This window comes from Perlucidibaca piscinae DSM 21586, assembly GCF_000420045.1.
GTDB classification, from domain to species: Bacteria; Pseudomonadota; Gammaproteobacteria; order Pseudomonadales; family Moraxellaceae; genus Perlucidibaca; species Perlucidibaca piscinae.
In genome coordinates, this window is record NZ_ATUE01000005.1 from 676,195 (window position 1) to 786,088 (window position 109,894).

Consider the following 109,894-nt stretch of genomic DNA (forward strand, 5'->3'; position numbering starts at 1 on the left):
CCCGGTCAGCATGGATCGCATCGACGCCGCCCTCAATCACATCCTGCACAAGCTGCGCGCCACCGGCGAGCGCGAGGTCAAGTCGCGCCTGATCGGCGAGCTGGTCATGGCCGAGCTCAAGCAGCTCGACTCCGTGGCCTACGTGCGCTTCGCCTCGGTGTATCGCGATTTCCAGGATGTCGATGCCTTCCGGGCCGAGATCGACAACCTGCGTGATGCCGGCCAGGGCATGGGGGACGCGTGACGCCGTCCGGGGTGTTTTCCGCGCAGGATCATCAGCACATGGCAGCAGCCATGCGCCTGGCCGGGCGCGGCCTGTTCACCACGCATCCGAATCCGCGCGTGGGCTGTGTCATCGCCCGGGGCGACCGTGTGCTCGGGCAGGGTTTCCATGTCCGGGCCGGCGAGCCGCATGCCGAGGTGCATGCCCTGCGCGAGGCTGGCGAGGCGGCGCGTGGCGCCACGGCCTATGTCACGCTCGAGCCCTGCGCCCACCACGGTCGCACGCCGCCCTGTGCCGATGCCCTGGTGCGGGCTGGCGTGACGCGCGTGGTGGTGGCCTGCCTGGATGCCAATCCGCTGGTGGCCGGGCAGGGCGTGGCGCGCCTGCAGGCTGCCGGCATCACGGTGGATGCCGGGCTGCTGCGTGATCAGGCCGAAGCGCTCAATGCCGGCTTTCTGCGCCGCATGCGCGGCGGACTGCCCTGGCTGCGTGCCAAGGTGGCCAGCAGCCTGGACGGACGCACCGCGATGGCTTCCGGCGAGTCGCAGTGGATCACCGGTACCGAGGCGCGTCGTGACGTGCAGCGCTGGCGTGCCGCCAGCAGCGCCCTGATCACCGGCATCGGCACCATTCTTGCGGACGATCCGGGGCTCATCGTGCGCCCGGGTGACTGGCTGGATGCACGCCCCCTGTGCCCGGACCGGGACGACGCGCCGGAGAGCTGGTCGCCAGCTGACGTGCGCCAGCCGCTGCGGGTGATTCTTGACACCGAGTTGCGTCTGCCCTTGACCGCGCGCGTGCTGCACCTGCCGGGTGATACGCTGGTGGTGACCTGCGGCGAGCTGCTGCGCAGTGGCGACGACCTGGTTGCTGCCCTGTCCGGCACGGATCCGGTGCGCGCCGAGCGTGCTCGCGCGCTGGCGGCGGCCGGTGCGCAGCTGCTGGCGGTACCGGCGGATGCCGCCGGCAGGCCTGATCCGGTGGCCGTGCTGCAGGAGCTTGCTGCCCGCGGCCACTCCGAGGTGCTGCTGGAGGCCGGTCCGACCCTGGTCGGCGCCTTCCTGCAGGCTGCCGTGGTGGATGAGGTGGTGCTTTACCAGGCGCCGATGCTGCTCGGTTCCGAGGCACGGCCACTGGCCAGCCTGCCGCTGCAGCGCATGGCCGAGAGCCTGCGCTTCCGGGTTGCGGACCAGCGCTTTGTCGGCAGCGATGTGCGCTGGCTGCTGCGTCCGCAGCCAGTCGAATAAGGAGACGGGAATGTTCACAGGCATCATCGAGGCCGTCGGGACGGTGCGGCGCATGGAGCCGCGCAATGGCGACCTGCGCCTGACCGTGGCGGTCGGCAAGCTCGACATGAGCGACGTCAAGCTGGGCGACTCGATCGCCACCAACGGCGTCTGCCTGACCGTGGTCGAGCGTGGCAGTGACTGGTATGTCGCCGACGTGTCGCGCGAGACCGTGCAGCGCTCCACGCTGGCATCGTTCACGGTGGGTCAGCGCGTCAACCTGGAGAAGGCACTGACGCCGACCACCCGATTGGGTGGTCACCTGGTCAGCGGTCATGTCGACGGCGTCGGCGAAGTGCTGTCGGTGCAGCCGGATGCGCGTTCCATCCGCTACCGCGTGAAGGCGCCGGACGAGCTGGCGAAGTACATGGCGGAGAAGGGCTCCATCACCACCGATGGCATCAGCCTGACCATCAACGCGATTGATGGTGCCATCTTCGATCTCAACATCGTGCCGCACACGGTGCAGGAAACCAACATCAGCGGCTGGGCGCCGGGCGTGCGTCTGAATCTGGAAGTCGATATTCTCGCGCGCTATCTGGAGCGCCTGCTGCTCGGCGAGCGTGCGGCGCAACCGTCGTCTGCGGCGGGCAGTGGCGGCATCACCCTCGCCATGCTGCAGGAAAACGGCTATGGCCGGCGCTGAGAAAGCGTTACTGCCGGCACTGCTGCTGGCACTGCTGCTGGCGACGCCGGCGATGGCGGCAGACTTTGCCCAGGCCCGTGAGGAGCGCTTCATGCAGGCCTGCCTGAGTGATGCCACGGTGGCGGCCGGTCAGCGCCAGGCCCTGTGCAGCTGCATCCGCGATGCCTTTGCCTATGGCGGCCAGACCAGCTTCGGCCTGACCGACGTGCTGGCCCTGGATGTGCGTGACTGGGAGGCGCCGGATCGGCGCCTGCCGCGAGATGCCCTCGGGCTGGAAGTCCGGCGTGTGCGCCACGCCTGTTTGCGTGCTCTGGATGCGCCTGCGCCATCCCGAGTCATTACCCCATGATCTGCGAGACTGAACGCGCATGAAACTGAATACCGTGGAAGAGTTGATCGAGGACATCCGCCAGGGCCGCATGGTCGTGCTCATGGATGACGAGGATCGCGAGAACGAGGGTGACATCGTCATGGCGGCGCAGTTCTGCCGTGCAGAGGACATCAACTTCATGGCGCGTTTCGCGCGCGGCCTGATCTGCATGCCGATGACGCGTGAGCGCTGCCAGCAGCTCGATCTCGGTCTCATGGTGCAGAACAACGGCTCCGGCTACGGCACCAAGTTCACGGTGTCCATCGAGGCCGCCACAGGGGTCACCACCGGCATTTCCGCGGCCGACCGTGCCCGCACCGTGCAGGTCGCCGCCGCCCGTGATGCCAGGGCCTCCGACATTGTCCAGCCGGGTCACATCTTCCCGCTCATGGCGGAGCCGGGCGGCGTGCTGCATCGCGCCGGTCACACCGAGGCGGCCTGCGATCTGCCGCGACTGGCCGGCCTCGAGCCGGCCGGGGTGATCTGCGAGATCATGAACGATGACGGCACCATGGCGCGCCGTCCCGACCTCGAGCAGTTTGCCGAGCAGCACGGTCTCAAGATCGGCACCATTGCCGACCTCATCCATTACCGCATGGTCAACGAGAAGACGGTCACCTGCGTGCTCGACAAGCCGCTCGCCACCGCCTTCGGCGATTTCCGCATGCGTGTCTATCGCGAGGCCGGCAATGACGCCACCCATGTCGCCCTGGTGCGTGGCGAGCTCGCCACCTGTGCCTTGCCGACGGTCCGTGTGCACGCCTTCAATCCCATGCGTGACCTGCTGCAGGCCTCGTTCCACGGACGTGTCGGCTGGAGTCTGAACAAGAGCCTGTCGGCCGTTGCCGAGGCCGAGGCGGGTGTTGTCGTGCTGCTCGGGCAGGACTTTGCCTCGCGCGACATGCATGACCAGATCGAGGACTTCTTCGCCAATCGCATCCGTACCGCGGAGTCGGCAGGCATGTACCGCAACATCGGTGTCGGCTCGCAGATCCTGCGTGATCTGGGCGTGCGCAGGATGCGCCTGCTCAGTTCGCCCCTGAAGTTCAACGCACTCTCCGGCTTCGGTCTGGAGATTGTCGAATACGTGGCCACGGAATAACCGTCGTCGCCACTTTCCACTCCCTGCAACGAGGAATCATCATGAGTCAGATCAAGACCCTGGAAGGCACCTTCCAGAATGCCGACGCCCGCTACGCGATTGCCGTTGGCCGCTTCAACAGCTTTGTCGTCGAGTCCCTGCTCGATGGCGCCCTGGACGCCCTCAAGCGTCATGGCGTCAGTGACGGCAACATCACCATCATTCGCGTGCCGGGTGCCTGGGAGCTGCCGCTGATCGCCAAGAAGCTGGCCGGTTCGGGCAAGTACGACGCCATCATCGCGCTCGGTGCCGTGATCCGTGGTGGCACGCCGCACTTCGACTATGTTGCCGGCGAATGCGCCAAGGGCCTGGGTGTGGTGTCGCTGGATTCCGGCCTGCCGGTCAGCTTCGGCGTGCTCACGGTCGACTCCATCGAGCAGGCCATCGAGCGCTCCGGCACCAAGGCCGGCAACAAGGGTGCGGATGCCGCCATGGTCGCCATCGAGATGATCTCGGTGCTGAAGGCGGTGGGCTGAGTCATGACCCAGTCTGCCGGTCCCACGCCCTCGGCGCGCCGCAAGGCTCGCCGCTTTGCGCTGCAGGGCCTCTACGAATGGCAGCTCTCGGGCAATCCGTCCTGGGAGATCGAGGCGCGTTATCGCGTCGAGAACGCCATGCACAAGGTCGATCTCGACTACTTCCATGCCCTGCTGCACGAAGTGCCTCGCCATGCCGAGGAGCTGGATGCCCTGTTCACGCCGCATCTGGATCGTGCCTTCGGCTCGCTGGATCCGGTCGAGCTGGCCACCCTGCGCATCGGCACCTACGAGCTCAAGTACCGTGTCGACGTGCCGTATCGCGTGGTCATCAACGAGGGCATCGAGCTCGCCAAGACCTTCGGGGCGGCCGAGTCGCACAAGTACATCAACGGCGTGCTCGATACGCTGGCGCCGATGCTGCGTCCGCATGAGCGCGACTGAGCATGGTGGCATGACCGCTGCTGACAGCCATGGCGCGTGACGAGTTCGACCTGATCGGTCACTTCTTCCGTCGTGACACCGGGGCGGCACCCTGGCTGCAGCTGGGCATCGGCGATGATGCCGCCCTGCTGCAGCTGCCGCCGGGCGAGAGCCTGGCGGTAACCACCGATACCCTGGTTGCCGGGCGCCATTTTCCGCACCATGCCGACGCCTTCGACATCGGCTGGAAGGCGCTGGCGGTGAACCTGTCGGATCTCGCCGCAATGGCGGCGCGTCCGCTCGGGGTGACCCTCGCGCTGACCCTGCCCGAAGCTGACGAGGCCTGGCTCGGCGCGTTCAGCGCCGGCTTCTTCGCGCTCGCGCAACAGGCCGGTGTGCCACTGATTGGTGGTGACACCACGCGCGGACCGCTGTCGATCACGGTGACGGCGCTCGGTGCCGTAGCGGTCACGGATGCCTTGCGCCGGACGGGTGCCAGCGCGGGTGATCGACTCTACGTCAGCGGCTATCCCGGTGATGCCGGTCTCGGGCTGGCACTGAGCCTGTCCACGCTGCCGGAACCGGTGCGGGCCTGCCTGCCTGCCGAGGCTCGCAGCCTGGCCCTGGCAAGGCTGGCGCGGCCGACCCCCCGGCTGGCGCTGGGCCTGGCCCTGCGCGGACTGGCCAGTGCCGCCCTCGATGTATCCGATGGCCTGCTGCAGGATCTCGGGCATCTGCTGGCGGCATCCGGGGTGGGGGCCGAGCTGCAGGTCGACGCACTGCCGCTGTCGCCAGCCCTGCAGGCCTGGTGCGCCAGCCAGGATCCGCTGCAGGCAACGCGCTGGGCGCTGGCCGCCGGTGATGATTACGAGCTGCTGTTCACGGCGCCGGCACATCGCCATGACGAGATCATGGCCCTGTCGGCCAGTCTGGCGCTGCCGCTGACCTGCATCGGCGACATCCTGTCGTCAGCCGGCCTGCGCTTGACCGCGGCAGGCCGACCTTGGGAGCATGAGCTGCCGACCGGCTATCTCCACTTTTCCGGATCCTCCGATGACCAAGCACCCACCGATTCCCCGCCTGCCTCGCGCCCTTGATCTGCTAGCCTTCGGCTTCGGCACCGGACGCAGCCCGAAGGCGCCGGGCACTGCCGGCTCCGCGCTGGCGGTACTCTGGTTCGCGGCCCTGGCGAGCATGCCGCTGGCCTTCTACGCCGGCTGGGTCGTGGTGGCGGCGCTGCTCGGCATCGTCATCTGCGGCGAGGCCGCCAAGGCCATGGGCGTGCATGACCATCCCGGCATCGTCTGGGACGAGTTTGTCGGTCAGTGGATCGCGCTGATGCCGCTGGTGCCGTTCTATCACTGGGACCTGCATCATGTGCTCGCGGTGCTGCTCGGCTTCGTGCTGTTCCGTGTCTTCGACATCTGGAAGCCGTGGCCGGTGCGCTGGGCCGATCGCCGCGTGCATGGCGGCCTCGGCATCATGCTCGACGACCTGATTGCCGGGGTCATGGCTGCCATCGTGCTCTGGGCCGTGCTGCCCTGGCTGCCGGCCCCCGAGACCGGCTGGTTTGGCATAGTCCGCTAAGCCCCGGGGGTTTGCTACAATCCCGCTTCCTGTCTTCCCGGAGTGCGCCCGGTGTCATTCGATTTCGTAGCGGCCTCGCGTCTGCCCACCCGCCATGGCGAGTTCAGCATCCATGCCTTCCAGGACACGGAAACCGGCAAGGAGCACATCGCCCTGAGCATGGGTGACCTGGCGGATGGCCAGCCCGTGCTGGCGCGCGTGCATTCCGAGTGCCTGACCGGCGACGGCTTCGGCAGCCTGCGCTGCGACTGCGGCCCGCAGCTGGAAGCGGCCATGACGCAGGTGGCGGCGGCACAGCGCGGTGTCATCCTGTATCTGCGCCAGGAAGGGCGCGGCATCGGCCTGGTCAACAAGATCCGGGCTTATGCCCTGCAGGATGCCGGTGCCGACACGGTCGAAGCCAACGAACAGCTGGGCTTTGATGCCGATCTGCGTGAGTACGCGATGTGCGAGGACATGCTGCGCCACCTGGGCGTGAGCTGCGTGCGCCTGATGACCAACAACCCGCTCAAGGTGGCGGCGCTGCAGGCTCATGGCATCACGGTGGTCGAGCGCGTGCCGCTGATCACCGGGCTGAACCCGCACAACCAGGGTTACATGCAGACCAAGACCGACAAGATGGGGCACATGCTGCCTGACGGAGAGGTCTGAGCGTCCGTCAGCTGCCGAGTTCGCCCATGTGCGTCACGGCGTGGTGGGCGGCCAGCGACTGGTGGGTGAGGTCGTCCATGGCGCGCAGGATGTCGCGACGACTGATCTGTCCGATCACCACACCCAGATCATTGACCACCGGCAGACGTCGGCGATGTTCGCGCTGGAACACTTCCGCCGCGCGGAGAATGCTCTCGTCGACATGAATGGTGTCGACCGGAGCACGCATGACGTCGCTCACCAGGCCGGCGTTGCTCTCGTAGTAGCCGGCCTGGATGATCTCGGCCAGGCAGTCTGATTCCGAGAACATGCCCAGCAGCTCGCCATTCTCGATCACCGGCGCACCGGAGATGCGGTGGTTGAGCAATACCTTGATGGCCTGGTCTATGGTCATGCCCGGCGTCACGCAGACCAGCTGGGTAGCCATGTAGTCACCGACACGTATCGAATGCAGCATGAGCACGCTCCTGGCGGATGGCGGCGATCAGCCGTTCTTCCACCTTAGCGCGTTGCCGTGCGCGGTCAAGCAGGTGCCGCCAAGCGGTAGCCCGGACGGATGGCGAGGGCAGCCGATGCGTCGGCAGCGAATTGCCGTCAGAGCCCGGACAGGCGTTGACGGATGGCGTCGGCAATGCTGGTGCTGTCGAGACCGCAGTCGGCCAGCATCTGCGCCGGTGTGCCGTGCTCGATGAAGGCGTCACGAATGCCCACATGAAGCACCGGCAAGGTGATGCCGGCGGTGGCCAGGAATTCGCTGACGGCGCTGCCGGCGCCACCGGCGATGGCATGCTCCTCGACCGTGACCAGCAGGCGGTGGCTGGCTGCCAGTTCGCGCACCATGGCCTCGTCCAGCGGCTTCACGAAGCGCATGTCAGCCACGCTGGGCATGGGCAGGCCGTCGGCAACCAGCGTCGCGGCGGCTTCCTGAACGGCCTGCAGGCGGGCGCCGAAGTTCAGGATGGCGACCTCGCTGCCGCGCTGCCGCAGCCTGCCACGACCCAGCGGCACGCTGTCCAGCGAGCTGCCGGCCTCGGCGCCCGGGCCGGTGCCGCGCGGATAGCGCACGGCGGCCGGACCGGGATGCAGCCAGGCGGTATTCAGCAGCAGGCGGCATTCGAGTTCGTCACTGGGGGTGGCGATGACCATGTTGGGGATGCAGCGCAGGTAGGCGATGTCGTAGGCGCCGGCATGCGTGGGGCCGTCCTCGCCGACGAGACCGGCACGGTCTATGCCGAAGGTCACGTCGAGGTTCTGCAGGGCCACGTCATGCACGAGCTGGTCGTAGCCGCGCTGCAGGAACGTCGAGTAGATCGCCACCACCGGCTTCAGGCCTTCGCAGGCGAGGCCGGCGGCAAAGGTCACGGCATGCTGCTCGGCAATGGCCACGTCATGGTAGCGGTCCGGGTGCTCGGCGGCGAAACGCACCATGCCCGAGCCTTCGCACATGGCCGGGGTGATGCCCACCACGCGCAGGTCGCTGGCGGCGGTGTCGCACAGCCAGTCACCGAAGACATCCGAATACTTGCGCCCGGCCGGGCGCGCAGGAGCGGCCTGCTGGCGCTGGCTGGCGGGCGCGATCTTGGTGATGGCGTGGTAGCCGATGGGGTCGGCCTCGGCCGGTGCAAAGCCCTTGCCCTTGGTGGTGAACACATGCAGCAGCTGCGGGCCACGCGCCTCGCGCAGATTTTCGATGGTGCGCACCAGCTCGTCGAGGTTGTGGCCGTCGACCGGACCCACGTAGTTGAAACCTATGGATTCGAACAATGCGCCGGGCGAGTCGGTGACCAGGGTCTTCAGGCTTTCCTCGCTGCGGCGGGCGAAGTTCATCGCGGCCGGCATCGACTGCAGCACGCGCTTGCCGCCCTCACGCAGCGCGATGTAGCTCTTGCTCGCCCAGATGTGCGAGAAGTAGTTGGACAGGCCGCCCACCGCCTTGGAGATCGACATCTGGTTGTCGTTGAGGATGACCAGCATGTCGGCCTTCTGGTGCGCGGCGTCATTGAGCGCTTCGAAAGCCATGCCGGCGGTCATCGCGCCATCACCGATCACCGCGACCACCTTGCGGTCGCTGCCCGTGAGCTGGGCGGCACGCGCCATGCCCAGTGCGGCCGAGATCGAGGTCGAGGAGTGGCCGACGCCAAAGGTGTCGTAGGGCGATTCCTCACGACGCGGGAAGGCGGCGAGGCCGTCCTTCTGGCGTATGCCCAGCATGGCGTCCTTGCGACCGGTGAGGATCTTGTGCGGATAGGCCTGGTGGCCGACATCCCAGACCAGGCGATCGCTCGGGGTGTTGTAGACGTAGTGCAGGGCGATGGTGAGCTCGATGACGCCGAGGCCCGCCCCGAAGTGTCCGCCGGTCTGCCCGGTGCACCAGAGCAGGTATTCGCGCAGTTCGCGTGCCAGCTCGGGCAGGGCTTCCTCCGGCAATTCGCGCAGCTTGTCCGGCGTCGGCACCTGGTCCAGCAGCGGCGTGTGCGGACGACTGAGCGGAATTTCGTGGAACATCGGGGTCATCATCCTGATGCGGAGTGTGGGAGATTATAGCGGCAACGACGGCAGTGGCGTCAGTGGTCGCGCTGCAGCAGGAAATGCGCCAGCTCATGCAGCGGTGTGGCAGCGCTGCCCAGTCCGGCGAGCGCTGCCACGGCCTGCTCGTGCAGCGAGCCAGCCAGTACCTGCGCTGCCTCCAGCCCGAGCAGGGCGGGATAGGTTGACTTCTCCAGTGCCTGGTCGGCCCCGGCCTGCTTGCCGAGCACGGCGGTATCGCCGATCACGTCGAGAATGTCGTCACGGACCTGGAAGGCCAGGCCGAGATGGCGGGCATAGTCATCCAGGGCCTTGCGCTGGCTGGCGTCGGCACCGCCGGCCAGCGCGCCCAGCGCGACCGCGGCACGGATCAGGGCGCCGGTCTTGTGGGCATGGATCTGCTCCAGCGCGTCACGATCAATCTGGCGGCCTTCGGCGGACAGATCCAGGCGCTGGCCCACCACCATGTCGAAGGCGGCCTGTGCCAGTGTCGTGAGCTGGGCGCCGCGCACCTCGGCCGGCACGACGCTTTCACCCAGCAGCTGGAATGCCATGGCTTGCAGGGCATCGCCGGCGAGCAGGGCGGTGGCTTCGTCGAACTGGCGATGGCAGGTGGGCTGGCCGCGACGCAGGTCGTCGTCGTCCATGCAGGGCAGGTCATCGTGGACCAGTGAGTAGCCGTGTATGCACTCCACGGCGAGGGCGGCGGCATCGGCCTGTGACCAGTCGCCACCGACAGCCAGGCAGGCGCCCCAGGCCAGTGCCGGGCGCACGCGCTTGCCGCCGTTCTGCATGGCATGACGCATCGCCGCGATCAGGCGCGGGTCAAGGCTGTTGCGGGTTGCCAGCGCCTGCGCGCAGAGCGGCTCGAAGCGCTCGCGGCTGTGCTGCAGCAGGGAGGGCAGCTCAGGCATCGTCACTGGCGGGCGTGAAGTCGGCGGTGTCGACGCGCCCGTCGGCGCGCGCCATCAGCAGCTGCACCTTCTGCTCAGCCTGGTCCAGTGCCTGCTGGCACTGCCGGGTCAGCTGCACGCCGGCCTCGAAGGCCTTGAGCGCATCCTCCAGACTCAGTTCGCCGCCTTCGAGCAGGCGCACCTGCTGCTCCAGGGCGCTGATGGCCTGCTCAAAGTCGGGGGCGGTCGGGCTGCTGCTCATGACATCACTCCGTGGTCGATGCGCGAACGGTAGCGATTGCCTGCGCTGCGGTCAACGCAGGCCGGAGCGCCCGCCGTCGGCTCAGAACGGCAGGCGGATGCCGACAACCGCACCACGACCCGGAGCCGGCGCCACATCCTTGATGAAGGAAGTGGCACGACGGACCTCGGCGTTGAGCAGGTTGTTGCCGCGTACATAGAGTTCGGGGCGGCCGAGATGACGTCCCGACACCGGCAGGCGCCAGGTCAGGTCGGCGTCCAGCAGGTCGTAGCCGGCGGCCTCCGACTCGCCCAGGCTGACACGATCCTGCCGGTTGTAGCGGGTGTAGCCCAGGTTGCCAGCCAGGTCGCGGTAGTGGCCATGCACCGTGATGCCCACCCGTGTCGGGGTCTGGCGTGGCGCGTTGGCGCGGTCATCGAAGCGTCCGCGCACGGCATCGGTGAACAGGCGAACGCCCAGCTGGCCGGCAGGCTGGCGCAGCAGTGCCACGTCCACGGCCGCCTCGTAGCCGATGAAGGTGGCGGGTGTCTGGGCGTAGCGGGTGGACAGGAACTCGCCATCCGCCTCGACAACGCCGTCCTCGTCGACGCGCACGGCGTTGCCGGCGGCATCGGTGTCGACATCCAGGAAGATGTAGTCACGCGCCTGCTTGTAGAAGACGTTGGCTTCGATGTCGACACGGCCGGCATGGTGATCGATGCCGATGTCCAGGGTCTGCGCCTGCTCCCTGCGCAGGCGCGTGTTGCCGCGCTCGAAGGTTTCGGTGGCCAGGTGCGGACCGTCGGCATAGAGCTCTTCCAGGGCCGGTGCGCGTTCGGCGTGGCTGAGCGAGACCTTGAGGTGGGTGTCGCTGGCCAGATCGTGGATCAGGCCGGCCGAGGCGCTGGTCGCCGTGAAGCGGCGTGCCGGATTGTCTCCCGAGGGATCATGGCTGACCTGGTCCAGGCGCAGGCCCAGCTCGACCTTGCCGAGCCCGGTCTGGCGCTCCTCGATGACAAAAACGCCGAGGCTGTCGGTCGCCACCTGTTCGCCGGCATTCACGTAGGCTTCCTCGCCACTGGACTGGAAGCGGCGCTGGCCTGCCTGCAGGCCGAGAACGCCACGCCAGCCTTTGCGCGGCGCGTGAACCAGTTCGGCGCGTCCCTGGGTTTCGTGGTTGCGAAAGCGCGTGCCGGCCTCGCCCGGCGCCTCGAATTCGGTGTGGCGATAGCGCGCCTGGCCAAGCCGGAAGCGCAGAGACTCGATGCCCTGCCAGGGGTTGCGCCGGGTCAGCTGGGTGTCGATGCGGGTCTGCTCCAGGTCAATGAAGGGTGAACCTTCCGCAGCGCCCGGCATGCCGCCATGATCGTGCCCGCCATGTCCGGGCAGGCCGTAACGGCTCTCGAGCCGGGTCAGGGCGATCCCGGCCGAGTTGCCATCCTCGCTCGCCAGACTGTACGAGAGCGCGGTCTCGTCACTGCGGGTGAAGCTGTTGCGCAGGCTGCCATTGCCGGCGCCGGCATCGCCGTCGCGGTCGGCGAGGCCGGGAATGTCGTAGTCATCGGCGCGGGTGCGCGTGAAGTCGGCATGCAGCTGATGACGACCGCTGCCCAGATTGATGTCGCCGAACACGCCGCGCTCATTGGCCACGGTGCCGGTGAAGGCCTCCAGTTGCCCGTTCAGGCCGGGCGTGACGAAGGACGGCAGCCGGTTGTCGATGACATTGACGGCGCCGCCGATGGCGCTGTTGCCGTAAAGCAGGGTGGCCGGGCCGCGCAGGATCTCGATCTGGCGCGCGATCAGCGGATTGCTGGCGACGGCATGGTCAGGGCTGAGGTTGGACACGTCCATGGTGCCCAGGCTGTTGCTGAGCAGTTCCACGCGCGGTCCAGACTGGCCGCGGATCACCGGGCGACCGGCGCCGGTGCCGAAGTCGGTGCTGCTGACGCCGAGCTCCTGCTCCAGGGTGGCGCCGATGGTGCCGCGGCGCTTGCTGGCCAGCGACTCATTGGCCAATACGGTCACGGGTTGCACCAGATCGTCCGCCGTGCGTCCCAGCGGGCTGGCGGAGACGGTGATCTCCAGCAGCTCGCGCGCCTCGGGGGTCGGGGCGGGCAGCTCGGCGCGGGCGGGCAGGGAGGCCAGCAGCAGTCCCAGCGAGAGGGGTGTCAGGGTGAGCGGTCGCGACAAGGGCATGGCAGTATCCGGCAGTTTATCAGGTTTGCATTGTTATAATATAACACTATTGCCGGCGCTGCCTGCCATCTCGCGTTATGATGCCGGCTCATGTCACAGCGATGAGGTGCAGTGTGTCCGTGCAGCGTTATGGCGATGCCGAGCTTGATGCGATTCGCGACCAGTGCCTGCAGCGCGTCAAGCGCATGTCCTGGGTCTCGGCCGGCGCGGCCGCGATGCCGGTGCCGCTGCTTGACCTCGTGGTCGATGTCGGCGTGCTCTACACGCTGATCCCCGAGATCAATGAGCGTTTCGGTCTCGCCCCCGAGCAGATCGATGCCATGTCCGAGCCCAGCCGTCTGCAGGTCTGGAAGCGCCGTGCCGAGCGCGGCAGCGCCCTCATCGGCATGGTCATCACGCGGACCCTGATCCAGCGCAGCCTGCAGTCGTTCTGGATCCGCATCGTCACCCGTCAGGTGGCCAAGTTCATTCCGCTGGGCGGGCAGATCATTGCCGGCGCCATGGGCTACTGGGTCATGCGCCAGCTTGCCATGCGCCATGTCGACGATTGCTACGAAGTGGCGGCGGCTGCGCGCGGCCTGCAGCCTCGCCGCTGACCCGCCATCTGAACAGGAGCCAGGCCGTGACCACGACTTCCACCCGTTCCCCGCGCGCGCCGCGCGCCGCCGCCACGGACAGCGGCCGCCGCTACCGTGGCGTCAGCGAGGAAGTGCGCCGGGCCGAACGCCGGCAGCGCTTCATCGATGCCGGCCTCGACGTGTTCGGGGTGCGTGGCTATCACAATGCCACCGTGCGCAGCATCTGCGCCTCGGCCGGGCTGACCGAGCGCTATTTCTACGAATCCTTCGAGAACAGCGAAGACCTGCTGTGCAGCGTCTACGAGTTCTGCGTCCAGCGTCTGCGCGAGCGCGTGCTGTCGTCGCTGCTGGTGGGGGCGGGTGGCGATGTCGAGACAATGGCGCTGACCGCGCTCAAGGCCTTCTTTGCCGCCATGCGCGAGGACCCGCGCATTGCCCGCATCCTGTTCATCGAGGTGCTGGGCATCAGCGAGCGCGTCGACATGCTGTACCGGGTCACCATCGAGGACTTTGCCGCCCTGCTGATCCAGGTGGCGCATCCGCTGGCGCTGCAGCAGCTGCCGTCACCCCTGCAGCCGGATCTGCTCGCGAATGCCCTCATCGGCTCCATCATCGCCACCGCGTCACGCTGGGTGCTGACCGACTTCGAGGCCGACCTCGACGGCATGACCGCCAATGTTCACGCGGTCTTCGTCGGCACCTTGCGCTACCTGTCTAGCGTGGCGGTTGCACCAGACGCATGCGCTTGAGGATGGTGCCGGTGCGGCGCTCCAGGTAGCGGGTGCTGCCGCGCTCGTCGTAGAAGCGCGGACGCGGAATCATCGCTGCCAGCCGTGCCGCCTGCCGAGGTGACAGGTTGGCCGCTGACACGCCGAAATGGTGGCGTGCGGCAGCCTCGGCGCCATACACGCCATCGCCCCATTCGATCACGTTGAGATAGATCTCGAAGATGCGCCGCTTGCTCATGGTCTGCTCCAGCATGACCGTGATCGCCGCCTCCTGGGCCTTGCGCCAGGGCGTGCGACGCCCGTTCAGGAACAGGTTCTTGGCCAGCTGCTGACTGATGGTCGAGCCACCCGCGACCAGTCGTCCCTTCTTCAGGTTGCGCTCGAAGGCATACTGGATGCCTTCCCAGTCAAACCCGTTGTGCTGCATGAACAGGCTGTCCTCGGCCGCCATCACGCTGCGTTTCAGGTGCCGCGAGATCTTCTCGTAAGGCACCCAGCGCTGCTTCAGCGTGGCGTCGGGGTCTTCCTCCTGCAGCACGTCCAGGCGCGCGGCCATGAAGGCGGTCTCGACCGGGTCGAACTTGATCCACCACAGCACATGGGCGAGGTACCACAGCTGCAGTGCCAGCAGCAGGCCGGCACACAGCAGGGTGATGCGCCAGAGCAGGCGGGCGAAGGACATGGCGTCAGCTGGCGTGATAGCCGGCGACGCGCTCGACTTCCTCGCGGGCGCCGAGAATCACCGCGACACGCTGGTGCAACCCGCTCGGAGCGAGGTCGAGGATGCGTTCACGACCGGTGCTGGCGGCACCGCCGGCCTGCTCGATCAGCCAGGCCATGGGGTTGGCCTCGTACATCAGGCGCAGCTTGCCACCCTTGGCGGCAGTCTTGCTGTCCAGCGGATAGAGGAAGATGCCGCCACGCGTGAGGATGCGGTGAATGTCGGCGACCATGGCCGCGACCCAGCGCATGTTGAAGTCCTTGCCGCGCACGCCGGTCTTGCCCGCGAGCAGCTCGGCGACATAGCGCTGCACCGGTGCCTCCCAGTGGCGCTGGTTCGACATGTTGATGGCGAATTCCTGGGTGGCCTCGGGAATGCGCATGCCCTCGCTGGTCAGGATGAAGGCGCCTTGCTCGGGATCCAGGGTGAAGGCGTCGACGCCGTGGCCAAGGGTCAGCACCAGCTGCGTGGCCGGGCCGTAGACCGCATAGCCGGCGGCGACCTGTGCCGTGCCCGGCTGCAGGAATGGCGTCACCCGGGTGGTGTCTGCGTCCGGGGCAGTGGCGAGCACCGAGAAGATGGTGCCGGTCAGGGCGTTGATGTCGATGTTGGAGGAGCCGTCGAGCGGGTCGAAGAGCAGCAGGTAGCGACCGCGGCTGACCCCGTCGGGAATGGGGAAGGGGTCATCCATTTCCTCGGACGCCATGCCGGCCAGGTGGCCGCCGCTGGCATGGGCATCGAGCAGCATGTCGTTGGCGATGACATCCAGCTTCTTCTGATCCTCGCCCTGCACGTTCTCGCTGCCGGCCATGCCCAGGATGCCCGCGAGGGCGCCGCGTTGCAGGGCGGCACTGATGCGTTCGCAGGTGGTCGCGGTGATTTCCAGGGTCTGGATCAGGTCGTCGGGCAGACGGCCATGGGCACGCTGTGCGTCACGCAGGTAGGCGGCGAGGGTGATGCCGGACATGAAAAGACTCCAGGTCGAGCGCGCGGGGCGCGGGGGCGTAGTCGGACTGGGCGGCAGTATAGCAGCGGCGGTCTCCGGCCGGCGCCCCGCCGAACAACGCCTAGACAGGCTGCTGCCGGCACGGAACAATGCGGTGACCCGCCGGCCACTCCGGGCCGGCTGTCGCAACGAAACCCTGGCGAGGAGCGAATAATGAGTCTGGCAAAAGAGTTCCGCGAGTTTGCGGTACGTGGCAACGTCATTGATCTGGCGGTTGCTGTCATCATCGGTGCCGCGTTCGGCAAGATCGTGTCGTCGTTTGTCGGTGACCTGGTCATGCCGCCGATCGGCCTGCTGGTTGGCGGTGTCAACTTCAGCGATCTGGCCATCACCCTGAAGGCTGCCGAAGGCGATGCCCCGGCGGTGCTGCTGGCCTATGGCAAGTTCATCCAGGCCGTGTTCGACTTCATCATCATCGCCTTTGCCATCATGATGGCGGTCAAGGGCGTCAATGCGCTGAAGCGTGCCGAGCCGGCCCCCGAGCCTGCCCCGGCCGCTGCTCCGGAGCCCACGGCCGAGGAAAAGCTGCTCACCGAGATCCGTGACCTGCTGCGCAAGCAGAACGCCGGCTGAGCCTGCCCATGAGCATCCTGCCGACCGAGACTGCACGCCTGCGCATCAAGCGCATGGAGGCGGCACTGATCCGCAGCCACCTTGCGCGTCCGGACGTGCTGCCGGCAGCTGATTACGAGCTCTTGCGCTATGCCCTGGTGCTGGCGCGTCTGGAGCGCTTCCTGCCCGGCGCTGCCGGTCCCCAGGGGCGCAAGGACGCCGGCAGGCAGGAAATCGAGCTGCATGGCGAGCCGCTGGACGTGCTGCGCCAGGTGCTGCTGGATCAGCTCTACGGGCCGTTGCGCGAACAGCGCAACGTGATTCTGCGCCTGGCCCAGGTGCGCCAGCAGATCGACAGCGTGCGCGTGGCGCTGAAGAGCGCGCGTCACGCCCTGCTGGCGGCGCATGTCAACGATTTCTCGGCCGCCGAGCTCGATGCCGAGGTCTGCCACAAGGTGCTGGTGCTGGCACCGGGTGGTGGTGGCGGCTCGGGCTATGTCTACATCGGCTTCGTGGCACGACTGCGCGAGGCCGGGCTGGCACCGTCCTACATCGTGGGGGCTTCCATTGGTGCCTTGCTGGGCGGCCTGATGGCGCGTGACCGCGAGCCGGATGTCGAGGCGCTGATGGCCTGGGCCAAGGGCCTCAAGGTGCGGCACATCTTTGCCCAGCCCAAGGTGGGCAGTGCGCTCAGCCTGCCGGGACTGGTGCGGCTGCATCTGCGCGGCATGGACAAGATGCTGTGTCACCCTGACGGGTCGCCGTTGCGCATCAAGGATCTGGCGGTGCCTTATGACGCCATGATCGCTGGCGTGCGCATGTCAGCCTATGCCGACATGCCGCAGTTGCCGCAGCGTCGTTCGCACCTGCTCGGCATGCCGTTGCAGATTGCCGAGCGCATGGTGCAGCTGATCAGCTACTTCAATCCGCAGGTGACCAAGGAGCTGGTGCTGGGACGCGACGAGCTCACGCGCGAGCTGCGTGTCGTGGATGCCATCGGCCTGTCTTCCGCCATCCCGGGCGTGCTGCAGTATGCGCCCTGGCGCGAGGACCCCCAGAGCATGGCCATCCTCAAGACGCTGCGCGAGGAGCACGGCCTGTTCGCCTTCATGGATGGCGGCACCGTGGCCAACGTGCCGGCGCGAGCGGCCTGGGAAGGCGTCGAGTCCGGACGCATCGGCACCCGCAATGCCTACTATGTCGCGCTCGACTGCTTCCACCCGCAGTGGGGCGCCGGCCATACCTGGCTGTTCCCGGTCACGCAGATGATCCAGTCCCAGCTGACCGCCCAGCGTCGCTACTACGACTGGCTGCAGCGCTTCGAGCCGACCCCGTCTCCGGTCAACCTGCTGCCCTCCGACGAGGTCTTCGACAAGGCCTTCCAGTGGGGCTGGCAGCAGGCCGAAGTGGTGCTTCCGCAATTGCAGGAGGCCTTGCGTCCGTTGCGGCTGCCGGTTCTGGACTGATGCTGTCGCCCGGATCCGGTGCCGGCGTGCAACGGATCCGGGTGAACACATAATAATTTAGTGAACATGTGTTGACTGTTGTGATGTACGTATGTACTCTGAGTGTGTAGTCGTTCACTTGGAGACGCATCATGTCGTCGCAATTTGTACTCAAGCCCTTGTTCAACCGCACCGTCAAGTCGGTCCTGGGCGCCTCATTCGTGGATTTCTGGGCCGCCGAGCTCGGATCCGACCAGCGCGTCGAGCGCACCATTGCCCGCGTCGTCGCACGCTGGATGGAAACCGCTGACACCGTCACCCTGGTGCTGCAGCCGAACAGCAACTTCCCGGGTTTCCAGGCCGGTCAGCACATCAATCTCACGGTCGAGGTCGATGGCGTTCGCCACACCCGTTCCTACAGCTTCAGCGAAGCGCCGAGCAGTGCCGGCCTGATCGCCATCACCGTCAAGCGCGTTCCGGGCGGCCGTGTCAGCAACCACCTGGTCGATTCGGTGCAGGTCGGTGACCGTCTTGAGCTGGCCAGTCCCTTCGGCGACATGGTGCTGCCGGTGCTCAAGGGCGATGAGAAGTTCCTCTTTCTCGCGGCCGGCAGCGGCATCACCCCGCTGATGAGCATGATCCGCGAGCTCGCCAAGCAGGGCATGCCGGCCGATGTGGTCCTGATGTACTGGGCCCGCAGCCGCGAAGACCTGATCTTCGGCAAGGAGCTGCAGGAACTGGCTGCCCGCCATCCCCGCCTGCGTGTGCAGCCGGTGGTGGAGCAGGCTCCGGCCGAACCGGCTGGCGAGCTGATGGGTCGCCCGAGCCAGGAGCAGTTCGCGGCTACCGTCGCCGATCTGTCCGAGCGTGCGGTCTTTGTCTGCGGTCCGACCGGCTTCATGAAGGCGGTGGCGGCGATCTGCGAGGAGAAGGCTGCGGCCTTCCACGCCGAAGCGTTCACGCCGCCGGTGTTCGTGCCGACCGAAACGGCTGCCATGGTCAAGCTGACCCTGAGCAAGTCGCGTCGCGAAATCACCGTGCCCGGCGGCATGCCGCTGCTGGACGCCCTCGAGGCACAGGGCATCAAGCCGCGCTCTGGCTGCCGCATGGGCATCTGCAATACCTGCGCCTGCGGCAAGTCCGGTGGCGTCACGCGCAATCTGCTGGACAACAGCGTGTCGGTTGACGACACCGCCAGCCTGCGCATCTGCGTGAGCGTCGCCGTCGGCGACCTCACCCTCGACCTGTAACGCCAGACGAGTCCGGAGACCTGTCATGACACAATTCACCGCAAGCAAGAGCCGTACCCTGACCGCCGCCGAGATCGAAGCCTTCGGCGCCGAAGTCGAGGCCCTCAAGCAGAAGCATCTGGCTGATGTCGGCGAGAAGGACGCGCAGTACATCCGCAACATCGAGAAGGCCGTGCGCTACACCGAGATCGCCGGTCGCGGTCTGCTCATGGCCGGCATTTTCCCGCCTGCCTTCGTGGCCGGCGCGACCCTGCTCGGCGTGTCCAAGATCCTCGACAACATGGAGCTGGGCCACAACGTCATGCACGGTCAGTACGACTTCATGCAGGACCCGCGCTTCGAGGGCCAGACCTTCGAGTGGGATACCTGGTGCACGGCCGACAACTGGCGCTACAGCCACAACTACATGCACCACACCTACACCAACGTGCTCGGCAAGGACCATGACATCGGTTACGGCGTGCTGCGCATCTTCCCGGAACAGAAGTGGGAGCCGCGCTTCCTCGCCAACCCGCTGATGGCCACCGTGCTGGCGGTGTTCTTCGAGAACCTGCTGGCGCTGCAGACGCTGGAGACCGAAAAGGTCTTCGCCGGCGAGAAGACCTGGAAGGAGTGGTTCAAGCAGGGTCGTCCGACCTTCCGCAAGGCCGGACGCCAGATGGGCAAGGACTACGTGTTCTTCCCGCTGCTCGCCGGTCCGATGTTCCTGCCGGTGCTGGCGGGCAACTTCACCGCCAACATCATGCGCAACCTGTGGACCTTCACCATCATCTTCTGCGGCCACTTCACCGAGGATTCGGAAGTGTTCGCCATCGAGACGCTGGAAAACGAGACCCGCGGCCAGTGGTACCTGCGTCAGATGCGCGGCTCCGCCAACCTCACCGGCGGCAAGCTGTTCCACATCATGAGCGGCAACCTCAGCCACCAGATCGAGCACCACCTGTTCCCGGAAGTGCCGGGCTGGCGCTACGCCGCGATGTCGGAAGAGATGCAGGTGATCGCCAAAAAGTACGGCCAGAACTACAACAAGGCGCCGCTGTGGAAGCAGTTCGGCACCGTGGTCGGTCGCATCCTGCGCCACAGCCTGCCGAGCACGCCGAAGGCGGCACCGGTGCTGCTGGCCAAGAACGACACGGCCGGTCTGGCACAGGCCGCCTGACGGCCAACGCGACGGAGGCCGGATCGTCATGCAGATTCAATCCATCGTGGTGCCGCCGATGGCGGCACGCCAGCCGGACTGGAAGACCTGGCTCTGGGGCGGGCAGGGCGTGACCCATCTCGCCCTGCATGCCGCTGCCGAGATCACCGATCTGGTCACCGAGATGCATGGCACCATCAACCAGGTGCCGCTGCCCATCGGTGCGCCGCCGCCGGCGCCGCGTCTGTCGGCGCCCTGGCCCTACCGGCTGGTGTCGCGCATCTTCCGTACCGCTGCCGGCCTGCTGGTGCGTCTGCCTCTGCAGGCCGACCTCAAGCAGTCCAATCCGCTGGCCTTGCCGATGCTGAGTGCCGCCAACGGCGTCTTCGGCGACAAGCTGGAGGCCTGGCAAAGTCCGCTGGCGCTGGGCATGACCTTGCGCGCCGCTGACAGCGAGGCCCTGGCCTGGTCGCAGCTGGCGCAGTCACCCAAGGCGCGCGTGGCGCTGTTCGTGCATGGCCTGTGCCTGAGTGAGCGCGAGTGGCAGACCCCGGCCCAGCGTGACTTCCAGGTGGTGCTGCAGCAGAAGGGCTGGTGCACCGGCTACCTGCGCTACAACAGCGGTCGCGCCATCTGGCGCAACGGCGCTGATCTCGCTGACTGGCTGGAGGAGGCGCTGGCCGCCCACCCGGTGCGCGAGCTGGTGCTGGTCGGACACAGCCAGGGCGGTCTGCTGATTCGCAGTGCCTTTGCCCATGCCGAAGCCAACGGGCAACGCTGGCCCGAGCGCGTCAGTCATGCCGCCTACGTGGCCACGCCGCACCAGGGTGCGCCGCTGGAGCGTCTCGGCAACCGTGCCAACGTGCTGCTGGCGATCTCGCCCTACACGCGTCCCTTCATGCGTCTCGGCAACATTCGCAGCGCCGCCATCAAGGATCTGCGCTTCGGTCTCATCACGGCCGCCGAGTCGGCGCTCATCGATGACAGTGCGCACGAGGATCCGCGCGAACTGGCGCAGCCTCTGCCGGACCATGTGCATCACCTGTTCATCGCGGGCGCACTCGACATGGCCGCTGCCCGCAACTGGATCGGTGACGGTCTGGTGCCGCTGGAGAGCGCGCTGGGTCTGCATGACGATCCGCGTCTGCTGCTGGATGCGCCCTCGCTGGCTCGTGTCGACCTGGCCAATGTCGATCACATGGCGATCCTCGGTGATGTCCGTGTCTGGGACGCGCTTGCCGACTGGTGGTTCAGCCGCTGAGTCGCCGCACTCGCGTCGCGGCGGCTGCCATGACGATTCCCTGCGCGTCATGCTTCAATGTCCGTGATGCGGAATGGACAGGGGAGTGTCATGGCACTGGAACTTCTTCATGGCGCCGACGGGCAGCCACGCTGCGGCTGGTGCGGCAGCGATGCCCTGTACCAGGCCTATCACGATCACGAGTGGGGCATGCCGGTCGACGATGACCGTCGCCTGTTCGAGAAGCTCTGCCTGGAGTCGTTCCAGGCCGGGCTGAGCTGGCGCACCATCCTCGGCCGGCGCGACGGCTTCCGTGCCGCCTTTCATGATTTCGACTGGATCGAGATGGCGCGCATGGGCGACGCCGATGTGCTTCGCCTGCTGCAGGACCCCGGCATCATCCGCCATCGCGGCAAGATCGAGGCGGTTCTGCACAATGCGCGCTGCATGCAGGAGCTGCTCGCGCGTGAAGGCTCGCTGGCGGCCTTTGTCTGGTCCTTCGAGCCGGATCCCGCCAGCCGTCCGGCCGCCGTCACCGTGCCCTGGCTCTGTGCCAACACCACCAGTCCGGCCTCGGAGGCCATGGCGCGCGAATTGCGCAGGCGCGGCTGGCGCTTTCTCGGACCCACCACCGTTCATGCCTTCATGCAGTCCATGGGTCTCATCAACGACCACCTCGACGGCTGCCATGCGCGAGCGCGCGTGACGCAGGCGCGAGCCTCGTTCCGGCCGCCGACCGCCCGGTCGTCGTGACCGCTGCCACGCTGGCCGGGTTTGCCGTAGGCTGAGGCTTTGCCGCCTCGGAGTCGCCCATGTCCGCATCAGCCCCGTCGTCATCGTCTTCCGTTGCCGTGCAGGCGGTTCTGGACCTGCTGGCACAGGCACGCTATGCGCAGGCCATCGCGGCGCTGCGCACGGCCGTGCAGCAGGACCGTCGCGTGCTGGCGGATCCTGCCATCAAGCCCTGGCTCGGGCGGCGCTGGCGCAACCTGTTCCTGCAGGCAGCCACTGCTGACCGGCGTGCGGTCAGGGTCGCCCATGGCCTGCGTGGCCTGGTGGGCAAGCGGCGTCCGGTCATGCAGCAGCTGGGTGAGCGATTCCTGCTGCAGGCCACGGCAGCGGACTGGGACAGCCACCTGCCGCCGGCACAGCTGCCAGCCGGCCCGCGGCCCACGCTGGTGTTCTGCCCGGGTTTCCTCAATGGCCTGCTGCCTGTGCATGCCTTCGAGCCGGAGCTGCGCGACCTGCAGGATGCCGGCTGGCCGGTGCTGTGTGCCGATGCGCATCCGGTGCGCGGTTGCGAGGCCAATGTCAGCGACTTGCTGGCGGCGGTACGCGAGGGCCGGGGTTTCCTGCCGGTGCCGGGGCAGGGGGCTGATGTCGAGCTGGTCAGCGGTCCGCCACCGGGCGACATGGTGCTGATGGGCTACAGCAAGGGCAGCCCGGACATTCTCTGCCTGCTGGCGGCGCATCCCGAGCTGCGGTCACAGGTGAAGGCGGTGTTCACCTGGGCGGGCGCGATCGGCGGCTCGTTCACCGCCAACAAGATTCATGACCTGATCCGTGGTCTGCCACTGGATGCGGTGACGCAGCATCTGCACGACTTCCTCAGCCTGCTGCTGCCTGGCATCACGCGCAAGGGCACGCTGCGGCGACTCGACGAATACGCCATCAGCGAGGCCGTGGCCAGCCTCACCACGCATGAGCGCGAGGCCTTTCTGCAGCGCCACGGTGCCGCGCTGGACGCGCTGGCCATCCCGTTCTTCAACGTCACCGGCGCTACCAGCCTGTTCGAGGTGCCGACGTTCCAGATGGCGGATTATCTGGCCCTGGCCAAGGTCGATCCCGACAACGACATGCAGGTGACGCAGCAGCAGTCGCGACTGGACCTGCCCATGGCCAGCCATCTCGCGACCTTGCACGGACATCACTGGGACATCGCCTATCCGCCATTCCCGCGCAAGCTGCGTCTGACCACGCCGAATCTTGATCATCCGTTTCCGCGCCATGCCGGTCTGCTGGCCAATCTCCAGCTCACGGTCGAGCTCGGGCTGGCAGGCTGAGGCACTGCGCAGGCCGGCGGGTCAGCTGCCGGCGTCATCCAGCGGCAGCACGGTGACCTCCACCTCCAGGGTATGGGCGCCGCCGCCGACGATGACTCCGCGCAGCGGCGTCACGTCACTGAAGTCCCGGCCCCAGCCCAGGGTGATGTGCTGGCAGTCAGGAAGCACGCCGTTGGTGGGATCGAAGTCGGCCCAGCCATTGTGCGGGCACCAGACCGACACCCAGGCATGCGAGGCGTCAGCACCGATCAGGCGTGGCTGACCGGGGGGCGGGCTGGTCAGCAGGTAGCCGCTGACATAGCGCGCCGGCAAGCCCAGCGAGCGCAGGCAGGCGATCATCAGGTGGGCGAAATCCTGGCAGACGCCGCGACGCCGCTCCAGCACCTCCTGCAGAGGGGTGCCGATGTGGGTGGCATCCGGGTCGAAGCTGAAGTCACGGTGAATCTTTGCCATCAAGGCCTGCGCCCCGGCCAGCACCGGCGTGTCGGCGGGGAAGCAGTCGCGCGCGTAGCCGGCGAAGTCATGCTTGATATGCACATGCGGCGATTCATGACGAAACGCCAGCACCTCAAGATGCGCCTGGGTGCCACGATGGTAGCGGCAGGCAGCCACCACTTCCTGCCAGGGCAGGCTGCTGTCCGGATCGATCCGGGCGCGTGGCAGCACCTCGACATGCAGCTCGGTGGTGATGATGAGCTGCTGATGCGGCTGTGACAGTTCGAGCAGGGTGCAGGGGTTCCCGAAGTGATCCTGCTGCTCGCTTTGCAGCTGCGGGTGCGGCTGGATGTACAGACTGCCGCCGAGCAGGCGCTGCCAGGGCAGTGCGCGCGGCTCCACATGCAGCAGCTGCTGTGACAGCGAGACCATCTGGCTGTATGCGTAGCGGGTTTGGTGGGTGATGCGGTATTCGGCCATTCAGGTTGACACCAGACTGCGCGTGAGGCGGGTGACGTGGGCGAAATACTGCAGGGCGATGCCGTCTGCCAGCTGCCAGCCGGCGTGCTGGATGTCCTGCAGCAGCGCGGCGGTGCGCGTCAGCGAGTGCTGCAGACGGGACGGATCGCCGAGGTCGCTTTCGATCACGCCCAGATCCAGCGAGTGCAGCTGGGCGCTGAGCCGCTCCAGCGGCTGGCGATCACGGCTGCCGGTGCTTTCCAGCATGCGCAGCAGCTGGCGCAGCTGGAAGCACACCGAGTGCGGATTGCCGGGGTCTAGCAGCAGAAGGTCCAGCACCGGAATCAGCTGTGGCGTCGACAGGTAGCGACTGCGGTAGGTGATGTTGCTGTCGGCGACCTCGAGCAGCCACTCCAGTCCGGCCTGGTTGGTGCAGCCCGGACTGGCAAGGGCGCCAGCGTGCAGGGCGCTCAGATGCTGCAGGCGCTCGATGCCGCGACCCAGCATGAGAAAGCGCCAGCTCTGGTCCTGGGTCATGTCGTCCAGCGCGAAGCCGGCGAGGGCGGTCAGACTCATCAGCAGGCGGTCGAGGAAGGCCAGTGCTTCGCCCGGTTCCAGGCGCTCCGGCAGCAGGCTGGCGCCTTCGCGCTCGAGCTCGACGATGGCGCTCCAGTTCTCCTGCGACAGGCGGCTGCGCACTTCCGAGGCGGCGCCGGTGAGTCCGCTCAGCGTCATCGACAAGGTCAGGCCTTCGCCATGCAGGCCGCCCAGCAGGCTGTGCTGCAGTTCGCGGTCCGCGTCGAAAAGGCCTTGCCGACGACCATGCTGCAGGGCCAGCAGCAAGCCGGTGGCGCGGTCCGGATCGGCCTCGAGATGGCGATCGAGCGCGGAGCGTATCAGGCGCGCCTGGTTGTCGGCACGTTCGGCATAGCGACCCAGCCAGAACATGTTCTCGGCCACCCGGGACGGCAGGAAGGGATCGTGACGCAGGAGGTCGCGCACGCCGAGCGAGCGGCTGCGCGGGATGTCGCTGCGCTGGCTGTGGCTGAAGCAGACCCAGGTGTCCTTGCTGGTACCACCGCGCTGCATGGACACCACGCGATCGTCCGGGCTGCCGGCGACGCGGGTCAGGCCGCCCGGCATGACGGCATAGCCCTGCTCGCTGGCGACGGCATAGACGCGCATGCCGGTGGCGTGGTTGATGAAGCGTCCCTGGTCCGGATGCCAGACCGGCGTATCGGCCAGCTGCATGCGCTCCTGGGCCAGATAGGCATAGGGGCGCTGGCGGATGCGTTCGCGCAGGCGCTCCAGTTCGGCGGCGGAAAGATCGGGTCCGAATACCGGCTCGAAACGCTGGGACGGAAACGCGGGCTTGATCACCAGCTCGGACAGACGCTTGAGGGCGGCCTCCATCACGGGCGGCTCGCCGCACCACCAGGTCGCCAGCGAGGGCAGCTGCAGCGGTTCGTCGAGCAGCCGTTCGCAGGCGCGCGGCAGGAAGCCGAGCAGTCCCGGTGATTCCAGCACGCCGCTGCCGAGCGCGTTGGCGACCAGCACCTTGCCGGCGCGCACCACCGAGAGCAGGCCGGGCACGCCCAGGGCCGAGTCGCTGCGCAACTCCAGCGGGTCGCAATAGTCATCGTCGAGGCGGCGCAGGATGGCATGCACCCGCTTCAGGCCCTGCAAGGTCTTCAGGTAGACGTGAGGCTGGCGCACGCTGAGGTCATGGCCCTCGACCAGCGGGATGCCGAGATGGCGCGCCAGATAGACGTGCTCGAAATAGGTCTCGTTGTAGCGGCCCGGCGTGAGCAGCACGATCAGTGGCGTATCGCCGTCACTGGGGGCATCCCGGCGCAGGGTCTCGAGCAGGGTCTGGAAGGTGCCGGTCAGTGACTGCACGCCCAGCTCGCGGAACAGCGCGGGAAACGCGCGCGCCACCACCTGGCGGTTTTCCAGGGCGTAGCCGGCTCCGGATGGCGCCTGGGTACGGTCGGTCATCACCCACCAGCGGCCGTCCGCGGCGCGCGCCAGGTCGACGCCATAGACCTGCAGCCAGCGTCCGCCGGCGGGCTTGGTGCCGACGCAGGGCCAGAGAAAGTTGTTGTGTCCGTAGACCAGTTCGGCGGGCAGCAGACCCTCGTGCAGCAGGCGTTGCTCGCCATAGAGGTCGGCCAGCACGCGATCCAGCAGGCGCGCGCGTTGCGCCACGCCGGCTGCGATCTGCTGCCATTCGGCGGCGGGCACGATGTTGGGCACGGCACCGACGCGCCAGCTGCGATCGGGGCCCTGGCTGTCACCGTAGATGTTGTAGGTGATGCCGTTTTCGCGCACCTGGCGACTGACCAGGTCAGCGCGCAGCTGCATCTGCTCCCGGTCCAGGCTGCCCAGCGTGGCGGCAAAGGCCTGCCAGTGCGGCCTCACCGTGCCGTCCGCCGTGAAGATCTCGTGATAGCGATCCGCACGCGGTCGCAGGCTGGCTAGCAGATCGGTCATGACATCCTGGGGGCTGGTTTGGCCGAACCGGCATGGGTAGGCATCAGACTCTGCGCAAATCTAGCACGAAGGGATGCTCCAGGTTGACCGGTGCCGGTGACGGCTGCATCCGGCCCGGGCTGTGGCCCATGCGGAAGAAGCGTGCGCGGCGTCGGCTCTCGGCCTCCGACGCGTTCACCGGATGGCTGTCGAAGCTGCGGCCGCCGGGGTGCATGACATGGTGCTGGAAGCCGCCCAGCGCACGCTGCGACCAGGTGTCGACAAGGTCGAAGATGAGCGGGGCATGCACGCCGATGGTCGGGTGCAGGCAGGACGGCGGCTGCCAGGCCCGGTAGCGCACGCCGGCGACAAACTCGCCGACCTGCCCGGTCGGTTGCAGCGGCACGGGCACGCCGTTGCAGGTCAGCACGTAGCGATCCGGGGCCATGCCGGTGGCTTTCACCTGCAGACGTTCGACGGACGAGTCGACGTAGCGCACGCTGCCGCCGCCGGCGCTTTCCTCGCCCATGACATGCCAGGGCTCCAGGGCGTGGCGCAGCTCCACCGTCATGCCCTGCACGGCAAGGTCGCCGAGGCGCGGAAAGCGGAATTCGAGGTGGGCATCGAACCAGTCAGCCTGGAAGTCGTAACCGCTTTCCTGCATGTCGCGGATGACGTCATTGAAGTCCTGCTGCACGAAGTGCGGCAGCATGAAGCGGTCATGCAGTTCGCTACCCCAGCGCGTCAGTCGCGCCGGGGCATAGGGTTTCTGCCAGAAACGCGCGACCAGTCCGCGCAGCAGCAGCTGCTGCGCCAGCGACATCTGCGCGTGCGGTGGCATCTCGAAGGCGCGCAGTTCGAGCAGGCCGAGGCGGCCGCCGGGGCCATCCGGCGAATACAGCTTGTCGATGCAGAACTCGGCGCGATGGGTGTTGCCGGTGACATCCACCAGCAGGTTGCGCAGCAGGCGATCGACCAGCCAGGGCGGGCAGCTCTCGCCGGCAGCCGGGAATTGCCGGAATGCGGTCTCCAGCTCGTAGAGCGCATCGTTGCGCGCCTCGTCCACGCGTGGTGCCTGCGAGGTCGGTCCGATGAACAGGCCCGAGAACAGATAGGACAGGGACGGATGGTTGTGCCAGTAGCTGATCAGGCTGCGCAGCAGATCGGGACGGCGCAGGAAGGGCGAGTCGGCCGGCGTGGCGCCGCCAAGCACGAAGTGGTTGCCGCCGCCGGTGCCGGTGTGACGCCCGTCGACCATGAACTTCTCCGTGCTCAGGCGCGTCTCGCGTGCCGACTCGTACAGATGCGTGGTGCGTTCGACCAGCTCCTGCCATGACCCTGCCGGGTGAATGTTGACCTCGATCACGCCCGGATCGGGAGTCACGCTGAACTTTTCCAGGCGTGCATCACGTGGTGGCTCGTAGCCCTCCAGGATGACCGGGTGCTGCAGCTGTGCGGCCGTGGCCTCGATGGCGGCCACCAGTTCCAGGTAGTCATCAAGCTCGGCCAGCGGCGGCATGAACAGATACAGGCGCCCGTCGCGTGGCTCGGCACAGAGGCTGGTGCGGGTGATCCCCGGGGCCGATGTGCCTCGGGCCGGTGGGTGTGCCTCGTGTACGGCCATGCTGACCTGACGCGTGCGGTAGGCGCTGGCGGTCTGTCGCAGCGGCTCGCTGATCCGGCGGCGCAGATCGTCGGCATCCGCCAGAGGCGGTCCCTGCCGACTCGGGTCGGGCTGATGGATGTAGGGGTAGTCACTGCGGCTGACCCATGGCAGCGAGTCCAGCGGCAGACGGTAGCCCAGGGGCGAGTCGCCAGGCACCAGATGGCAGTGTTCGCTGCGCAGGAACCACGATCCGGTCTGCCAGGCGCGGCCGTCCGGGGTGCGTGCCAGCGGCAGCACATGACCGACCACGTGCCCGAGACCCTGGCTGAACACGCGCGCCAGCCGGTCACGCTCCAGCGGGTCGTCGAGGCGGGCATCCGTCGGGTCCACGTTGGCCGGCAGACGACGCTCGCGCCAGAGGTGGTAGAGGGTGTCTTCGTAGGCCGGGAATATGCTGTCGCCGCTCAGCCCCAGGCGCCGGCTGACCTCATGCAGGAACTCGGCGGCGAGTCCGGCATCGGCGCCGTACTGGCTGTGCTCGTCGGCCTGCAGCGAGGCATCCAGCCAGATCGGCTGGCCATCCTTGCGCCAGTAGCAGTTCAGCGCCCAGCGTGGCAGCTGCTCACCGGGATACCACTTGCCCTGGCCGAAGTGCACCAGGCCCTGCGGGGCGTAATGCCGGCGCAGGCGGTGAAACAGCTCGGCGGCACGCAGACGCTTGGTCGGGCCCAGGGCGGCGGTGTTCCATTCCTCGCCATCGGGGTCATCGACGGCCACGAAGGTGGGCTCGCCGCCCATGGTCAGGCGCACGTCCATGCCCTGCAGATCGGTGTCGATGGCGTTGCCCAGGGCCTCGATCGCCTGCCATTGCTCGGGGGTGCACGGGCGGGTGACGCGGGGTGCCTGCTGCAGCCGGCTCAGCGACATCTCATGCTCGAACACGCATTCGCAGGCATCGAGGCCGCCGCTGATGGGTGCGGCAGACGATGGCTCGGGGCTGCAGGCCAGCGGCAGGTGGCCTTCACCGGCAAACAGGCCCGAGGTCGGGTCGAGGCCGACCCAGCCCGCACCCGGCAGGTAGACCTCGCACCAGGCATGCAGATCGGTGAAGTCGGCAGTCGGACCGGAGGGGCCGTCCAGTGCCTTGACGTCGGCGGTGAGCTGGATCAGGTAGCCGGACACGAAGCGTGCCGCGAGGCCAAGGTGACGCAGCACCTGCACCATCAGCCAGGCCGAGTCGCGGCAGGAGCCGGAGCCGGAGGTCAGGGTTTCCTCCGGCGTCTGCACACCCGGCTCCATACGGATCAGGTATTTCACATCCTGATAGATGCGCTGGTTGATCTCGACCAGAAAGTCGATGGTGCTGCGCGGTGTCTCCGGCACGGCCAGGATGTAGCGCGACAGTGCAGGTGTCAGCGGCTGTGCCACGCAATAGGGCGCCAGCTCACGCTGCAGCGCCTCGTCGTCATAGTCGAAGGGCCATTGCTGGGCCTGCGGTTCGAGAAAGAAGTCGAAGGGGTTGATGACGGTCATTTCCGCCACCACATCGACCTCGACGCGAAACTCCCGGGTCTTTTCCGGGAACACCAGGCGCGCCAGGTAGTTGGCCTGCGGGTCCTGCTGCCAGTTGATGAAGTGCTCGGCCGGTGTCACGCGCAGGCTGTAGGAGAGGATGCGGGTGCGGCAATGCGGCGCCGGGCGCAGGCGTATGGTCTGCGGACCGAGCTGGACAGGGCGGTCGTAGCGGTAGTGCGTGACATGATTCAGCGCGACATGGATCGACACGATGCAGGACCTCTGTACAGAGAGTACCCGTCCACGAAGCAAGGCCCGTGCCAGCATGTGCCGGCACGGGCGGGCGGCAGCTGGTCAGGCTACCATGCCACGGATCATGAAAAAGATCAGGGCGGCCATCACGGCCGTTGCCGGCACCGTGATGACCCAGGCGGCGGCGATGCGCATCAGCTGCGAGCGCTTGACCAGCTCATGACGGTAGACCTTGCGCAGGCCCTTGCGCTCCAGCTTGGAGAAGTGCGCAGGGTCCTGGTCGATCTTGGCGCGGGCCTTGAGGTCGCGCAGCATGGCGTCCTTGGTGGCGATGTCGGCGCGGGCAAAGCGCGAGATGAACGCCTCAATGGCCTCCTGGTCGCCCTCGGGGTGGTGCGCCTTGATCTCGGCCATCATGCGGTCGTAATTCTTTTTCAGGTACTCGCGCAGGAAACCGACACCGAACACGCCACCCACGGCGATGTGCGTGGAGCTGACCGGCATGCCCATCTGGCTGGCGATGATGACCGTGATGGTGGCCGACATCGCGATGCAGTAGGCGCGCATCTGGTCGAGCTCGGTGATTTCGGTGCCGATGGTCCTGATCACCTTGGGACCGTAGAGCGCGAGACCGAGGGCGATGCCGAGGGCGCCGATGAGCATGACCCAGAGCGGAATCGGCGCATCGGCATGCACGCTGCCGGCGCCGGTGGTGTAGACATCGACGATGGCCGCCAGCGGGCCGATGGCGTTGGCCACGTCATTGGAGCCATGGGCAAAGCTGAGCAGGGCGGCCGCGAAGATCAGCGGGATGGTGAACAGGCTGTTCACGCCCTGCTTGCCTTCCGCGAGGACACGATCCGGCTGGGCCAGGCGCCAGCGCAGGAAGAAGAACACCGCGACAGCCATGGCCAGGCCATAGAGCGAGGCGTCCATGACCGACACCTTCATGATCTTGCCGAGGCCCTTGAGCAGCAGGTAGGTGGTGAAGGTCCAGGCCATCAGCGCGACCAGCCAGGGCACCACGCGGCGGGCGGCGCCAATCATGTCGGTCTGGTAGGTGATGCTGCGCTTGATCAGGTAGAGAAAGCCGGCGGCAACGATGCCGCCCATGACCGGGGAAATGACCCAGCTCATGGCGATCTCGCCCATCTTGCCCCAGTTCACGATCTCCGTGCCGCTGGCGGCGATGCCGGCACCCAGCACGGCGCCGACGATGGAGTGCGTTGTCGATACCGGGGCGCCGGTGGCGGTGGCGATGTTGAGCCAGAGCGCACCCGCCATCAGGGCGGCCATCATGATCCAGACGAAGGTGTCGGTGTCGGGAATCAGGGCCGGGTTGATGATGCCGCTGCGGATGGTGCCGACCACCTCGCCACCGGCGATGATGGCGCCGGCTGCCTCGAAGATGGCAGCGATGACCAGGGCGCTGCCCAGCGTGAGGGCGCGCGAGCCGACCGCCGGGCCGACGTTGTTGGCGACATCGTTGGCGCCGATGTTCATGGCCATGTAACCGCCAACCATGGCGGCAATCACCAGCGTGATGCTGACTTCGCCACCGGACTGGCTGGCGGTGTAGAGCATGATGCCGAGAATGAAGATCAGGCCGAGACCGAAGCGCACCTGCTCGATGCGGCTTTTTTCCATGGCCTTTTCCATGTGCTTGATGTGCTTGTGTTCCACGCTGAGACTCACATGACAGAAAAGTGGCAGTATTATGACAGACGTCGCCCGCTTTTCTGACACTTGTCGTCCGGTCTTCAACCCGCTACAAACCTGACTCCCGTCCGATGAGCCGCGACCATGACCTACACCACGCTCGACTGGCGTGTCGATGACCACATCCTCACGCTGACCCTGAACCGTCCCGATCAGCTCAATGCCTTCACGGTCGAGATGGCCGACGAGCTCGAACATGCCTTTCGACGTGCCAGCGAGGACGATGACGTGCGCGCCATCGTGGTCACCGGCAGCGGGCGCGCCTTCTGTGCCGGCATGGACCTGTCGGTGCCCGGCAACGTCTTCGGTCTCGACGAGACGCAGCGGCCGACCGTGGCCGACATGCACGAGCGCCTGCATGACGAGGCCATCGCGCGTGGCGTGCGTGACACCGGCGGGCGCGTGACGCTGGCCATCTACGACTGCAAGAAGCCGGTGATCGGTGCCATCAACGGCCCGGCCGTGGGCATAGGCGCGACCATGACGCTGGCGATGGACATCCGTCTGGCCTCCGAAAAGGCTCGCATCGGATTTGTCTTCGGCAAGATTGGCGTGGTGCCCGAGGCCTGCTCGAGCTGGTTCCTGCCGCGCATCGTCGGCATCCAGCAGGCGCTGGAGTGGGTCTACAGCGGTGACATCCTGACCGCCGAACAGGCGCTGGCGGGCAGGCTGGTGCGCTCGGTGCATGCGCCGGACGAGCTGCTGCCGGCCGCATACGAGCTGGCACGCAAGTTCAGCGTCAACAAGTCACCGGTGGCGGTCGCCTTCGCTCGCCAGATGCTCTACCGCAATGCGGCTCAGCCGCATCCGCTGGAGGCGCACCGCATCGACTCCCTGGCCATGTTCTACACCAGTCTGGAAGACGGCAAGGAGGGCGTGCGCTCCTTCCTCGAGAAACGTGATCCGCAGTATGCCGGCAAGGCCAGCGCCATGCCGCCGGTTTACCCCTGGTGGCAGGACGTCTGAAAGACGTTGGCGCCCGTCCTCCATGGTGGCAAGGTGATTTCGCGGTACCCCCGAAATCAGGAAGCCCGTCAGGGCAACAGAGGATGCGGACTCATGAAGATCGATATCAAGACCCTTTCGCTCGCTGTCGTGGTGGGCAGCATCGCGCTGACCGGTTGCTCCAAGAAGGAAGCCGAGCAGATGACTGATGATGCCGCTGCTTCCATGGAGCAGGCCGGTGAGGCCGTGGGCGATGCCGCCGAAGCCACCGGTGATGCCGCCTCCAGCGCCGCCCATTCGGTCGGCGAAGCGGCCGGCAATGCCGTCCAGGCGGGTGAGGAGGCGGCTGCTGGCGTCAAGGCTGCCGGCGACGAGATGGTGGATGATGCCAAGGCCGGCTACGAGGCCGGCAAGCAGTAAGCAGACGGGTTGTGTGGGCGAAAGGCCGGCAGGAGACTGCCGGCCTTTTCGTTGCTGGCGGACATTCGCCGGTGAACTTGATCTGGCGCAAGTTCCGGCACGCGGCCTCGGCGCGCCGGCGCGCGGCAGCGGGTAGGCTGATCGTCAGTGGCCGTGCTGACGGCCTCGCACATCACTTGCCTGCGGAGCCTGCACATGAGCATGCCTGTTTCTTTCGTCCCGTCCGTTCTCGCCCTGGCCCTGGGGCTGAGCCTCGCTTCTGTCGCCCAAGCAGCACCTGCCTCGCCCTGGCTGGTTCGTCTGGGTGTCAGTGACGTGGCACCGGACAGTGATCACAGCCGAACCCTGGCGGGAGATGTCGATGTCGAGCATGGGCTGGGCATGAGCTTCAACGTGGCGTATTTCATCACGCCGCAGATTGCCGTCGATGTGCTGGCAGCGGCGCCCTTCAAGCAGGATGTCGCCATCAACGGCAGCGAGGTGGCATCGGTGAAGCATCTGCCGCCGGTGCTGTCACTGCAGTACCACTTCGCCCCGGAGGCCGCGATTCGCCCCTATGTCGGGGCAGGGGTCAACTACACCCTGTTCATGGATGAGCAGATTCGTGGCGCCGACCTGACGCTGAAGAACTCGGCCGGCCTGGCGGGACAGGTTGGCGTGGACATCCCGGTGACACCACGCATCAGCCTCGGGGCCGACATCCGTTACATCGACATCGACAGCGAGGCACGGGTCAATGGCGCGCGCATCGGCACGCTGCACATCGATCCCCTGGTGTGCACGCTGAACGTCGGCTACCACTTCTGAGCCAGCGCCAGCAGTCCGGGTCCGGGCTGGTTCCAGGGCCCTGATCAGGGCTTACAGCGAGGCGCGTCCGCTGTTGCCGCCGTTGCGCCCGCCACCACCCTGCGAGCCGCCGCCATTTCCGTTGCCGCCTCGTGGCCGGCGACGGCGTGCCGGCTGCCCGCCATCGCCACCGGGAGCGTTGCCTGAGCCGGATGCCGGCTTCTGCTGCGCACGCGCCGGTCTGGCCGCTGCCGGCGCATTCTGCGCCCGCGTCGGCTTGTCGGCACGTGGCGCGCGCGGCGGTGGTGTCTTGCGCAGCGGTTCCGGCTTGGCGTTCGGGTCCGGCTCGAAGCCCGGCACCACCACCTGCTCGATCTTCAGCTTGATGGTGCGCTCGATGTCGCGCAGCAGCTTGTGCTCGTCGACGCAGACCAGCGAGCAGGCCTCGCCGCCGGCGCCGGCACGCCCGGTACGTCCGATGCGATGCACGTAGTCCTCGGGCACGTTGGGCAGCTCGTAGTTGACCACATGCGGCAGGCCGTCGATGTCGATGCCGCGGGCCGCGATGTCGGTGGCCACCAGCACGCGCAGGCGGCCGGCCTTGAACTCGCTCAACGCCTTCTCGCGCGCGCTCTGGCTCTTGTTGCCATGAATCGCCATGGCCGGAATGCCGTCCTTGTCGAGGCCTTCGGCCAGGCGGTTGGCGCCGTGCTTGGTGCGCGTGAACACCAGCACCTGCGACCAGTCACCCTGGCGGATCAGGGTCTCCAGCAACGCCTTCTTGGCATCGCGATCGACCGGATAGACGCGCTGGCGAATGCGCTCGACCGTGGTGTTCGGCGGTGTCACCGAGACCTCGGCCGGGTTGTCCAGCAGGCCGCGCGCCAGGTCGCGGATCTCGCTGGCGAAGGTCGCCGAGAACAGCAGGTTCTGGCGCTGCTTGGGCAGCAGCGCGAGCACGCGGCGGATGTCGCGGATGAAGCCCATGTCGAGCATGCGGTCGGCCTCGTCCAGCACCAGCAGCTCGACGCCGCCGAGGTCGATGTGGCCCTGCCCGGCGTGATCAAGCAGGCGGCCCGGGGTGGCCACCAGGATGTCCAGACGCTGACGCAGGCGAGCGGTCTGCGGATTGATGTTGACGCCACCGAACATGACCATCGACGACAGCTTCAGGTACTTGCCGTAGGTCTCCACGCTTTCGCCGACCTGCGAGGCCAGCTCCCGGGTCGGGGTCAGCACCAGGGCGCGGATGCGGGCCTTCTGGCCGGGATGCAGCGGCTTCTGGGTGTGCAGACGTTGCAGCAGGGGCAGGGTGAAGCCGGCCGTCTTGCCGGTGCCGGTCTGGGCGGCAGCGAGCAGGTCACGACCGGAAAGCACGACCGGAATGGCCTGCTGCTGGATCGGGGTCGGAGTGGTGTAGCCGGTCTCCTCGACTGCGCGCAGCAGTTCGGGAAGCAGGCCGAGATCGGCAAAGGACATGACAGAGGTTCCGCATACGGGTGCGCATGATAGCGCATGCGGACGCCCCCTGCTGGTGCGCAGCTGTTCCTCCTTCTTGCCGACAGGACGCCACGAGCGCATGCTTGGGCCCAGCGCGGCTGATGCCGACGCGCCTCACAACAATAAAAAAACAATGAGGGATGCGCCATGACCCGATCCGGGACATCCGCACGTCATGCCCTGCTGCTGGTGCTCGCCAGCGCCGGCCTGCTTGCCGCCTGTGGCGGCTCCGACGACACCGGCTCCAGCACCGGCGACACCGTGGCACCACGCCAGGTCACCACGCCCCAGACCCGCCATGACATGGCCAACGGCTGCTACCGCCTGCGCGAGGTCGGTGGCCGTCTGGTGGCGCGCGACGGCGATCAGCGCTATGTCGCCACCGCCACTGGCGCGGACAGCGCCGAGCCGTTCTATCTCAAGCCCACGGCCCTGGGGCGCTACCTGCTGTCCGCCCGGGATGGGTCGCTGATGCGTGCCGGCGACACGGTGTCACCCGCGCCAGCACCCTCGGATGCAAGTGACTGGCATGTCGATGGCGACGGACGCAGCGGCTTTCGTCTCCGGCCCCAGTCGGACCAGCGCTTTCTCGCGGTGGCGCCCGATACGGGCAGGCTGATCCTGTCCACCACGCCATCGCTGTTCCGCTTCGAGCCCGCCACGGGTTGCACGGCCTATCCCGAGATCACCGTCAATGCGCGCGGTGACAGCTTCAGCGGCACCCTGCCTGGGGGTGCGGTGCTGGGCTTTGCCGATGCCCATGTGCACATCAGCGCGACCGATTTCCTCGGTGGCGCGCATTACGGCAACCCCTTCCACCGCTTCGGCGTCGCTCATGCCCTGGGTGACTGCAAGGAGCGTCATGGCGAGGACGGTCGCGAAGACCTGGTCGGCAACCTCTATGCCACCGACCCGCTCGCCAGTCACGACACCCAGGGCTGGCCGACCTTCGTGAGCTGGCCGGCCGCGCATGCGCTCACCCACGAGGGCATGTACTACAAGTGGGTGGAGCGGGCCTGGAAGGCCGGCCTGCGCATCATGGTCAACGAGCTGGTCGAGAACGAGGTGCTGTGCACCCTCAACAGCACGCTCAAGGGGCGCACGCCACGCTGCAATGAAATGGACTCGGCGACCGCGCAGGTGCAGACCATGCGTGACCTGCAGGATTACATCGATGCCCAGGAGGGCGGTCCCGGCAAGGGCTGGTTCCGTCTGGTGACGACCCCGGCCGAGGCGCGCCAGGTCATCGCCCAGGGCAAGCTGGCCGTGGTGCTGGGCGTGGAGATCTCGCACCTGTTCAACTGCACGGTGCGCTACGGTCTGCTCCCGGTGCTGCCCGAGACCCAGGGCTGCGACCCGGCCACGGTCGACGCCCAGCTGGAACGTCTGCATGCGCTGGGGGTGCGTCAGCTGTTTCCGGTGCATGAGTTCGACAATGCCCTCGGCGGCAACGGCATCTTCGACGGGCTGGTGCTGAACTTCGGCAACAAGCTCGATACCGGCCAGTTCTGGCAGACCTACGACTGTCCGGAGGATGACTATTTCTACGAAGCGGGCGCCATCATGACCACGGTGCCCGGCGCCTTTGACAACGATGACCCGCTGAGCACCCTGCTGCGCCAGCTCGCGGGCGGCACCGCACCGGTCTACAAGTCCAGCAAGCGCCAGTGCAATGCCCGCAGCATCACCCCGGTCGGGCGCTATGCCATCGAACGCATGATGGATCGCGGCATGATCATCGATCTCGACCACCTCGAGCTGAAGATGAAGAGCGAGGTCATCGACATGGCGCGCGCACGCAACTACCCGCTGACCTCGACCCATGGCGGCCATGGCGGCATCTCCATGACGCAGGCACGTGACATCTTCCGTCTCGGTGGTCTGATCTACGACTACAAGGGCAACGGCAAGGGCTTCGTGTCTTCGCTGAACAAGGCGCGCGCCGCGCATGCCGCCAGCGGCACCTCGCATGCCTTCGCCTTCGGCTTTGGCGCCGACACCAATGGCATGGGTGCCCAGGCGGATCCGCGCGGCCGTGATGCGCGTCCGGTCAGCTACCCCTTCACCCTGTTCTCGGGGGCTGACTGGGGCAGCGACTTCAACGGCATCAAGCCCGTGGTGTTCGAGCGCCAGCGCTCCGGCGAGCGCGTCTACGACACCGACCGCGATGGCCAGGCGCATTACGGCCTGATTGCCGACTGGGTCGAGGAGGTGCGTCTCGAGGGCGGCCGCGAGGCGCTGACGCCACTCTACCGCTCCGCCGAGGTCTATCTGCAGATGTGGGAGCGCGCGCTTGCCAACCGCCAGCGCTGAGCACCGGCACCCAGGCCAGGCGCTGCTTTTCCTGCTCGCTGCCGGTGTCGCGCTGGTCCTGCTCTGGTACTGGCTGGCACCCGCGGCGGAGCCGGTGCCGGCTGCTCCGGCAGGGCCCGTCCTGCGCGTGGTCGCGTGGCAGGTGCAGGAGGGTCGCCGTGTGCACGGACCGGACCGGGTCAGCGCCCGCGCCGGTGAACGTCTGCGCCTCCAGGTGCGTAGCGACCGTGACGACGAACTCCACATCCATGGCTACGAGCTGCACCTGGCGCTGGTGGCGAATCAGTCCCGGACGCTGGAGCTGGACCTGACCCGCAGCGGGCGTTTCGAGGTCGAGCTGCACCGTGCCCATCTGCCGCTGACCGTGCTGGAGGTCCAGCCCCGGTGAGGTCTGCCGTCCGCCATGTCCTTGGCCTGCTGCTGATGGCCGCCCCGGGCCTGCTGCCTGCGCTGGCCAGCGCGCACTCCTTCGGCAAGACCTATGCCTTGCCGGTGCCATTCTGGCTCTACAGCTACGGTGCGGCCGCCGCACTCGTGCTGTCTTTCCTGGTGGCTGCCTGGCTGGCCCGAGCCCCGGCCGTCGCGCAGTCCGCGCCCGTGCCGCTGCCGGCGGATGTCCCGCCACTCCGGGGTGCTGGCTGGCGACTCTGGCAGAGCATCAGCCTGGCCGGCCTGGTCGTTTCGGTGGCGGCCGGCCTCATGGGGTCGCGCAATCCCTACGCCAACATCAGCATGACCTGGTTCTGGGTCATCTTCCTGCTCGGCACCACCTACCTGACGGCACTCATCGGCAACGGCAACGATCGCGCCAACCCCTGGCATGTGCTGGGGCAGTGGCTGGGTCGGCGCCACCGGGGATGGCAGCAGGGCCGCTGGCGCTACCCGGACTGGCTGGGCTATTGGCCGGCACTGCTGCTGTACATGGCGGTGATCTGGGCCGAGCTGTTCGCGCATGTGCTGCCAGTCACCCTGGCCTGGCTGCTGCTGGGCTACACCGTGCTGACCGTGGCGGGCTGTGCCGCGTTCGGCAGTGCAGCCTGGTTGCGTCATGGCGAGTGCTTCAGCGTCTTCCTGCGGCTGATCGGGCTGCTCTCCTGCCGCCGTGACGGCCGCTGGCAACTGCCCGGACAGGACCTGCTGCGCTACCGCTGCGATTCGCTGTCGCTGCTGGTGTTCCTGCTGTTCATGCTGGCGGCGACCAGCTTTGACGGTCTGCACGAGACGGCGTTCTGGGTCAGCCTGTTCTGGCGCGACGGCCTGGCGCTGTTCGGTGGCTGGCTGACACCGCCACTGGTGCGCCACTACCCGCTGCTGCTGGACCTGTATCTGCTCTGGCAGACCCTGTGGCTGCTGCTTTCAGCGTTTGTCTATCTGGGCTTGTTCATGGCCTGCATGGTCTGGATGCGCCGGCTGACCGCGAGTGCCCTGGGCGTACGCGAGCTGGCGCTGCGCTTCGCCTTCAGCCTGCTGCCCATCGTGCTGGTCTATCACCTCAGCCACTACCTGGCCCTGCTGGTCAGCCAGGGCACCCAGCTCCTGCCACTGCTGTCCGATCCCCTGGGGCGGGGGTGGAACCTGTTCGGCACTGCCGGGCTGCTGCGCGTGCCGGTGACCCTGGAGGCCGGTACGGTCTGGCATCTGCAGGTGGTGCTGATTGTCGCCGGTCACGTCGCCAGCGTCTGGATCGCTCATGTCGAGGCATTGCGGCTATTTGGCAGCGTGCGCCTTGCCTTGCGCAGCCAGCTGCCGTTGCTGCTGCTGATGGTGGCCTTCACCGTCAGCGGCTTGTGGATCCTGGCGCAGCCGTTCAGCCCCGGCATCAGTCTGCAGGGGCTGTCGGCCTGACCCGGCTCAGAGCCCGTGATCGCGGAACCAGTTCCGCGTCAGCTTCCAGGCGTAGTTCGCGGCAGCCTTGTCGTAGGTCGGCCGGTAGTCGGCATGGAAGCCGTGGTTCAGGCCCGGGAACACCACGATGTCCGAGCCTGAGCCGGACTGCTGCAGAGCGGCGCGCATGCGCTCGACCTGCTCGTCCGGCACATAGGCGTCGCTGCCGGCGTACAGGCCCAGCACCGGTGCCTTGATCTCGCTGGCGACATCCAGCGGATCTGCCGGCTTGATTTCCGACTTCTGGCCGCCGAGCAGGCCGTAATACGACACGCCGGCCTTGATGGACGGGTTGTGACGGGCATACAGCCAGGTCATGCGGCCGCCATAGCAGAATCCGATGACGCCGGCGCGCTGGCTGTCGGCGCGACCCGAGGCGCGGGCAAAGGCGAGACTGGCGTCGAGGTCGGCGAAAACCTGGGCATCCGGCACCTTGCTGACCACCTGACTGAAGATCTCGCCGATGTCGTTCAGTTTCGAGACATCACCCTGGCGCGCGAACAGCTCCGGAGCGATGGCGTAGTAGCCGAGGTGGGCGAGGCGGCGACAGACATCCTTGATGTACTCGTGCACGCCGAAGATCTCCTGGATCACCAGGATGACCGGGTACTTGCCGGCCTTGGCCGGCGCCGCGCGGTAGGCGGGGATGCTGCCGCCAGCCACCGGCACGCTGACCTCGCCGGCCACCAGGCCCTTGCTGTCGGTCTTGATGGCCTGTGCCAGCACCGGACTGGATGCCAGCGCAAAGCCGGTGGCCAGCGAGCTGACCAGGAACTGGCGACGGCCCATGCCGTGCCGGGAAACGGTGCTGTCGGCCTCCAGCGGACGCAGGCCGAACTGGTTCAATGCCAGTGTCATGTCTTTCTCCCTATTCAGATCGTCGCCGAAGCTACTGCGTGCCGGCGCGCTTGGCAATCCGACGCAAGACAATAGGCCGGTCGCGTGGTATCAACGTGCGCCATAGCCCCTCGGGAGATCGACGACATGCCACGCACCATCCTCATCACCGGCTGTTCCAGCGGCATTGGCCAGGCCCTGGCCCGCGAGCTGCATCGCCGTGGCGAGACCGTCATCGCCACCGCTCGCCGTCGCGACGACCTCGCCGAGCTGGCAGCGGCCGGGCTGCAGGTACATGCGCTTGACGTGACGCTGGCAGACAGTCGTGACCGTCTGATGACCTGGCTGGATGCGCAGGGCCTGGCCGTCGACGTGCTGGTGAACAATGCCGGCTATGGCGCCATGGGGCCGTTGCTGGACATGCCCGACGAACGCCTGCGGCACCAGTTCGATGCCAACGTGTTCGGTCTGCTGGCGATGACGCAGGCTCTTGTGCCCGCCATGGCGTCGCGCGGTCGCGGTCTGGTGGTCAATGTCGGCAGTGTTTCCGGTGTGCTGGTGACCCCGTTCTCCGGCGCCTACTGCGCCACCAAGGCGGCGGTGCATGCCCTGTCCGATGCCCTGCGTCTGGAGCTGGCGCCGTTCAACGTGCAGGTCATGGTGGTGCAGCCAGGGGCCATCGCCTCCGAGTTCGGCGCCAATGCCAGCCGCGAGGTGCACGCGTGGCTGCCGGATGATTCGCTCTATGCCCCGGTGCGCGACGCCATTGCGGCACGCGCAAACGCCTCGCAGCAGCATGCCACGCCGGCCAGCGAGTTCGTCGCCGCCATGGCCGACGCCCTGCTCGCCGAGCATCCGCCGGCCTATGTGCGCATCGGCAGCGGCAGCACGCTGCTGCCGTTCCTGCGTTACGGTCTGCCGCGCCGGCTGCTGGACCGCATTCTGCGTCGCCGCTTCCGGCTCGATCAGCCGTTGCCGGTCAGCCCGTCATCGCGCTGACCGGCCGGGCCGGGCGGCGTGTGCCCGGTCAGACGTGACGGCTCAGTCGGGCAGGGCAGGGGTGTTGCAGAGGCCGTCTGCACGCTGCAGCCAGGTCTCGTGCTTTTTCGGGTAGCCGGCTTCCTGCCAGGCGCGGGCAACCGCATTGGCAGCCCGGCAGTCGGCAGCCCGGTCACGACCGGCATCCGCCTTGAACGCGTCCTCGGCCGCGTCGGCCTGGCGCCAGGCGGTGCCCACGAAGGGTATCGAGGCCGAAGAGAACATCAGCATCAGCAGCAGGCCGAGCAGGCTGCCGATGAAGAAGGAACGCAGGCCGCGACGCAGCGTGTAGCGGGGGATTTGCGGAGCAGAAGTCATGCCGGTCTCAGTATGTTGTTGTTGGTATGTCGTGCGCTGCCAGCCGCCGCTATGGCTGCCGGCAACGCAACAAAAAGCCCGCGCGGGACTGGCCAGGCGGGCTTTCGGTTGACCGGATCGCTCCGGTCGCTGAGGTGGTGGAGATGGCGGGGATCGAACCCGCGTCCGCCAGCACTCGACCCTCGGATCTACATGCTTAGTCGTCTCTACTGATTTGACCGGTCACGGCCCGAGCGACAGGGCGTGAACAGCGAGTCTCTGAGGTTTTAGCGGGTCGGCGCGAGACAAGCCTTCCAGCGATCCGGTATTTTTTGCGCCGACGTCCCCCGCATACCGGCATGCAGGTTCGGTCGTAGGCCGGGTTTTTAGGCGGCCAGTGCGTAGTTTTCGTCGTTTGCGACTATTTTTTGGAATGTTGATTCAGGAGAGGCACTCCACTCTCCGCATGCACCTGCGGGCTTCATCACCAGCGTCGAAGCCATGTCATCCCCACAGCATCTTCACTATACGCCGCCGGCAGCAGACTGTCATGCGTTGCCTGCAGCAGACGGCCACTTGTAGTGCGTGCCAGCCTGCACTAAGGTGAGGCATATCCAACAAAAATTAGAACCTGAGGAGCCCTGATGACTGCTGACATCGCCACCCTGTTTGCCGGCCAGCGCGACACCGCCATCCGCCTGCGCACGTCCACCGTCACCGAGCGCAAGGCCAAGTTGCTGCGTCTGCGTGATGCCCTGATCGCCAATCGCGAGGCCATCGTGCAGGCCGGCTGGGATGACTTCCGCAAGCCGCCGGCCGAGGTCGAGCTTACCGAGGTCCTGCCGGTGGTGGCCGAGTGCAACGACGCCATGCGCAACCTCAAGGGCTGGATGGCGCCGCAGAAGGTGTGGCCGTCACGCATGATGATCGGCACGTCCGGCTACATGCAGTACGAGCCGCGTGGCCGCTGCCTCATCATGTCGCCCTGGAACTATCCGGTGAACCTCAGTCTGGGGCCGCTGGTCTCGGCCATCGCGGCCGGCAACACGGTCATCATCAAGCCCTCGGAAATGACGCCGGCAGCCTCTCGCGTGATCGCGCGCATCGTCTCCGAGCTGTTCACGCCCGACGAGGTGGCGGTGGTCGAGGGCGATGCCTCGGTGGCCCAGGCCCTGCTCGAGCTGCCCTTCGATCACATCTTCTTCACCGGCTCGCCGGCCATCGGCAAGGTGGTCATGGCTGCCGCTGCCAGGCATCTCACCAGCGTCACCCTGGAGCTGGGTGGCAAGTCGCCGACCATCGTGGATGAAACCGCCGACCTGGAGCTGGCGGCGAAGAACATTCTCTGGGCCAAGTTCACCAACAACGGCCAGACCTGCATCGCGCCTGACCACCTGTTCGTGCATGCCTCGGTGAAGGATGCCTTCGTGCAGGCCTGCCAGCGTGTTCTGCGCGAGGTCTATGGCGAGTCGCCGCAGAGCAGCGACTGTCTGGCCCGGGTGGTCAACGAACGTCACACCGGTCGTGTGCGCCATCTGCTCGACGATGCCGTGGCCAAGGGCGCCAGGGTGCTGGCTGGCGGCACGGTGGATGTCGCCGACCGCTTCATTGCCCCCACCCTGCTGGAGGGCATCCCGGGCGAGGCTGACATCATGCGCGAGGAGATCTTCGGGCCGCTGCTGCCGGTGTTTGCCTATACCGATCTCGACGAGGTCATCGCGCGCATCAATGCTGATGCCAAGCCGCTGGCCCTGTACGTCTGGAGTCGCAACAACGCCAACATAGACCGTGTCATGAAGCAGACCACCTCGGGTGGAGCCTGCATCAACCACTGCGTGGTGCAGTTCCTGCACGGCAACCTGCCGTTCGGCGGCGTCAACAATTCCGGCATCGGCAGTGCCCACGGCCACCACGGCTTCAAGGCGTTCTCGCACGAACGGGCCGTGGTGCGCACGCGCATCATGCTCGCGCGCATGTTCTTCCCGCCCTATACCGACCTGACGCGCAAGCTGATCCGTCTGTTCATGCGCACGGTCTGAGATCGTGCGGGCGGTCTGGCCTGACCGGAGATCCCGGCAGGTCAGCCGCCGTTGCGAATGACCCGGGCCTTTTCGCGGGCCCAGTCACGATTCTTCTCGGTCTCGCGCTTGTCGTGCAGCTGCTTGCCCTTCACCACGGCGATCTCGAGCTTGGCGCGACCGCTGCTCCAGTACATCGACAGCGGCACGCAGGTGTGCCCCTTCTGCTGCACATCCCCGATCAGGTGCTGGATCTCGCGCTGCTTGAGCAGCAGCTTGCGGGTGCGGGTGGGGTCGGCAACGACATGGGTGGAGGCGGCCAGCAGCGGCGTGATGTGCATGCCGATCACCCAGGCCTCGTTGTTCTTGAGCAGGATGTAGGCGTCGGTGAGATTGCACTTGCCGGCGCGCAGCGATTTCACTTCCCAGCCGAGCAGGACCAGGCCGGCCTCATACTTGTCCTCGATGAAGTACTCGTGACGGGCACGGCGATTGACCGCGATGGTGGCGGCAGGTTTCTTGTCTTTGCTCATGTTCCGATTATAGGCAGAAAGGCGCAGCCATGCGTGCTTGTGCCGCACCCGTCGAGGGCAGAAAATACCGCGTTGCCGTCGTTCGGGCGGTGTTTTCCGGAATTGCCATGTCTGCTGATCTTGCTTCTCGTCTTGCCGTGCCGGTGGTGGAGCGCGGTGTGCCTGTGCTGGCCCTGATCTGGGTGCTGATGGCCCTGTTCACGCCCGGCACGCAGGCGGCCCTGTTGCCGGTGCTGGCCGGCATGTTGCTGGCGGCCTGGCCGCTGTCGCTGGCCGAGCGTGCCCTTGGCGCGCGGGTGCAGAAGCCGCTGCTCACCGGCATGCAGGTGCTGACCCGCGAGGCGGATGCCGCACGTGCCTGGCGCGTGCTGTCCTGGAGCAGCCTCGGTGCCAGCCTGCTGGCCACGGCGCTGGTGGCCTTGCTGGGCGGCTGGCTGCTCACGCGTGTCTGGCTGGCGCTGGGCGAGCTGCCTGCCGGCATCAGCGAAGAGGCCGCGTGGTCTGCGCTGTCCGTGCTGGTGCTGGGTGCCGGCGTACTGCGTCACCTCGCGCGCGTGCCGGTGGTGTTCTGGCTGCTGCCGGTAGCGGCCCTGCTGGTCACGGCCCTGCTGCCCTGGCCGCAGTGGCAGCTGCGGCCAGTGTTCACGGCAGTGCTGCCGGGCGTGGCGCTGACCCCGGATGCGGCACTCTGGTTTGGTGCCGTGCTCGGCGGTGGCGGCCTGGGTGTCTACTGGCAGCGCGCCACGCAGGTGCCGGAAGCCTTGCCGCTGCCTGCCCGCGTCCTCGGACTGGCTCTCATGCTGTCGCTGCTGTTCCTGCTCACGCCGCTGATGGCGGCCCTGCTCGGCGCCATGGCAGCGGTGCTGGCCATCACCCTGCTGCTGCAGCCGGCGCGTGCCGCTGCCGAGGCGGCGGGTCTGGAGACGGTGCAGGCACTGGCGGTGATCCTGCTGCCGTCACTGCTGCTGGTGGAAGTGATCTGGTACTTCCTGGATCCCCACGCCATCACCGTGCTGGCACGCGGCCTGGCGCTGTGGATGAGCGCCAACCTGCTGGTGCTGGCCATCTATGTCGGCTGGGTGATGAAGATCAGCCATGTCCGCAAGGCGCTCAAGCTGCCCTCCGAGGGACTCTACAACGGCTGGCGCATTCTGGTGCGCTGGGTGGCGCCGCTGCTGCTGCTGACCGGTTGCGGCTTCTGGCTGCAGAGTCTGGTGACGGCATGACCGGCAGCCCGCAGATGCTGGCCGTCGAGGTGGTCTATGCGCTGCCGGAACGCCAGTGGCTGCAGCGTCTCGACGTGCCTGCCGGCACCACGGTGGCGCAGGTGCTGGCGCAGTGCGAGCTGGTGCGTGACGGCATCGTGACCTGGCCTTTGCAGGGCCTTGAAGCGGGAGTGTGGTTCGAGCGCTGCCCGGACCCCGAGGCGGTGGTGGTGCAGGACGGGGATCGCATCAGCCTGCTGCGGCCGCTGCTGATCGACCCGATGGAGTCGCGGCGTCTGCGCGCCGAGCAGGCGCGCAAGCGACGTCAGGCCGGCGCCGGCTGACTCAGGGCAGGGGTACCGGCAGCGTCAGTTCGCCGCTGGATTCGGTGGCGCGCACGGCGCGGTCCTGGCTGCCTGGCAGCGAGGTGGCACGGGCGGGAATCTCGCCTTCCTTCTCGATGCGATCCACCACGCCGTTGGCGAAGTGAACGGTCAGGCGACGATGCGGGATCTTTTCCAGGCCTTCGGCGCGGGCATAGGTGCCCGGCAGGAAGCGGTAGGCATAGTCCCAGCGCGTCGGGTTCAGGGTGTCGGTGATCAGCGGGGTGCCGAGCACGAAGCGTACCTGGGCCGGCGTCATGCCGGGACGGAGCTGGGCGACCTGCTCCTGGGTCACCACCTGGCCTTGCACGATGTCGGCCCGGTAGGCCTTGAAGATGTTCTTGCAGCCAGTGGTCGCCAGCAGGGCGGCCAGCAGGGTTGTGATCATCAGCTTCCTGGTCATGAACCGCGGTGTCCTTCGTTCTGGTCAAGTCGTGGCCCGCTCGGGCCGGTGTCGCGCTATCATACGGTATCGCCTGTGAAGAGACGAAATGATGTCGCAAAGTAATCACGACCTGCGCAAGGCCGGCCTCAAGGTCACCCTGCCGCGCGTGAAGATCCTCGAGCTGCTGGAGCGTTCGCCGGTTCATCACATGAGTGCCGAGGATGTCTACAAGGCGCTGCTGGCTGCCGGCGAGGATGTCGGCCTTGCCACGGTCTATCGCGTGCTGACCCAGTTCGAGGCGGCCGGCATTGTCGAGCGGCACCACTTCGAGGGTGGCCATTCGGTGTTCGAGCTCAAGGACAGCGAGCATCACGACCACATCGTCTGTGTCGACTGCGGCAAGGTCTCCGAGTTCCATGACGACATCATCGAGCAGCGCCAGGTCGAGGTGGCCAAGTCACTGGGTTACGAGCTGACCGGCCACTCGCTGCACCTCTACGGCCGCTGCCTGCGCTGCAGCAGCCCGGGCTGACCCAGGGCCGGCTCAGTCGGCCAGCAGGGTCTCGGCATGACGCAGGGTTTCCGGCGTGATGGTGAGGCCGCCCGACATGCGGGCAATCTCCTCGATGCGTTCGGCCCGGCTCAGGCTCGCCACGATGCTGTGCGTGTGCCCGTCACGGACCCGCTTTTCCACCCGCAGATGATGATGGCCGCGTGCGGCCACCTGCGGCTGGTGGGTGATGCTGAACACCTGGGCGTGCTCGCCGAGCGCGCGCAGCAGACGTCCCACCACCTCGGCGATGCCGCCGCCAATGCCGACATCGACTTCGTCAAAGACCATCACCGGTACCGGCGAGTGCCGGGCATGCACGACCTGGATGGCCAGTGACAGGCGCGACAGCTCGCCGCCGGAAGCGACCTTGCCGAGCGGACGCAGCGGTTGCCCCGGATTGGCGCTGAACAGGAACTCGATGTCGTCGAGCCCGTGGCTGGACGGTTTGTCGAGCGCGGTCATGGCCAGCTGCAGACGGGCATTGCCCATGCCCAGTCCGTGCAGGAAGGTCTGGATCTCGCTGCAGAAGGTTTCCGCAGCCTGCGTGCGTGCGCGGCGCAGGTCGCCGGCCTGTGTCCGGTAGTGCTGCTCCAGGGCGGCGGCCTGTGCGGCCAGTCGTGACAGGTCGGCCAGATCGGTGAGCTGTTCGCGCTCGCCGGACAGCGCCTCCAGCACGGCCGGCAGGTCGGCTGCCGCCACGCGATGCTTGCGTGCCAGCTGGTGGCAGTGTCCCAGGCGCTGCTCCAGGCGTCCGAGTTCGCCCGGGTCGGCCTCCAGGGTGTCCAGGAAGTGACGCAGGCCAGGGGCGGCCTCCTCGATCTGTATCAGCGCACTGCGCAGCATCTCGACGGTTTCGGACAGGGCCGGAGCCCGGTGCGCGTGCTCCTCAAGCAGGCGCAGGGCGCGCTGCAGCTGGCGCGTGGCGGTATCGCCATCGCCCTCGTCAAGCAGCATCAGGGCCTGGGCGCCAGCCTGCTGCAGGCTGTCGACATGCGCCAAAGTGTCGTGGCGCTGTTCGATGCGCTCGTATTCGCCGGGTGTCAGCGCGAGCTGTTCAAGCTCACGCAGCAGGTGCTCGACGATTTCCAGGCGTGCGCTGCGGTCGGCGCCAGCCTGCTCGGCCTGGGCCAGGCGCTGGCTGGCCTGCTGCCAGTCGCGCCAGGCTGCTGACGTGCTGTCGGCAAGTGCGCGCAGGCCGGCATAGCTGTCCAGCATCTGGCGGTGGCTGTCCTTGCGCAGCAGGGTCTGGTGTTCGTGCTGGCTGTGAATGTCGATCAGGCGCTCGCCGATGGCGCGCAGGTCGCCCAGCGTTGCGGGACGACCGTTGATGTAGGCGCGCGAGCGGCCGTCGCGACTGAAGGTGCGGCGCAGCGTGCACTCGTCGTCTTCATCAAGTTCGCGTTCGCGCAGCCAGGCCATGGCATCCGGCAGGTGCCCGACCAGGAACAGCGCGCTGACATCGGCGCGCTCGGCGCCGGCCCGAACCACGCTGCCGTCGGCGCGATCACCCAGGCACAGGCCGAGGGCATCCATGAGGATGGACTTGCCGGCACCGGTCTCGCCGGTGATCACGGAAAACCCGCGTGAACACTCCAGCTCGAGATTTTCGACAATGGCAAACTGGCTGATTTTCAACAGGCTGAGCATGGCAGATCCAACATGACATCCGTGCCCCGATGATAGGTCAGTGCGGCGCTTTTCGCGATCATTGCCTGCCTGCGCGTGTTCAGCCCTTGAAATTTGCCGGGCCTGTCGCCATGTGCATTTCAGTCCGATTTCAACGAGTTCAGCGACGCCTGCCGTGAGCAGGGCCGTCCGCGACAGGAGGCAGCATGAGCGATACCCCCCAGGATGATCTTCAGCCCGTCGACACCAGTGCCGATGCGGTGGCGCCGGAGCAGGCCCAGCCTGCCGATCTGGCGGCTCGTGTCGCCGAGCTGGAAAACCAGCTGCGTGACCAGCAGCTGCGCAGCCAGGCCGAGATCCAGAACATCCAGCGTCGTGCCGAGCGTGACGTGACGGCCGCTCACAAGTTCGCCCTCGAGAAGTTTGCCGGCAGCCTGCTTGAGGTGGTCGACAACCTCGAGCGTGCGCTGGCCGCGACCCCGCCGGACGATCCGGCCGTGAAGGCGCTGCACGAGGGCGTGACCCTGACCCACAAGCTGTTCTCGGACACGCTGAAGCGCTTTGCCGTCGATGCCGTCGACCCCATCGGTGCGCCCTTCGATCCCGAGCTGCATCAGGCGGTGTCCATGCAGCCCTCGACCACGGCCGAACCCAATACCGTCACGGCCGTGTTCCAGAAAGGCTACACCCTGTCCGGTCGCCTGCTGCGTCCGGCCATGGTGGTGGTTGCCACGGCGGGCTGAGCCGTGCCGGGCGGGGCATGGGCGAATTTCTGCCGGTGCCCTTGAAAAGCCCGGTGCTACCCACATATCCACAAACATGGCGTGGTGACTGACCGCGCACAGATCAACGAGACAGTATCGGCAGGGTGACGAGCCCGCCGCACAGGAGCAAGCAACATGGGCAAGATCATCGGTATCGACCTCGGCACCACCAACAGCTGCGTGGCCATTCTCGAGGGCGACAAGGTCAAGGTCATCGAGAACGCCGAGGGCGCGCGCACCACGCCGTCCATCGTCGCCTACACCGACAGCGAAGTGCTGGTCGGCGCCGGCGCCAAGCGTCAGGCCGTGACCAACCCCAAGAACACGCTGTTCGCCGTGAAGCGTCTGATCGGCCGCAAGTTCAAGGACGACGTGGTCCAGAAGGACATCAAGATGGTGCCCTACAGCATCGTCGCGGCCGACAACGGCGATGCTTGGGTGGAAGTGAAGGGTGACCGCAAGGCGCCGCCGCAGATCTCCGCCGAAGTGCTGAAGAAGATGAAGAAGACCGCCGAGGACTACCTGGGCGAGCCGGTCACCGAGGCCGTGATCACCGTGCCGGCCTACTTCAACGACAGCCAGCGCCAGGCCACCAAGGATGCCGGCCGCATCGCCGGTCTGGAAGTGAAGCGCATCATCAACGAACCGACCGCTGCGGCGCTTGCGTTCGGCATGGACAAGAAGGAAGGCGACCGCAAGATCGCCGTCTACGACCTCGGCGGCGGCACCTTCGACGTGTCCATCATCGAGATCGCCGAAGTCGACGGTGAGCACCAGTTCGAAGTGCTGTCCACCAACGGTGACACCTTCCTGGGTGGCGAAGACTTCGACCTGCGCCTGATCGACTACCTGGCTGACGAGTTCAAGAAGGACTCGGGCATCGACCTGCACAACGATCCGCTCGCCCTGCAGCGTCTCAAGGAAGCCGCCGAAAAGGCCAAGATCGAGCTGTCGTCGGCCCAGCAGACCGAAGTCAATCTGCCTTACATCACCGCGGATGCCACCGGTCCCAAGCACCTCAACGTCAAGGTCACCCGCGCCAAGCTGGAAGCCCTGGTCGAGGACCTGGTCGCGCGCACCATCGAGCCCTGCCGCGTGGCGCTGAACGATGCCGGTCTCAAGGTCTCGGACATCGGCGACGTCATCCTGGTCGGTGGCCAGACCCGCATGCCGCTGGTGATGGAGCGCGTGAAGGCGTTCTTCGGCCAGGAGCCGCGCCGTGACGTCAACCCGGACGAGGCTGTTGCCATCGGTGCCGCCTTCCAGGGCGCCGTGCTGTCCGGCGACGTCAAGGACGTGCTGCTGCTCGATGTCACCCCGCTGTCGCTGGGCATCGAGACCATGGGCGGTGTCATGACCGTGCTGATCGAGAAGAACACCACCATTCCGACCAAGAAGGCGCAGGTGTTCTCGACCGCCGACGACAACCAGTCGGCGGTGACCATCCACGTGCTGCAGGGCGAGCGGAAGCAGGCTGCGCAGAACAAGTCGCTGGGCCGCTTCGACCTCGCCGACATTCCGCCGGCACCGCGCGGCATGCCGCAGATCGAGGTCACCTTCGACATCGACGCCAACGGCATCCTCAACGTCGGCGCCAAGGACAAGGCAACCGGCAAGGCCCAGAGCATCGTCATAAAGGCCAATTCCGGCCTCAGCGATGCCGAGATCGAGCAGATGGTTCGCGACGCCGAGGCCAATGCCGAGGAAGACAAGAAGTTCGCCGAGCTGGTCGAGGCCCGCAACGGTGCCGACCAGCTGGTGCACGCCACCCGCAAGGCCATGACCGATCTCGGCGACAAGGTGTCCGCTGACGAGAAGGCTGGCGTTGATGCCGCCATCGCCAAGGTCGAGGAGGCCGTCAAGGCCAACGACAAGGCCCTGATCGACGAGGCCGTGGAGGCGCTGGGCCAGGTGTCCATGCCCATCATGCAGAAGATGTATGCCGACCAGGCCCAGGCCGACGGCGCTCAGCCGGGTGCCGAGCAGGCTTCCGGCGCCAAGAGCGGTGATGACGCGGCGGTTGATGCCGAGTTCGAAGAAGTGAAGGACGACAAGAAGTAAGTCGCTCCCGATCATTCCGGATGCAGACGCGGGGACAGCCCCGCGTTTGCGTCTGTATCAGCCAAGCAGTTTCTGATGTGGAGCAGGGCGGCAGGCCCTGAGTGTGAACATGGCCAAGCGTGATTTCTACGAGGTTCTTGGTGTTGCCAAGAACGCCAGCGACGATGAGCTGAAGAAGGCCTATCGCCGTCTCGCCATGAAGTTCCACCCGGACCGCAATCCGGATGACAAGAGCGCCGAGGAAAAGTTCAAGGAGGCCAACGAGGCCTACGAGGTGCTGTCCGACGCCGACAAGCGCGCCGCCTACGATCGCTATGGCCATGCCGGTGTCGATCCGAACATGGCCGGCGGAGCAGGGGGCTTCGGTGGTGGAGCTGGCGGTGCCGGCTTCGGTGACATCTTCGGTGATGTCTTTGGCGACATCTTCGGCGGCGGCGGTCGCGGTGGCCAGCAGCGCTCCAACCGGGGCGCCGACCTCGGCTACACGCTGGAGCTGGATCTCGAGGAAGCCGTGCGCGGCACCAAGGTGCAGATTCGCGTGCCGACCATGGTCGAGTGCGAGACCTGCGAGGGTACGGGTGCCAGGAAGGGCACCAGCGCCAAGCAGTGCGGCAGCTGCAACGGCTCCGGCCAGGTGCGCGTGCAGCAGGGCTTCTTCGTCATGAGCCAGACCTGTCCGGCCTGCCATGGTCGCGGCAAGGTCATTCCGGACCCCTGCAAGAGCTGTCATGGCGAAGGCCGCGTACGCAAGCAGAAGACCCTGGAAGTGAAGATCCCTGCCGGTGTAGACACGGGCGACCGCATCCGTCTCAGCGGCGAGGGCGAGGCCGGCTCGCATGGCGGTCCGGCTGGCGACCTCTACGTGCAGGTGTCGGTGCGTGATCACCGCATCTTCCGTCGTGACGGCGCCGATCTCTACTGCGAGGTGCCCATCGATTTCGTCGATGCGGCGCTGGGCGGCGAGCTTGAAGTGCCGACGCTGGACGGTCGCGTCAAGCTGCGCATTCCCGAGGGCACCCAGACCGGCAAGCTGTTCCGTCTCAAGGGCAAGGGCGTCAAGCCCATACGCTCGCATGCGCCCGGCGACATGCTGTGCCGCGTCGTGGTGGAGACGCCGGTGCATCTGACCGCGCGCCAGAAGGAGCTGCTGCGCGAGTTCCAGGAAGCCGTCAACGGAGACAGCAGCAAGCAGTCGCCGCAGAAGGAGTCCTTCTTCACGGCGATGCGCAAGTTCTTCGATGACATGACCAAGTAAGGTTGTCCGGCAATTTGCCGGTAGGCAGCAGACGAGGCCCCGCTATAATCGGGGCCTTCGTTTTTCTGCCAGCAGGGGCTGATCATGATTCGTATTGCCGTGTGCGGCGCCGGCGGGCGCATGGGTCGCGCCCTGGTGGCCGCCATTCACGCCACCGAGGGCGCCGTGCTGTCGGGCGCCGTCGAGCGTCCCGAGTCAACGCTGCTGGGGGCCGATGCCGGCGAGCTGGCAGGCGTCGGCCACCTGGGGCTGGCACTGACCGGCAGTCTGGCGGACGTGATCGCGCAGACCGATGTGGTCATCGACTTCACGGCGCCTGCGGCCACCATCGTCAACATCGGCATCTGCCGTGACGCAGGCAAGGCCATCGTCATCGGCACCACCGGCCTGGATGCCGGTCAGCGTGCCGAGCTGACCGCGGCGGCGGCAGCCATGCCCCTGGTCTATTCCGGCAATTATTCGGTGGGGGTCAACGTCACCTTGCAGCTGCTCGAGCTGGCGGCGCGGGCGTTCGGTGACACCGTCGACATCGACGTGCTCGAGGCGCACCACCGTCACAAGGTCGATGCGCCCTCCGGTACTGCGCTGATGATGGGCGAGGCCGTGGCCAAGGCGCTGGGGCGTGATCTCGACGAGGTCGCCCGCTATGCCCGCGAAGGCCATACCGGCCCGCGTGAGCGTCGCGAGATCGGCTTCCAGACCCTGCGTGGTGGTGACACCGTGGGCGATCACACGGTGTTCTTCTTTGGCGAGGGCGAGCGTGTCGAAGTGCGCCATGTCGCCACCAACCGGGCCAATTTCGCCCAGGGCGCGGTGCGTGCCGCGTGCTGGCTGGCGGCGCGTTCGGCCGGCCTCTACGACATGCGCGACGTGCTCGGATTCCGCTGAGCGCGTTGCCGTCAGGCGCCCTGCCGGGTTGGACTTTGTCGCCCCACCTGCGTACAATCGCCGCTCAAATCGTGCCTGTGCGCCGTCTGCATCATCAGATACCTGACTGAAAAGCGAGAAGGAGTTCCTCTTCCTCGCTTTTTTTGCGCGCACGCCCCGCTCATCTTGTCATTCGGAGGTCGGTTTGAGTCAGCCCGCCATTCTCGCGCTCGAAGACGGCAGCGTCTTCCTTGGTCGTGCCATCGGTGCCGACGGTCTCACCAGCGGTGAGGTCGTGTTCAACACGGCCATGACCGGTTATCAGGAAATTCTCACCGACCCCTCCTACTGCCAGCAGATGGTCACGCTGACCTATCCGCACATCGGCAACACCGGGACCAACCCGGAAGATGGCGAGTCGGACCGCGTCTGGGCTGCCGGCCTGATCATCCGTGATCTGCCGCTGCTGGCCAGCAACTGGCGCATGACCGAGTCGCTGTCGCAGTACCTGCAGCGCAACAACGTCGTTGCCATTGCCGATATCGACACCCGTCGTCTGACCCGCATCCTGCGCGAGAAGGGCTCGCAGAACGGCGCCATCCTGGCCGGCCCGGAAGCCGCCGCCGCTGGCGCGGTCGACAAGGCCATCGCCGCCGCGCGCGCCTTCCCGGGCCTGAAGGGCGCCGATCTGGCCAAGGTGGTCACGGTCAAGGAAGCCTACCGCTGGACGGAAGGCAGCTGGGATCTGGCCAAGGGCTACGTCACGCCTGATGCCGCCCCGACCTTCAAGGTCGTGGCCTATGACTTCGGCGTCAAGACCAACATCCTGCGTCTGCTCGCCGATCGCGGCTGCGACCTCACCGTGGTGCCGGCGCAGACCCCGGCCGCCGACGTGCTGGCGATGAATCCGGACGGCATCTTCCTGTCCAACGGCCCGGGCGACCCCGCACCCTGCGACTACGCCATCGCCGCCATCAAGCAGTTCCTCGAGACCGACATCCCGGTGTTCGGCATCTGCCTCGGCCACCAGCTGCTGGCGCTGGCCTCCGGCGCGCAGACTCTGAAGATGGGTCACGGCCACCACGGCGCCAACCATCCGGTGCAGGACATCGACAGCGGTCGCGTCATGATCACCAGCCAGAACCACGGCTTCGCGGTTGACGAAACCACGCTGCCGGCCACGCTGCGCGTGACCCACCGCTCGCTGTTCGACGGTTCCAACCAGGGCATTCACCGCACCGACAAGCCGGCGTTCAGCTTCCAGGGTCACCCGGAAGCCAGCCCCGGTCCGAACGATGCCCAGCCGCTGTTCGACCACTTCATTGAACTGATGCAGGCCCGGAAGCACTAAGCCATGCCAAAGCGTACCGACATTCAAAGCATCCTCATCATCGGCGCCGGCCCCATCGTCATCGGCCAGGCCTGCGAGTTCGACTATTCCGGCGCCCAGGCCTGCAAGGCCCTGCGCGAAGAGGGTTACCGCGTCATCCTGGTGAACTCCAACCCGGCGACGATCATGACCGACCCGGCCATGGCCGACTCGACCTACATCGAGCCGATCACCTGGCAGACCGTGGCCCAGATCATCGAGAAGGAGCGCCCGGACGCGCTGCTGCCGACGATGGGCGGCCAGACCGCGCTGAACTGCGCGCTCGAGCTGGACAAGCAGGGCGTGCTGGCGAAGTTCGGCGTCGAGCTGATCGGTGCCTCCAAGGACGCCATCCGCATGGCCGAGGACCGCAAGCTGTTCGACCAGGCCATGCGTCGCATCGGCCTGGAGTGCCCGCGTGCCGGCATCGCCCACACCATGGAAGAAGCCTTCGCCGTGCTCGAGACGACGGGCTTCCCGTCCATCATTCGCCCGTCCTTCACCATGGGCGGCTCGGGTGGCGGCATCGCCTACAACCGCGAGGAGTTCATCGAGATCTGCGAGCGCGGTCTCGATCTGTCACCGACCCGCGAACTGCTGATCGACGAGTCGCTGATCGGCTGGAAAGAGTACGAGATGGAAGTCGTGCGTGACCGCAACGACAACTGCATCATCGTCTGCGCCATCGAGAACTTCGACGCCATGGGCGTGCATACCGGCGACTCCATCACCGTCGCCCCGGCACAGACCCTGACCGACAAGGAATACCAGATCATGCGCGACGCCTCGTGCGCCGTGCTGCGCGAGATCGGTGTCGAGACCGGTGGCTCCAACGTCCAGTTCGGCATCAGCCCGAAGGACGGCCGCATGGTCGTGATCGAGATGAACCCGCGCGTGTCGCGTTCGTCGGCGCTGGCCTCCAAGGCCACCGGCTTCCCGATCGCCAAGGTCGCCGCCAAGCTGGCCGTGGGCTACACCCTCGACGAGCTCAAGAACGACATCACCGGCGGTGCCACGCCAGCCTCGTTCGAGCCGGCCATCGACTACGTCGTCACCAAGATCCCGCGCTTCAACTTCGAGAAGTTTGCCCAGGCCGAGCCGCGTCTGACCACGCAGATGAAGTCGGTGGGCGAGGTCATGGCCATCGGCCGCTCCTTCCAGGAGTCGGTGCAGAAGGCCCTGCGCGGCCTCGAAGTGGGTGTTGACGGCTTCACGCCCAAGTTCGATCCGAATGCTGCCGATGCCGAAGGCAAGCTGCGTCACGAGCTCTCCAACCCGGGTCCGGATCGCATCTGGTACATCGCCGATGCCTTCCGTGTCGGCTTCTCGATGGAAGAGGTTCATCGCCTCACCGGCGTCGACAACTGGTTCCTGGTCCAGATCCTGGACATCGTACAGACCGAAGCCCAGGTTGCACGCCTCGGCTTCGCCGACCTCGATCGCGAGACCCTGCGCGGCCTCAAGCGCAAGGGCTTCTCCGACAGCCGTCTCGCCAGCCTGATCGGCGTGTCCGAGAAGGAGCTGCGCAAGCGCCGCTGGGATCTCGGCGTCAAGCCGGTGTACAAGCGTGTCGACACCTGTGCCGCCGAGTTCTCCACCAGCACCGCCTACATGTACTCGACCTACGAGGAAGAGTGCGAGGCCAACCCCAGCAGCCGTGACAAGATCATGGTGCTGGGCGGCGGTCCCAACCGCATCGGCCAGGGCATCGAGTTCGACTACTGCTGCGTCCACGCTGCGCTCGCCATGCGTGAAGACGGCTACGAGACCATCATGGTCAACTGCAACCCGGAAACCGTGTCCACCGACTACGACACCTCCGATCGCCTGTTCTTCGAGCCGGTGACGCTGGAAGACGTGCTCGAGATCGCCGATCTGGAAAAGCCCAAGGGCGTCATCGTGCAGTACGGTGGTCAGACCCCGCTCAAGCTCGCCCGCGCCCTCGAGGCTGCCGGCGTGCCCATCATCGGCACCACCCCCGATGCCATCGACCGTGCCGAGGACCGCGAGCGCTTCCAGCAGATGGTCGAGCGTCTGAACCTGCGTCAGCCGCCCAACCGTACCGCGCGCTCCTCGGAAGAGGGCCTGCGTCTGGCAGCCGAAGTCGGCTACCCCCTGGTCGTGCGCCCGAGCTACGTGCTTGGCGGTCGTGCCATGGAAATCGTCTTCAACGACGCCGAGCTGGCACGTTACCTGCGCGAGGCCGTGCAGGCCTCGAACGAGTCGCCGGTGCTGCTTGACCGCTTCCTCGACGATGCCATCGAAGTCGACGTCGACTGCGTCAGCGACGGCAAGGACGTGGTCATCGGCGGCATCATGCAGCACATCGAGCAGGCCGGCATCCACTCCGGTGACTCGGCCTGTTCGCTGCCGCCCTACAACCTGTCTGCCGAGCTGCAGGACGTGATGCGCGACCAGACCATCCGCATGGCGCGCGAGCTGGGCGTGGTCGGCCTGATGAACGTGCAGTTCGCGGTCAAGGGCCAGGACGTCTACGTGCTGGAAGTCAATCCGCGTGCCTCGCGCACGGTGCCGTTCGTGTCCAAGTGCATCGGCAACTCGCTGGCCAAGGTCGCTGCCCGCTGCATGGCCGGCATGTCACTGGTCGAGCAGGGCTTCACCAAGGAAATCATTCCTCCGTTCTACAGCGTCAAGGAAGCGGTGTTCCCGTTCGCCAAGTTCCCCGGCGTCGACCCCATCCTCGGTCCGGAAATGAAGTCCACCGGCGAAGTCATGGGTTCCGGCGCGACCTTCGCGGAAGCCTTCCACAAAGCCGTGCTCGGTTCCAACGAGCGCCTGCCGAATGGCGGTCGCGTGTTCCTGTCGGTGCGTGACTCCGACAAGCAGCACCTGCCGCGCATCGGCCGCGAGCTGGCGGATCTCGGCTTCGAGCTGGTTGCCACCAGCGGCACCCAGCGCGAACTGGAGGCCGCCGGCATTCCCTGCCGTCGCATCAACAAGGTGACCGAGGGTCGTCCGCACGTGGTCGACATGCTCAAGAATGGTGAAATCAACTTCATCATCAACACCACCGAAGGCAAGCAGGCGCAGCAGGACTCGTTCTCCATCCGCCGCAGCGCGCTGCAGGGCAAGGTCTACTACACCACCACGCTCAGCGGAGCCGAGGCAGTCTGCCAGTCGCTGCGCTCAAAGGATGCGCTGACCGTGCGCCGTCTGCAGGATCTGCACATCGCCCTCGGACAGGGGAAGGCATGATGCAGCGCTATCCCATGACGGTGCAGGGTGCCGATGCCCTCAAGGCCGAGCTCAACCGGCTCAAGAGCGTTGATCGTCCGGCGGTGACGGCAGCCATCGCCGAGGCGCGCGCTCATGGCGACCTCAAGGAAAATGCCGAGTACCACGCGGCGCGCGAGCAGCAGGGCTTCATCGAGGGTCGCATCAAGGACATCGAGGCCAAGCTCTCTAACGCCCAGATCATCGACATCAGCCAGATGACCAACAATGGTCGTGTCATCTTCGGCGCCACCGTTGACATCGAGAACGTCGACACCGGCGAGGAGAAGACCTACCACATCGTGGGTGACGACGAGGCGGACTTCAAGATCGGCAAGATCTCGGTCAACTCGCCCATCGCCCGCGGCCTCATCGGCAAGTCCGAAGGTGACTCGGTGCTCATCGAGACACCCGGTGGCAAGGTCGAGTACGAAGTGGTGGCCGTTCGTTACGAGTAAGTCGGCTGCGCTGCGTCAACCACGACAAACCCGTTGGTGTTAGTCTTCAATGACTGGCCCAGCGGGTTTTTTCATGCCGGTGTTTCGGGCAGGACTTCGTTGCGGGCACACCCCTGACAAGGAGAAAGAGCATGTGGCGTCCCCTGATCACGGCCGCGCTGGCGGCCACCCTCGCCATCGGTGCGGCAGGCTGCGCCTCGCGCCAGACCGGTGACACCTACTCGCGCAGCGAAGCGCGACAGCCTGGCACCGTGCAGTATGGCAGTGTCGTCTCGTTGCGTCCGGTGACCATCGAGGGCACCAAGTCACCCGTGGGTGCCGCTGCCGGCACCATTGCAGGCGGCATCGCCGGCAGCACCATCGGTGGCGGTCGTGGCAGTGCCATTGTCGCGGTCATCGGTGCCGTGGCGGGCGGGCTGCTGGGCAGTGCCGTCGAGGAGGGCGTGACGCGTGCCAGCGGTGTCGAGCTGATCGTGCGTCTGAAGGATGGCAGCGAGCGTGTCTATGTCCAGGCGCTGGCGGAGAACGAGCGCTTCAATGTCGGCGACCAGGTCCGCATCGTGACCAGTGCCGGTGGCGCACGCGTTACCCGCATGTGAGACAGGCCGGCCCGGATCACGGGATCCGGGCCGGTGACAACGATCAGCTGATCAGTCGCGGTGGCCGCGATGATCGTCATGGCCCTGGCCATGCTTGCCGTGCCCGCCCTTGTGCTCTCCCTTGCCGCCATGCTTGTGGCCATGGTCGTCGTCATGACGGTCATGCGCAGCCTTGCGGCGCTGTTCCTGGCGTTCACGGTACTTCGGCGCGTAGACATCGCGATACCAGCTGTCCTTGACGAAGTAGGCCGGGCGACTGCAGGCGTTGTAGCGGGCGCAGTGCTTGGACCAGTTCCTGGCATGACCGGGCGGGACATGCAGGTAGAGCGGACGGCTCGTGTTCTGACGCAGGTCGCCCACGACCAGCGTCGGGGTGCTGAGCATCAGCTGCGGGCGCGGATAGCTGTCGCCAAGCTGGATCTGGCCATAGTATCCGGGTTGGCCGAGGGGGATGTTGATGGCGACATCCACGGCCAGCGCGGGTGTGCTGATGGCGGATGTGGCAACAAGAACAGCTTTCAACCAGTGTTTCATGATCTGACTCCAGTAATTCATGAGAGCAGTAACGCGGCACTCGTCTGTGCGGATGACAGCTTGAGGCATGAGGGCTTTACAGCGTCCGTCAGCAGTGATTGATTGTGCACAGCAAATGCAAGGAGTGGTGGAATGTCCGACGGAGGCAAGATTCTGGTGGCTGTCATGCTGGCAGCTGCTGTCCAGGGGTGTGCAAGCACGGGTGGCGGCACGGGTGCCGGCGGTATCACTGACCAGGAGTGGGCACTGACCTCGCTGGCTGGCAAGCCGGTGGAGGTGAGCAACCCCCTGCGGCCGCTGACCTTGCGCATTGATTCCGACGTGGTGCGCGCCGGCGGCTTTGCCGGGTGCAACCGTTTCAGCGCCGGCTACGAACTCAGCGGCGATCAGCTGCGCTTTGGTGCCGCGATTGCCACCCGCATGGCCTGCGTCGGTGGCATGGAGCTGGAGCGTGACTACCTGCAGGCACTGTCCCGCGTCACGCGTTACCGGCTGCAGGGGTCTACCCTGACGTTGCTGGCTGACAAGGACGTGCTGGCTACCTATCAACGGCTCTGAGTCGGTTGCGCACGCGCCGGGAGATCTACCATGACACAGGTGCCATTCCGTTCTGCAGCGGGTCTGCCGGCCATCCTGCAGCTGCCGGTGGGCAGTCTTCCGGTGCTTGAGCAACGCTCCGAGGCCGAGCTGCAGCAATTGCGTGCCGCTGTCGAGGCTGCTTTGCAGACTCATGAGGAGCGCATTCGACGCAGTCTGCGCTGGCTGCCTCGGCGCAGACTGTCAGCACCCGGCGGGAGCGAAGCCACATGACGCAGCTTTCACGACGCGCCGAAAGCGAGCGTCTCTGCCTTCTGCTCGGGGTCCCGCCGGAGCGGCTGGCATTTCTTGCCGACATGCCCACCCATGAGACCCACGTCCTGGTGCAGGCCGTGCTGCGTGCACAGTCCTCGATCGGCGTGGCCACGCTGCAGCCACTGATATTCTGGGCGCAGCGCCTGCCGCCGCGCTGGCTGGCTGCCATCAGCCAGTGGTGGCTGAGTCCGGTGGTGGTGGCCATGCTGGCAACCCGCCTGCCGGCGGCACGTGCCAGCCGGATCGCGGAGTACCTCGATGCCGGCTACCTTGCCGAGGTTTGCGCAGACCTGGATCCGCGTGCTGCGCGCGACATCATCCGGCGCCTGAGTCAGAAGCAGCTGGTGCGAACGGCGCTGGCCTTGCTGGCGCGGCAGGATTACGCCACGGCGGGCCGTTTCGTGGATGGTCTGCAGGACGAGGCGCTGGTGGAGATCCTGGAGCGCATGCCGGATGACGAGGCTCTGCTGCATGCGGCGTATTTCATCGAGAACCGGCGCCAGCTCGATCACGTGCTGCGCCTGCTGCCCGAGGCGCGTCTGCGCAATGCCATCCTGCTGGTGCTGGATCCGCAGCGCGACGTGCTGCTGCCGGTGCTTTCGCTGATGATTCATGTCGGCGCCGCCCTGCAGTGCCAGCTTGGCGACATTGCCGCCGAGCAGGATGACGTGCTGCTCACGCACATCATTTCCGTGGTCGATTCGGAGCAGCTCTGGGCCGACTTGCTGCCGGTGCTGGCGCGCTTCAGTGAAGCGGCGCGTGTGCGCTTCCTGCGTCTGCCCATCCTGTGTCAGCAGTCCGGCATGATGTCGCGGATTCTCGCCACGGTGGCGAGGGATGGCTTGTGGGCCGACCTGCTGCCCTGCGTCGATGCCATGCCGGATGCGCTGCAGACCGTGGTCGCTGACTGGGTGCACGGTCTGAGCGATGAAGGGGTGCGCAAGGCCTGCATGGGGGCGCTCACAGGCGAGCACTGGACGTCGCTGCTGCGTGTCGTGACGCGGTTGTCGGTGGCTGACCAGCAGCGCTTCCTGGTCGCCATGGACGAGCTGGCGACGGTTGACGACGACCTGGTGGCGCGCGTGTTGCGCCAGGGGCGCGAGATGGGGCTGGTTCAGCCGCAGCAGGTCGCCTGACTGCGCCCGGGGTGATCCCGGGCGCATGCCTTGCGGCCTAGAGGCGGTGGCGTGAGAGCAGGGCGCTGTGCTCCTCGAGCACGCGCAGGCCGTGCTCGTGACCGATGGCAATCAGCTTGTCGATGCCGCGCCAGTCAAACAGGCTGTAGCCGGCCACCGGCATGTCTATCATCAGGTCGGCTGCCGCCGCCGCCTCGCGGAACAGCAGGGTGTCGGCGGTCAGTGTCGCGGTGCGCATCAGGATGTCGCGGAAGCGCGGTGCCACGTTGCGGTACTCGCGTTGCAGCACCACGTTGGGGTCGGGGCCGTCCGGGGAGGCAATCGGCGCCTTCAGGTCGCCCTGGGTGCTGACATTGGAGGCAATGATGGTGCCGCGCTCCAGCATCTGCATGGCGGTGGTCGGCAGATTGTCGACCACGCCCCCGTCGCAGAGCAGTTCGCCACGGTAGGAGATCGGCGGCGCGAAGCCGGGGATCGCCATGCTGGTGCCGACCCAGCCGGCCAGGCCGCCACGGTCATGGACCACGCTGGCGCCGGTGGTGAGGCTGGTCGAGATGCAGTAGTAGGAGCGGCGCAGATCCTCGATGCGGCGCTCGCCGAAGATCTGTTCCAGTCGCCTGAGGAAGCGCTTGCCGGCAATGATGGAAATGCGCGGCATGGTGTAGTCGTTCAGGTAGTTGTTGTTGACGAAGGTCTCGCGAGCAATGTGCTCGATTTCCACGCTGTCGAAGCCGCAGGCCATGAGCGCCGACAGGAAGGCGCCCATGCTGGTGCCGCCGAGCACGTGAATCGGGATCTGCAGCTGTTCCATGGCGCGGATCAGGCCGATGTGGGCGAACCCGCGCGCACCACCGCCGCCCAGCACCAGTCCCATGCCGCGGCCGCTGACCTGCAGTGCCAGCGATTGCAGATCGCGATGTGACCCGGGATGCAGGAAGTAGTGCGCGCGTGCGCCAGTCAGCTCCAGCCAGGCACGGGTATGCGGCGAGGGATCGCCCTCAGGACGCATGAACACCAGCTCCATCGGGGGCAGCGGCTGGCTGGCGGGGCGTTGCGCAAGGATGGCGGGCAGCTGCGGAGGTGCGCCGGCCTCGGTCACCAGCAGCACGCGGTCGGCATGGCACAGGCACTCGCGCGCCCAGTCATCGTCGCAGCGATCGGCAGCGTAGACCACGTAGCGATGACGTCGCTCCAGGGTGTGCAGCCAGCGTCCCAGGGTCTGCTCGCGCTCGCCGGTGATGGGGCCGGGGCCGAGCTCGGCCTCCATGTGGCGAGCCGTGATCAGTCGGGTGCCGGGCCAGTCTCCCCAGGTCTTGCAGAGGGCACGCGCGAGGTGTGCGCTTTCGGCGCCGGGGTTGACCGGAATCACCGCGATGGTCCCGCCACCGAGCGTGCTGGCGGCGCGTGGCTGGTGACTGTCGCGGGTCAGGCGGGTGAGCGAGACCCGCGTCAGTGCCATCAGCAGCGAGGCCTCGGTATTGAGCAGTGGCAGCAGGTCCGTCTTGTTGAAACGTGCCAGCCAGCTGTCGCGCACCGCCAGCACCGTGGTCAGGTGCGGTCCGTCGGTGAGCAGCCCGACCTCACCGACCGGTTCGCCTCGGGTGATGTAGCCCAGCAGGCTGCCGTCACGAAGCACGCTGAGGCGTCCGCCCAGCAGCAGGAAGAGCGCGTCACCGTCCTCGCCTTCACGATAGAGGTAGTCGCCGCTGTTGACCCGTACCGGGCGGGCGCAGTCGATCAGGCGCTCACGCACCGTTTCTGGCAGCGCAGCCAGGGTCGGGAAGCTCATCAGAAGTGTGGCTATGTCCTTGTCCATGCGCCCGACCATGCGCGAGGTTGGGCATCAGGACAAGCACAACCCGATGTGCAACCATAGCGGTCGATTGCTGGTGCGTCAGTGACTTGGAGGTGTGGCATGGCATGGCTGCTGCTGGTGCTGGCCGGGGTGTTCGAGGTGGTCTGGGCGGTCGGTCTCAAGTACACCGAAGGCTTTTCCCGCCTCTGGCCCAGCGTCATCACGCTGGCGGCGATGGCGGTCAGTGTCGGGCTGCTGGCGCTGGCCATGCGCGGCCTGCCGCTGGGCACGGCCTACGCGATCTGGGTCGGTATTGGCGCGGTCGGCACGGTGCTGGCGGGCATCTGGCTGTTTCAGGAGTCGGCGGACTTCTGGCGTCTGTTCAGCCTGGCGCTCATCATTGCAGGTATCATCGGGTTGAAGCTGGGTACCGGTCGCTGAGGCGACGGTAACGACAGCGCATCACGCAGAGGATAGGAAACATGCGTTCCGAACAGGAATTTCTGGCCGAATACGCCCGCAGCCATCGCAATGCGTTCAATCAGCGCATGCACATGATTTGCGTGCCGGCCATCTTCATGGCCACGCTGGGCCTGTTCTGGCTGGTGCCGGTGGGTGCCTGGCTGGGGCTTTCCGGGACGGCCGCAAGCTGGGTCAACCTGGCCACCCTGTCGGTGCTGCCGGTGCTCTGGTTCTATGCTCGCCTGTCGGGCTGGGCGCTGCGTACCGGCGTCATCTGGTTGGCTGCCAGCTTCGTGGTCATCCTGCTCATGCAGCAGCTGGGCATGGCCCTGTTCGCGCCGCTGCTGGCGCTGTGGCTGGTGGCCTGGGCTGGCCAGTTCTGGGGGCACAAGGTCGAGGGCATGAAGCCGTCATTTGCTGACGATCTGGTTTTCCTGCTCATCGGACCGCTGTTCGTGCAGCAGAAGTGGCAGCGTCAGACGACTGTCTGAGGCGCTGCAGCGTTGCGCGCGCTCAGGCGAGGGCGCGCAGCAGATTGGACAGCTTGGGATCGGGGCGGCGTGCGGCGCGATAAAGCAGCACCAGCTTGCCGATGCGTTGCGCGATTTCGGCGCCGGTGCCTTCCGCGATGGCCTCGATGGTGGCCTGGCGCTCTTCGCGATCTTCGCCGCCAACCCGCACCTTGATCAGCTCATGGTCTTCGAGGCGGGCGTCGATTTCGGCCAGCACGGCGTCGGTCAGGCCGTTGCCGCCAAGCTGGACCAGCGGGTTCAGGTGGTGGCCGATCTGGCGCAGGCGTTTCTTCTCGGCGGTGGACAGGCTCACGGGTGTACCTCGATGTGTCATCTGATGCTGGCCGGTGCTGACTGACAAGTCAGGCACGAGGCGGCGGTTTCTGGTAAAAATATCCCTCTAGTTTAGCGCGTCCCTGTGTCCGGGGTGCATTTTTTCGGAACGACCTCGGCCATGGCCACACGCATCACCAATCACAAGCTCAGCGGCAGCAGCAAGACCTGGATGAAGGAGCATCTGGACGATCCCTATGTCCAGCGCGCCTGGAAGGATGGCTATCGCTCGCGCGCCAGCTACAAGCTGCTGGAAATTCAGGACAAGGACAAGCTGATCAAGCCCGGCATGCACATCCTTGACCTTGGCGCGGCGCCTGGCGGCTGGTGCCAGGTTGCCGGACGGCTGATCGGTGATCGTGGCCGCGTGGTGGCGACGGACATCCTGCCCATGGATGCCTTGCCCGACGTGACCTTCGTGCAGGGCGACTTTCGCGAGCAGAACGTGCTGGATGAGATCCTGTCGGCGCTCGATGGTCAGCCGGTGGACCTTGTAATCTGCGACATGGCCCCCAATATGTCTGGTAACAATGCCGTGGACCAGCCGCGCGCGATGTATCTCTGCGAGCTGGCGCTGGACATGGCCGTGCGCGTGCTCAAGCCGGGCGGTGCGTTTGTCGTGAAGGTCTTCCTGGGGGAGGGCTACGAGGCGTACCGGGCACAGATCCGCGAGCATTTTCCGGTGCTCAAGGCGCGCAAGCCGGACGCGTCGCGCGCGCGGTCGCGCGAGGTGTATCTGGTGGCCACCGGTTTCAAGCCGTGACAGATGTCGCGGTGACCGCTGCAGAATCATTGCCGAGCGTGCCCGTGTGGCGCAAGCTTGGTGCAAGTCATGAACCCGGAGGTTCGACACCGTGAACGATCTTGCCAAAAATCTGCTGGTCTGGTTGATGATTGCCGGGGCACTGACCTTCGTCTTCGGCAACTTCAATCAGCCGGCACCGTCTCGCAGCATGGACTACAGCGCCTTCGTGGCTGCCATTGATGCCGGCGAGATCAAGTCGGTGAAGATCCAGCCCGATGTCATCACCGGCGAGCGCGCCAACGGCCAGGCCTTCGAGACCGTGCGTCCGCCGGCCCAGGATCCTGACCTGATCAACCAGCTGCTCAAGCAGAAGGTGCAGATCGTCGGTGCCCCGCCGGAACAGCAGGGCGTGCTGTCGCAGCTGCTGGTGGCGGCCTTCCCCATCCTGCTCATGGTCGCCCTTTTCATGTTCCTGTCGCGCAAGATGGGTGGCGGCATGGGTGGTGGTGGCGGTCGCGGCAATCCCATGACCTTCGGCAAGTCGCGCGCACGCCAGCTCACCGAAGACCAGATCAAGGTCACCTTCGCCGATGTCGCCGGTTGCGACGAGGCCAAGGAAGAGGTCAAGGAGGTCGTCGACTTCCTGCGTGATCCGGGCAAGTTCCAGCAGCTGGGCGGACGCATTCCGCGCGGCATCCTCATGGTCGGTCAGCCGGGTACCGGCAAGACGCTGCTGGCCAAGGCCATTGCCGGCGAGGCCAAGGTGCCGTTCTTCTCGATTTCCGGTTCCGACTTCGTGGAAATGTTCGTCGGCGTCGGCGCCAGCCGTGTGCGCGACATGTTCGAGCAGGCCAAGAAGCAGGCGCCATGCATCATCTTCATCGACGAAATCGATGCCGTCGGCCGTCACCGTGGTGCCGGCATGGGTGGTGGTCATGACGAGCGCGAACAGACCCTTAACCAGCTGCTGGTGGAAATGGACGGTTTCGAGGGCAGCGAGGGCGTCATCGTCATCGCCGCCACCAACCGTCCTGACGTGCTTGATTCGGCGCTGCTGCGTCCGGGCCGCTTCGACCGCCAGGTGGTGGTCGGTCTGCCCGACATCCGTGGCCGTGAGCAGATCCTTCGCGTGCACATGCGCAAGATCCCGATGGCGGCCGACGTCAATGCCGAGACGCTGGCACGCAGCACGCCGGGCTTCTCCGGTGCCGATCTCGCCAACCTGGTCAACGAGGCCGCGCTGTTCGCCGCGCGCAGCAACCTCAAGCAGGTCGGCATGAACGAGTTCGAGAAGGCCAAGGACAAGATCATGATGGGCGCCGAGCGCAAGTCCATGGTCATGTCCGACAAGGAAAAGCTCAATACCGCCTTCCACGAGGCCGGACACGCCATCGTCGGTCGCCTGGTGCCTGAGCACGACCCGGTCTACAAGGTATCCATCATTCCGCGTGGTCGCGCCCTCGGCGTCACCATGTTCCTTCCGGAAGAGGATCGCTACTCGATGTCCAAGCGCGGCATCGAAGGCAACATCTGCTCGCTGTTCGGCGGCCGCATCGCCGAGGAGCTGACGCTGGGCTTCGATGGTGTCACCACGGGCGCCAGCAACGACATCCAGCGTGCCACCGAGCTGGCCCGCAGCATGGTCACCAAGTGGGGTCTGTCCGAAAAGCTCGGGCCGCTGCTCTACGAAGAGGACGAGGGCGAGGTGTTCCTTGGCCGCTCCGTGACCCAGCGCAAGAACGGGTCGTCGCAGACGGCCATCGACATCGACAACGAGATCCGCTCGGTCATCGACCGCTGCTACGCCAAGGCGCGGCAGATTCTCGAGGACAACCGCGACATCCTGGACGCCATGGCTGACGCCTTGATGACCTACGAGACCATTGATGCCGAACAGATCGATGATCTGATGGCTCGTCGCGCCGTGCGTCCGCCACGTGGCTGGAGCAATGACGGTTCCTCCGGTGGCTCGGGCAGTGTCGCCGCCACTGCTGAAGCCAGGCCCGAGGCCGGCAGCCAGCCTGCCCCCGACGCCATCTGATCTCGCCATTGCCGGTTGCTCAGGGTCGCTCAGGCGGCCCTGATGCTTTCCGGTATTCCAGGGCAACGGACCATTCATCATGAAACTGCACTGCGGGTCACGCCTGCTTGATCTGTCACGCCCGGTGGTCATGGGCATTCTCAATGTTACCCCTGACTCGTTCTCCGATGGCGGTCGCTACACCGCCCTGGATGCTGCCCTGCGCCAGGTCGAGCAGATGCTGGAGGGGGGGGCGGCGCTGATCGACATCGGTGCCGAGAGCACCCGGCCCGGCGCATTGCCGGTGTCCGTCGGCGAGGAGCTGGATCGTCTGCTGCCGATCGTCGAGGCGGTGGCCAGTCGTTTTGACACCATTGTCTCCATTGACACCTCCACGCCCGAGGCGATGACGGCCTGCGCCGCGCGGGGTGCCGGACTGATCAACGACGTCCGTGCCCTGCGTCGTCCCGGTGCCCTGGAGGCGGCGGCAGCAACCGGGCTGCCGGTGGTGCTGATGCACATGCAGGGCGAGCCCGGCACCATGCAGCGCAACCCGGTCTACCAGGATGTCGCGACCGAGGTGGTGGATTTTCTGCGTGAACGCATGCTGGCCTGTGAACAGGCCGGCATTTCCGTCGATCGGATCGTGCTCGATCCAGGCTTCGGTTTTGCGAAAACCCTGGCGCATAATCTGCGCTTGCTGCATGAGCTGCAGGCACTGCAGGCGCTGGGACGTCCGGTGCTGGTCGGGGTGTCGCGCAAGTCCATGCTGGGAGCCGTGCTTGGTGGCGCCCCCGTGGATCGGCGCCTGCATGCCGGGCTGGCCGCTGCGGTGCTGTCCGTCGAACGCGGCGCACGAATCATCCGTACCCATGATGTCGGGCCGACTGTCGAGGCGCTGGCGTTGTGGCAGGCACAAGAACACGAGGAAAGCACATGAGCAGAAAGTATTTCGGCACCGACGGTGTCCGTGGCCTGGTCGGCCAGTACCCCATCACCCCGGATTTCGCGCTCAAGCTGGGCTGGGCTGCCGGCCGCGTCATGGCCTCGAAGGGGCGTGCATCGGTGGTGGTTGGCAAGGACACCCGGTTGTCCGGCTACCTGTTCGAGTCGGCACTCGAGGCCGGTCTGTCGGCTGCCGGTGTCAGCGTGCGTCTGCTCGGGCCCATCCCCACGCCGGCGGTCGCGCATCTGACGCGTGCGTTCCATGCCAGTGCCGGCATTGTCATTTCGGCGTCGCACAATCCCTATCATGACAACGGCATCAAGTTCTTCGGGCCGGATGGCAAGAAGCTGGCCGATGCCGTCGAGCACGAGATCGAGGCCTGGCTGGATCGCGACATGGTCATCGACAACCCGGACCAGCTCGGCAAGGTCACTCGCCAGGAGGATGCCCGCGGTCGCTACATCGAGTTCTGCAAGTCCAGCTTTCCGTTCCACCTGTCGCTGCGTGGTCTGAAGATCGTCGTCGATTGCGCCCATGGCGCCACCTATCAGGTCGGCCCGGCGGTGTTCAGCGAGCTCGGTGCCGATGTCATCAGCCATGCCTGCACTCCCAACGGCACCAACATCAATGACCAGGTCGGCTCCACGCATCCGGAGGGTCTGCAGCGTCGGGTGCTGGCCGAGAAGGCGGACTTGGGCATTGCCTTTGATGGTGACGGCGATCGCATTGTCATGGTGGATCACCGTGGCGAGCTGGTCGACGGCGACGAGCTGATCTGCCTGATGGCGCGCGAGCGCGTGCGTGCCGGACGTCCCATCCTGGGCGTGGTGGGCACGCTGATGAGCAATTTCGGCATGGAGCGGGCGATTCGCGACATGGGGCTGGACTTTGTGCGTGCTGCCGTCGGCGACCGCTATGTCATGGCCGAGCTGGAGTCGCGCGGCTGGAATCTGGGCGGCGAGGCATCCGGACACATTGTCTGCCTCGACAAGGCCACCACCGGTGACGCCATCGTGGCGGCACTGCAGGTGTTGGCAGCCATGGTGGCGAGTGACCGGTCGCTGGCCGAGCTCAAGTGCGGCATGAGCAAATACCCGCAGGTGCTGATCAACGTGCGTCTGGCCGAGAAGATCGATCTGGCGGCGTCAGCCGCCGTGCAGGCCGCCGTGCGTGCTGCCGAGCAGCGCCTCGGCGACCAGGGTCGGGTGCTGCTGCGGGCATCGGGCACCGAGCCGGTGATCCGGGTCATGGTCGAAGGTCAGGATGCGGTACTGGTGCAGGCGCTGGCCGAGGAGCTGGCCGAGGCGGTCCGCGGCAGCTTGTAAGCAGGGGGCTGGTTGGCTAGTATTGCCGCCCTTGTGTGGCGGCCTTGCGGAGATTCTGTCATGCGTCGTCCCTGGGTGGGTGGCAACTGGAAGATGAACGGCCTGCGTGCCGATCATGAGGCCCTGCTGGCGGGCTTGCAGCCGCTGGCGCAAATGACGGCCGTGGATCTGGCCGTGGTGCCGCCGGCACCGTACCTGGCGGAAATTTCCGCGCAGCTGGCCGGCAGCTCGCTGCGGGTGCTGGCGCAGACCGTGTCCGGTCATGCCGCAGGTGCCTACACCGGTGAGTGGTCGGCAGCCATGCTGCAGGATTGCGGTGTTGCCGGTGCGTTGGTCGGGCATTCCGAGCGACGCCAGTACCAGCACGAAGGTGATGCCGTGGTGGCAGCCCAGTTCCGTGCCTTGCGCGAAGCCGGTCTGCAGCCGGTGCTCTGTGTCGGCGAGACGCTGGCGGAGCGCGAGGCTGGCGAAACCCTGGCCGTGGTGTCGCGGCAGTTGCTGGCGGTGCTCGAGTCGCAGGGGCCGGAAGCCTTTGACCATGCCGTGCTGGCCTATGAGCCGGTCTGGGCCATCGGCACCGGTCTGACGGCGACGCCGGAGCAGGCGCAGGCGGTGCATGCTTCTCTGCGTGCGGTGGTGGCGGTGTTCGATGCGTCGCGTGCCGAGGCGCTGCGCATTGCCTATGGCGGCAGCGTCAAGGCGGCGAATGCGGCGGGGCTGTTTGCCATGCCTGACATTGATGGTGCCCTGGTGGGTGGTGCGTCACTGGACGCGAACGAATTCTTGGCGATCTGCGCAGCGGCGCAGGCTCGCGTTACGGGGTGACAGGTATGGAAACGCTGGTTCTGGTGGTGCATGTGCTGGTCGCGGTGGTGATGATCGCCCTGATCATGCTGCAGCAAGGCAAGGGCGCTGAAATGGGTGCCTCCTTTGGCGCGGGTGCTTCCGGCACGGTGTTTGGCAGCGCCGGCTCGGCAGGCTTCCTGACCAAGCTGACGGCGGCTCTGGCGCTGATCTTCTTCCTCACCAGTCTGGGTCTGGCGGTGTTCGCGCGTGATGCGGCTCGTACCGTGGCAGGCTCGGAGTTCCTCGAGGCGCCGGCTGAGACCCAGGGTCTGCCGGTGCTGCCGGGTGCCGCAGCGCTGCCTGCCGCGCCGGCTGAACTGCCTGCTCCGGCAGCCGGCAAAGAAAATTCGTCAACAGGGCTTCCTGTTGCGCCCGTAGGCCAGTAATATCTGCCCCCGCCGAGCAATCGGCGGAACGAACATGCGGAAGTGGTGAAATTGGTATACACGCAGCCTTGAGGTGGCTGTGCCTAACGGCGTGGGGGTTCAAGTCCCCCCTTCCGCACCAATTTCCATCCTGCTCACCTGAGGCGGGATGGATTGCAAGACGCCGGTTTTGATCGGCAGCGAAAGGGTTTGACATTGCAAGGTCGGCCCACTACAGTTCGCAACCTCTGATGCGGGGTGGAGCAGTCAGGTAGCTCGTCGGGCTCATAACCCGAAGGTCGTTGGTTCAAATCCAGCCCCCGCTACCACATTCGGACTTGAAGAAAGCCCACCTCGTGTGGGTTTTTTTTCAGGTCCTGCAGCAGGCGGCCGCATGCGGTCGCCGGGCTGCCGACGGAGTGGGCCTAGTGCCCACTTTTTGTTTCTGGGCTGGGTGGCCGGCATGCATCTGTCCGGTCACGGGAGTAAGGCAGTCATGGCGATCGCGCACAAGGTGGACAAGCTGACCGCGATGCTGGAACCGGCCGTGCAGGCTTGCGGTTTCGAGCTCTGGGGCATCGAGTTCTTCCAGCAGGGCCGTCACACGGTGCTGCGTCTCTACATTGATACCGAGGCGGAGTCTGGCGTGGGTGTTGATGACTGCTCGACGGTCAGCCACCAGGTCAGCGGCGTGCTCGATGTCGAGGATCCGATTGCTGGCGAGTACACCCTCGAGGTGTCGTCGCCGGGCTGGGATCGCGGCCTGTTCAAGCCCTCGCACTATGCCCGCTTTGTTGGCGAAGAGGTCAGTCTGCGCCTCAATGCCCCGTTGCAGGGCCGTCGCCGCTACAAGGGCGTGATCCAGTCGGCTGACGAGCTGCAGGTCACCCTGCTCGCGGATGGCGTGACGATTTCCATTCCGTTTGCCAGCATCGACAAGGCAAACGTGGTTCCCAATTTCTGATTGAACGGTAGAGCACACAGGTCGAATCATGAGCAAAGAAATCCTGTTGGTGGTGGACTCCGTCAGCAACGAGAAAGGCGTTGCCCGCGAGGTGATTTTTCAGGCCCTGGAACAGGCCCTGGTCGCCGCCACGAAAAAGCGCTTCGACACGGACGAGATCAACATTCGCGTCAGCATTGATCGCAAGACCGGTGAGTACGAGACCTTCCGCTTCTGGGAAGTGGTTGCCGACGAGGATCACGAGATCCCCGCCATGCAGCTCGCCATCAGCGATGTCGAGGAAAAGGGCCTGAAGCTCGGCGACATCGTCGAGGAGCAGATTCCGTCGGAAGAGTTCGGACGCATTGCCGCCCAGACCGCCAAGCAGGTGATCGTGCAGAAGGTCCGCGAGGCCGAGCGCGCCCTGGTGGTCGACGCCTACCGTCACCGTGTCGGCGAGATTCTTTCCGGCACCGTCAAGAAGACCACGCGTGATGGCCTGATCATGGATCTCGGCGGCAATGCCGAAGCCTATCTGGCGCGCGAGGAAATGCTGCCGCGCGAGAATTTCCGCATCGGTGATCGCCTGCGTGCCGTGCTCTACGCCGTCAACAACGAAGGTCGTGGCGCCCAGCTGCTGCTGTCGCGCACCCGTGCCGAGATGCTCATCGAGCTGTTCCGCATCGAAGTGCCGGAAATCGGTGAGGAAATCATCGCCATCCGTGCCGCCGCGCGTGATCCTGGCGTGCGCGCCAAGCTCGCCGTGAAGAGCAACGACCACCGCATCGACCCGCAGGGTGCCTGCATCGGCATGCGCGGTTCGCGCGTCCAGGCGGTGTCAGGTGAACTCGGTGGCGAGCGCGTCGACATCGTGCTCTGGGATGACAATCCGGCCCAGTTCGTCATCAACGCCCTGCAGCCGGCCGAAGTCTCCTCGATCATTGTCGATGAAGACAGCCACAGCATGGATGTCGCCGTCGAGGAAGACCAGCTGGCCATGGCCATCGGTCGTGGCGGCCAGAACGTGCGCCTCGCTTCCGAGCTCACCGGCTGGCGCCTGAACGTGATGACGGTGGCGGATGCCCAGGCCAAGCAGGAGACCGAGGCGCAGAAGTTCGTCGACGGCTTCGTGACCGATCTGGGTGTCGACGAGGACATCGCCATCGTTCTCGTCAACGAAGGTTTCACCACGCTCGAGGAAGTGGCCTATGTGCCGCTGGAAGAGCTGCTCGCCATCGAGGACTTCGACGAGGAGCTGGTCGAGGCGCTGCGTCAGCGTGCCAAGGACGCTCTGCTTACCAAGGCCCTGGTTTCGGAAGAGGGTGCGAAAGAGCCGGCAGAGGATCTGCTCGGCATGGAAGGCATGGATCGTCGGGTGGCGTTTGCGCTCGCGGCTCGTGGTGTGGTCACCATGGAAGATCTGGCCGAGCAAGCCATTGACGACATCGTCGACATCGAGGGCCTGACGACCGAGTCGGCCGCCCAATTGATCATGAAGGCGCGTGAGCCCTGGTTCAACTGAACCGGCTCACCCCTGTAGCGGAGCAACACGCCCCATGGCAGAAGTTACCGTCAAGCAACTGGCCGACACCGTCGGCCGTTCCGTCGATGTCCTGCTCGCGCAAATGCGCGATGCCGGCTTGTCGCACAAGGCAGAAGGCGATGTCGTCAGCGACATCGAGAAGCAGCAGCTGCTCGCGCATCTGAAGCGCACGCATGGCGAACAGGCGGGTGAGCCGAAAAAGATCACCCTGCAGCGCAAGACCGTCAGCACGCTGAAGACCAATGTCGTGGCCGGCAAGGCCAAGACCGTCAACGTCGAGGTGCGCAAGACCCGTACCTACGTCAAGCGCTCCCTGCTGGAAGAGCAGGAAGAGCAGGCGCGCGAAGCGGCTGAAGCGGCGCGCAAGGCCCAGGAAGAGGCCGAGCAGCAGGCCGAGGCCGCCCGTCAGGCAGCCATCGAGGCCGAGCGTCGCGCCATCGAGGACGCACGCATCGCTGCCGCCGAGGAAGAGGCCCGCAAGGCCGCCGAGGAGGCACGTCGCCAGCTCGGTGGCGAGCAGAAGGACGCACGCAAGCTCAGCGTTCCCAAGATTGACATCAAGCGTCACGAAACTCCCGAGGAGCGTGCTCGCCGCGAGGAAGAGTCGGCCCGTGAGCGTGCTGCTGACGAGGCGCGTCGCAAGCAGGAAGAAGTGCACCGCAAGGAGGCCGAGGAAAAGGCCCGCCAGAAGACCCTGGAGCAGGCTCGCCGCATCGCCGAGGAGCTCGCCGGTCGCAAGGACGACGCACCTTCTGCAGCCGATACGCCGTTGGCGCGTGGTCTGGTCGGCAAGGCCTACGAGGACTCCTTCGATCGCGAGGATCGCGAGATCAAGCGTGGCGGCGGCACGCCGGCCCGTGGCGCCAAGAAGGGCCCGAAGAAGCGCGAGGAACAGAATTTCCGTCCGGTGCAGCGTACGCTCACCAGCGCATTGTCCAGGCAGCACGGTTTCGAGAAGCCGGTGGAGAAACAGGTGTACGAAGTAACCATCGGTGAAAGCATCGTGGTCAGCGACCTGGCCCAGAAGATGGCCAAGAAGTCGCGTGAAATCATTCGCGTGCTCATGAAGATGGGCGAAGTGGTCACCGAGAACCAGCGCATCGACCAGGCCACGGCGGCTCTGGTGGTCGAGGAACTCGGCCATACCGCCAAGCTGGTCAGCGACACCGCACTGGAAGACTCGCTGATGGATTCGCTGGTGCACCATGGCGAAGCCACCACCCGCGCTCCCGTGGTCACCATCATGGGCCACGTCGACCACGGCAAGACCTCGCTGCTCGACTACATCCGTCGTGCCAAGGTGGCTGCTGGCGAAGCCGGCGGCATCACCCAGCACATCGGTGCCTACCACGTGGAAACCCCGCGCGGCATGATCACCTTCCTCGACACCCCGGGTCACGCCGCCTTCACGGCCATGCGTGCCCGTGGCGCCAAGGCCACCGACATCGTGGTGCTGGTGGTGGCTGCCGATGACGGCGTGATGCCGCAGACCGCAGAAGCCATCGACCATGCCCGTGCCTCCGGCGTGCCGCTGATCGTGGCCATGAACAAGATCGACAAGGAGTCGGTCGACGTCGACCGCGTGCTCAGCGAACTCTCTGCCAAGCAGGTCGTGTGCGAGGAGTGGGGCGGTGATGTCCAGGTCGTCAAGGTCTCGGCCAAGACCGGTCAGGGCATCGACGAGCTGCTCGAGGCCATCCTGATCCAGGCCGAACTGCTGGAACTGACGGCGGTATCCGATGGCCCGGCACAAGGTGTCGTCATCGAGTCCCGCATCGACAAGGGCCGAGGCGCCGTCGCCACGCTGCTGGTGCAGAAGGGCACCCTGAAGAAGGGTGACCTGGTGCTGGCCGGCACGCTCTACGGCCGTGCCCGCGCCCTGGTCGACGAGACCGGCAAGCTGGTGAAGTCGGTGGGTCCGTCGATGCCGGTCGAGATTCTCGGCCTGCCGGACGCACCGGGTGCCGGCGACGAGTTCCTGGTGGTCGCCGACGAGCGCAAGGCGCGTGAAGTCGCCGAGTTCCGCGTTGCCCGTGATCGGCAGCTGCGCATGGACATGCAACAGGCGTCCAAGCTGGAAAACCTGTTTGCCAACATGGGCAAGGCCGAAGCGGCATCGGTCAACATCATTCTCAAGACCGACGTGCGTGGTTCGCTGGAAGCGCTCATGGCAGCGCTCAACGACCTCAGCACCGACGAAGTGCGCGTCAAGATCGTCAGCTCCGGCGTCGGTGCCATCACCGAATCCGATGTCACGCTGGCCGAGTCGACCGGTTCCGTGGTTCTGGGCTTCAACGTGCGCGCCGATGGCGCTGCCCGCAGCAAGTGTCAGAACGATGGCATCGATCTGCGCTACTACAGCATCATTTACGAGCTGATCGATGACGTGAAGGCGGCGATGTCCGGCCTGCTGTCGCCGGAGCGTCGCGAGAACATTGTCGGCATCGCCGAAGTGCGCGAGGTTTTCCATTCCTCGAAGTTCGGCGCGGCCGCCGGCTGCATGGTGCTCGAGGGCAGCCTGTTCCGGAACAAGCCGATTCGCGTGCTGCGCGAGGACGTGGTGGTGTTCCAGGGCGAGCTCGAATCACTGCGCCGCTTCAAGGAAGACGTCGCCGAAGTGCGTCACGGCATGGAATGCGGTCTCGCGGTCAAGGGCTACAAGGACATCAAGGCGGGTGACAAGATTGAAGTCTATGAAGTCCAGATCATCAAGCGCAGCCTCTGAGGTGGTGTTCCTGTGAGCCAGCGCACGCAGCGTCTTGCCGACCAGATCCAGCGCGATCTCTCGGGCCTGATTCGTCAGCGCCTGCGTGATCCGCGCCTGGGCATGGTGACGATCTCCGCCGTCAAGGTCAGCCCGGACATGGGCTATGCCGACCTCTACGTGACCATCCTGGGCAAGACCCTGGATGAGTCGCCGGAGGAGGGCATCGCCATTCTCAATGCCGCCGCCGGCGTGCTGCGTGGCGAACTCGGGCGCGGTCTGCGCACCCGCATCGTGCCGCATCTGCGCTTCCATCATGACCAGGTCACGGCGCGCGGCAACCGCATGGCTGCCCTCATCAGCGAGGCCGTGCGCGAGCGCGAGGACTCGGCCCGGGCCGACGAGGCTGACGGCGAGCAGGACGCTGCGCGTTGAGCAAGCCGCGTCGTCCGCGTCGTCCCGTCGACGGCCTGCTGATTCTCGACAAGCCGGCCGGGGTGACCTCCAACCAGATCCTGCAATGGGTCAAGCACCGCTACCAGGCCGACAAGGCTGGCCATACCGGCAGCCTTGATCCGCTGGCAACCGGTGTGCTGCCCATTTGCCTGGGCGAGGCCACCAAGTTCTCGCACTTCCTGCTCGAGGCCGACAAGGTCTACCACACCCGTCTGCGTCTCGGGCAGAAGACCACCACGGCGGACGCCGAGGGTGAGGTCATCGAGGAGCGCCCGGTGCCGGCACTGGCTGCCGTCGATCTGGAGCGGGTGCTGGATGGCTTTCGCGGCGACATCCTGCAGGTGCCGTCCATGTTCTCGGCCCTCAAGCAGGACGGCAAGCCGCTCTACGAGCTGGCTCGCCAGGGCATCGAGGTGGCGCGCGAGGCGCGTCCGGTGACCATCCACTCGCTGGTGCTGGATGTGCTGGAGCCGCCGTTTGCCGAGCTCACCGTGTCCTGCTCCAAAGGCACCTACATCCGCAACCTGGTCGAGGATATCGGCGAGGCACTGGGCTGTGGAGCCCATGTGGTATCGCTGCGGCGGCTGGCAGCTGGCAGTTTCAGTCTGGACCAGGCGGTGACGCGCGAGCAGATCGCCGAGGCTGAACCGGCCGGCTTCACGGCACTGGATGCCTTTCTGCTGCCGAGCTGGCAGGGGCTGACGCATCTGCCACGGGTGGAGCTGAGTGAAAATTCGGCGTATTATCTGCGCCACGGAAACCCGGTACGGGCTTCCGGCCTGCCTCGCGACGGGGGTCACGTGCTGGTTTTCCAGCGTGATGATGCCGGCGGAGAGGCGGAATTCCTGGGGCTGGGGGCGGTCGATGACGACGGCCTGCTGGCACCGAAACGCCTGTTGCGCACCCTGGCGGAGCGCGGCGGCTGATACCCTACAGGCCCTTTCGGGCAGGTTGGCGAAGACTGCAGAGGGGCGCGGTCTGTCGCTGTTCGTTGGCCCCTCGATATGGAGTAGCACCATGGCCCTCACGGTCCAAGACAAGGCGGCAATCGTTGCCAAGTTCGCACGTTCCGCCGGCGACACCGGTTCCCCCGAAGTGCAGGTCGCTCTGCTGAGCGCGCAGATCGACGATCTGCAACCGCACTTCAAGGAACACAAGCATGACCATCACTCGCGCCGCGGTCTGATCCGCATGGTGAACCAGCGCCGTACGCTGCTGGATTACCTGAAGCGCAAGGATGTCAGCCGTTACACCGCCCTGATCCAGACCCTCGGTCTGCGTCGCTAAGCGGAACCCACACAGGGAGCGAATTTCGCTCCCTGTGTGCTTCAGGCCCCGTCACCACGGAGCCTGGTCACAGGATGTGACACCACGCAGTCACCGGAGAGGCTTCTAACACCTGCGACACCCGTCAGCCGATGCCGGCCCGGGGCGGCGCAATTGTTAGGGGCCTTCTGTGACGCCAGTCAGTGCAAGGTCAAGGCGGGCCATGGGGGCCGGCCTTCAGAGGAAAGACATGTTCAATATCGTTCGCAAGGAATTCCAGTTCGGCAACCAGACCGTCAGCCTCGAAACCGGCCGCATCGCGCGCCAGGCTTCCGGTGCTGTCGTCGTCACCATGGGCGGTCTGCAGGTGCTGGTTGCCGTGGTCGGCGCCAAGTCGGCCAAGCCAGGTCAGGACTTCTTCCCGCTGACCGTCAACTACCAGGAAAAGACCTACGCCGCCGGCCGCATCCCGGGTGGCTACTTCAAGCGTGAAGGTCGTCCGTCCGAGAAGGAAACGCTGACCTCGCGCCTGATCGACCGTCCGATCCGCCCGCTGTTCCCGGAAGGCTTCCTGAATGAAGTCCAGGTCACCGCCACCGTGATCTCCACCGACAAGCTGCAGGATCCGGACATTGCCGCCATGCTCGGCACCTCGGCCGCGCTGGCCATCTCGGGCATTCCGTTCAACGGCCCGATCGCTGCTGCCCGTGTCGCCTACATCGATCACGAGTACGTGCTCAACCCGACCTACGAACAGCTCAAGACCTCCGATCTCGATCTGGTGGTTGCCGGCACCCAGGCTGCCGTGCTGATGGTCGAGTCCGAAGCCAAGGAACTGAGCGAAGACCAGATGCTCGGTGCCGTGCTCTTCGGCCATGACGAAATGCAGGTTGCCATCGAGGCCATCAAGGCCTTCGCCGCCGAGGTGGGTACCCCGCGCTGGGAGTGGACCGCTCCGGTCAAGAATGCCGAGCTGCAGGCTGCCCTCAAGGCCGCCTTCGAGGCCGACATCTCCGAGGCCTACACGATTCGCGTCAAGCAGGATCGCTACGCCCGTCTCGGCGAGATCAAGAAGGCCGCCATCGCCCGTTTCGCACCGGAAGGCAGCGGCGTCGACAGCGACGAGCTGGAAGAGCTGTTCGAGGACCTCAAGTACCGCACCGTGCGCGACAACATCCTGTCCGGCAAGCCGCGCATCGATGGTCGTGACACCCGCACCGTGCGCGCGCTCGACATCCAGACCGGCGTGCTCGCCAAGGCCCACGGCTCGGCCCTGTTCACCCGTGGCGAGACCCAGGCCCTGGTCACCGCCACCCTCGGCGGCAGCCGCGATGCCATGATGATCGACGCCCTCGAAGGCAGCTACACCGATCACTTCATGCTGCACTACAACTTCCCGGCCTACTCGGTCGGCGAAACCGGCCGCGAATCCGGCCCCAAGCGTCGTGAAATCGGTCACGGCCGTCTCGCACGCCGTGGCGTGCACCCGATGCTGCCGGGCGCCGACAAGTTCCCGTACGCCATCCGCGTCGTGTCCGACATCACCGAGTCCAACGGCTCCTCGTCCATGGCCTCGATCTGCGGCGCCTCGCTCGCCCTGATGGATGCCGGCGTGCCGCTGAAGGCGCCGGTGGCCGGCATCGCCATGGGTCTGGTCAAGGAAGGCGAACGCTTCGCCGTGCTCACCGACATCCTGGGTGACGAAGACCACCTCGGCGACATGGACTTCAAGGTGGCCGGTTCCGCCAATGGCGTGACCGCGCTGCAGATGGACATCAAGATCGAAGGCATCACCGAAGAGATCATGGAAGTGGCGCTCAGCCAGGCCAACGAAGCCCGTCTGAACATCCTCGGCCAGATGAACCAGGTGCTCGCCGCCTCGCGTCCGGAAGTCAATGCCAACGCGCCGACCTACGCCACCATCCAGATCAGCACCGACAAGATCCGCGATGTCATCGGCAAGGGTGGCTCCATGATTCGCAGCATCTGCGAAGAGACCAAGGCCTCGATCGACATCGACGACTCCGGTCTGGTGCGCATTTACGGCGAAACCAAGGGTGCCACCCAGGCGGCCCTCGCCAAGATCCAGGCCATCACCGCGGAAGTGGAAGTGGGCACGGTCTATGAAGGCACGGTGGCGCGCATCGTCGACTTCGGTGCCTTCGTCAACATCCTGCCGGGTACGGACGGTCTGGTGCACATCTCGCAGATCGCTCATGAGCGTGTCGAGAACGTGTCCGATCACCTCAGCGAAGGCCAGGTGGTCAAGGTCAAGGTGCTGGATGTCGATCAGCGCGGTCGCATCAAGCTCTCGATCAAGGAGCTGATCGAGGTCTGACGGCATCCCCTTGGGGCGCATGTGACGCCAGAGCGGGCGGCCTTCGGGCCGCCCGCCGCATTTCAGGGGCATGAAAAAAACTGCGGTACCGTGCCGGCAGCCGCTTTAATCGTGTCAGCTCTTGGTGTTATCGTTCGCGGGTAACCATGGTTATCGCCATAGTCGCCTTGTGCGCCAGCAGACAACAAGAATCACTGGCGCTAAAACAAGAATCCAACCACAAGGAGAACGACATGAGGGGCTCCCGCCTGCTCCGTCAGGGTTTTGCCGGCATTGTCATCGGTAGTTCGGTGCTGCTTTCTGCCTGCGATCCTATCGCATTCGTCAGTAATCAGGCTCTGCGCTTCGTCGAGAAGAAGCTTGTCCCGCCGATGCTCAAGGACAATGACGTCGTCATGGCCTGCAATTCCGGGGTGGCGACTGCGCCGCTGATCATGGCCACCGAGAATCTGGGTGCCAATACCGATCAGCTCGGCACGCTGCTCTACACCACCGCCGGTCTGTGCGCGGAAATCGAGGCCAACGAGCACGAGTTGCGCTATCTGCGTGCCTCCAAGGCCGGCAATGTCGAGGAAGCCCAGGATGCCCGCATCGCCCAGAAGCGTTTCGCCGAACTGGCATCGCGTCGTCAGCTGAATGCCTACGAGCGTTTCGTGCGCTATTACGAGAAGCGCTACGAAATCAAGATCGGTGAGGAATGCACCGACTTCTACAAGGACTTCGACGAGTTCGTCTACATGCTGGGTCTGATCACCGGCCTGCAGGCGCTGCTCAACGACATCACCGCCCAGCAGGTGGTGGGTGTGCCGATGGACGTTGCTGCCAAGGCGGAGCGTGCCTTCAGCTGCCTCGACAACGACAAGTGGTGGGGTGTGCCGGTCGCTGCGCGTGCAGTGATCTGGAACGTGCTGCCGGGCGCTGACGAAGGCAAGGATGTCTGGGGCACCTTCGAGGCCTCCATGGCCAAGGGCGAGGCTGTCGGCATGCGCCTGCCGCACGCCATGTATGCGCTGTCCGCGCTGGGCAAGGATGACCAGCCGCGTCTGCGTGACGCCATTCGTCGCTATGTCAACGTGAAGGAAGACTTCAAGGTCAATCCGGACTACCGTCTGGCAGACGCCATGGCCGGCATGATCATCCAGGTGCTCTCCGACCGCCTGTGGACTGAAGGTGCAGGCACGCGCACGCCGATCGGCAGCCTGGGCAAGTTCTGGGATGAAAAGGCAGACAAGTCCGAGTCCGCTGTCGAAATCGACGACTTGCTGTAACGAGACACCCTCCCCGGACGTTTGTCGTCACGGGGAGGGGACTCTCCAACAATAAAATCGTGACACTCAACGTTCAGAGGTAACACTCATGCGCAAGACAACCCAACTGGCTGCCGCCCTGCTGGCCGCCTCCGCTTCGCTGGTTTCGGTCCAGGCCCAGGCCGCCAAGATCTGCGTGTTCGACATCCTGGGTGCCCAGGGTGACGTCAACAGCATGATGAAGGACTACGCCATTGCCGCCAAGGCCATGGGTGCCAGCGTCGAACTCAAGCCCTACACCGACGAGCGCACCGCTGCCGAAGACTTCAAGGCCGGCCAGTGCGACGGCGTCATGCTCACCGGCCTGCGCAGCCGTCAGTTCAACAGCTTCACCGGCGCGCTGGACTCCATCGGTGCCATCCCCAGCTACCAGGTGATGGAAAAGACCATGGCTACCCTGGCCAATCCGGCACTGGCAGCCAAGATGGTGCAAGGCAAGTACGAGATCGCTGGTGTCGCTCCGGCCGGTGCTGCCTACCTGTTCGTGAAGAGCCGCTCGATCAACCACGTCGACAAGCTGGCCGGCAAGAAGATCGCGATTTTCGACTACGACAAGTCGCAGGCCAAGATGGTGCAGAAGGTCGGCGCCCAGCCGGTTTCCTCCGACATCACCAACTTCGCCGCCAAGTTCAACAACAACGCGGTGGACATCATTGCCTCGCCGGCTCTGGCCTACAAGCCGCTGGAACTGCACAAGGGCCTGGGCAAGGAAGGCGCCATCGTCCGCTTCCCGATCATTCAGCTGACCTTCCAGCTGGTCATCAACAAGGACAAGTTCCCGGCTGGCTTCGGTCAGAAGTCTCGCGTCTACTGGGATGGCCAGTACGACCGCGCCATGGCGCTGGTGAAGAAGGCCGAGCGCGATGTCCCGGCAAGCGCCTGGATGGACCTGCCCGCCAAGGACAAGGAAGGCTATGTCGTCATGCTGCGTGAAGCTCGCATCTCGCTGACTGCCGAAGGCATCTACGACAAGACCATGATGAAGCTGCTCAAGAAGACCCGTTGCTCGGTGGAAGCCGGCAATGCTGAGTGCTCGCAGAACCTCGAGTGATGTTGGCGTGATCTGATGTCCCGGCGGTGGCACGGCGCAAGCGGTGCCGCCGCCTCGGTCTTCTACCTGGGAAGTGACACATGAACAACAATAAACCTGTCTTGATGAACCGGACGCTTTCGGAATGGCTGTCCAGTCTTCCGGTTCTCCTGCTGCTGCTGCTGACACTCGTCATCGGCACTGGCGAAATGTTCCATGGCCAGCTGCTGCGCATGGGCGAACGCATGTTCGGCGACCCCAGCCGCAACATCCAGTATTTCATGCTCCGCGCCGACCCGGTGAAGCCGGATTGCGACCCCAACCAGGACATCGAGGCTGCCGTGGCGGCCCAGACGGCGGCTCCGGCAGCGGTCTCCGATGACCCGCTGGACGCGCTCTTCGCCGACGAGCCGCAGGATCCGGATGCCGTGCGTGCCTCGCTCGAGCAGGCCAAGGTGCTGTGTGCCGAGAAGCACGTCATGTATGACGGCATCATGGCCAACATCGACGGCAAGCTGAAGGCCTTCCGCGCGCTGGAAACCGGCTTCTTCAGCATCTTCAAGTTCGGCACCGAGAACCGTCCGCTGCTGCTGATGGTGATGTTCGCGATTGCTGCCGTGACCACGACGCTGGGCGTGCACCACATCGGCCTGCGTCCGCCGCGCTACAAGATCGACTTCAAGGTCTATGGCGTGTCCATGGTGGTGGCCAACGCGCTTGCCCTGTACTCGTGCTGGTTCTACTACAACAACGTGCTGCTGACCTCGGGCATCGAGGTCGAGAAGCCGATTCTCAACTACCTGACCATCGCCCTGTTCGCCGGTCTGACCGCGATCAGTGCCTGGCGTCTGGTGAAGCCGGCCCCGGGTGCGGAAGAGGGTGGCAGCCCGGGCATGGCCCTGCTGTCGATCCCGCTGTACGCCTTCATGGCCATCACCTCGTCGATCACCTTCTTCGGCGAGCAGCACTTCGCCGGTCTGGCGATCTACCTGGGTCAGCTGTTCGAGTACTCGAACATCTTCCTCAACCTGGCGCTCTACATCTGGGCCGGCATGTTGCTGAAGCAGACCCGCGTGGTGAACCTCTTCCTCGACATCGTGCGTCCGTGGAAGTTCTCGCCTGAGGTCCTGACCTGGATCATCCTGCTCGCGGCGGCGATTCCGACGGCCTACACCGGTGCGTCGGGCATCTTCGTCATCGCGGCAGGTGCCATCGTCTACAAGGAAGTGTTCATGGCCGGCGGCCGTCGCCAGGTGGCGCTTGCCGCCGCCGCGATGTCCGGCTCCATGGGTGTGGTGCTGCGTCCCTGCCTGCTGATCGTGCTGATTGCCGCGCTCAACAAGCAGGTCACCACCAACGAGCTCTACGGCTGGGGTGTCGGGGTCTTCCTGCTGACCTCGACGCTGTTCCTGCTGATGGCCATGGCGACCCGCGAGAGCGGTGCGCCGGCACGCGAGAAGGTCGTGTTCGGTGACGCCCTGCGCGGCTCGCTGCGTGCCCTGGTGCCGGTGTCCCCGTACATCGTCATCACCCTCGGTGTGGTCTGGGGCTACAGCTACTTCCTCGACACCAAGCTCGACGAGTTCACCGCGCCGGTGATGCTGCCGATCATCATGATGTTCATCCTGATCTTCGACAAGATTCGTCGCGAGCCCAAGGCCGAGGCGGTCAAGCACAACCCGGCTGCCGAGCGTCGTGTCGGTCTGGAAGGCGCCGTGCGCTTTGCCACCAACGAGACCATCGGTCACATCGGCGCGCTGATCATGCTGATGGCGCTGTCGGTGTCGGTGGGTGGCGTGATCGAGCGTTCGGGCATGATGGAAGCGGTGCCGGAAGACTTCGGCAGCATCTGGATCGCCCTGACCGTGCTGATGCTGATCCTGTTCTTCATCGGCATGATCATGGACCCGTTCGGTGCGGTGATCCTGGTGTCGGCGACCATTGCGCCCATCGCCTACAGCAACGGCATCCACCCGGTGCACTTCTGGATGATCGTGCTGACCGCCTTCGAGCTGGGCTATCTGTCGCCACCCGTGGCACTCAACCAGTTGCTGACGCGCATGGTCGTGGGCGAGCAGGAGATGGATGCGGCCGATGCCGAGGTGCGTCACAAGTCCTTCTACTACCGCTACGAGCGCTGGATCATGCCGGTGGTGATCATGGCCCTTGGTCTGATCCTGGTGACCTACGGTGGCCAGATGATCGTGGAGCATGGTGCGGAGTGGACTGCCGCACTGGGGCTCTGAACGCCTGACCTGCCCCGTCTCCGGAGGGGGCATGCATGAAACGACAAGGCCGGCATTTGCCGGCCTTGTCGTTTCTGCCCGGTGCGGGCTCGGTTCAGGGCGACGGGCTGCGGCATATTCTGCGGGCAACAAAAAACCGGCCAGATGGCCGGTTTTTCATGACAGCAGAGACGTCTCAGGCAACCTGTACCGGAATGGCGTTGGCGCTGTGGCTGACGGTGTTGTCGGCGTTGCAGTAGACTAGGCGCGGCTTGAAGCTGGCCAGCTCTTCCTGGTTGAACTGGGCATAGGTGCAGATGATGACGCGATCGCCGGGCTGGGCCTTGTGCGCAGCAGCACCGTTGACCGAGATCATCAGCGAGCCGGCTTCGGCGCGGATGGCGTAGGTGGTGAAGCGCTCGCCATTGGCGACGTTGTAGATCTGGATCTGTTCGTATTCACGAATGCCAGCGAGGTCCAGAAGATCACTGTCGATGGCGCAGGAGCCTTCGTAGTCGAGCTCGGCATGAGTCACGCAAGCGCGGTGCAGCTTGGCTTTCAGCATGATGCATTGCATGAGTTTTTTCCTCCGCACAACAGCGGTGAGTGGCAAGGCGGGCAGACAAACGTCGTACCGTCCCCACGGGCGCGCCATTTTGCCGTAAGACGCGCCACGGTTCAACACACGATTTGTCGCTTAAATGATCAGCGCGACGCGTCGGTCACGCTGAACGCCAGGTTGTCGATGAGGCGTGTGGTGCCCAGTCGTGCCGCGATCAGGATCACCAGGTCATGGCTGTCCGGGCCGGCCGGACTCAGGTCCTGGCTCAGGATGCTGACATAGTCGGGCTCGAAACCGCATTTCGCCAGATGCGCCTGTGCCGCCGTGACGAGCATGGCGTAGTCGCGGTTTCCACCCAGGATGGCCTGTTGCAGATTGCGCAGGGCCTGGTAAATGACCGGCGCCTGCTGCCGCTGCTCCGGTGTCAGGAAGCCGTTGCGCGAACTCAGCGCGAGACCATCCTCGGCGCGCGTGGTCGGTACGCCGATGATGCTGACCGGGAAGCACAGCTCCTGCACCAGGCGACGGATCACGGCCAGCTGCTGGTAGTCCTTTTCGCCGAACAGCGCCATGTCAGGCTGTACGATGTTGAGCAGCTTGCTGACCACGGTGGCGACCCCGGTGAAATGACCGGGACGCGAGGCGCCGCAGAGGATGTCGGTGATGCCGGCGACTGCCACGGTGGTCGCCTGGCTGCGGCCGTCCGGATACATCTCGCTGGCAGAGGGGGCGAACAGCAGGTCGCAGCCGGCGTTGACCAGCTGGTTGGCATCAGCCTCCAGCGTGCGCGGGTAGCGATCGAAGTCCTCGTTGACCCCGAACTGGGTAGGGTTGACGAAGATGCTGGCGACCACGAAGTCGGCACGCCGGCGCGCTGCCTGCACCAGATCCATGTGGCCCTGGTGCAGATTGCCCATGGTCGGCACGAACGCCACCGACTTGCCGGCCTGGCGGGCCTGACGCAGGGCGGCACGCAGGCCCTGGATGGTGCTTTCAATCTTCATCGCGTTGCGCTCCCGATACGGAGTGGGTCAGCCGGCAAAGCCGTGTTCCGGAGCCGGATAGCGTCCATCCTGCACCTCGTTGTGGAACTGGCGGAAGGCGCCGGTGATGCTGCCGTCGCCGGCAGCCAGGAAATTCTTCACGAAGCGGGCCGGCTTGCCGTGGTGGATGCCGAGCATGTCATGCAGGACCAGGACCTGGCCATCACAGTGCGGTCCGGCGCCGATGCCGATCAGCGGCACCGGGCAGCGTGCCTGCACCTGCTGCGCCAGCGAGGTCGGCACGCATTCCAGCAGCAGCATGGCGGCGCCGGCGGCGACAGCGGCCTCGGCATCGGCAAGCAGCTGTTGCGCGGCCGCCTCGTCACGCCCCTGCACGCGATAGCCGCCGAGCACGTTCACCGACTGCGGCGTCAGACCCAGATGGATGCAGACCGGGATGCCGCCGCGGGTGAGCTGACGCACGGTGTCGGCCAGCCAGGCACCACCTTCGAGCTTGACCAGGTGTGCGCCGGCGCGCATCAGTTCTGCGGCAGCGGTCAGTGCCGTGCCGGTGTCGGCATAGCTCATGAACGGCATGTCGGCCATGAGCAGAGAATACGGGTTGCCGCGTGCCACGGCGGCGGTGTGATAGGCCATGTCAGCGACGGTGACAGGCAGGGTCGAGCCATGCCCCTGCACCACCATGCCCAGCGAGTCGCCGATCAGGATCACGTCGATGGCGGCGTCGGCCATGGCGCGGGCAAAGCTGGCGTCGTAGCAGGTCAGACAGCTGAAGCGGCGGCCTTGCTGCTTGAGGTCGCGTAGGGTGTGCAGGGTCACCGGTTTCATGACAGCTCCTGGGGGAAGGACAACATCACGCGGGCATGGTCGTGGCTAATGCCGGACGGGTCAAGCCTGCGCATCATGCCGGTGACGGTTCCCGTTTGCCGGCCAGTCCGGCAGCGGCCATGGCTGCAGACCGTCCTGGGGCAGACGGGCTGCCAGCTCGGCGATGCAGCGACCGTCGGGCAGTCGCCAGTCCGGTACCAATTCGGCCAGGGGGGTGAGCACGAAGGCGCGCTGCGTCATTTCCGGGTGCGGCACCTGCAGGCGAGGCTCGTTGATCACCTGCTCGTCGTAGAGCAGCAGATCCAGATCAAGGGTGCGCGGCCCCCAGCGCAGCAGACGCTCCCGGCCGGCGTCCTGCTCGATGGCCTGCAGCACGTCGAGCAGCGCCAGCGGCGACAGGTCGGTGTGCAGCACGGCGGCGGCATTGGCATAGTCGGGCTGATCAGCCGGCCCCAGCGGTGCGCTGCGATACAGGCGCGAGCATTGCGCGAGACGGATGTCCGGGTGTGCGTCAAGCGACTGCAGTGCCTGGCTGAGCAGGGCGGGGGAGTCGCCCAGATTGCTGCCGAGGCCGATGGCGGCACGTGTACCGGGTCTGCCGCGCATGGCCGGGTCAGGCGTTCTGGTCGGCGCGCGGCTTGCGGCGCCGGCGCGGCTTGCTGGAGGTGGCGCCCTCCTTGGGGCGATTTTCCAGCGCGCGCTGCATTTCAATCTGCAGGCCGGGGTCGGCATCCTGCCAGCGTGTCCACCAGGCACCCATGCCCCGGGTGTCCTCTCCGGCCTGCTCGCGAAGCACCAGGAAGTCATAGCCGGCACGGAAGCGCTCGTTCTGCGCCATGGCCTCGACCTGACGCGGGCGTGGCACCTCGAGGCGGGGCTGCATTTCCCAGATGTCGCGAATCACCTGCGCGGCATGGCGCGGAATCGCCGTGCGCCGTTGCTGGCTGGTCAGCACCATCTGCCCGGCCTGTTGCCAGGCGGGCACCGGCGGCACCCCCTCGTCCAGCAGCTGCTGCACGCGAGCCTGCATCGGGCCCCAGAGCAGTGCGGCAAAGAAGAAGGCCGGGTTGATGCCCTTGCAGATGGCGATGCGCGCATCGGTGTTCTCGGCAGTGAGCTGCCAGAGCTGGTGGCGCGGATACAGCATGGCCTCCGGGAACAGCGGCTCAAAGAGGCCGTACTCTTCCAGCAGCGGCAGCAGCGGTGCGGCATGGCCGCCACCGAAGAGCTTATGGCACTCGTCGTAGAGGCGATGCGAGGACATGTCCTCAAGCAGCTCGGCCAGTTCCGGAATGGGGGCGGCGGTATCCGGCGCCAGCGTGAAGTCGAGCTTGGCGGCGAAACGTATGGCCCGCAGCATGCGTACCGGGTCTTCGCGGTAGCGGGTTTCCGGGTCGCCGATCAGGCGCAGCACGCGCTGCTCGAGGTCCTTGCGACCGTTGGCGAAATCCCAGAGCGAGAAGTCGGCAATGTTGTAATAGATGGCGTTGATGGTGAAGTCGCGGCGGGCGGCATCTTCCTCGATGTCGCCCCAGACATTGTCACGCAGGATGAGGCCATCGGCATTGGTGCGCGCGGTCTGCTCGTCGCCATCGCTGTGATGGGCGCGGAAGGTGGCCACCTCGATGACTTCACGGCCCCAGCGCACATGAGCGAGCCGGAAACGGCGACCGATGATCTGGCACTGGCCGCCAAACAGGTGCTTGACCTGCTCGGGCGTGGCGCTGGTGGCGATGTCGAAGTCCTTGGGATCCAGGCCCAGCAGCAGGTCGCGAACGCCGCCGCCGATGAGGAAAGCCTGATGGCCGGCATCGTGCAGTCGATACAGGGTTCTTACCGCTGCCGGGCTGATGTTCTTGCGCGAGACGGGGTGGCGATCACGAGGAATGATGACCGGCTTGAGGCGTGTCAGCGGCTTGCCGCGCGAGCGCCATCGATTGAGCCATCCCTTCAGCATCGTGTCATCTCACCCGGAACATGGAAAGCCGGGATGATAGCAAGATTGTGCCGGAAGTGGGTGATGGTGGTCGGAACAGGGGAGTGCGGCAAGGCGGGAGGCTGACCTCCCGCGACCGCTGAACGGTGCTGTGCGATTTTTATCGTCTTCTTGTGTCTCGGGGCACGAATTTTTCTTTTTGCCCGGCATCCTGGCGCGTGTCACCCGAGTCCATGCGGGCGCGTTTCTTGTTGTGGCATTCACATGCCGTGGCGAGTTGTTGTTATGGCCACGCGTTGTAATAGCAGATTGCGTGCCAACTTCCTTTTATTCATCAAGTGTTTTCTAAAACAGTGACTTGCGAATTTCTGACCAGGGCTGTGGTGATGGCGCGCACTGTGGATTCGTAACCTCGGTAACAAATTTGTGTAGAAGGGTAACGACTCAAGTCGTATCCCCCGCGCCACGCCGACGTGGTATGCCCAGGCGCTGCCGCCGCTCCCAGAGTGTCTTGCGGCTGATGCCGAGCTTCTGCGCGAGCTCGGTTTCGGACATCTGATCCTGATGCTCGAGCACGAAGTGCTGGAAGTAGTCCTCCAGTGACAGGCCGGTGGGCGGGTCCAGGGGCTCCGGGCGCACATCGTCGGCACACGCTGGCAGATCGATGGCCAGCAGCTCCGGTGTGATCGCGCTGTCGTCACAGAGAATGACCGCTCGCTCGATGGCGTTTTCCAGCTCGCGGATGTTGCCCGGCCAGCGGTACTCGCGCATGGCCTCGAGCGCGCATGGCGAGAACGACAGCGGGTGGCTGCCAACCCGCTCTATGGTGCGTTCAAGCAGGATGCGGGCGATCTCGATGATGTCGTCGCCGCGTTCGCGCAACGGTGGCAGCACCAGTTCGACCACGTTGAGCCGGAAGAACAGGTCCTCGCGAAAGAGTCCGGCGCTGACCAGCTGGCGCAGGTTGCGGTGGGTGGCCGCGATCAGGCGGACGTCGACCTTGCGCGACTGGGTGGCGCCGAGGCGGCGTACCTCCTTTTCCTGCAGCAGACGCAGCAGGCGTGCCTGGGCTTCCAGCGGCAGCTCGCCGATCTCGTCGAGAAACAGCGAGCCGCCATCGGCGGCTTCGACCAGGCCCTTGCGCATGCCCTGGGCCCCGGTGAAGGCACCTTTCTCGTGACCGAAGAGCTCGGACTCGATCAGCGACTCGGGAATGGCGGCGCAGTTGACCGAGATCAGCGGCGCCTGCGAGCGTGGTCCCTGCTCGTGCAGGGCGCGGGCGACCAGCTCCTTGCCGGTGCCGGACTCGCCATGGATGAGCACGGTGGTGTTGAGCGAGGCCATGCGCTGGATGCGCCGGTGCAGTTCCTGCATGGCCGGCGAGCTGCCGATGATGCCGGTGGCCGGGCGCTCTCGCGAGATGTCCTGGCGCAGGGCGGCGTTCTGCCGCTGCAGCAGGCGCTCGCGCAGGATACGTTCGACGGTCAGCAGCAGGTCGTCGTGATCGAAGGGCTTGGCAATGTAGTCGGCAGCTCCGGCGCGCACGGCGTCGACGGCGGAGCGAATGCTGGCGAAGCTGGTCATGATCAGCACCGGCGTCTGTCCGGCGTGCTCGATCAGGGCGGTGCCGGGCAGTCCGGGCAGGCGCAGATCGGAGATGATCAGGTCGAAGCCGTCCAGGCTCTGCTGCAGGGCCTCGTCAACGCTGCCGGCCTCGGCGACCTGATAGCCGTGGCGCTCGAGCAGGCGGCGCAGGCCGGTGCGAATCACGGCCTCGTCATCGACCACCAGCAGATAGTTCATGTCATCGCTCCCGCATCTGCCGGCGCGGCATCCTGCCACGCCAGCAGCTTCACTTGCACGATCACGCCCTGTCCCTGGTCGTAGTCCCGTTTGTCGATCAGCTGTACCCGGCCCTGATGCGCGGAAATGATGCCGTGCACCAGGGCAAGGCCGAGGCCGGTGCCCTTGCCCGCCGGCTTGGTGGTGACGAAGGGCTCGAACAGCGTGTCGCGAATGCTGCCGTCCGGCAGGCCGTGGCCGAAGTCCTCGATCTCCAGGCTGACGTAGCGACCCTGATGTTCGCCGCGCACATGGATCTCGCCCTGCTGGGTGCTGGCATCGCGGGCATTCGACAGCAGGTTGATGAAGACCTGGCAAAGGCGCTGGGCATCACCGTTCACCCGCAGCTCGCCCGGAATGTCGATGCGGAAGCGTTGCTGCCGTCCTTCCGGTGCCAGTTGCAGCAGCTGAACGGCTTCATGCACGGTGCTGGCGAGGTCGACCGGACCGAACAGGCCGCGTGCCTGCCAGTCGCTGCGCGAAAAGCCGACCAGGGACTGCACGATGCGGCTGACGCGCTGGGTCTGTTCGAGGATGTCCTGCGTGGCCTGCTGAACATCCGTGTTGCCGGGCTGTTCAGCCTTCAGGTTCTGGGCCAGGCAGGCGATGCCGGTGACCGGATTGCCGATCTCGTGCGCGACACCGGCAGCGAGCCGGCCGATGGCGGCGAGACGTTCGGCATGATGCAGGCGCGACTCCAGCTGCTGCAGGGCGGACACATCTTCCATCACCAGCACATGGTTGCCGTTGGCATCGCCGATCATGGCGCGATGCAGGTTGAACCAGCGCGGCTGGCCGTCGGTGGTGACCTGGGTGCGCAGATGCTGGGAGTCGGGCGACTGGAAGAAGTTCAGCAGTAGCTCGCGCCAGGGCTGGGGCAGGGCGTCCAGGCGCGCACCGATGACCTGGTCGTCGCTGCACTGGGTGATCTCCATCATGGCCCGGTTCCAGCTCAGGATCTCGAGGTCGGAGGCCAGCGTGCACACGCCCAGCGGCAGGTCGTGCAGGGTCTGGCGGTGGAAGCGGCGCAACACGTCAAGCTCGGCAGCGAGGCCGGACAGGCGGTCGCGGTACTCCTCGAGGCGAGACTCGATGAAGTGGATGTCATCGCCGCGTCGCTGGCTGTGAACGGTTTGCGGCAGCTGGGTGTCCATCAGATCCTGCGCCACGCTGGGGCCGAGCAGCCCGGACAGGTTGGCGTGGAGCTGGTCATGCAGCCGGCGCAGGGCATAGGGGCGGCGTTCGTCGAACGCGAAGCCGAGGTCGGTCATGGCCATGCGGACTTCGCGCTCGGCCGTGACCGGGCCCAGTGCCGGTGCCAGTGCCTGGATGAAGTCCTCCGGTGATTGTGCCGACAGGCCCCAGCGCACCGGGCTGCGCAGATTGTCCACCGAGCAGGCCTGCGCGGCCTCGACATCGCTGTCGCTCTGCCGGCTCAGCAGCGAACCGGCGAGCAGGCCGGCGATGTTGACCAGGGTGCTGATCAGGCCCATGGCCTGCCAGTAGTCCAGGCGGCCGCGTACCAGCAGGCCGAGCAGCTCCGCGCTGTCGAAGTCGCGGTCGAGAAAAGCGGGGATCACCAGCGTGACGAACCAGGTCAGCATGCCCAGGCTGAGTCCGAGCAGCAGGCCCTGGCGGGTGGCGCGCGGCCAGAACAGCAATGCCACCAGGCCCGGCGCCAGCTGCAGTACCGCCACGAAGGACAGCATGGACATTTCGCTGCTGTCCGGCTTCAGGTCGGGCAGCCACGACAGCATGAAGGCGGCGAGCGGAATGCAGGCGGTGATCAGGCGGCGCTGGCGCAGGGTCTGCTCGTAGAGGGCATCGTTCGCCTGCCAGCCGAGCACGGGCAGCACCACGTGGTTCATGGTCATGTTGGCCAGCGCCAGCGTGGTCACGATGAGAATGCCGCTGGACGAGGCCAGCGCACCGATGAACAGCAGCAGCGGCAGCCAGGCCTCGCCGGTGTGATTGGCGATGCCCAGCGCGTAGAACTCGGGCGACATGTTCAGCGCCAGTGCCTGGCCTGCCCACAGGATGATCGGGATACCCAGCGCCATCAGCAGAAGATAGAGCGGCAGCCCCCAGCTGGCGACCAGCAGATGGCGCGGTTCGCGGCTTTCGGTGAAGGCCAGCTGGTACATGCAGGGCGTGACCACGGCAGCGAAGAAGAAGACGATGAGCAGACTGTGCCAGTGGTTGGATCTGAGCGGCTGGTACAGACCGACCAGCGCCTCCGGATTCTCGGCCAGCCAGCGTTCCAGGCCGCTGGAGCCACCGAGAACGCTGAAGTAGGCATACAGGCCGATGGCGGCGATGGCGAGCAGCTTGATCAGCGACTCGGCGGCGATGGCCGCCACCAGGCCTTCGTTGGTCTGATGGCGGGCACGTCGCGAGCGGGCGCCGAACAGCATCAGGAAGCTGACCAGGATGGCGCAGAAGATCAGGCCCTGCAGGCGCGATCCGCGCTCGTCCGACATCAGCACGGCGACTTCCGCCACGGTCTGGATCTGGGTGGTGAGCAGCGGCATGGTGCCCAGCAGCGTGGCCACGGTGGCCAGGGTGCCGACGGCCTGGCTGCGGAAGCGGAAGGCCAGCAGGTCGGGCAGGGAGTCGAGCTGATGGGTCCGTGCCAGACGCAGCAGCGGCTGCAGCAGCACGGGTGCGAGCAGGAAGGCGCCGGACAGGCCGAGGTAGAAGGCGAGGAAGTTGAAGCCGCTTTCGAGGGTGAACTGGACGGCGCCGAACAGGCCCCAGGTGCTGACAAACACGCCCAGCGAGAGCACGTGCACCATCGGATGACGAGTCCAGCGCGTCGGAATCCAGCGCTGCTCGGTGGCATGTGCCACCAGGAACAGCAGGCTCAGGTAGCCGACGCCGATGAAGAACAGCAGGCCGGGACTAAAGGTCATTGAGGTCGCGGCTCCGTGCCACCCAGAAGCCCATCCCGATCAGCATGGCCCAGATCGTGTAAGGGCGGTACCAGGCGCTGCCGCCTTCGCTCCACCAGTCGATGATCAGTGGCGAAAGCAGAAAGGCGCCGACGACGAAGAGGGCAATCAGGCGATCGACGTACATCAGGCACTCCGGGTGTGGATGTTACGGAAGGTAACACCATTTGCCGTCCGCCTGAAAGTCAGGCGGGCAGGGCAATGGCCCGGCGCGGAATGCGCGCGCGCGACCAGTGTGTGCAGGCCCAGTCCAGGATCTCGGCCGGTGTGCTCTGCTGCAGATCCGGGGGCGGAGCCTGCCCCAGCCAGTGCAGTACCTGGCAGAGATTGGCAGAGGCGGCGGGTGTCAGGGCCGGAGCATGATTCTGCTTGGACAGCTTGCGTCCGTCGGGCTGCAGCAGCAGCGGCAGGTGCAGATATTCCGGGCGTGGCAGGCCCAGCTGCTGCTGCAGCCAGCACTGGCGCGCGGTGTTGTCGAAGAGATCGGCGCCGCGTGCCACGGTGGTCACCGCGCTGGCGGCATCATCGACCACCACGGCGAGCTGGTAGGCCGGCAGGCCGTCACGTCGCATCAGCACGAAGTCGCCGCATTGCTGGCGCAGGTCATCGCATTGCGGGCCGTGCAGGGCATCCTGCCAGTGCATGAGCGGGGCATCCTGCACCGACAGCCGCCAGGCGCCGCTGGCATGACCGGCCGTGCGGCAGGCACCCAGGCAGTCGGGTACGCCGGCGGCCGCGAGGGCGCTGCGCGAGCAGCGGCAGGCATAGACCAGGCCGCGTGTCTGCAACGATTTCAAGGCGGCGTCGTAGGCCGCATGGCGATCGTGCTGCCAGAGCACGGGGCCGTCCCAGGTCAGCCCGTGCCTGTCGAGGCTGCGCAGGATGGCATCGGCAGCGCCGGGTTGCTCGCGGGGCGGATCGATGTCTTCGATGCGCAGCAGCCAGCGGCCGCCACGATGGCGCACATCAACCCAGCTGGCTGTTGCAGCCAGCAGGGAACCGAGATGCAGCGGGCCGGTGGGAGAGGGCGCGAAGCGCCCGGTCACGTGGTCGACAGACAAGCTCAGCCGCCGAGCAGCTGCTTCTCCTTGATTTCCTGCAGGCTCTTGCAGTCGATGCAGAGGGTGGCCGTGGGACGGGCTTCAAGGCGACGAATGCCGATTTCGACGCCGCAGTCGTCGCAGTAGCCGTAGTCGTCCTTCTCGATGCGCTCCAGGGTCTGGTCGATCTTCTTGATCAGCTTGCGCTCGCGGTCACGGGTGCGCAGCTCGAGCGAGAACTCCTCTTCCATGGTGGCGCGATCGTTGGGGTCGGGCAGGTTGGCGGACTCGTCCTGCATGTGGTGCACGGTGCGGTCGACTTCCTCCATCAGCTCCTTCTTCCAGGCGTGCAGGATGTCGCGGAAGTGCTGCAGCTGGGCCGGACCCATGTACTCCTCGCCCTTGCTCTCCTGGTAGGGAGCGAGGCCGTGGATGAGCACGCTGCCGGCAGGAGTCTTCTTGCGGGATTTTTCGCTAGCAGGGGTTTTTTCAGCAGTACGGGTAGCCATGACGGTTTCTCAAGCAAACATAAGGGGAATCTATAACAGAGCGCTGGCGCCCGCGCAAACGACATGCGGGCTCATGCTCAGGGTTCCGACGCCAGCAGGATTTCGCCGTTCACCACCTGCAGGGGAACCGCCAGCAGCGACTCGCCCTGGCAGGGGCCGGCCACGCAGTGACCGTCCTCGACCCGGAACAGCGCACCGTGGTTGCTGCACAGCAGATAGTGGTTTTCGACATCCATGAATTCGTCGGGATTGAACTCGAGATTGATGCCCAGGTGCGGGCAGCTGTTCTGGTAACCGTAGACCTGGCCATCACGCTGCACCAGCACGACCTCGCCGACGGGTGAGCGAAAGCCGCGTGCCTGGTTCTCGACCAGGTCGCTGAACTGACAGAAACGGTGACTCATGCCGACAGCTCCTGCAGCAGCTCCGGGTAGCGCGGCAGCGGCAGGCGCGGACCGAACTGGCTGACCACTTCGGCGGCGGTGCGCAGGCCCAGGCGTGCGCTCTGCTCCAGCGACCAGCCCTGGCTCAGGCCGTAGAGCACGGCACCGGCAAAGCTGTCGCCGGCGCCCAGGGTGTCGACGGCCACCACCTTGTGTGCCGGCAGTTCGATGACGGCATGACGGGTCCAGGCCCAGCAGCCGTCGGCGCCGCGCGTGATCACGCCCTGTGGCGCCAGGGCACGCAGGGTGGTCAGGGCCTGCTCCAGTGACTCGACACCGGCATAGCCCATGGCCTCGTCCTCGTTGCAGAAGATGAGGTCGACGCCCTCGCCGGCGAGTTCGCGCAGCTGCGGCAGGAAGTACTGCACCATGGACGGGTCGGAGAAGGTCAGGGCGAGCTTGACGCCGGCCGCGCGGGCTTCGCGACGGGCCAGCGCCACCGCGGCCCGGGCGCTGGGCGAGGTGCTGAGGTAGCCCTCGATGTAGAGCCAGCGACTGGCGCGCAGGGCGTCGACATCCAGTTCGTCCTGCGACAGTTCGCCGGTGATGCCGAGGAAGGTGCTCATGGTGCGTTCGGTGTCCGGTGTCACCATGACCACGCAGGTGCCGGAGGCGCCGTCCGGACGTGCCTCGCGCAGGTTGGTGGCGACACCGGCAGCGATCAGGTCGTTGCGGTAGAAGTCGCCAAGCCTGTCACTGGCCACCTTGCAGGTGTAGTAGCAGCGCGCTCCGAAGGCCTGGGTGGCGATGATGCTGTTGGCAGCCGAGCCGCCACAGGCCTGCTTCATGCGCTCGTGGTGCTGGTCCAGCGCCGCCAGCAGGCGCTGCTGCCGGTCGGGCTCGGTCAGGGTCATGATGCCCTTCTCGATGCCATGCTCCTGCAGGAAGCTGTCCTCGATCCGGTATTCCAGGTCGACCAGGGCATTGCCGATGGCAAAGACGTCGTAGCGGAGGGACATGTGGCGCTCTCGTGCGGCTGTGGACAGGCCCCGGATTATAGTGAGCCTGTGCCTGAACGCCATCCCGCATGTGCGTGTCGCGGCGCGCTCCCGCCATCCTGCGGGTGATATAGAATGCCGTATTGACCGACGTTGGATGTTTCTTCTGTGACCAAGCCCGCCCCCTCGTTCCGGCAGCGTCTCAAGGTGCTGTTGCTGCTGATCGTGATGATTGTCGTCCTCGTCGTGGCCGTGGCCGGCAGTGCCTACGTGATGCGCCTTGACGGCATCGTGCGCGAGAAGTTCGAAGGTGGTCGCTGGGCCATCCCGGCCAAGGTCTATGCCCGGCCCCTGGTGTTGCGTGCCGATCAGCGCCTGAGCCTGAGCGCCTTGCGGGAAGAGCTGGCACTGCTGAATTACCGGGTCATGCCGGGTGCGATCAATCCCGGCACCTTCGATCACCAGGGCGATACCCTTTATCTGCACACGCGCGGTTTTGCCTTCAGTGACCGCAACGAGCCGGCCACGCTGCTGCGCCTGCGCTTTCGTGACGGCCGCCTGGCCGAGCTCGCCAGCACCGAGCGTGTCGGCAGCGGCTCCATGCGTCTGGAGCCCATGGTCATTGGCGGCATCTATCCCAGCCACAACGAGGACCGCGTGCTGATCCAGCTCAAGGAGGCGCCGCCGCATCTGATCGACGCCCTGCTGGCCACCGAGGACCAGAACTTCCACAACCACTGGGGCGTGTCGCCACGCGGCATCCTGCGTGCGCTCTGGGTCAACACCACCAGCGGTTCGGTGCGCCAGGGCGGCAGCACGCTGACCCAGCAGCTGGTGAAGAACTTCTACCTCAGCGACGAGCGCTCGATGCGCCGCAAGGCCAACGAGGCCATCATGGCCTTGCTGCTGGAGTGGCACTACGAGAAGCAGGAAATCCTCGAGGCCTATCTCAACGAGGTCAATCTCGGCCAGCAGGGCAGCCGCTCGGTGAACGGCTTCGGTCTGGCGGCGCAGTTCTACTTCGGGCTGCCGCTGGCCGAGCTGGATCTGCCGCAAGTCGCGCTGCTGGTCGGCCTGGTCAAGGGGCCGTCCTACTACAATCCGCGTCGCCACCCCGAGCGCGCGCTGGAGCGGCGCAATGTCGTTCTGCACAACCTCTACAACGAAGGGCGGATCAGCGCGCCGGTGCGTGATGCGGCGCTGCGCCAGCCACTGGGTCTGATCGACAAGCCCACGGCGGCAACCAATCTGTATCCGGACTTTCTGGATGTCGTGCGCCGCCAGCTGCGTGATCAGTACCAGGCCGAGGACCTGTCCAGTCAGGGCCTGAAGATCTTCACCACGCTGGACCCGCGCGTGCAGAATGCCGCCGAGTCCTCGCTCGAGAACACGGTTGCCGAATTGCGTCGCCAGGGGCGACGTCTGCAGGGCCTGGAAGGTGTGGTCTTGGCGGCCGATGGTACCACCGGCGAATTGCGTGCCCTGGTCGGCGGGACCGGCACCTTCACCGGTTACAACCGTGCCGTGGATGCATCGCGTCAGGTCGGCTCCCTGCTCAAGCCGGCGATCTACCTGACGGCGCTGGCATCGGGCCAGTACACCTGGCTGTCGCCGCTGGATGACAGCGCGGTCGACATCGTCAGCGACACCGGCACGGTCTGGCAGCCGCAGAACTATGACCAGATCAGTCATGGCGTGGTCAGTCTCGAGACCGCGCTGGCCAATTCCTACAACCAGGCTGCCGTGCGCCTGGGCATGACGCTGAGCCTGCCGGCGGTGATCAACACCCTGCGTCAGCTCGGTGTCAGCGCCGAAATGCGCCCGTATCCCTCGCTCCTGCTGGGTGCCCTGAACCAGAGCCCGCTCGAGGTCCTGCAGCTGTACCAGGTCATGCTGTCCGGTGGCGTGCGTGCGCCCCTGCACAGCATTCGTGACGTGGTGGATGCGCGCGGCAAGTCATTGCAGCAGTTCCCCATCGAGCGTCGCCAGGTCATTGATCCGGCCGATGCCTATGTCCTGCATTACGGTCTGCAGCAGGTCATGCGCCGAGGCACCGGTGCGGCGGCCTATCAGCGTCTGCCATCCTCGGCCGTGCTGGCGGGCAAGACCGGTACCACCAACGATGCCCGCGACAGCTGGTTTGCCGGCTCGGCCGGGGATCTGGTGGCGGTCGTCTGGCTCGGACGTGATGACAACAAGCCGGTGGGATTGTCCGGTGGCAGCGGAGCGCTGCCGGTATGGACCGGCATGATGGCCAGCCTGCAGCCGCTGGCACTGGCGCCGCCGATGCCGGCCACGGTGGCCTGGGAGTGGATTGATGCCGAAACCGGCCGCCTCAGTGCCCAGCAGTGTGCCGGAGCGGTGCGCATCCCGGTCAGCAGCAAGGGCCGCCCGCAGGAGATGACGCCCTGCGCCAGCGGTGGCGTGCCGGCCTTCATCGACGACATGGTCAATGGCGTGCTGGACATCTTCCGCTGAGGCTGGCCTGAGCGATCAGCTGCCGGTCCTCATTCGGGTACGGACACCGGTGCCGGCGATGCCGCTTCCGGCTCAGGCATGGCGGTGGCAGCCGGCATGACATCCGGCTGGGGCTCGGCGGCGGCAGCCGGTTCCGGCTCGGGCAGCTCGATGACACTGTTCTTCTTCAGGTTCTCGGGAACCGGCTCGTCGACCTCGGGCAGGGCGATGCGTTCGGCATCCTCGCCGAAGACCCGGCGCCCGTCGAAGCTCATGCTCATCACGGCCATGTCGAGCAGATTGCCCTTGCTGTCCGGACCGCGGAACTTCACCGGAAAGTTGCGCAAGTCAGGTGCCAGCCAGATGTCGTAGCCCTGCTGGTGGCGACCGTCGCTGCGCGTGCGGCTGCCGGTCAGATGCAGGGTGCGCAGGGTGCCGCCAGGCAGCTTCAGCGTCTCCTCCGCCACCACCTGCAGCACGATGTCATAGACGGCGCTGCCGGTGGTGACCTTGAGCGCGTGTGCCTTCTGGCCTTCGTAGCTGACCGCGACATGGAAGGGCAGGCTGGCCATGTCCTGGAAGTCGGCAGTAATGGGGGTGGTCTTGCGCTGCCCTGCCTTGCCATGCACCACCACGCCCTGGCTGCGATCAAAGTCGGCATAGTGCTTGAGCTGGCGATTCAGCTGCAGCCGGTACTGCTCCGGTTGCAGGCCTTCGGGACTGACCTTTCCGCTGCTGCTGATGCGGGCCGAGAAACCGAACTTGCGCGCCTCGTTGTTGATCAGGTAGCTGTCGCCCTCCATCAGCCATTGCTGCTTCAGGTCCAGCGTGAAGCCCTGGTAGCTCGCACGGTGCAGCACCTTGACCGCCACCGGGAAGCTGGGCGCCGGCTCCTCCGGCTCGTTCGCCGTCATGCCGGCACTGGCGCCCGCGTTGTCGTCACTGGCAACGGGCGTTTCCGTCTGGTCGGGCCTCTTCTCAGCGGTGGAATTTCCAGCGGCAGCGGCTGTCGCTGCCGGTTTTTTCACGGGGGCGGCAGCCGGAGCCTGCGGGCTGGCTGCAGGCTCCGGCAGTGCCGGCTTCAGCAGCGTCACGGTGGGAATGCCGGGTGCAACAGACACCGCCTTGCGTATGGCCAGGCGCACGCGCTTGACGTCGCTGGCCGCTTTCTTTTCCAGCACTTCCGTGTCGTCGTCATCCTGCCAGGGCAGGCGCCACTCACCGGGCTCGACAAACCAGACCACATGGGCGAGTGCCGAGGCCAGCAGCGCCCATTTCAGCGGTCTGGTGATGCGCATCAGCTCATCCGGGTGGCGCGCAGCGCGCGCTCGGCGGCTGCGATGGTGTTGTCGATGTCGGCCGCCGTATGGGCTATCGACACGAAGCCGGCCTCGAACGCCGACGGTGCGAGATAGATGCCCTCATCGAGCATGGCATGGAAGAAACGCTGGAAGTGGGCGGTGTCGCAGGCGGTGGCTTCCTCGTAGCTCCAGGGTGCGTTGGCGCTGAAGAACAGGCCGAACATGCCGCCCACGGCGTGGGTGCTGATGGGCACGCCGGCGCCCCGGCCGGCGGCTTCGAAGCCGTCGCAGAGCTGACGGGTGCGCGCCGAGAGCTGGTCATGGAAGCCCGGCTGGTTGATCAGCGACAGGGTCTTGAGGCCGGCGCGCATGGCGATCGGATTGCCGGACAGGGTGCCGGCCTGGTAGACCGGACCCAGCGGCGCGATGCATTCCATGATCTCGCGCTTGCCGCCGAAGGCGCCCACCGGCATGCCGCCACCGATGATCTTGCCCAGCGTGGTCAGGTCCGGGCGGACGCCGTACAGGCCCTGGGCGCTGCCGGGGGCAACGCGGAAGCCGGTCATCACCTCATCGAAGACAAGTACGGCACGGTACTGGTCGCAGACGCGGCGCAGGCCCTCGAGAAAGCCCGGGCGCGGCGGGATCAGGTTCATGTTGCCGGCAACCGGCTCGACGATGACGCAGGCCACCTCCTCGCCACGCGCCGCAAAGAAGGTCTCGACGGCGGCCAGGTCGTTGTAGGGCAGGGTGATGGTGTGGGCGGCAACGCTGGCAGGTACGCCAGCCGAGCTGGGCACTCCCAGGGTCAGTGCGCCGGAGCCGGCCTTGACCAGCAGCGAATCGGAGTGACCGTGGTAGCAGCCTTCGAACTTCACCAGCAGGTCACGGCCGGTGTAGCCGCGTGCCAGCCGGATCGCGCTCATGGTGGCCTCGGTGCCTGAGCTGGTCATGCGCACCAGCTCGATCGACGGCAGCAGCTCACGCACCTGGCTGGCCATGGCCACTTCCACCTCGGTGGGCGCACCGAAGGACAGTCCCAGCGTGGCGGCTTCCTGCACCTCGCGAATCACGTCGGGATGCGCGTGACCGAGAATCGCCGGACCCCAGGAGCCGACATAGTCGATGTAGCAACGCTCGTCGGCATCGAACAGATAGGCACCCTGGGCGCGCGAGAAGAACACCGGTGTGCCGCCCACGCCGCGAAAGGCGCGAACCGGCGAATTCACCCCGCCCGGAATCACGTCACAGGCTGAGGCAAACAGGGCGCTGGATCGGGTGCTGGTCATTGCGGGTCGAACTCCTGGGAAAACTGGCGTGCGCGGGCACGAATGTCGGGGGCGTTCCAGAGGCTGGCCACGACGGCCACGGCATGGGCTCCGGCATCGATGATGCTGCGAACATTATCCGGTGTAATGCCGCCAATCGCCACTCGTGGCAACGAGGCCGGCAGGGGTGTGCTGAGCATCCCGAGCGGACAGACACGCGCCTGCGGCTTGGTGGCGGAGGCGAACATGGCGCCGAAGGCAAGGTAGTCGGCGCCTCCTGCGATGGCAGCCATGGCCAGATCGGGCCGGTCATGACAGGTGATGCCGATGACAGCGCCTGCGCCCAGGTGCTGACGTGCCAGCGCCAGCGCAGTGTCAGACTGCCCGAGATGCACGCCGTCAGCGCCGCTCTGCAGCGCCAGCTCGACATCATCGTTGATCAGCAGCAGTGCCCCGTGATCATGGCACAGGCGGCGCAGTGCGCAGGCCTCCTGCAGCCGCCGGGCATGTTCGCTGCTCTTGTCGCGATACTGCACGATGCCGGCGCCGCCGGCCACGGCAGCGGTCACGGCCGGCAGCAGCCGACCCTGCAGCAGTACCGTGTCTGTGACGGCATAGAGGCCGCGAATGGCGGGTGTCCTCATGTCGGCAATATCCAGCGCCGGGGCAGGAACTGGCCTGAGTCGCGTGGCCGGTCCGCCTGTTCCAGCGCCTTGCGCAGATAGGCCTCGCTGGCCCGCATGGCCTCCAGCACGGGCTGCCCGGCAGCCAATCCGGCCGCCAGTGCAGCGGCGAGGGTGCAGCCGGAGCCGTGGAACTCGCCCGCCAGTCGTGGCTGTTCACTGTATTCGGCCAGTACCCCGTCGACATGAACCTCGTTGCGCAGCAGCCTGCCAGCCTCGTGCCCTCCCTTGAGCCAGAGCGTGCGTGCGCCGGCGCGGGTCAGGTTGCGCACGGCGTCGGCGAGATCGTCGCTGCCGCCCAGACGGCGAGCCTCGGGCGTGTTGGGGGTGAGCACGGTGACGCGTGGCAGCACGGCACGCATGGCGGCGACCAGGTCGTCCTGCGCCAGACTGCCGCCGGAGTTGGCGGCCAGCACCGGATCCATGACCACCGGCAGCTGCGGATGCGCGGCCAGCAGGTCGAAGACCATGGCCACGGCCTCGGCCGAGCCCAGCATGCCGAGCTTGACCGCGGCCACCGGCAAGTCAGCCAGCACGCGCTCGGCCTGGGCACGCATCAGCGCCACATCGACGAGCTGAAAGCCGTGAACCCGCTGGCTGTCCTGGATGGTCAGCGCGGTGGCCACCACGGCGGCATGGCCACCGGCAGCGGCAATGGCCTCGATGTCGGCCTGCAGACCGGCACCGCCGGACGGATCCAGTCCCGAGAAGCAGAGCGTGACCGGGCGCATCAGAACGGCTTCACCACGACGAGCATGACGATGGCGACCAGGGCCAGTACGGGCAGCTCGTTGAAGACGCGGAAGAACACGTGCGTGCGCTGGCAGCGGCGTTCGGCCAGCTGCCGACGGTAGTGGTCGCACAGGAAGTGGTAGACCACCAGCAGCGCGACCAGGCTCAGCTTGGCATGCAGCCAGCCCTGGCTGAACCAGAGCGCCGGATTGTCCTTGATCATCCAGAAGCCGAACACCAGCGTGGCGATCATCGACGGCGTCATGATGCCGCGATAGAGCTTGCGCTCCATGATCACGAAGCGGTCATGGCCGGCGTCGTCACGGGTGTCGACGTGGTAGACGAACAGGCGGGGCAGGTAGAACAGGGCGGCGAACCAGCAGACCACCGCGATGATGTGTAGCGCTTTCAGCCAGAGCATTGCATCCTCCTCGGGATGGCTGCAGTCTGCCAAGAAGGGGGACGCAATGCCACTCGCCGGAATGTTTGCCCCGGCCGGAGGGTTTCCGGATAATCCCCGGCATCGGAATCCGTCCGGGTCTGTTCAGGAGTGCGTGTCGTGATCAAGGTTGGCATTGTCGGCGGGACCGGCTACACCGGTGTCGAACTACTGCGTCTGCTGGCGCAGCATCCGGACGTCGAGATCGTCACCATCACCTCGCGGGGCGAGGCCGGTCAGCCGGTGTCCCAGATGTTCCCCAACCTGCGCGGTCGCGTGAATCTGGCGTTCAGCGAGCCCAGGCTGGAGGTGCTCACGGGGTGCGACGTCGTGTTCTACGCCACCCCCAACGGCATTGCCATGCAGCAGGTTCCCGAATTGCTGGCGGCCGGCGTCAAGGTCATCGACCTGGCGGCAGACTTCCGCCTCAAGGATCCTGCCGACTGGGCGACGTGGTACGGCATGCCGCATGCCTGTCCCGAGCTGCTTGCCGAAGCCGTCTACGGTCTGCCCGAGATCAACCGTGACGCCATTCGTGGCGCGCGCCTGGTGGCCAACCCCGGCTGCTATCCGACGGCGGTGCAGCTTGGCTTCCTGCCGCTGCTCAAGGCCGGCCTGATCGATGCCGGCCATCTGATCGCCGATGCCAAGTCCGGCGTGTCCGGTGCCGGGCGCAAGGCCGAGGTGCACAGCCTGCTGTGCGAGGCCAGCGAGAGCTTCAAGGCCTATGGCGTCGCCGGTCACCGCCACCTGCCGGAAATTCGCCAGGGTCTGCGCGAGATGACGCCTGCGGCCGTCGGCCTGACCTTCGTGCCGCACCTGACACCGATGATCCGTGGCATCCACGCCACCCTCTATGCCCGCCTCACCGGGTCGGTCGCTTCCCTGCAGGCGCTCTACGAGGAGACCTTTGCCAACGAGCCCTTCGTTGATGTGATGCCCGCCGGCAGCCACCCCGAGACGCGCAGCGTCAAGGGCGCCAACACGTGTCGCATCTCGGTGTTCCAGCCCCAGGGTGCCGATACCGTGGTGGTGCTGTCGGTGATCGACAACCTGGTCAAGGGTGCGGCTGGTCAGGCCGTGCAGAACATGAACCTGATGTTCGGACTGCCCGAGCAGGCCGGCCTTCAGCACATCGCGCTGCTGCCCTGATGCCGAATCCGGATCGCTGGTCGCCAACCCGCTTCCGCCGCCTTGCCTCGAGTGCCCGGTGGCAGGCCGGGCTGACGCGTCCCGCCCTGCTGCTGGCGGCCTCCGCAGTCATCCTGCTGTCGGTCTGCATGTTCCTGCTCGGGCGTCTGAGCACGCCGGCCATCGTTGACCAGGACACGTTGACGTCCTTGCGTGCCCAGGCCTCGCGGCTCAAAGCCGAGCAAGAGGCGGCTGCGGTTCGTGCCGGCGAGTACGCCATCATCCAGCAGGCCTCCAGCCGTTTGCAGGAAGACAACCGCGAGCTGCTGGCCAGCATGTCCGCGCTGGAAGATCGCGTGGTCTTCTACAAGCGCATGGCTGCCCCGGCAGCCACCCGGCAGCGTGTCGACATCGAGCACTTCGAGCTGCTGCCATCGACGCGGCCAGGCCATGTCCGCTACCGTCTGCTGGTGACACGGCCGCAGGGCTCCGATGCCCCGGCCACTGCCGCCATCCGGGTCCGTGTCTCCGGGGGCGGACGCCAGCAGGATCTCAGCCTGGCCCAGCCCCGATTCCAGTTTCGTTACTATCAGCAGTTCAGCGGCGAATGGGCCGTACCTGCCAGCTTCCAGCCTGAGCGCATCGACATCCAGCTGCGCAGCGGTGCCGCCGCAGCGGATCGCCGCTTCAAGTGGGAGCTGAAAACGCCATGAGGAAACACAGCATGCTCGGCAAGAAGAAAAAGCACGATCCATCGGCGTACAAGGATCACTCCTTCATCGGCACGCAGACCCGTCTGGTCGGCGATGTGTTCTTCTCCGGCGCCCTCCATGTCGAAGGCCGCATCGAGGGCAATCTTCGTGCTGACGAGGGCTGTCTCAACCTGCATGGCGAGGTGCGTGGCGACATTGACGTGCCGCATGCCATCATCAACGGTGTCGTGCACGGCAACATCACCTGCCTGCAGCATCTGGAGCTGGCGCCCGGTGCGCGCGTGCATGGCGTGGTCACCTACGTCAGCATGGAAATGGCCCTGGGTGCCCAGGTCAATGGCCAGCTGCAGCCGGCCGAGGCGTCTGTCACAGCCGTGACCACCCCATAATAGTTGACTGCTTTGCTGGGCTTTGCGCCATAATATGGTGGTGAACAAGTCGAGGATGTGTCATGAGTGAAGCAGGCGCGGCGCTGACCCTGAGTGATCAGGCGGCCGCCAAGGTACGCAAGTTGCGCGAAAGCGAGGGCAACGATGGCCTCAAGTTGCGTGTCTACATCACGGGGGGCGGCTGTGCCGGCTTCTCATACGGCTTCACCTTTGACGAGGCCCTCAAGGAGGGTGACTCGGTGTTCAGCAATGGCGATGTCACCATGCTGGTCGATCCGATGAGCTTCCAGTACCTGGTCGGCTCCGAAGTGGATTACGTCGAAGGGCTCAACGGCTCGCAGTTCGTGGTGCGCAACCCGAATGCCAGCTCGACCTGCGGCTGCGGTTCCTCGTTTTCTCTCTGAGCCGGCTCACGGCAGCGCCCGGCCGGTTCCGGCCGGGTAGTATCCCCCCAGTACACGCAGGCCGGATGCCCCGGTGACGTCCGGCAGGTTGCCGGCGAGGCCGTGACAGGTCTGGCGTGCCAGCCAGGCAAAGGCGCAGGCCTCGACCCAGAGCGGACTGATGCCGGCCTTGGCCGTGGTCTCCACCTGCCAGGCTGGCATGGCCTGTTGCAGTGCCTGCAGCAGCGTGCCGTTGTAGGCGCCACCTCCACAGACCAGCAACCGGCCCTGGCGGGCATGCCCCAGCACGGCAGCGGCGATGCTGCGTGCGGTCAGCTCGATCAGCGTTGCCTGCACGTCGACAGCCGCCAGTGACTGGGGGTGACGCGCCAGCTCCGCGTCCAGCCAGTCCATGCCGAAGGCCTCGCGCCCGGTGCTCTTGGGGTAGGCCTGTGCGAAATAGGGGTGACTCAGCAGCTGTGCCAGCAGGGCTGGCTGGCTGCGTCCCGTGGCCGCCCAGGCCCCGTTTTCGTCGTAGTGCCTGCCCTGGTGCCGCAGACACCAGCCGTCCAGCAGCATGTTGGCCGGTCCGGTGTCATAGCCCAGGGTGGGTTGACCAGGGAGCAGCACCGAGATGTTGGCGATGCCGCCAAGGTTGAGCACGACCGTCGCCGTGTCGTGGTGACGAAACACCGCATCATGAAAGGCCGGTACCAGCGGTGCCCCCTGGCCGCCGGCGGCAATGTCACGTCGGCGGAAGTCGGCCACCACGGCAATGCCGGTCTGTTCGGCGATGCTGCTGGGGTCGCCGATCTGCCAGCTGAAGGCATGGCGCTGGGCCGGCCGATGCCGGATGGTCTGGCCGTGGCTGCCGATGGCGCGCACCGCCGTGGCGGGCACGCCTGCCGTTGCCAGCAGCTCGCGAGCCGTATCGGCAAAGGCTTCCGCGACCCAGCGATCGGCGCGCCCGGCACGCTCGATCTCGTCGGCGCCCGGTCTGCCCAGGGCCAGCAGCTCCTCGCGCTGCGCTGCTGACCAGGGCTGACTGTGACTGGCCAGAAGATGCATGCCGCGCTTTCCGTCGAAATGCACCAGCACGGCATCAATGGCGTCGACACTGGTGCCTGACATCAGGCCGATGAAGAGTTCCTGCACGCCATGCCCCCGGTCCGCCGCTCGTGATCATTGCCGGCAAGCTTACTGGAGCCCGGATGCGGCGGCTACGTGAAGGCGGCGGGGGCTGCAGCCGCGCGAGGCAGTGGTACTATGCGCGCCTCAGCATGAGGAAGTGATTCATGACGCCAGAACAGCAGTTGGCGCGCATCCAGCGCGGTACCGAGGAAATCATCCAGGTCGACGAGTTGCTGACTCGTTTGCAGAGCGGTCGACCGCTTCGGGTCAAGGCCGGTTTTGATCCGACGGCACCTGACCTGCACCTGGGCCACACCGTGCTGATCAACAAGCTCAAGGTATTCCAGGATCTGGGTCATGAGGTCATTTTCCTGATCGGCGACTTCACTGGCATGATCGGCGATCCCACCGGCAAGAACGTCACGCGCAAGCCGCTCACCGCCGAGCAGGTGGCCGCCAATGCCCGTACCTATGCCGAACAGGTGTTCAAGATTCTCGATCCGGCGCGTACCCGCGTGGTGTTCAACTCGGAGTGGATGAACACCAAGTCGGCTGCCGACATGATCCAGCTGGCGGCGCAGTACACCGTGACGCGCATGATGGAGCGTGATGACTTCACCAAGCGTTTCGCCGCTCAGCAGCCGATTGCCATTCACGAGTTTCTCTATCCGCTGCTGCAGGGCTATGACTCGGTGGCGCTCGAGGCTGACGTCGAGCTCGGCGGCACTGACCAGAAGTTCAATCTGCTCATGGGACGCACGCTGCAGGGTCGCTACGGCCAGCCGGCACAGATCTGCATCACGCTGCCCATCCTCGAAGGTCTGGATGGCGTGCAGAAGATGTCCAAGTCGCTGGGCAATTACGTCGGTGTCGCCGATGCCCCCGGCGAGATGTACCAGAAGCTGCTGTCGATTCCGGACACGGTGATCTGGCGTTACTTCGAGCTCCTCAGCTTCCGTCCGCTGGAAGAGGTCGAGGCGCTGCAGGCCGAGGTTGCCGCCGGCCGCAATCCCCAGGAGGTCAAGCGACTGCTGGCGGAGGAGATCATTGCCCGCTTTCATGGCGCGGAAGCCGCTGCCGGCGCGCACAAGGCGGCCGGCAACATCCTAGGCAAGGGCGAGATCCCCGATGATGTGCCTGAGGTGACGCTGACGCTGGATGCCGGTCAGGAGGCGCTGCATCTGGTGGCGGTGCTCAATCGTGCCGGCCTCACCCGCAATGCCGCCGCGGCCAAGGACGTCATTGCGCGCGGGGCTGTCTATGTCGATGGTCAGGTGGTGGATGCCGGCTTTGTCATGGCGGCGGGTGCCGTGCATGTCATCCAGGCCGGCAAGAAGGCGATCGCACGTGTGACGCTGTCGCGCGCGGGGTGATTGTCCGCGCCTGATCGTGTCGTGCCGCTTTCGCGGGGCACGTGCAGCAAGAGAACGCCGGCGTCAGCCGGCGTTCCGCATTTTGCGGAATGGCCCGTGCGGGATGCTGTGGCATGCCGCCGGACTGGGCTTTGATTGCTTTCTGAGCAGGCTGCTCGCGAAGTGATCATCGGGATCTGTTTTTGCCGAAAAAACGCGCACTCGGTGAGAGATTTCGAAAAGTGTGTTGACGGGTGGAATTGGCGGCCTATAATGCGCCCCACACCGACGCACTGAGCGCGGTGATGCAGAAAAAGATTTTGAAATTCAACGACTTGAGTAAGCTGGCTGAGTGGTTTGATGGTGACCCTGAGGGGTTGCGAAATCGGCTCTCAGCGTCAGCAACGTGATGCGAAATTAAATTGCAAAACGGTGTTGACACGGTGGCGAGATTCACTAGAATACGCCTCCTCGCAAGACGCGCTGCAGACGATGCAGCGACGAGTTCTTTAACAGTTTGATCAGACAACTTGTGTGGGTTTTTGCAGTTGTGAAGAGCATCGATAGATGAACTTTCAACGGCAATTACTTACTCGTGAATTCATGAGCAAGACCAATTGTTCCGTTGAGCCAAGCTTGGTGGCCTTAAGCCACTAGTTGAAAAATTAAACTGAAGAGTTTGATCATGGCTCAGATTGAACGCTGGCGGCAGGCTTAACACATGCAAGTCGAGCGGGGACTTCGGTCCTAGCGGCGAACGGGTGAGGAATGCTTGGGAATCTGCCCAGTAGCGGGGGATAACGTTTCGAAAGGAACGCTAATACCGCATACGCCCTACGGGGGAAAGGGGGGGATCTTCGGACCTCTCACTATTGGATGAGCCCAAGTCGGATTAGCTAGTTGGTGGGGTAAAGGCCTACCAAGGCGACGATCCGTAGCTGGTCTGAGAGGATGATCAGCCACACTGGAACTGAGACACGGTCCAGACTCCTACGGGAGGCAGCAGTGGGG

General features: G+C 65.9%; 103 protein-coding genes, 2 tRNA genes, 1 rRNA gene and 1 other RNA gene (1 of these 107 cut by a window edge). 68 read left to right on the top strand and 39 right to left on the bottom strand.

The genetic code is table 11. The features are described from left to right. The 10 genes in view from nrdR to ribA are tightly spaced (at most 51 nt apart) and all read left to right on the top strand, a layout consistent with a single transcriptional unit that may run on beyond the window. Window positions 1–244: the 3' portion of a transcriptional regulator NrdR gene (gene nrdR, locus F595_RS0103350; protein ID WP_022955459.1), read on the top strand. It extends 230 nt beyond the left edge of the window; the window shows 244 of its 474 coding nt (coding positions 231–474); the start codon falls outside the window, past its left edge; the stop codon is at window positions 242–244. Between the two features lie 11 nt (window positions 245–255). Beyond that, window positions 256–1,470, top strand: a complete 1,215-nt coding sequence (gene ribD / locus F595_RS0103355; RefSeq protein ID WP_265596737.1) for a bifunctional diaminohydroxyphosphoribosylaminopyrimidine deaminase/5-amino-6-(5-phosphoribosylamino)uracil reductase RibD — start codon at window positions 256–258, stop codon at window positions 1,468–1,470. Window positions 1,471–1,480: 10 nt separating this feature from the next. Further along, window positions 1,481–2,155: a riboflavin synthase gene (locus F595_RS0103360; protein ID WP_022955461.1), complete on the top strand. Its 675-nt coding sequence runs from the start codon at window positions 1,481–1,483 to the stop codon at window positions 2,153–2,155. Next, complete coding sequence (locus F595_RS0103365; RefSeq protein WP_022955462.1) at window positions 2,142–2,504, top strand: hypothetical protein; 363 nt, start codon at window positions 2,142–2,144, stop codon at window positions 2,502–2,504. Before F595_RS0103360 ends, F595_RS0103365 begins: the two co-directional genes overlap by 14 nt. A 19-nt stretch (window positions 2,505–2,523) precedes the next feature. Further along, window positions 2,524–3,627, top strand: coding sequence for a bifunctional 3,4-dihydroxy-2-butanone-4-phosphate synthase/GTP cyclohydrolase II (ribBA, locus tag F595_RS0103370; RefSeq protein ID WP_022955463.1), 1,104 nt, complete (start codon window positions 2,524–2,526; stop codon window positions 3,625–3,627). Window positions 3,628–3,668: 41 nt separating this feature from the next. After that, window positions 3,669–4,142: a 6,7-dimethyl-8-ribityllumazine synthase gene (ribH, locus tag F595_RS0103375; RefSeq protein WP_022955464.1), complete on the top strand. Its 474-nt coding sequence runs from the start codon at window positions 3,669–3,671 to the stop codon at window positions 4,140–4,142. Between the two features lie 3 nt (window positions 4,143–4,145). Further along, the gene (gene nusB / locus F595_RS0103380; RefSeq protein ID WP_022955465.1) at window positions 4,146–4,586 is read left to right on the top strand and encodes a transcription antitermination factor NusB; all 441 of its coding nucleotides are present in this window, start codon (window positions 4,146–4,148) and stop codon (window positions 4,584–4,586) included. A 29-nt stretch (window positions 4,587–4,615) separates the two neighbouring features. Further along, window positions 4,616–5,662 carry a thiamine-phosphate kinase gene (gene thiL, locus F595_RS12540; RefSeq protein WP_022955466.1) on the top strand — a complete coding sequence of 349 codons (1,047 nt, stop codon included), beginning with the start codon at window positions 4,616–4,618 and terminating at the stop codon, window positions 5,660–5,662. Beyond that, on the top strand, window positions 5,619–6,152 hold the full coding sequence (locus F595_RS0103390; RefSeq protein ID WP_022955467.1) for a phosphatidylglycerophosphatase A family protein: 534 nt from the start codon (window positions 5,619–5,621) through the stop codon (window positions 6,150–6,152). Before thiL ends, F595_RS0103390 begins: the two co-directional genes overlap by 44 nt. Window positions 6,153–6,203: 51 nt before the next feature. Then, window positions 6,204–6,803 (top strand): GTP cyclohydrolase II, encoded by a 600-nt coding sequence (gene ribA / locus F595_RS0103395; RefSeq protein ID WP_022955468.1) that lies wholly within the window; start codon window positions 6,204–6,206, stop codon window positions 6,801–6,803. Window positions 6,804–6,810: 7 nt separating this feature from the next. Here ribA and F595_RS12545 read toward each other — a convergent pair whose 3' ends face one another. From F595_RS12545 to F595_RS12550, 5 genes are all read right to left on the bottom strand, one after another. Then, window positions 6,811–7,260 (bottom strand): CBS domain-containing protein, encoded by a 450-nt coding sequence (locus F595_RS12545; protein WP_022955469.1) that lies wholly within the window; start codon window positions 7,258–7,260, stop codon window positions 6,811–6,813. A 137-nt stretch (window positions 7,261–7,397) separates the two neighbouring features. Then, entirely contained in the window at window positions 7,398–9,317 is a 1,920-nt protein-coding gene (gene dxs / locus F595_RS0103405) for a 1-deoxy-D-xylulose-5-phosphate synthase (RefSeq protein ID WP_026913185.1), read from the bottom strand. A 50-nt stretch (window positions 9,318–9,367) separates the two neighbouring features. Further along, window positions 9,368–10,243 (bottom strand): polyprenyl synthetase family protein, encoded by an 876-nt coding sequence (locus tag F595_RS0103410; RefSeq protein ID WP_022955471.1) that lies wholly within the window; start codon window positions 10,241–10,243, stop codon window positions 9,368–9,370. Beyond that, window positions 10,236–10,484 carry an exodeoxyribonuclease VII small subunit gene (locus tag F595_RS0103415; RefSeq protein WP_022955472.1) on the bottom strand — a complete coding sequence of 83 codons (249 nt, stop codon included), beginning with the start codon at window positions 10,482–10,484 and terminating at the stop codon, window positions 10,236–10,238. Before F595_RS0103415 ends, F595_RS0103410 begins: the two co-directional genes overlap by 8 nt. 81 nt (window positions 10,485–10,565) lie before the next feature. Beyond that, entirely contained in the window at window positions 10,566–12,659 is a 2,094-nt protein-coding gene (locus F595_RS12550) for a TonB-dependent receptor (protein ID WP_022955473.1), read from the bottom strand. A 113-nt stretch (window positions 12,660–12,772) separates the two neighbouring features. Here F595_RS12550 and F595_RS0103425 point away from each other — a divergent pair, with 113 nt between their 5' ends. Together F595_RS0103425 and F595_RS12555 are read left to right on the top strand one after the other, a co-directional pair. Beyond that, window positions 12,773–13,255, top strand: a complete 483-nt coding sequence (locus F595_RS0103425; RefSeq protein WP_022955474.1) for a hypothetical protein — start codon at window positions 12,773–12,775, stop codon at window positions 13,253–13,255. Window positions 13,256–13,281: 26 nt separating this feature from the next. Then, a complete protein-coding gene (locus F595_RS12555) occupies window positions 13,282–13,986 on the top strand; it encodes a TetR/AcrR family transcriptional regulator (protein WP_022955475.1) in 705 nt (234 codons plus the stop codon). Here F595_RS12555 and mtgA read toward each other — a convergent pair. Both mtgA and F595_RS0103440 read right to left on the bottom strand, forming a co-directional pair. After that, on the bottom strand, window positions 13,952–14,647 hold the full coding sequence (mtgA, locus tag F595_RS0103435) for a monofunctional biosynthetic peptidoglycan transglycosylase (RefSeq protein WP_022955476.1): 696 nt from the start codon (window positions 14,645–14,647) through the stop codon (window positions 13,952–13,954). The genes F595_RS12555 and mtgA overlap by 35 nt on opposite strands. 4 nt (window positions 14,648–14,651) lie before the next feature. Beyond that, window positions 14,652–15,653: a class 1 fructose-bisphosphatase gene (locus tag F595_RS0103440; RefSeq protein ID WP_022955477.1), complete on the bottom strand. Its 1,002-nt coding sequence runs from the start codon at window positions 15,651–15,653 to the stop codon at window positions 14,652–14,654. A 192-nt stretch (window positions 15,654–15,845) separates the two neighbouring features. On the opposite strand from F595_RS0103440, the gene mscL reads away from it, so the two are divergent. The 7 genes from mscL (at window position 15,846) to F595_RS0103475 (ending at window position 23,380) form a co-directional block, all read left to right on the top strand. Further along, window positions 15,846–16,265, top strand: a complete 420-nt coding sequence (gene mscL, locus F595_RS0103445; RefSeq protein WP_022955478.1) for a large-conductance mechanosensitive channel protein MscL — start codon at window positions 15,846–15,848, stop codon at window positions 16,263–16,265. A gap of 8 nt (window positions 16,266–16,273) precedes the next feature. Then, window positions 16,274–17,710 carry a patatin-like phospholipase family protein gene (locus tag F595_RS12560; RefSeq protein WP_022955479.1) on the top strand — a complete coding sequence of 479 codons (1,437 nt, stop codon included), beginning with the start codon at window positions 16,274–16,276 and terminating at the stop codon, window positions 17,708–17,710. Between the two features lie 131 nt (window positions 17,711–17,841). Next, window positions 17,842–18,939 (top strand): ferredoxin reductase, encoded by a 1,098-nt coding sequence (locus F595_RS0103455; RefSeq protein ID WP_026913188.1) that lies wholly within the window; start codon window positions 17,842–17,844, stop codon window positions 18,937–18,939. A gap of 25 nt (window positions 18,940–18,964) precedes the next feature. Then, window positions 18,965–20,098 (top strand): fatty acid desaturase family protein, encoded by a 1,134-nt coding sequence (locus F595_RS12565; protein WP_022955481.1) that lies wholly within the window; start codon window positions 18,965–18,967, stop codon window positions 20,096–20,098. A 28-nt stretch (window positions 20,099–20,126) separates the two neighbouring features. Beyond that, window positions 20,127–21,338, top strand: coding sequence for an esterase/lipase family protein (locus F595_RS0103465; protein ID WP_022955482.1), 1,212 nt, complete (start codon window positions 20,127–20,129; stop codon window positions 21,336–21,338). A 90-nt stretch (window positions 21,339–21,428) separates the two neighbouring features. Further along, entirely contained in the window at window positions 21,429–22,070 is a 642-nt protein-coding gene (locus F595_RS0103470; RefSeq protein ID WP_022955483.1) for a DNA-3-methyladenine glycosylase I, read from the top strand. Between the two features lie 59 nt (window positions 22,071–22,129). After that, window positions 22,130–23,380: a hypothetical protein gene (locus F595_RS0103475; protein ID WP_156873779.1), complete on the top strand. Its 1,251-nt coding sequence runs from the start codon at window positions 22,130–22,132 to the stop codon at window positions 23,378–23,380. A gap of 21 nt (window positions 23,381–23,401) precedes the next feature. Here F595_RS0103475 and F595_RS0103480 read toward each other — a convergent pair whose 3' ends face one another. From F595_RS0103480 to F595_RS0103495, 4 genes are all read right to left on the bottom strand, one after another. Beyond that, window positions 23,402–24,295 carry a transglutaminase family protein gene (locus F595_RS0103480; protein WP_022955485.1) on the bottom strand — a complete coding sequence of 298 codons (894 nt, stop codon included), beginning with the start codon at window positions 24,293–24,295 and terminating at the stop codon, window positions 23,402–23,404. Continuing rightward, on the bottom strand, window positions 24,296–26,767 hold the full coding sequence (locus F595_RS0103485) for a circularly permuted type 2 ATP-grasp protein (RefSeq protein ID WP_022955486.1): 2,472 nt from the start codon (window positions 26,765–26,767) through the stop codon (window positions 24,296–24,298). A gap of 43 nt (window positions 26,768–26,810) precedes the next feature. Next, entirely contained in the window at window positions 26,811–30,137 is a 3,327-nt protein-coding gene (locus F595_RS0103490; protein WP_022955487.1) for a transglutaminase family protein, read from the bottom strand. An 84-nt stretch (window positions 30,138–30,221) separates the two neighbouring features. Continuing rightward, the gene (locus F595_RS0103495) at window positions 30,222–31,778 is read right to left on the bottom strand and encodes an inorganic phosphate transporter (protein ID WP_228126942.1); all 1,557 of its coding nucleotides are present in this window, start codon (window positions 31,776–31,778) and stop codon (window positions 30,222–30,224) included. A 144-nt stretch (window positions 31,779–31,922) separates the two neighbouring features. On the opposite strand from F595_RS0103495, the gene F595_RS0103500 reads away from it, so the two are divergent. From F595_RS0103500 to F595_RS0103510, 3 genes are all read left to right on the top strand, one after another. Further along, window positions 31,923–32,804, top strand: a complete 882-nt coding sequence (locus tag F595_RS0103500) for a crotonase/enoyl-CoA hydratase family protein (protein WP_022955489.1) — start codon at window positions 31,923–31,925, stop codon at window positions 32,802–32,804. Between the two features lie 93 nt (window positions 32,805–32,897). Beyond that, the gene (locus tag F595_RS12570; protein WP_022955490.1) at window positions 32,898–33,203 is read left to right on the top strand and encodes a hypothetical protein; all 306 of its coding nucleotides are present in this window, start codon (window positions 32,898–32,900) and stop codon (window positions 33,201–33,203) included. A 195-nt stretch (window positions 33,204–33,398) separates the two neighbouring features. Then, the gene (locus F595_RS0103510) at window positions 33,399–34,010 is read left to right on the top strand and encodes an OmpW/AlkL family protein (RefSeq protein WP_022955491.1); all 612 of its coding nucleotides are present in this window, start codon (window positions 33,399–33,401) and stop codon (window positions 34,008–34,010) included. Between the two features lie 51 nt (window positions 34,011–34,061). Here the strand turns inward: F595_RS0103510 and F595_RS12575 are convergent, their stop codons facing one another. Continuing rightward, a complete protein-coding gene (locus F595_RS12575) occupies window positions 34,062–35,468 on the bottom strand; it encodes a DEAD/DEAH box helicase (protein ID WP_022955492.1) in 1,407 nt (468 codons plus the stop codon). 168 nt (window positions 35,469–35,636) lie between these two features. Here F595_RS12575 and F595_RS0103520 point away from each other — a divergent pair, with 168 nt between their 5' ends. The 3 genes from F595_RS0103520 to F595_RS0103530 are packed head-to-tail and all read left to right on the top strand — an operon-like array spanning window position 35,637 to window position 39,647. Next, on the top strand, window positions 35,637–37,802 hold the full coding sequence (locus F595_RS0103520) for an amidohydrolase family protein (RefSeq protein WP_022955493.1): 2,166 nt from the start codon (window positions 35,637–35,639) through the stop codon (window positions 37,800–37,802). After that, window positions 37,783–38,190 (top strand): hypothetical protein, encoded by a 408-nt coding sequence (locus F595_RS14105; protein ID WP_022955494.1) that lies wholly within the window; start codon window positions 37,783–37,785, stop codon window positions 38,188–38,190. Before F595_RS0103520 ends, F595_RS14105 begins: the two co-directional genes overlap by 20 nt. After that, complete coding sequence (locus F595_RS0103530; RefSeq protein WP_022955495.1) at window positions 38,187–39,647, top strand: hypothetical protein; 1,461 nt, start codon at window positions 38,187–38,189, stop codon at window positions 39,645–39,647. Before F595_RS14105 ends, F595_RS0103530 begins: the two co-directional genes overlap by 4 nt. Window positions 39,648–39,653: 6 nt before the next feature. On the opposite strand, the gene F595_RS0103535 is transcribed toward F595_RS0103530, so the two are convergent. Then, entirely contained in the window at window positions 39,654–40,544 is an 891-nt protein-coding gene (locus tag F595_RS0103535) for a dienelactone hydrolase family protein (RefSeq protein ID WP_040567945.1), read from the bottom strand. A gap of 126 nt (window positions 40,545–40,670) precedes the next feature. Between F595_RS0103535 and F595_RS0103540 the strand changes: the two genes are divergently transcribed. After that, complete coding sequence (locus tag F595_RS0103540; protein WP_022955497.1) at window positions 40,671–41,522, top strand: SDR family oxidoreductase; 852 nt, start codon at window positions 40,671–40,673, stop codon at window positions 41,520–41,522. Between the two features lie 42 nt (window positions 41,523–41,564). Here F595_RS0103540 and F595_RS0103545 read toward each other — a convergent pair whose 3' ends face one another. Beyond that, window positions 41,565–41,879 (bottom strand): hypothetical protein, encoded by a 315-nt coding sequence (locus tag F595_RS0103545; protein ID WP_022955498.1) that lies wholly within the window; start codon window positions 41,877–41,879, stop codon window positions 41,565–41,567. A gap of 135 nt (window positions 41,880–42,014) precedes the next feature. Then, window positions 42,015–42,370: a transfer-messenger RNA gene (gene ssrA / locus F595_RS14410) on the bottom strand. A gap of 132 nt (window positions 42,371–42,502) precedes the next feature. Between ssrA and F595_RS12585 the strand changes: the two genes are divergently transcribed. Beyond that, on the top strand, window positions 42,503–43,897 hold the full coding sequence (locus tag F595_RS12585) for an aldehyde dehydrogenase family protein (protein ID WP_022955499.1): 1,395 nt from the start codon (window positions 42,503–42,505) through the stop codon (window positions 43,895–43,897). A gap of 41 nt (window positions 43,898–43,938) precedes the next feature. Here the strand turns inward: F595_RS12585 and smpB are convergent, their stop codons facing one another. Continuing rightward, a complete protein-coding gene (gene smpB / locus F595_RS0103555; RefSeq protein WP_022955500.1) occupies window positions 43,939–44,409 on the bottom strand; it encodes an SsrA-binding protein SmpB in 471 nt (156 codons plus the stop codon). 107 nt (window positions 44,410–44,516) lie between these two features. On the opposite strand from smpB, the gene F595_RS0103560 reads away from it, so the two are divergent. Together F595_RS0103560 and F595_RS0103565 are read left to right on the top strand one after the other, a co-directional pair. Then, window positions 44,517–45,635 (top strand): hypothetical protein, encoded by a 1,119-nt coding sequence (locus tag F595_RS0103560; protein WP_022955501.1) that lies wholly within the window; start codon window positions 44,517–44,519, stop codon window positions 45,633–45,635. After that, window positions 45,632–45,958, top strand: coding sequence for an RnfH family protein (locus F595_RS0103565; RefSeq protein ID WP_022955502.1), 327 nt, complete (start codon window positions 45,632–45,634; stop codon window positions 45,956–45,958). Before F595_RS0103560 ends, F595_RS0103565 begins: the two co-directional genes overlap by 4 nt. A 1-nt stretch (window position 45,959) precedes the next feature. On the opposite strand, the gene F595_RS12590 is transcribed toward F595_RS0103565, so the two are convergent. Then, complete coding sequence (locus tag F595_RS12590; protein WP_022955503.1) at window positions 45,960–46,400, bottom strand: outer membrane protein assembly factor BamE; 441 nt, start codon at window positions 46,398–46,400, stop codon at window positions 45,960–45,962. Between the two features lie 91 nt (window positions 46,401–46,491). Here F595_RS12590 and fur point away from each other — a divergent pair, with 91 nt between their 5' ends. Beyond that, complete coding sequence (gene fur / locus F595_RS0103575; protein WP_026913192.1) at window positions 46,492–46,914, top strand: ferric iron uptake transcriptional regulator; 423 nt, start codon at window positions 46,492–46,494, stop codon at window positions 46,912–46,914. Between the two features lie 12 nt (window positions 46,915–46,926). Here fur and recN read toward each other — a convergent pair whose 3' ends face one another. Beyond that, entirely contained in the window at window positions 46,927–48,582 is a 1,656-nt protein-coding gene (gene recN / locus F595_RS0103580; RefSeq protein WP_022955505.1) for a DNA repair protein RecN, read from the bottom strand. A 185-nt stretch (window positions 48,583–48,767) separates the two neighbouring features. On the opposite strand from recN, the gene grpE reads away from it, so the two are divergent. From grpE to F595_RS0103620, 8 genes are all read left to right on the top strand, one after another. Further along, window positions 48,768–49,304: a nucleotide exchange factor GrpE gene (grpE, locus tag F595_RS0103585; RefSeq protein ID WP_022955506.1), complete on the top strand. Its 537-nt coding sequence runs from the start codon at window positions 48,768–48,770 to the stop codon at window positions 49,302–49,304. 156 nt (window positions 49,305–49,460) lie between these two features. Continuing rightward, on the top strand, window positions 49,461–51,386 hold the full coding sequence (gene dnaK / locus F595_RS0103590; protein WP_022955507.1) for a molecular chaperone DnaK: 1,926 nt from the start codon (window positions 49,461–49,463) through the stop codon (window positions 51,384–51,386). Window positions 51,387–51,495: 109 nt separating this feature from the next. Continuing rightward, complete coding sequence (dnaJ, locus tag F595_RS0103595; RefSeq protein ID WP_022955508.1) at window positions 51,496–52,641, top strand: molecular chaperone DnaJ; 1,146 nt, start codon at window positions 51,496–51,498, stop codon at window positions 52,639–52,641. Window positions 52,642–52,725: 84 nt separating this feature from the next. Beyond that, complete coding sequence (gene dapB / locus F595_RS0103600; RefSeq protein ID WP_022955509.1) at window positions 52,726–53,529, top strand: 4-hydroxy-tetrahydrodipicolinate reductase; 804 nt, start codon at window positions 52,726–52,728, stop codon at window positions 53,527–53,529. 184 nt (window positions 53,530–53,713) lie between these two features. Further along, on the top strand, window positions 53,714–54,859 hold the full coding sequence (gene carA / locus F595_RS0103605) for a glutamine-hydrolyzing carbamoyl-phosphate synthase small subunit (protein ID WP_022955510.1): 1,146 nt from the start codon (window positions 53,714–53,716) through the stop codon (window positions 54,857–54,859). A 3-nt stretch (window positions 54,860–54,862) separates the two neighbouring features. After that, window positions 54,863–58,093, top strand: a complete 3,231-nt coding sequence (gene carB, locus F595_RS0103610; RefSeq protein WP_022955511.1) for a carbamoyl-phosphate synthase large subunit — start codon at window positions 54,863–54,865, stop codon at window positions 58,091–58,093. After that, entirely contained in the window at window positions 58,093–58,569 is a 477-nt protein-coding gene (gene greA, locus F595_RS0103615) for a transcription elongation factor GreA (protein WP_026913194.1), read from the top strand. The genes carB and greA overlap by 1 nt, the downstream gene beginning before the upstream one ends. A gap of 131 nt (window positions 58,570–58,700) precedes the next feature. Continuing rightward, window positions 58,701–59,168, top strand: a complete 468-nt coding sequence (locus tag F595_RS0103620; protein ID WP_022955513.1) for an outer membrane lipoprotein — start codon at window positions 58,701–58,703, stop codon at window positions 59,166–59,168. 51 nt (window positions 59,169–59,219) lie between these two features. On the opposite strand, the gene F595_RS0103625 is transcribed toward F595_RS0103620, so the two are convergent. Further along, the gene (locus F595_RS0103625; protein WP_026913195.1) at window positions 59,220–59,702 is read right to left on the bottom strand and encodes a hypothetical protein; all 483 of its coding nucleotides are present in this window, start codon (window positions 59,700–59,702) and stop codon (window positions 59,220–59,222) included. 132 nt (window positions 59,703–59,834) lie between these two features. Here F595_RS0103625 and F595_RS12595 point away from each other — a divergent pair, with 132 nt between their 5' ends. From F595_RS12595 to F595_RS12600, 3 genes are read left to right on the top strand one after another with little or no spacing between them, the layout of a single operon-like run. Next, complete coding sequence (locus F595_RS12595; protein WP_022955515.1) at window positions 59,835–60,260, top strand: META domain-containing protein; 426 nt, start codon at window positions 59,835–59,837, stop codon at window positions 60,258–60,260. A 30-nt stretch (window positions 60,261–60,290) separates the two neighbouring features. Next, window positions 60,291–60,512: a hypothetical protein gene (locus tag F595_RS0103635; protein ID WP_022955516.1), complete on the top strand. Its 222-nt coding sequence runs from the start codon at window positions 60,291–60,293 to the stop codon at window positions 60,510–60,512. Beyond that, on the top strand, window positions 60,509–61,690 hold the full coding sequence (locus tag F595_RS12600; RefSeq protein WP_022955517.1) for a magnesium and cobalt transport protein CorA: 1,182 nt from the start codon (window positions 60,509–60,511) through the stop codon (window positions 61,688–61,690). Before F595_RS0103635 ends, F595_RS12600 begins: the two co-directional genes overlap by 4 nt. A gap of 37 nt (window positions 61,691–61,727) precedes the next feature. Here the strand turns inward: F595_RS12600 and F595_RS12605 are convergent, their stop codons facing one another. Next, window positions 61,728–63,479, bottom strand: a complete 1,752-nt coding sequence (locus F595_RS12605; RefSeq protein ID WP_169446940.1) for a cyclic nucleotide-binding and patatin-like phospholipase domain-containing protein — start codon at window positions 63,477–63,479, stop codon at window positions 61,728–61,730. Window positions 63,480–63,605: 126 nt separating this feature from the next. Here F595_RS12605 and sugE point away from each other — a divergent pair, with 126 nt between their 5' ends. Beyond that, window positions 63,606–63,926 (top strand): quaternary ammonium compound efflux SMR transporter SugE, encoded by a 321-nt coding sequence (sugE, locus tag F595_RS0103650; RefSeq protein ID WP_022955519.1) that lies wholly within the window; start codon window positions 63,606–63,608, stop codon window positions 63,924–63,926. 41 nt (window positions 63,927–63,967) lie between these two features. Continuing rightward, window positions 63,968–64,438, top strand: coding sequence for an Mpo1 family 2-hydroxy fatty acid dioxygenase (locus F595_RS0103655; protein ID WP_022955520.1), 471 nt, complete (start codon window positions 63,968–63,970; stop codon window positions 64,436–64,438). Window positions 64,439–64,460: 22 nt separating this feature from the next. On the opposite strand, the gene yhbY is transcribed toward F595_RS0103655, so the two are convergent. Then, a complete protein-coding gene (yhbY, locus tag F595_RS0103660) occupies window positions 64,461–64,772 on the bottom strand; it encodes a ribosome assembly RNA-binding protein YhbY (RefSeq protein ID WP_022955521.1) in 312 nt (103 codons plus the stop codon). Window positions 64,773–64,913: 141 nt separating this feature from the next. On the opposite strand from yhbY, the gene rlmE reads away from it, so the two are divergent. The 18 genes from rlmE to F595_RS12610 all read left to right on the top strand — a co-directional run bounded on the left by rlmE (window position 64,914) and on the right by F595_RS12610 (window position 84,872). After that, entirely contained in the window at window positions 64,914–65,555 is a 642-nt protein-coding gene (gene rlmE, locus F595_RS0103665) for a 23S rRNA (uridine(2552)-2'-O)-methyltransferase RlmE (RefSeq protein ID WP_022955522.1), read from the top strand. A gap of 127 nt (window positions 65,556–65,682) precedes the next feature. After that, on the top strand, window positions 65,683–67,578 hold the full coding sequence (ftsH, locus tag F595_RS0103670) for an ATP-dependent zinc metalloprotease FtsH (RefSeq protein ID WP_040568103.1): 1,896 nt from the start codon (window positions 65,683–65,685) through the stop codon (window positions 67,576–67,578). Between the two features lie 79 nt (window positions 67,579–67,657). Then, window positions 67,658–68,497, top strand: coding sequence for a dihydropteroate synthase (folP, locus tag F595_RS0103675; RefSeq protein WP_022955524.1), 840 nt, complete (start codon window positions 67,658–67,660; stop codon window positions 68,495–68,497). After that, entirely contained in the window at window positions 68,494–69,828 is a 1,335-nt protein-coding gene (glmM, locus tag F595_RS0103680; RefSeq protein WP_022955525.1) for a phosphoglucosamine mutase, read from the top strand. Before folP ends, glmM begins: the two co-directional genes overlap by 4 nt. A gap of 60 nt (window positions 69,829–69,888) precedes the next feature. Then, window positions 69,889–70,653, top strand: a complete 765-nt coding sequence (gene tpiA / locus F595_RS0103685) for a triose-phosphate isomerase (RefSeq protein WP_022955526.1) — start codon at window positions 69,889–69,891, stop codon at window positions 70,651–70,653. Between the two features lie 5 nt (window positions 70,654–70,658). Next, window positions 70,659–71,060 carry a preprotein translocase subunit SecG gene (secG, locus tag F595_RS0103690; RefSeq protein WP_022955527.1) on the top strand — a complete coding sequence of 134 codons (402 nt, stop codon included), beginning with the start codon at window positions 70,659–70,661 and terminating at the stop codon, window positions 71,058–71,060. A gap of 36 nt (window positions 71,061–71,096) precedes the next feature. Further along, window positions 71,097–71,181 (top strand) — tRNA-Leu (locus tag F595_RS0103695). 110 nt (window positions 71,182–71,291) lie between these two features. Further along, a tRNA-Met gene (locus tag F595_RS0103700) sits at window positions 71,292–71,368 on the top strand. 167 nt (window positions 71,369–71,535) lie between these two features. Then, window positions 71,536–72,003, top strand: a complete 468-nt coding sequence (rimP, locus tag F595_RS0103705; protein WP_022955528.1) for a ribosome maturation factor RimP — start codon at window positions 71,536–71,538, stop codon at window positions 72,001–72,003. 28 nt (window positions 72,004–72,031) lie between these two features. Continuing rightward, window positions 72,032–73,504, top strand: coding sequence for a transcription termination factor NusA (gene nusA, locus F595_RS0103710; protein ID WP_022955529.1), 1,473 nt, complete (start codon window positions 72,032–72,034; stop codon window positions 73,502–73,504). 34 nt (window positions 73,505–73,538) lie between these two features. Further along, on the top strand, window positions 73,539–76,250 hold the full coding sequence (infB, locus tag F595_RS0103715) for a translation initiation factor IF-2 (protein WP_022955530.1): 2,712 nt from the start codon (window positions 73,539–73,541) through the stop codon (window positions 76,248–76,250). 12 nt (window positions 76,251–76,262) lie between these two features. Next, window positions 76,263–76,664, top strand: a complete 402-nt coding sequence (gene rbfA, locus F595_RS0103720; protein WP_022955531.1) for a 30S ribosome-binding factor RbfA — start codon at window positions 76,263–76,265, stop codon at window positions 76,662–76,664. Then, window positions 76,661–77,611 carry a tRNA pseudouridine(55) synthase TruB gene (truB, locus tag F595_RS0103725; RefSeq protein ID WP_022955532.1) on the top strand — a complete coding sequence of 317 codons (951 nt, stop codon included), beginning with the start codon at window positions 76,661–76,663 and terminating at the stop codon, window positions 77,609–77,611. Before rbfA ends, truB begins: the two co-directional genes overlap by 4 nt. 91 nt (window positions 77,612–77,702) lie before the next feature. Continuing rightward, on the top strand, window positions 77,703–77,972 hold the full coding sequence (gene rpsO, locus F595_RS0103730) for a 30S ribosomal protein S15 (protein WP_022955533.1): 270 nt from the start codon (window positions 77,703–77,705) through the stop codon (window positions 77,970–77,972). Between the two features lie 229 nt (window positions 77,973–78,201). Then, a complete protein-coding gene (pnp, locus tag F595_RS0103735) occupies window positions 78,202–80,289 on the top strand; it encodes a polyribonucleotide nucleotidyltransferase (protein WP_022955534.1) in 2,088 nt (695 codons plus the stop codon). A 233-nt stretch (window positions 80,290–80,522) separates the two neighbouring features. Continuing rightward, the gene (locus tag F595_RS0103740) at window positions 80,523–81,557 is read left to right on the top strand and encodes a hypothetical protein (protein WP_022955535.1); all 1,035 of its coding nucleotides are present in this window, start codon (window positions 80,523–80,525) and stop codon (window positions 81,555–81,557) included. An 88-nt stretch (window positions 81,558–81,645) separates the two neighbouring features. After that, window positions 81,646–82,647 (top strand): putative solute-binding protein, encoded by a 1,002-nt coding sequence (locus tag F595_RS0103745; protein ID WP_022955536.1) that lies wholly within the window; start codon window positions 81,646–81,648, stop codon window positions 82,645–82,647. Between the two features lie 80 nt (window positions 82,648–82,727). Next, entirely contained in the window at window positions 82,728–84,872 is a 2,145-nt protein-coding gene (locus tag F595_RS12610) for a TRAP transporter large permease subunit (protein WP_051144611.1), read from the top strand. A 175-nt stretch (window positions 84,873–85,047) separates the two neighbouring features. Here the strand turns inward: F595_RS12610 and panD are convergent, their stop codons facing one another. The 12 genes from panD to F595_RS0103810 all read right to left on the bottom strand — a co-directional run bounded on the left by panD (window position 85,048) and on the right by F595_RS0103810 (window position 96,925). Beyond that, window positions 85,048–85,428 (bottom strand): aspartate 1-decarboxylase, encoded by a 381-nt coding sequence (panD, locus tag F595_RS0103755; protein WP_022955538.1) that lies wholly within the window; start codon window positions 85,426–85,428, stop codon window positions 85,048–85,050. A gap of 128 nt (window positions 85,429–85,556) precedes the next feature. Then, window positions 85,557–86,417, bottom strand: a complete 861-nt coding sequence (gene panC / locus F595_RS0103760; RefSeq protein WP_022955539.1) for a pantoate--beta-alanine ligase — start codon at window positions 86,415–86,417, stop codon at window positions 85,557–85,559. Window positions 86,418–86,444: 27 nt separating this feature from the next. Continuing rightward, a complete protein-coding gene (gene panB, locus F595_RS0103765) occupies window positions 86,445–87,245 on the bottom strand; it encodes a 3-methyl-2-oxobutanoate hydroxymethyltransferase (protein WP_022955540.1) in 801 nt (266 codons plus the stop codon). Window positions 87,246–87,305: 60 nt separating this feature from the next. Next, entirely contained in the window at window positions 87,306–87,851 is a 546-nt protein-coding gene (gene folK, locus F595_RS12615) for a 2-amino-4-hydroxy-6-hydroxymethyldihydropteridine diphosphokinase (RefSeq protein ID WP_022955541.1), read from the bottom strand. A 7-nt stretch (window positions 87,852–87,858) separates the two neighbouring features. Continuing rightward, complete coding sequence (gene pcnB / locus F595_RS0103775) at window positions 87,859–89,202, bottom strand: polynucleotide adenylyltransferase PcnB (protein ID WP_040567946.1); 1,344 nt, start codon at window positions 89,200–89,202, stop codon at window positions 87,859–87,861. 423 nt (window positions 89,203–89,625) lie between these two features. Continuing rightward, window positions 89,626–90,984 carry a sigma-54-dependent transcriptional regulator gene (locus F595_RS0103780; protein ID WP_022955542.1) on the bottom strand — a complete coding sequence of 453 codons (1,359 nt, stop codon included), beginning with the start codon at window positions 90,982–90,984 and terminating at the stop codon, window positions 89,626–89,628. After that, window positions 90,981–93,935 carry an ATP-binding protein gene (locus tag F595_RS12620; RefSeq protein ID WP_022955543.1) on the bottom strand — a complete coding sequence of 985 codons (2,955 nt, stop codon included), beginning with the start codon at window positions 93,933–93,935 and terminating at the stop codon, window positions 90,981–90,983. Before F595_RS12620 ends, F595_RS0103780 begins: the two co-directional genes overlap by 4 nt. Further along, the gene (locus F595_RS14765; protein WP_022955544.1) at window positions 93,925–94,101 is read right to left on the bottom strand and encodes a hypothetical protein; all 177 of its coding nucleotides are present in this window, start codon (window positions 94,099–94,101) and stop codon (window positions 93,925–93,927) included. Before F595_RS14765 ends, F595_RS12620 begins: the two co-directional genes overlap by 11 nt. Before the next feature lie 58 nt (window positions 94,102–94,159). Further along, window positions 94,160–95,035 (bottom strand): tRNA glutamyl-Q(34) synthetase GluQRS, encoded by an 876-nt coding sequence (gluQRS, locus tag F595_RS0103795; RefSeq protein WP_022955545.1) that lies wholly within the window; start codon window positions 95,033–95,035, stop codon window positions 94,160–94,162. A 2-nt stretch (window positions 95,036–95,037) separates the two neighbouring features. After that, window positions 95,038–95,523 (bottom strand): RNA polymerase-binding protein DksA, encoded by a 486-nt coding sequence (gene dksA / locus F595_RS0103800; RefSeq protein WP_022955546.1) that lies wholly within the window; start codon window positions 95,521–95,523, stop codon window positions 95,038–95,040. 77 nt (window positions 95,524–95,600) lie between these two features. Continuing rightward, window positions 95,601–95,927, bottom strand: coding sequence for a Rieske (2Fe-2S) protein (locus tag F595_RS0103805; protein ID WP_022955547.1), 327 nt, complete (start codon window positions 95,925–95,927; stop codon window positions 95,601–95,603). Continuing rightward, window positions 95,924–96,925 (bottom strand): adenosine kinase, encoded by a 1,002-nt coding sequence (locus tag F595_RS0103810; RefSeq protein ID WP_022955548.1) that lies wholly within the window; start codon window positions 96,923–96,925, stop codon window positions 95,924–95,926. The genes F595_RS0103805 and F595_RS0103810 overlap by 4 nt, the downstream gene beginning before the upstream one ends. 147 nt (window positions 96,926–97,072) lie before the next feature. On the opposite strand from F595_RS0103810, the gene mrcB reads away from it, so the two are divergent. After that, on the top strand, window positions 97,073–99,382 hold the full coding sequence (mrcB, locus tag F595_RS12625) for a penicillin-binding protein 1B (RefSeq protein WP_022955549.1): 2,310 nt from the start codon (window positions 97,073–97,075) through the stop codon (window positions 99,380–99,382). A gap of 29 nt (window positions 99,383–99,411) precedes the next feature. Here mrcB and F595_RS14610 read toward each other — a convergent pair whose 3' ends face one another. From F595_RS14610 to hemJ, 5 genes are read right to left on the bottom strand one after another with little or no spacing between them, the layout of a single operon-like run. Then, complete coding sequence (locus F595_RS14610) at window positions 99,412–100,659, bottom strand: DUF3108 domain-containing protein (RefSeq protein ID WP_022955550.1); 1,248 nt, start codon at window positions 100,657–100,659, stop codon at window positions 99,412–99,414. Next, window positions 100,659–101,951 carry a glutamate-1-semialdehyde 2,1-aminomutase gene (hemL, locus tag F595_RS0103825; protein ID WP_022955551.1) on the bottom strand — a complete coding sequence of 431 codons (1,293 nt, stop codon included), beginning with the start codon at window positions 101,949–101,951 and terminating at the stop codon, window positions 100,659–100,661. Before hemL ends, F595_RS14610 begins: the two co-directional genes overlap by 1 nt. Continuing rightward, complete coding sequence (gene thiE / locus F595_RS0103830) at window positions 101,948–102,574, bottom strand: thiamine phosphate synthase (RefSeq protein ID WP_022955552.1); 627 nt, start codon at window positions 102,572–102,574, stop codon at window positions 101,948–101,950. Before thiE ends, hemL begins: the two co-directional genes overlap by 4 nt. Next, window positions 102,571–103,344: a hydroxymethylpyrimidine/phosphomethylpyrimidine kinase gene (locus tag F595_RS0103835; protein ID WP_022955553.1), complete on the bottom strand. Its 774-nt coding sequence runs from the start codon at window positions 103,342–103,344 to the stop codon at window positions 102,571–102,573. Before F595_RS0103835 ends, thiE begins: the two co-directional genes overlap by 4 nt. Then, complete coding sequence (gene hemJ, locus F595_RS0103840; RefSeq protein ID WP_022955554.1) at window positions 103,344–103,766, bottom strand: protoporphyrinogen oxidase HemJ; 423 nt, start codon at window positions 103,764–103,766, stop codon at window positions 103,344–103,346. The genes F595_RS0103835 and hemJ overlap by 1 nt, the downstream gene beginning before the upstream one ends. Before the next feature lie 138 nt (window positions 103,767–103,904). Here hemJ and argC point away from each other — a divergent pair, with 138 nt between their 5' ends. From argC to erpA, 4 genes are all read left to right on the top strand, one after another. Next, window positions 103,905–104,936: an N-acetyl-gamma-glutamyl-phosphate reductase gene (gene argC, locus F595_RS0103845; RefSeq protein ID WP_022955555.1), complete on the top strand. Its 1,032-nt coding sequence runs from the start codon at window positions 103,905–103,907 to the stop codon at window positions 104,934–104,936. After that, window positions 104,936–105,628, top strand: a complete 693-nt coding sequence (locus F595_RS0103850) for a DUF6776 family protein (protein WP_022955556.1) — start codon at window positions 104,936–104,938, stop codon at window positions 105,626–105,628. Before argC ends, F595_RS0103850 begins: the two co-directional genes overlap by 1 nt. Next, the gene (locus F595_RS12630) at window positions 105,625–106,017 is read left to right on the top strand and encodes a bactofilin family protein (protein ID WP_211213129.1); all 393 of its coding nucleotides are present in this window, start codon (window positions 105,625–105,627) and stop codon (window positions 106,015–106,017) included. Before F595_RS0103850 ends, F595_RS12630 begins: the two co-directional genes overlap by 4 nt. A gap of 62 nt (window positions 106,018–106,079) precedes the next feature. After that, window positions 106,080–106,421: an iron-sulfur cluster insertion protein ErpA gene (gene erpA, locus F595_RS0103860; RefSeq protein WP_022955558.1), complete on the top strand. Its 342-nt coding sequence runs from the start codon at window positions 106,080–106,082 to the stop codon at window positions 106,419–106,421. 6 nt (window positions 106,422–106,427) lie between these two features. Here erpA and F595_RS0103865 read toward each other — a convergent pair whose 3' ends face one another. Beyond that, window positions 106,428–107,555, bottom strand: a complete 1,128-nt coding sequence (locus F595_RS0103865; RefSeq protein ID WP_022955559.1) for an anhydro-N-acetylmuramic acid kinase — start codon at window positions 107,553–107,555, stop codon at window positions 106,428–106,430. 140 nt (window positions 107,556–107,695) lie between these two features. Between F595_RS0103865 and tyrS the strand changes: the two genes are divergently transcribed. Then, window positions 107,696–108,904 carry a tyrosine--tRNA ligase gene (gene tyrS, locus F595_RS0103870; protein WP_022955560.1) on the top strand — a complete coding sequence of 403 codons (1,209 nt, stop codon included), beginning with the start codon at window positions 107,696–107,698 and terminating at the stop codon, window positions 108,902–108,904. A gap of 646 nt (window positions 108,905–109,550) precedes the next feature. Then, window positions 109,551–109,894, top strand: a 16S ribosomal RNA gene (locus F595_RS0103875); the annotation flags it as partial.

Bases quoted from the DNA above. Each gene is read 5' to 3' on its own strand.
- panB (WP_022955540.1), bottom strand. From the start codon at position 87,245: ATGAAACCGGTGACCCTGCACACCCTACGCGACCTCAAGCAGCAAGGC.
- F595_RS14610 (WP_022955550.1), bottom strand. From the start codon at position 100,659: ATGCGCATCACCAGACCGCTGAAATGGGCGCTGCTGGCCTCGGCACTC.
- glmM (WP_022955525.1), top strand. From the start codon at position 68,494: ATGAGCAGAAAGTATTTCGGCACCGACGGTGTCCGTGGCCTGGTCGGC.
- hemJ (WP_022955554.1), bottom strand. From the start codon at position 103,766: ATGCTCTGGCTGAAAGCGCTACACATCATCGCGGTGGTCTGCTGGTTC.
- F595_RS0103415 (WP_022955472.1), bottom strand. From the start codon at position 10,484: ATGAGCAGCAGCCCGACCGCCCCCGACTTTGAGCAGGCCATCAGCGCC.
- mtgA (WP_022955476.1), bottom strand. From the start codon at position 14,647: ATGTCCTTCGCCCGCCTGCTCTGGCGCATCACCCTGCTGTGTGCCGGC.
- F595_RS0103560 (WP_022955501.1), top strand. From the start codon at position 44,517: ATGTCTGCTGATCTTGCTTCTCGTCTTGCCGTGCCGGTGGTGGAGCGC.
- rpsO (WP_022955533.1), top strand. From the start codon at position 77,703: ATGGCCCTCACGGTCCAAGACAAGGCGGCAATCGTTGCCAAGTTCGCA.
- F595_RS14765 (WP_022955544.1), bottom strand. From the start codon at position 94,101: ATGTACGTCGATCGCCTGATTGCCCTCTTCGTCGTCGGCGCCTTTCTG.
- smpB (WP_022955500.1), bottom strand. From the start codon at position 44,409: ATGAGCAAAGACAAGAAACCTGCCGCCACCATCGCGGTCAATCGCCGT.
- F595_RS0103510 (WP_022955491.1), top strand. From the start codon at position 33,399: ATGAGCATGCCTGTTTCTTTCGTCCCGTCCGTTCTCGCCCTGGCCCTG.
- dnaJ (WP_022955508.1), top strand. From the start codon at position 51,496: ATGGCCAAGCGTGATTTCTACGAGGTTCTTGGTGTTGCCAAGAACGCC.
- F595_RS0103635 (WP_022955516.1), top strand. From the start codon at position 60,291: ATGACACAGGTGCCATTCCGTTCTGCAGCGGGTCTGCCGGCCATCCTG.
- F595_RS0103495 (WP_228126942.1), bottom strand. From the start codon at position 31,778: ATGGAAAAGGCCATGGAAAAAAGCCGCATCGAGCAGGTGCGCTTCGGT.
- F595_RS12605 (WP_169446940.1), bottom strand. From the start codon at position 63,479: ATGAGCTTCCCGACCCTGGCTGCGCTGCCAGAAACGGTGCGTGAGCGC.
- F595_RS0103410 (WP_022955471.1), bottom strand. From the start codon at position 10,243: ATGCCTGAGCTGCCCTCCCTGCTGCAGCACAGCCGCGAGCGCTTCGAG.
- ribBA (WP_022955463.1), top strand. From the start codon at position 2,524: ATGAAACTGAATACCGTGGAAGAGTTGATCGAGGACATCCGCCAGGGC.
- F595_RS0103520 (WP_022955493.1), top strand. From the start codon at position 35,637: ATGACCCGATCCGGGACATCCGCACGTCATGCCCTGCTGCTGGTGCTC.
- ribH (WP_022955464.1), top strand. From the start codon at position 3,669: ATGAGTCAGATCAAGACCCTGGAAGGCACCTTCCAGAATGCCGACGCC.
- F595_RS12550 (WP_022955473.1), bottom strand. From the start codon at position 12,659: ATGCCCTTGTCGCGACCGCTCACCCTGACACCCCTCTCGCTGGGACTG.
- F595_RS0103545 (WP_022955498.1), bottom strand. From the start codon at position 41,879: ATGACTTCTGCTCCGCAAATCCCCCGCTACACGCTGCGTCGCGGCCTG.
- F595_RS12570 (WP_022955490.1), top strand. From the start codon at position 32,898: ATGAAGATCGATATCAAGACCCTTTCGCTCGCTGTCGTGGTGGGCAGC.
- ftsH (WP_040568103.1), top strand. From the start codon at position 65,683: ATGATTGCCGGGGCACTGACCTTCGTCTTCGGCAACTTCAATCAGCCG.
- folP (WP_022955524.1), top strand. From the start codon at position 67,658: ATGAAACTGCACTGCGGGTCACGCCTGCTTGATCTGTCACGCCCGGTG.
- F595_RS0103540 (WP_022955497.1), top strand. From the start codon at position 40,671: ATGCCACGCACCATCCTCATCACCGGCTGTTCCAGCGGCATTGGCCAG.
- carB (WP_022955511.1), top strand. From the start codon at position 54,863: ATGCCAAAGCGTACCGACATTCAAAGCATCCTCATCATCGGCGCCGGC.
- F595_RS12585 (WP_022955499.1), top strand. From the start codon at position 42,503: ATGACTGCTGACATCGCCACCCTGTTTGCCGGCCAGCGCGACACCGCC.
- grpE (WP_022955506.1), top strand. From the start codon at position 48,768: ATGAGCGATACCCCCCAGGATGATCTTCAGCCCGTCGACACCAGTGCC.
- F595_RS12600 (WP_022955517.1), top strand. From the start codon at position 60,509: ATGACGCAGCTTTCACGACGCGCCGAAAGCGAGCGTCTCTGCCTTCTG.
- tyrS (WP_022955560.1), top strand. From the start codon at position 107,696: ATGACGCCAGAACAGCAGTTGGCGCGCATCCAGCGCGGTACCGAGGAA.
- folK (WP_022955541.1), bottom strand. From the start codon at position 87,851: ATGCGCGGCAGACCCGGTACACGTGCCGCCATCGGCCTCGGCAGCAAT.
- F595_RS0103535 (WP_040567945.1), bottom strand. From the start codon at position 40,544: ATGACACTGGCATTGAACCAGTTCGGCCTGCGTCCGCTGGAGGCCGAC.
- secG (WP_022955527.1), top strand. From the start codon at position 70,659: ATGGAAACGCTGGTTCTGGTGGTGCATGTGCTGGTCGCGGTGGTGATG.
- panD (WP_022955538.1), bottom strand. From the start codon at position 85,428: ATGCAATGCATCATGCTGAAAGCCAAGCTGCACCGCGCTTGCGTGACT.
- F595_RS0103485 (WP_022955486.1), bottom strand. From the start codon at position 26,767: ATGACCGATCTGCTAGCCAGCCTGCGACCGCGTGCGGATCGCTATCAC.
- rlmE (WP_022955522.1), top strand. From the start codon at position 64,914: ATGGCCACACGCATCACCAATCACAAGCTCAGCGGCAGCAGCAAGACC.
- mscL (WP_022955478.1), top strand. From the start codon at position 15,846: ATGAGTCTGGCAAAAGAGTTCCGCGAGTTTGCGGTACGTGGCAACGTC.
- F595_RS12610 (WP_051144611.1), top strand. From the start codon at position 82,728: ATGAACAACAATAAACCTGTCTTGATGAACCGGACGCTTTCGGAATGG.
- F595_RS0103465 (WP_022955482.1), top strand. From the start codon at position 20,127: ATGCAGATTCAATCCATCGTGGTGCCGCCGATGGCGGCACGCCAGCCG.
- infB (WP_022955530.1), top strand. From the start codon at position 73,539: ATGGCAGAAGTTACCGTCAAGCAACTGGCCGACACCGTCGGCCGTTCC.
- F595_RS12545 (WP_022955469.1), bottom strand. From the start codon at position 7,260: ATGCTGCATTCGATACGTGTCGGTGACTACATGGCTACCCAGCTGGTC.
- greA (WP_026913194.1), top strand. From the start codon at position 58,093: ATGCAGCGCTATCCCATGACGGTGCAGGGTGCCGATGCCCTCAAGGCC.
- recN (WP_022955505.1), bottom strand. From the start codon at position 48,582: ATGCTCAGCCTGTTGAAAATCAGCCAGTTTGCCATTGTCGAAAATCTC.
- F595_RS0103440 (WP_022955477.1), bottom strand. From the start codon at position 15,653: ATGTCCGGCATCACCCTCGCCGCCTACCTGCGTGACGCACAGCGTGCC.
- fur (WP_026913192.1), top strand. From the start codon at position 46,492: ATGTCGCAAAGTAATCACGACCTGCGCAAGGCCGGCCTCAAGGTCACC.
- F595_RS0103655 (WP_022955520.1), top strand. From the start codon at position 63,968: ATGCGTTCCGAACAGGAATTTCTGGCCGAATACGCCCGCAGCCATCGC.
- F595_RS12560 (WP_022955479.1), top strand. From the start codon at position 16,274: ATGAGCATCCTGCCGACCGAGACTGCACGCCTGCGCATCAAGCGCATG.
- F595_RS0103850 (WP_022955556.1), top strand. From the start codon at position 104,936: ATGCCGAATCCGGATCGCTGGTCGCCAACCCGCTTCCGCCGCCTTGCC.
- hemL (WP_022955551.1), bottom strand. From the start codon at position 101,951: ATGACCAGCACCCGATCCAGCGCCCTGTTTGCCTCAGCCTGTGACGTG.
- panC (WP_022955539.1), bottom strand. From the start codon at position 86,417: ATGAAGATTGAAAGCACCATCCAGGGCCTGCGTGCCGCCCTGCGTCAG.
- F595_RS0103565 (WP_022955502.1), top strand. From the start codon at position 45,632: ATGACCGGCAGCCCGCAGATGCTGGCCGTCGAGGTGGTCTATGCGCTG.
- F595_RS0103805 (WP_022955547.1), bottom strand. From the start codon at position 95,927: ATGAGTCACCGTTTCTGTCAGTTCAGCGACCTGGTCGAGAACCAGGCA.
- tpiA (WP_022955526.1), top strand. From the start codon at position 69,889: ATGCGTCGTCCCTGGGTGGGTGGCAACTGGAAGATGAACGGCCTGCGT.
- F595_RS0103480 (WP_022955485.1), bottom strand. From the start codon at position 24,295: ATGGCCGAATACCGCATCACCCACCAAACCCGCTACGCATACAGCCAG.
- dapB (WP_022955509.1), top strand. From the start codon at position 52,726: ATGATTCGTATTGCCGTGTGCGGCGCCGGCGGGCGCATGGGTCGCGCC.
- nusA (WP_022955529.1), top strand. From the start codon at position 72,032: ATGAGCAAAGAAATCCTGTTGGTGGTGGACTCCGTCAGCAACGAGAAA.
- dksA (WP_022955546.1), bottom strand. From the start codon at position 95,523: ATGGCTACCCGTACTGCTGAAAAAACCCCTGCTAGCGAAAAATCCCGC.
- F595_RS0103740 (WP_022955535.1), top strand. From the start codon at position 80,523: ATGAGGGGCTCCCGCCTGCTCCGTCAGGGTTTTGCCGGCATTGTCATC.
- rimP (WP_022955528.1), top strand. From the start codon at position 71,536: ATGGCGATCGCGCACAAGGTGGACAAGCTGACCGCGATGCTGGAACCG.
- F595_RS0103470 (WP_022955483.1), top strand. From the start codon at position 21,429: ATGGCACTGGAACTTCTTCATGGCGCCGACGGGCAGCCACGCTGCGGC.
- F595_RS0103625 (WP_026913195.1), bottom strand. From the start codon at position 59,702: ATGAAACACTGGTTGAAAGCTGTTCTTGTTGCCACATCCGCCATCAGC.
- F595_RS0103745 (WP_022955536.1), top strand. From the start codon at position 81,646: ATGCGCAAGACAACCCAACTGGCTGCCGCCCTGCTGGCCGCCTCCGCT.
- F595_RS12620 (WP_022955543.1), bottom strand. From the start codon at position 93,935: ATGACCTTTAGTCCCGGCCTGCTGTTCTTCATCGGCGTCGGCTACCTG.
- F595_RS0103390 (WP_022955467.1), top strand. From the start codon at position 5,619: ATGACCAAGCACCCACCGATTCCCCGCCTGCCTCGCGCCCTTGATCTG.
- F595_RS0103455 (WP_026913188.1), top strand. From the start codon at position 17,842: ATGTCGTCGCAATTTGTACTCAAGCCCTTGTTCAACCGCACCGTCAAG.
- F595_RS0103780 (WP_022955542.1), bottom strand. From the start codon at position 90,984: ATGAACTATCTGCTGGTGGTCGATGACGAGGCCGTGATTCGCACCGGC.
- thiL (WP_022955466.1), top strand. From the start codon at position 4,616: ATGGCGCGTGACGAGTTCGACCTGATCGGTCACTTCTTCCGTCGTGAC.
- erpA (WP_022955558.1), top strand. From the start codon at position 106,080: ATGAGTGAAGCAGGCGCGGCGCTGACCCTGAGTGATCAGGCGGCCGCC.
- sugE (WP_022955519.1), top strand. From the start codon at position 63,606: ATGGCATGGCTGCTGCTGGTGCTGGCCGGGGTGTTCGAGGTGGTCTGG.
- dnaK (WP_022955507.1), top strand. From the start codon at position 49,461: ATGGGCAAGATCATCGGTATCGACCTCGGCACCACCAACAGCTGCGTG.
- F595_RS0103500 (WP_022955489.1), top strand. From the start codon at position 31,923: ATGACCTACACCACGCTCGACTGGCGTGTCGATGACCACATCCTCACG.
- pcnB (WP_040567946.1), bottom strand. From the start codon at position 89,202: ATGCTGAAGGGATGGCTCAATCGATGGCGCTCGCGCGGCAAGCCGCTG.
- F595_RS12595 (WP_022955515.1), top strand. From the start codon at position 59,835: ATGTCCGACGGAGGCAAGATTCTGGTGGCTGTCATGCTGGCAGCTGCT.
- nusB (WP_022955465.1), top strand. From the start codon at position 4,146: ATGACCCAGTCTGCCGGTCCCACGCCCTCGGCGCGCCGCAAGGCTCGC.
- F595_RS0103810 (WP_022955548.1), bottom strand. From the start codon at position 96,925: ATGTCCCTCCGCTACGACGTCTTTGCCATCGGCAATGCCCTGGTCGAC.
- pnp (WP_022955534.1), top strand. From the start codon at position 78,202: ATGTTCAATATCGTTCGCAAGGAATTCCAGTTCGGCAACCAGACCGTC.
- thiE (WP_022955552.1), bottom strand. From the start codon at position 102,574: ATGAGGACACCCGCCATTCGCGGCCTCTATGCCGTCACAGACACGGTA.
- F595_RS12565 (WP_022955481.1), top strand. From the start codon at position 18,965: ATGACACAATTCACCGCAAGCAAGAGCCGTACCCTGACCGCCGCCGAG.
- F595_RS12575 (WP_022955492.1), bottom strand. From the start codon at position 35,468: ATGTCCTTTGCCGATCTCGGCCTGCTTCCCGAACTGCTGCGCGCAGTC.
- F595_RS0103475 (WP_156873779.1), top strand. From the start codon at position 22,130: ATGTCCGCATCAGCCCCGTCGTCATCGTCTTCCGTTGCCGTGCAGGCG.
- F595_RS0103620 (WP_022955513.1), top strand. From the start codon at position 58,701: ATGTGGCGTCCCCTGATCACGGCCGCGCTGGCGGCCACCCTCGCCATC.
- F595_RS0103365 (WP_022955462.1), top strand. From the start codon at position 2,142: ATGGCCGGCGCTGAGAAAGCGTTACTGCCGGCACTGCTGCTGGCACTG.
- F595_RS0103360 (WP_022955461.1), top strand. From the start codon at position 1,481: ATGTTCACAGGCATCATCGAGGCCGTCGGGACGGTGCGGCGCATGGAG.
- dxs (WP_026913185.1), bottom strand. From the start codon at position 9,317: ATGACCCCGATGTTCCACGAAATTCCGCTCAGTCGTCCGCACACGCCG.
- F595_RS0103835 (WP_022955553.1), bottom strand. From the start codon at position 103,344: ATGCGCCCGGTCACGCTCTGCTTCTCGGGACTGGATCCGTCCGGCGGT.
- F595_RS12630 (WP_211213129.1), top strand. From the start codon at position 105,625: ATGAGGAAACACAGCATGCTCGGCAAGAAGAAAAAGCACGATCCATCG.
- F595_RS12590 (WP_022955503.1), bottom strand. From the start codon at position 46,400: ATGACCAGGAAGCTGATGATCACAACCCTGCTGGCCGCCCTGCTGGCG.